Genomic DNA, 115,343 nt, shown 5'->3' on the forward strand with positions numbered 1-115,343 from the left:
GTTTAAGATATCCTCTGTAGTTTGAACCAATCTTCTAAGTGCGCGGATATTTTCACCACGTTTAAGTCTACGTGGAATTCTACCTAAACCTCCGACATATGCATCGGCACCTGGCAACTCTTCAATGTCAATGTCCGGAGCACCAGTTACAATTACTGGAATGTCTATATCATCAAACAAAAATGATTTCTCAATAATACAATCTTTGAAACTTCCAAGGGCAAAGATAGCCAAATCATGTTCCTCAATCAAATATTTTTCCTCTTGTGAGATTCCGCTTGTACCCTTACCATGACCTCTTGCCAAACCTATCATGTTATCCTTTGCACCGAACCTTCTAAGATACTCGGATATATCACATGCCGCATGTGGTAAGTGGTGTCTTGCCAATGTTGGTGAAACAATAGCTATTTCAGAACCTGCCATAGGGGCAAAGGTCAATTTACCTAATAATTCTTTAGATTTCTCTTTGATTTTGTCAACATCATCAACTGGTACAGCCATATTCAAGACAAGATCCATTTGGATAACATTTTCCTGTATAATAAATCCACCTAAATCTTCAATAAGCTCCCTCATTTCATTACTTTTATGAATTCCACCAGAATAAGTTAAGGTTTCATACACTATAAACATCTCCAATTTTAAAAAATACACATTAGTATAGTTATATTAAGATATTAAATTACTACTTAATAAATTTTATAATTAAGATTCCATATTCCTATAAAAGATCGATATTCAATAGGATGGAATATCTCAGCTCGGCCCTTTCAATAGGATCCTCTGGAACATTATGATGAGAGGGTATTTTAACCAGTTTATAATCACTGCTTTCTTCTATATCCTCCATATAATCAGGATAAATTAAATAATCAAAATTGGAATCATCAATATTTAAATTCATATCTTCAACAATCTCCTTTAAGAAATTAGACAATACCTTAACATTAATATTATGATTTTCCTCCCTTAACTGTGAGAACTTACCTGTATTTGTAAACCATTCATAGATTAGATTATAATCCATTATTTTATCGATTACCTCATCTTTACTTAGAGGTTTAGAGGTTAAGTTTGAAACCTCAATAATGCTATCTAAAATCTCATCAAAAGTATTTAATTTTAGAGGCAATGAATCAATGTCCGTCCCACTCTCTGATAAAAGGATTGCAAAATCCCCATCCTTACTTGAGGGATGTTTATTCACCACATAATCACTGATTCCTCCAAGTTCAACTACCTTCCTACACATTGGTGTTGTTACTATCTTCATATTATCCTCCCGTTAAATTGAAAATCATATCTATTTATTGATTCAAAGATACATTAAGATTATCGCCATACAAATCGATAACATAAATCCATTTCTATAATCCAAGATAGTTAATTGAAAAGAATTATCTAAATTATATTTTTAAAATAAATTCATTCAATTTAGAAATCAAATCTTGAAAAAAAATATAAAAAAATCAAATATTTTTAATATGATTTAGATAAAATAATAAAACTCATCAAAACTTGGTAATTGTACCATTTTCATATATACCAACATCATCAAAAATATCCCTTTTTAATGAAAAATCAATATCCTTTTTAGAACCTACATTGATTAATCTTTTAGCCGAAAAACCGTTAAATATAGCCCGATTTGCCATCTCATCATTATAAGAAGCTAATTTTGCAGACACCGCATATTCCGAAAATTCACAGTTTAAATCCTGCTTCTCATTATAATAATCAAGCCATCTTATTATAAAACCAGCTGCAAGATAATCCTCAATTGTGAAATTACCTTTCCAACCTGCCATTACAATATCTATATGGTTGTCAGCTACTTCAATACATTTTTCAGCACATGCCTTTCCATTAACAAATCCCCCAATTAAAACACGGGGACTTTCCATGTTCTGAAGAATTCTTGTACCGTTACTAGTAGTCAATATAAAATTTTCCTTATCTGTTTCATATTTCAAAACATCCTCTGGAGAATTACCCAAATCAAATCCGTCTATTTTTAAACCTTCCCTTTCACCTGCTAAAACTCCATCATATTTAATGCTTTTAGAGATTGCATCTTCTTTTGAAAATGCTGGGATGATCTTTTTAAAAGAAGATAAGGCAACAGTGATAGTAGTGCTTGCCCTTAATGCATCAATCATAACAGAAGTGTCATTTGAAATGGTTTTCTCAAAACTTAAACTTACCTTCATTTTATCACAAAAAAATCCATTAATAATATTTTTATTTATTGTTTATATAATGATTTTAATTAAAATCAGAATAATGAAAAAAGTCTAAATAGATATTTAAGTAACAAACATATAAATTATTAAAGGTTAAAAAAAATCAATTTATAAATAGTAGTATAATAAATATTAAATATTAAAATTTATTAAAAAATTATACAAATAAAACTATTTTATTATATTATTTTGTTTATTTAACAAGCTACTAAGAAGTGTTATTTTGAAAAGAGAGAATTTAACTATTATAGGTACTGCACATGTATCTGCCGATAGTGTTGAAGAAGTAAAAAACACCATATATGAAGTTCAGCCAGAGGTAGTGGGAATTGAACTTGATTATGGAAGATATCAACGTCTTCGAAATGAGATGAAAGGTATTGAAACCGACGATACCATTTCCATGAGAAAGATTATTAAGGAAAATAAGGTTGGTATATTTTTTGCATCAAGTATCTTAGGTTATATTCAAAATAAGATCGGTCAGGACGTTGACGTTAAACCTGGTTCTGAAATGATAGGTGCTATAGAGGCTGCAGAGGATTTAAACATCAGGATTGCACTTTTAGATAGAGATATTAACACCACCCTACAAAGGGCATTGAATAAAATGAGTAGCTGGGAAAAGGCCAGATTTGTATTTGAAACACTCAAAGCCGTTTTAATTGGTGAAGACGAGGAAGAGGAATTTGACATCGAAGAGTTAAAACAGGAGGATACAATTGAAGAGGTAATGAAATTCTTTAAAGAGGAGTCACCTGCAGTCTATGAGGTTTTAGTTAATGAAAGGGACGCATATCTTGCAAGAAGCATTTCACTCATTCCTGAAGACAATGTGATTGCAGTAGTAGGTGCTGGACATAAACATGGTATAAACCATTACCTAGATCATCCTGAGGAGATTCCGACATATGAGGAGTTAACCGACATAAATAAGGGCAAGGGAATACCATGGGGAAAAATCATACTTGCATCCATCCCAATAATATTTATTGCGATATTTTTTCTGGCTTTTATTCATGGTGTAAATATTACCAATGAACTTTTCGAATATTTCTTTGTGTATATCATTATGGGATTTTTAGGCAGTATTTTATCAGGTTCTAAGATACCCTCAGCTATTGTAGGGGGATTAGTTGCTCCATTTACAGTAATGCATCCATTACTTGCTGCAGGTATGTTTTCAGCACTTGTGGAATTACATTATAGGCCTGTTAGAAAAAGAGACATTAATAATTTAGGTGAAGTTGAATCCCTAAGGGATTTATGGGGCAATAACATATTTAGAATATTGCTTGTTTTCATTGGAACAGACATAGGTGTAAGCATAGCAACCTTCTTTATATTACCTACAAATGTATTTATCCCACTTGCAATGAAAGTATTTGGATTATAAGAATAGCTAATATAATTAAATAAACTAAGAAGCATTTGTTCCAGATATAAATAACTAATTTCACTTAAATAAATAAGAGAGACAATATTAGAAAGTATGAAATAAAAAATTTATAAGTTTTTATAATAAGAATACAATAATATATTATATATACATAATTATTTTTTAAAATAAAAAATCTTTGATAAAAAAGGTGAATTTAAAAAATGTATCTTATTTTCCGTTGTGACTGTGGAAGAGTATTATATGCTAAAAAAGGACAAGCTACTAGAAAATGCGTGTGTGGAAAAGTTCTAAAAGTTAAAGAAAGAAGAATATTTAAGAAGGTAGCAACAAGAGAAGAGGCATCAAAAGCAGTTCAAGACATGCAAGAAGAAATTCACGGATTTAAAGGTTTTCAGACAGCAAATGATTTGAAAAGATAATTTATTTTTAAGAAATAATCATTACTATTTTATAAAGGAATTGAAATGATAACAGAAATCATCGAAATTATTATTATAATAATATTAATCATCATCAATGGTATTTTAACAATGGCGGAATTAGCTATTATTTCGTCAAGAAAATATAAGCTTTTAAAATATGAGCAAGAAGGACATAAAAGTGCTAGAACAGCTATTAATTTATTAGAAGATTCTACAAACTTTTTATCAACAGTCCAAATTGGAATTACTGCAAGTAACATTATTTTAGGTGTAGTAGGTGGTGCAACCTTAGCCGGTCCATTATCAGCTTACCTTGGACCATATATTCCATATTCTTATACAATAAGTTACATTATAATTGTACTTATTACAACATACTTCACCCTTATTGTAGGTGAAATTGCACCTAAACAGATAGCTATCAACAAACCTGAAAGAATAGCCATTAAAGTTGCAAGTTCAATGGAAACATTATCCCGTATATCCGCACCAATAGTAAAACTACTAAGTGACTCAACAAACCTATTACTTAGAATACTTGGTGAAAAAAGTAATGAGAAACATGAAATCACCGAGGAAGAAGTTAATTTACTTATTGAAGAGGGTATTGAAGAGGGAAATATTGAAGAAGAGGAGAAAGCCATTATTCAAAGGGTCTTCCGTCTTGATGCTCAAAAAGTAGATATGATTATGACACCAAGAAACGAGATTGTATGGTTGGATCTTGAAGACAGCGATAAAGAGAACAAAGCGAAAATCATTGAGAGTAAACGTTCAATATTTCCGGTAGCCTCAGGAGAACTTGATGACTTTATTGGAGTAGTACAAGCTAAAGATTTATTGGGTTCATTATTTAACGGTAGAAAACTAGACCTAAAAAAAGAACTTAAAAATCCTTTAGTAGTTCCAGATAATCTTTTATCCATGGAATTATTAACTAAATTCAAACAAAATCAACATTACGTCCATATGGCCCTTGTTGTAGACGAGTTCGGTACAGTTCTTGGTTTAATTACCTTAAATGATTTACTTGAAGGGATTGTTGGAGATATACCAGGTATTGATGAGATGGATGATCCGAAAGCTATTGAACTTAAAGACCATTCATGGTTAATGGACGGTAGAATTACAATTGATAGATTTAAAGAAATCTTTAATATTACAGACCAGGAGTTACCTAATGAAGAGGAGGATAATTTCTCAACCATTGCAGGTTTCATATTAGGATATCTTGAAAAAATCCCTACAGACGGAGAAACATTTACATGGGATAAATTCTGTTTCGAAATATTAAGAATGGATGGAAACCAAATCGATAAAATTCTCATAAATATTGTAGAACCAAAAGAAAAAGAGGATACAGAGGAAAACGATAAAGAAGATAATGATGAGGAATAATCTTCTTTATTTACTATTTTTTATACTTAAACATTTATATTTAAATTCAATAATTTAAAAGCCCCAATAATATAGGGCAAACTAATTTTCAATATTTAATAAATAATATATGATATAATCCAAAACAAAATTAAAATTGAAATTAAAAAAAAGAATAAAATTTAAAAGTTGCCTTTCTGATTTAATACTTTTAGAACCCCCATATAAATTTAAAAAAAAAGATTTGAACTATTTTTTTGATTTAATATTTTTAGAACCCTTATATTTGTTCTTTTCAATTTTTTCTTTTCTTAAAGCTCTTTCATCTTTGGTATTAAAGTAATCATATAAAGCATATATAAAAATAGCTACAATTACAATATCTAAAATAATATCATAATTATGAATATTATAGTTAAAATTCACTATGGATATTACAAATAAAACCATTAGAACAATTAATAAAGAAATATATTTTAATTTATCTTTATCCATAAACACACCTAAATCTCAATTATATGAGGTTTCACTTCAGGATCATGAGAAGCCAATATCTCAACACAATTATCCGCTTTAGATAATTTTTGAATCCATTTTAAACATCTTAAAGTTCGAACCTTATCATTTATAATCCCAGGTAATTCAAGATTTTCCCAAGATGCATGGGCATAAGCTGCATCACCAGTAATTAATACAAACTTACCATTGTTTTTTATTAAAACACCAGTTGAACCTGCAGTATGTCCTGGAAGATAAATTAAATTGATTTTACCATCACGGAAAACATCATAAGATTTAAAGTAAGGTCCCATCTCACCATTCCAATCAAACCTATCAAAGATTGTATCTTTCCAAAGTTCCTTTATATAACGTCCTCCCCCTTTATTAGCTGCTTTTAATTCATCCCTTGAAACAAGAATGAATTCAGCCCTGTCCTGAACATCCCTTATTCCATCAACATGATCAACATGCATATGGGTTAAGATTAAAAACTGTAATTTATCAATTCCCAATTTGTCTAGTTGTTCTGCAATATTCTCACCAGATGGGAGTATAGGTTTACTTGCAATATAACCCTTTAAAGGCAAATGAGATTTATAATCCTCCCTAGATGCTACAGACCATCCAGTATCAACTAAAACATTACCCTTAGGATGTTCTATTAAATAAGAAAAAACAGGAACTTTAACTTTATGCTTATTTGATCTAAATAAACCAGTATATGCAATTGGATTATAGGACTTATCTTTAAAAGCTAAAGCCTCATCTACTTCCACATAACCTGTATTCAAAACATGAATCTTAATTTTATCTTCCATTATAATCCCTAAAACTACAAATTTTAAATTAGTATTTGTTAATTAATAAATAAATACTAATCTATTTGATTATTAGATTAAATTTAATAAAATTAAAAAAGAGAAAAAATCATCAAAATAAAATAAGATAAAATAAAAATATGGAATATTTTTTAACTAATTAATCAAGTTTTTTAATAGAGAGATTCAATCAAACAATAACTCATTTTATAAAAAATCCGATTAGTTATAAAAAAAAATAATAAACCAATAAAACACCAATTATAAATGTTTTAAAAAAATACAAAACCCATTTTAATCAGCAAATTAATATTTACCTCTTTAAAAAGAAACCATTTTTAATTAATAAATTAATATTAATATTTACATGTTTAAAAAAAAAACAATTTTTAAATAGTAAATCAATAATTTACAAAGATTAAAAACTAATTAGATTCATTTAATAAATCTAAAATTTCACAGGCCTTACAGACATCTGATGATGTTGGCTCGCCACAATGTTGGCATTCATATAATCTTGGACTTTCCTCTGTAACATTTAGTGTTTTAATAAAAGAGGATAAGATATTCTCCTTAATTCCAGAATTTTCATCTTCTGCTTTATTCAAGAATCCTTTAATCTTTGAACGTAAAGATAAAGAAGAATAAGGACATTCTGCAAGATGAACATCAATATCATTAATTATTGCCCACATACCCACCTCTTTCTCAGGTGTATTCCATAGTGGCTTTATACGGGGAATAAGTTTAGGATGTATTTGTTTAAGTTCCGGACCAAATTTAGAGAATTTGAGAGTATCTCCCCTTGCAAAACTCATTAAAAAGGATTGAATTTCATCATCAAGATTATGTCCAGTGGCTATTTTATCTGCACCTACTTCGTATGCTGTTTTATTCAATATATAACGTCTAAAAACACCGCAAGGAATACATGCACTTTTAAAATTAGAGTAAATATCATCTAAATTATAGTCAAATGTTTCTTTAAATGATTTCTGAATAAGCCGAACATTACAAAGTTCTGCATTACTTATCGCCGCATCAATTCCAGATTGTCTATAACCTTCAATACCCTCATCAACTGAAATAGCTACAAGATCAAAATCAATATTGGAATCTTCCTTAAAACGACTTAATGCATGTAATGTTAAGACACTATCCTTTCCACCGGATAATGCAACTGCAATTTTTTCTCCGTCCCTAATCAAATTATAATCATTAATTAAATTGTTAATACGGGTAAATATTTCTTGATTAAACATATCCTTATCTACTTTTACCATATTATAAAAGTTAATTTTTAAAATTTATAAAATTAATTATTTTATAAACCAATTACTCCAGGAAGATAAGATTCGATATTTTCAACTTATAGAATCGATTGTTTTAAAATAGCCATACTAAAAAAAAGAGAGTAATGAAAAATAGTTTAGATAAAAAAGAGTCAAAAAAATTTCTAAAAGAAAGATAAAAAAGAAGATTTGATTTTAGCAGAATTTCTCTGAACCTTCTTTTACAACTGAAATGATTGTATCCAATTCATCTTTAGTTAAACTAGGATGTACCGGTAAAGAAATTACTTCATCAACTATTTTATCAGTTACAGGACAGGATTGATTGTATCCTAAATCCTTGTATAATTTCTGGTTGTATAATGGGATAGGATAATATACTCCACAGCCAATACCTTTTTCATTTAAGAAATCTAACCATTTGTCCCTATCGCCATCTACCTTAATGGTGTATTGATGGAATACATGTTTATTACCTTCTTTTACAACAGGAGGAACAACACCTTTAACATCTTTAAGACCATCGGTTAAATAACTTGCATTTTCATTTCTTTTATCATTAAATGAATCTATTTTTTTAAGTTGAGCAAGACCTATTGCTGCAGCAATATCGGTGGATCTGAAGTTGTAACCTAGATAATCATGATGGTATTTTACAGAAGAACCATGTGCCCTATATATTCTAGCCATATTAGCAATTTCCTCATTATCAGTAGTAATCATACCACCTTCACCAGTGGTCATGTTTTTAGTTGGATAAAAACTGAAACAAGCTACATCCCCAAGAGTTCCTACTTTCCTACATTTATATTCAGCACCATGTGCCTGTGCAGCATCTTCAATTACAAGTAAATTGTGTTTATGAGCGATGTCTAAAATAGGATCCATATCCGCGGATTGACCATATAACTGTACAACTAAAATAGCTTTTGTCTTATCTGTAATGGCATCCTCAATCTTTGAAGGATCCATAGTAAATGTATCTTCATCAATATCCACAAATACAGGTCTAGCTCCAGTATATAATACAGAATTAGAGGTTGCAGCAAAAGTAAAACCTACAGTAATTACCTCGTCACCTTCACCAATACCACATGCAAGTAAAGCAGTATGTAATGCAGTAGTTCCGGAACTAGTTGAAATACCATATTTAGTACCAATCCATTGTGCAAATTTCTCTTCAAATTCTGATACTTTTGGACCTTGTGCAATCATTCCTGATTTTAAAACTTCTACTACATTATCAATTTCTTCTTGTTCAATAATCGGTTTAGCAATATTAATCTTAACCATAAAATCACCAAGTAAGGATTAAATTAGTCTATAAATTTAATTAATAAAATATCCTAATATAATTTATAAATAAGATAATATATAAATCAAATTGTTTATCCAATTTTATAATAAAATATGGTTGAATATTTTAAATCTAAATTAACCATAGATAGTAATCAAAAAGAAATATTTATTATTTATAACCTTAAAATTTTCTATATAACAATGTTTTAAAGAGTTTTTAATCAAGTTTTAATATAAACACATTTCAAAGGGAAATACAATGAGTGAAAAAATTACATATGATAAGGAGAACCTAAAAACCGTTAAGGAAGGATTAACCGAAATCAAATTTCCGGAATTTGACAAAGTATCCTCTGATGCTCCAGTTTTCTATAATCCAAAAATGGAATTAAACAGAGACATTTCCATTCTTGCCATTCAAACATTCCAGAAAGAATTATCACAGAGGATAAACGTCGCAGATGTATTTGGAGGAAGTGGAATTAGGGGAATTCGATATAAAAAAGAAATAGACAATATTGGAAATGTTGCTGTAAATGATATTAATCCTCTTGCAAATGAATTTACTAAAATCAATGCACTACATAACAATATTGATATTAAAGAGGACAATTTCGAAATATTCTCACATGAGGCGAATAACTTTTTAAGGATGACCAGAGGGGAATTTGATGTTGTTGACATTGACCCATTTGGAACCCCTAGTTTTTTCGTTGATTCCGTAGCTGCATCAATAAAAAGAAACAGTCTATTATGTCTTACTGCAACAGACACCTCCGCATTATGTGGAACATACAAAGCACCATGTATACGTAAATATAATGCAAAACCATACAAAAGCGAATATTGCCATGAAAACGGTATTAGAATACTTGCAGGTTTTACAGCTTTAACCTTTGCCAAATACAAGAAATACATTGACATCAAGCTATCCCATAGTACTGAACATTATATGAGAATATACATGGAAATTAAAAAAGGCTCCAAAGCAACAGACGAATCCCTGGAAAATATAGGTTACATTTCACATTGTAAAAACTGTTTAAACAGGGAATTTTCCTATGGATTAGGATCAAGTACCATAGACAGATGCCCTGTTTGTGGAGAGAAAATGGTTCATGCAGGGCCAATGTGGCTTGGAAAAATTGAGGATAAGGATTTTATAAGGGAAATGTTAGGATTACTTGATGTAAAAGAGTTGAATACCAAGGACGAAATAAGATCCTTACTTGAAAAATGTTTAAATGAGGCAGAATGTAATCCTAGCTCTTATGACATACATGAAGTATCAAGATGTCTTAAAATTAGTGCTCCTAAGATTGACAAGATAATGGATGACTTAAATAAAAAGAATTATTATGCAAAAAGAACCCATTTCTCACCAACCAGCATTAAAACAGATGCACCTATTGAGGAGATAAGAAATTCTGTTAAGAAATTAAGTATTGGAAAATAGGTCCTTTTAAAAATCCCTTTCAAAAAATAAGCATTTTAAAACAAAACATTTGAATCAAACAATCCTACAGATGACATTACATATACGTTAGAAACAATGTATTAAAAAATAAATCCATAAACAAAAGTCAAATAAAGAACCAATAACCTAAAAAAAACATGGAAAATAAACCTTTAAATAAATTAAAATAGCCGAAATAATTAAAAACGCTTAAAATCATAGAAATAAATCAATAATCTTAAAACACACAAATATTAAAACAAAAAACATACTTACAAAAATGAACCAATTCTAATGAATAAGGATAAATCATAAGATAAAGAGTTTTCAAAATTTGGATAAAAAACAATATTTGTTTAATGAAATAATAATTTTAGGGATAATTATATGGTATTTAAATTACTAAATAAAATTGAATCAATGATTTAAATATCTTAATTAGAAGGTTTTTAAAAAAAATATAGAAACATAAGATTCAAATCAAATAAGCTGAAACTTATTTAATTTATTAAAAAATAGATTAAAACAATAAAATAAAAGAAAATAAATCCATTTTAAAAGGATTTATCTTAAAAAAATAAAATTATTTTAAATAATGTTTAACTTAAAATAAATAATTTAATAAAATTATAAAGAAATTACAAAAAGTTTAGAAAAAGAAAGAAAAATTTATAAACTTAATGAATCTAAATAAAATTAATGAACTATATTTAAAAATTTATTTTTTTTAAATAGAAGGTTGGAAATGAATAAAAAAGAAACAGAAATAGTCAAATTAGATGAAACAGATAAAAAAATTTTAAAAATCATTAACGAAGATGTAAGAGTATCTTACAGACAAATCTCAAGGGATTTAAATATTTCAGTAGGTACTGTACATAATCGTATTGAAAAGATGGTTAAAAGTGGAGTAATTGAAAAATTCTCACCGGTAATTAACCACAGAAAGTTAGGTTTTGTACTTACCAGCATAATTGGTGTTAAGGTTAAAGGTGGAAAACTTGAGAACTTTGAGGAAAAGATTTCATTTAACAAAAACGTTGTAGGTATCTATGATGTTACAGGTGAATATGATACTTTCCTTATTGCAAAATTCAGAGACACCGATGAACTAGATGCATTTATTAAAAATATGTTAAAAGAACCGGGAGTAGAAAGAACCTATACACAGACAGTGTTAAATGTTGTTAAAGAAGATATGGGTTCTGCAAACATTCTCTAGATTAACATAAATTTTTTATATTAATTTATTAATTAAAACTGAAACATTTTATGAGATTAAGTAGAAAATATACCTTAATCTTACTTATTGATTTTAAAAAACTACTTTTTTTAAACAATTTATAAATTTTTACTTATTTTAATAAGGATAAACTTATATATAATTTAAAATAAAAAAAATATAGACTTATTTAAAAATAGAAAAAGAAGGTAAATTATGGCAGACTGTTTTCCAGATACACAAGATCATGAACCAAATGTTCCTATATCTTTATCAAGAGTAGGAGTTAAAGGAGTTAAAAAATTATTAACATTACATAGAGAAGGTAAAAGACCAATCGTATTAATACCAACTTTCGATGCATATGTAGATTTACCTAGTGATCAAAAAGGTATCCACATGTCTAGAACTCCAGAGGCAATTAGTGAAGTTATGGAAGAAGCTACCAACAGTGTAGCTGTTGAGGTTGAGTCTATTTGTGCTGAAATCGTAAGTAAAATGATGACCAAACACGAATATGCTAAAAGGGTGGAAGTCAATATGACAAGTGATTATATGTTTAATAGAAAATCACCTGTCACTCATAAAAACTCCCAGGAAATGGGTAAACTAATTGCTAAAGCAGTTGGAATAAGAGAAGGAGAGGAAGTAAAAATACGTAAAAGTATTGGTGCAGAAGTAGTTGGAATGACTGTATGTCCTTGTGCACAGGAATCTGTTAAAGAAGCAGATAAAAGAAAATTGCTTGAATTCTTAGATGAGGAAACTACCGAGAAAGTATTAAACACCGTAACATTTGCATCACACAATCAAAGAGGTGTTGGAACAATACTTATAGAAGTTCCTGAAAATCAGAAAGTCAATGCAGACAAGATCATTGAAATTATAGAGCAATCAATGAGTTCACCTGTTTGCGGACTATTGAAACGTCCAGATGAAAATGCTACTGTAATGAATGCTCATAAGAAACCAGTATTTGTAGAAGACTGTGTAAGGAATATGGTTGAAAAGATCATTGACGAATTTGCATACTTACCAGATGATACTGTTATAACCATAAGTCAGTTAAATAAGGAAAGTATTCACAGACATGACGCATTTGCAGAAAAAACATCTACAATGGCAGAATTAAAAGAAGAAATGAAAGTTTAGATTCTGAATTTGAATCTAATCCATTTAATTTATATTATTAATTCCAATTAATTTTTTATTTAAAAAAGATTTTAAGGGATAAAATGTCACATTTACATAAAATTGCAGGAAGAGTAATGGGAGAATTTAATTCATTTAAAGGCTCTAGACCAGCATTAGATAATGGTGAACTATTAGTTGTTAGATCTGTTTGTCAAGGAAACATTGATATTCATAATGAGGTTGATGAAAAGCTTGATAATTTAGTAAAGGAATTAAACGGTAGGGAAGTCAACGTAGTCTCTGATGAGGCAGGAAAAATCATTAACAAAATGGACGAACAGGTAAGAACAACTGTAAAAATAAATGAAACTGCAGATTCTAATGGTGTTATAAGGATGGCCCATGATTTGGAGCAAATGGGATTAACTGTAAAATACAGACTTTTTAGAATGGAACATGCCGATGTATTCGTTGTATTGTGGAAGGACAAAAACAATAATGGCCCATGTTTTATTGAAACAACCATATCAGATGAATATGTTTAAATAATATCCTTTAAATTTAATTTTAAATCTTTCTTATCTTTTATTTTCATTTAACTAATTTTTTCACTACTTTTTTATTAATTCCAAAAACTATTACATAAAAATTAACTAAATTTTTCACTACTGTTTTTTATTAATTAATTAAAAATTAAATATTAATTTAAAAATTAACTAATCTTAATGGAACTTAAATTAAACATCCTAATATAATTAAATCAAACCTTTTAAAAAGTACCAAGTTAAACGATTAAAATAATAAAATATATTTTTAATTATTGACTAATTTTATAATAATAAATAATATTAATGATTTTTATGGAAATTATAGATAATTTAAGTAATGGAAAAATTACAATAGCTGATTTATCAAAAGAAGACCTACTAGATTTAATTACATGTGAAGGTCAAGACGTGAATGATTTAATGAAATTAGCTAATTCAAAAAAAGAAGAGACAGAAGTTACCTACTCCAAAAATGTTTTTATACCAGTTACAGAAATCTGTAAAAATGACTGTGGATACTGTAATTTTAAGAAAACGCCAAATGATCCCGATGCAATCATACTTAAAAAACCAGAGGAAATATTGAAAACCTTAAAAGAAAGTGAAAGATATGATTGTAAAGAGGCATTATTTACATTCGGTGAAGATGCCGATGAGGAAGAAGCAGTGAAAATAGCATTGGATAAACTTGGTTATTCAAATATTATTGACTATACTTATGATTTTTCAAAGTCAACACTTGAAAATACACAGTTACTGCCACATACAAACTGTGGAAACATGACCTATAGGCAGATGAAAAAACTTAAAGAGGTCAATGTTTCTATGGGACTAATGTTAGAAAATTCCTCCAAAAGATTAATGAAAACAATAGCCCATAAAAAAAGTCCTGGAAAACTACCTAAACGTAGAATAGAAACTATTACAAATGCAGGTAAATTAAAGATACCATATACAACAGGGATTTTAATTGGTATTGGAGAGACCAAAGAGGAGGTAGTTGATTCATTACTTACAATTAAAAAAATTCAAGAAAAATATGGACATATCCAGGAGATTATTATTCAAAACTTTACAAGGGCTCCGGGGATGGAAATGGAAGACTATACGGAACCTACATTATTGGACATGATTAGAACCGTATGTCTTGGAAAACTATTATTTGATGATGTATCTATCCAGGTTCCTCCAAACCTTAATTATGAAACTGCACAGGTATTTTTATTAAGTGGAGCTGATGACTGGGGTGGAGTATCACCTCTTACTGAGGACTATGTAAATCCGACATCACCATGGCCAACATTAGAACATTTAAATAGATTAACTGTAGATTGCGGAAACACACTTAAGGAAAGGTTAGCAGTTTATAAAAAATATATAAACGAGGATTACCTTGATGGCTTAACATTAAATCATGCAATAGAACTACAAAATAGGATAGACAATTCTTAAAGGTTATTTAGGTAGACTTATTACTCGATTTGAGCATCTACAACAATATGCATAACACCGGGAGAATATTTTTTAACCTTTGTAAAATTCAATACATTAACTTCCCGGTCTCCTGCTGCCTCTTTGATCCTGTCAACAGGTCTTGTATACATTAGTTTTTCTGGAACAGTTTCATGATAATGAATAATTCCACCGGGATTTAAGGAGCCTATAGCCGCCGGTAAGAATTCGTGTGTTATTTTAACATATCCCATCAATATCCTATCCGCTTTATATTTAGGAGCTTCAAAACGACAGTCACCTAAAATAGGCACCATCTTTTCATATCCCGCTTTTTGATTAATCTTGTTCAATTCAATATTTGTCTTTAAAAACTCATAGGAATTAGGATTTAACTCTATCGAATATACTTTTCGAGGATTAGCATGAACACCTATGGGGATTGAAAAGTATCCGATACCTGCAAACATATCCATTACAACCTCATCATCTTTAACTAATTTTGCAATTCTCATCCTCTCGTTAGTATTTCCTTTAGCCCACATAACCTTAGATAGATCCAATTTAAAATAACAGCCATTTTCCTTATGAATTGTCTCAGTACTATCCCCCAACAATATTTCTGTTTTTGGCTCTCTTAAACTTCCTTCTATATGATCAATTTTAACAATTGATTTAACGTGGAATTTATCCCTTAAACTTTCTAAGTGACTCTTAGATAAATCATCATAGTCATTATCTAAGATTAAAATTTTACCAATAATCTTCCATTTCATAATAATTACCAATTTAAAAAGAAATATTTATATATCTAAATATATGAATTTTTAACTGAAAATAAAAATTGTAATTTAACAGATATGTCTTTAATTAAAGTTCAATCTTAATATTATTTATTTAAGAAAAATATTAAAAAACTACCTAATAAAGTCAATAAAATATATTAGATAATTATATTAAGTTTTAATTAAAACTAATATTAAAGTTTAATATTAAAAAGGTATAATAAAAATTAATTGCAGGATTATTATATTAAATATTAAAATCCAATATCAGGAAATTATAATGAAGAATTCAATTGCATATAAATATTAAAATAAATTATTAGATAAGATTTAATAGGTTTATTCAATTAATTATAAATAGCATAATAAAAAATACAAATCAATAATATTAATTAAAGAACTTATTAAAAAATAAAAACGAAACTATTATATATGTTAAAAACATAGTGTAATTAGTTAAGTTATACTTAAATAATCTGATTTTATTTTAATTAATATATTTTTCATTTAGATAGAAATTTAATATTTTTACTAAATTAATATATAAATGATTTATTTTAAAGATTAGTTTTATATTAATTTAATAAATTTTTAAAAAGTGCTTTAATGAGAGATATTTGAATATTAAGAATTAATTTTAATTAGATGTTATATTTATTAAATACAATTCATTACATGTGATTAAACGAGGTGTTTACATGGAAGATGATAAAGTTGTAAAAGGTACCACTACTGTTGGTATTACTTGTAAAGATGGTATTGTTTTTGCTTCTGAAAGAAGAGCTACCATGGGAAGCTTAGTAGCACACAAAGTAGCAGAAAAAATATTCAAAATTGATGATAACATAGCAGCAACCATTGCTGGAAGTGTTGGTGATGCACAAAACCTAATGAAAGTTATGAGTGCTGAAGTCTCCTTATACAATTTAAGAAATGGAGAGGATATGAGCATTGATGCAGCTGCTAACTTAACTGGAAATATTTTACGTTCCCAACCTAGAGGAGTACAAATCTTACTTGGTGGAGTAGATGAGGATGGAGCTTCAATTTACTCACTTGATGCTGCAGGTGGAGTAATTAAAGATAAATGTATTTCCACTGGATCAGGTTCTATCTTTGCATATGGTGTATTAGAAGATAGATACACCGAAGATTTAACTGTTGAGGAAGGAATTGAACTTGCATTAAGAGCAATTTCTGCTGCAACCGAACGTGATGTTTACTCTGGAAATGGATTCTTAGTTGCTACAGTTAAAGATGACGAAGGATTCAAAATGTTAGATAAAGAAATAATAGAATCAAAATTAGCTAAAATCAATAACTAATTTTTATTTTTTTATTTTAACTTGTTTTTAAAAATAATTTAGAATATATTTTTTATATTCATCTCTTAATTTTTTAACTAAATTATAAAGACTTAACTTATTAAATGTCTTTAAATTTTTTAAAATTTACAATTTTAAAGAAAAATTAAATTTTACATATAGATTCTATGGCCACTTGCTATAAGATTAACTATAGTAAAATGATTATTAAATTATAAAACAAACTGAATTTTAAGGTTAATGATAAGTAATTAACTAGAATAAAAGAAGAAAAACTAATTTTTACATGGTAAGTTAATAAAAATCTATTTTTTTAAAGAAGTGATTATATGACTTCAAAAATACTAGAAGAAACAAAGAAAACAATAATGGACAGGTTACCTGAGAGAGTTCAAGTAGCTAAAGTTGAGTTTGAAGGTCCAGAACTTGTTATTTACACAAAAAATCCGGAAATAATAACTGAAAATGGAGATTTAATCCGTAATTTAGCGAAAGACATTAGAAAAAGGATTATCATTCGATCTGATAAAAGCGTTTTACTAGATCCTGAGGAAACCATCAACAAAGTTCATGAAATTGTACCTGAAGATGCACAAATTTCAGACATTTCATTTGATGATGTGACCTGTGAGGTCATCATTGAAGCAATGAAACCAGGTTTAGTCATTGGAAAATATGGTGTGACCTCAAGAGAGATTGTAAAACAGACAGGATGGGCACCAAAAATATTAAGAACCCCTCCAATATCCTCAGAAATCATTGGAAGAATCAGAAACACTATGAAAAATAGCAGCAAAGAAAGGAAGAAATTCTTGGTAAATCTTGGTGAAAGAATCCATCAACCTCCAAAATATGAAAATGATTGGGCAAGGCTAACCTCAATGGGCGGATTTAAAGAGGTAGGAAGATCCTGTATGTTACTTCAAACTCCAAATAGTAGAGTTTTATTAGATTGTGGAGTAAATGTAGCTGCTAACGAGGATAAAAATGCATACCCATATTTAAATGTACCTGAATTTTCAATTCAAGATTTGGATGCAGTAGTCATATCACATGCCCACTTGGACCATGTTGGATTCCTACCATACCTATACCATTACGGATATGAAGGTCCTGTTTATTGTACCACCCCTACAAGGGATTTAATGACTTTACTTCAAATGGACCACATTGATATTGCCCACAGGGAAGACCATCCATTGCCATTTAATGTAAAACATGTTCAAAAATGTATCAAACATACCATTACATTAGATTATGGAGAGGTAACAGATATTTCCCCAGATATAAGATTAACCTTACATAATGCAGGACATATCTTAGGTTCTGCAATGTGCCATATGCATATTGGAGATGGTCAACACAACCTTGTATATACTGGAGATTTCAAATATGAAAGAAGTAGATTGTTAGAACCTGCAACTACCAGATTCCCAAGGGCTGAAACCATAGTCATGGAAAGTACATATGGTGGCCGTGACGATATTCACCCATCAAGAAACGAGGCAGAAAAACAGATGATGAAATATATCTACCTTACCTTAAAACGTGGAGGAAAGGTTTTAGTTCCGGTATTTGCTGTTGGAAGGGCACAGGAGTTAATGATTGTACTTGAAGAATACATGCGCCACGGATTAATAGATGAGGTACCGATATATATTGATGGTATGATTTGGGAAGCAACTGCAATACACACTGCAAGACCAGAATATTTAAGTAAAGACTTAAGAGACCAAATCTTCCATATGGGAAGAAATCCATTTGTTTCTGATTCATTTATTAAAGTAAACAACCCAGATCAAAGAAAAGACATTGTTGAAGGAGATCCATGTATCATTCTTTCAACCTCAGGTATGTTAACTGGAGGAAACTCAGTCGAATACTTTAAATGCCTATGTGAGGATGAGAAGAATACTTTAATCTTTGTAGGTTACCAAGCTGAAGGCTCACTAGGTAAAAGAATCCAAAAAGGATACAAAGAAATACCTCTTGAAGTTAATAATAAAACCAAGGTATTTAACGTAAAAATGGAAATCGAAACAATTAGCGGATTCAGTGGTCACTCCAACAGACGTCAATTAATGGAATATGTTAAAAGGTTAAGTCCAAGACCTGAAAAGATTATAGTCTGCCATGGAGATCCATATAAAACAGTGGACCTAGCAAGTAGTATTCATAGAAGTTACAAAATGGAAACTAAAACCCCATTAAACCTTGAATGTACTAGAATTCAATAAAGTTTTTCTCTTTAAAAAAATAGATAAACACGGTAAGTATTTTAAATTATTTAAAATACTTATACCTTATTTTTAGACAGAATTAAAAAAAATATTTAACAATATTAAAAACTTATTTTACAAATAAATTTTACAAGATAACAATCAAATACAAAAATATATTTAAATTAACCATTATTTTTAAAAAATCTAAAAAAATATATGAAATCTAACTAATATCTAATTTTTGAAATTTTTTTAATAAAAATATTATTTTAATTAATAAATCTATAATAAAAATTTAAAAAAACTTTAAAATAAAATATAAAACTTAAAATATAATAAAAATTAAATATGTAGTTGTAGAAATTATTTAAAAAAAATTTTATAATCTATATATTTTATAGTTTAAAGATAATTAAGGTATCCAAAAACCTTGAAAAAAATAAAATCACTATAAAAGATTCAACCTATTCTATTATTTTATATTTTCAAAAGAAGAATAAAAGTAATAAATTTTAATATTAAGAATTACATATAATATTATATAAGATTATAAAAATTTTTTAAAATAATAGGTGAATATATGGTTACATATTCAGAATCTGGTGTAGATATAGATCTTGAAGCAGTTACTGTTTCTAAATTAGCTTCAAAATTAAAGGATACATTAGAAAATAGAGAAGTTTTAACTGAAAGTGGTCATTTTGCTGCTTTAATTCCTCTTGAAGATAAAGCTATAGCAATGAGTACTGATGGAGTAGGTAGTAAAATTTTAATTGCAAAAATGATGAATAAATTTGATACTGTAGGAATAGACTGCATTGCAATGGTTGTTAATGATATACTCTGCGTAGGTGCAGAACCAATAGCTTTAGTTGATTATCTTGCAGTTGAAGAACCTGATCCTGAAAGGGCAGAAGAAATTGCTGAAGGTTTAGTTAAAGGTGCAAATGAATCCAACATTGCAATTATCGGTGGTGAAACCGCATCCTTACCTGGAATTATAAAAGACTTTGATTTAGCAGGAACTGGTATTGGATATGTAGATAAAGATAGAATAATTACCGGTAGTGAGATTGAAGAAGGAGACATATTAATAGGTCTTCGAAGTACCGGTATACATAGTAATGGTTACAGTTTAGCTAGAAAAGCTCTTTTTGAAAATGCAGGCTTGAAAATTGATGATCCTCTACCTTATGATTCCAATACAACCGTTGGAGAAGAATTATTAAAACCAACTAAATTATATGTTAAACCAATTGTTGACTTATTAAAATCCGATTTCAATATTAAAGGATTAGCACACATTACAGGAGGAGGATTTACTAATTTAAATAGACTTAAAGATGGTGTTGGATATAATATTGATAATTTACCAGAACCACAGGACATATTTAAATTGATATACCAACAAGACGTTCCTATTGAAGAGATGTATAGAGTATTTAATATGGGAATAGGTTTTGTTGTAATCGCTTCTGCTGATGATGCAGATGCTATCTTAGAAAGGTTAAACGAAAGGGTTGAAGCCTATAAAATAGGTAATGTTATTTCTGAAGAGAAAATTATCATAAAAACCTTTGAAGATACTGAAATTGAATATTAATATTTTCTTAATTTTACAATTTTTAAATAAAATTTAATTTAAAATTTAAAACCAATATACAAATTTTTAATTATGAAGGTGTTTTAATGCAAATTACAGAAGAAAATGAGAAAGCTCTTGTAAAAGAGATTTTATTAAAGTTAGGAGTTAATGATGCTGATGCTAATTTAGTTACTGAAGTAGTACTTGATGCAGATTTAAAAGGATTCACATCACACGGAATTGGAAGATTCCCTCAATATATTAAAACAATTGATGCTAATAATATAAAACTTACTGGAGATATTGAAATTGAAAGAGAAACTGAATCCATGGCAATTGTAAATGGACACAGTTTATTTGGGCAAGTTGTAGCATACAAATCTATGGAACTTGCAATCGATAAAGCTAAAAATACAGGTATTGGAATAGTAGGTACACACAATTCAAACCACTTCGGTGTAACAGGTTTCTACTCCGATTTAGCTAGAAAAAGAAATTGTATTGGATTAACCTTTGCAAACACTGAACCTGCAATTGCACCGTTAAATGGTAAAAAACCATTAATTGGAACCAACCCTATTGCAATTAGTATTCCAAACCAAGAAACATATATTGCAACTGATATGGCAACATCCGCTACAGCAAGAGGTAAAATTCTAGAATCCAAGAGAAAAGGTTTAAAATTACCTGAAGGCGTAGCATTGGATAAAGATGGTAATCCAACCACTGACCCTGAGGAAGCATTAGAAGGTTCTATTTTGGCATTTGGTACCCACAAAGGTTACGCACTTGCATTTATGCTTGAGATATTATGTGGACCATTAGTAGGTGCTGAAGTTGGAACTGGTGTTACCGGTACAGCTGATTGGAGAAAAGATTGTACCAAAGGAGATTTATTCGTTGCAATAGATCCTGAAAAATTCGTTGGTTACGATGTATTTGAACAGGGAACTAACAAATTTATTAAAGAAGTTAGAGACGCAGATAATGGATTTGTTCCTGGAGATATCGAAAGTAAAAGAGTAGAAGACCATAAAGAAAATGGAATGCCTATTGACGATGCATTATACCAACAATTAAAAGATATCTGTGATGGATTAGATATTGATATAAGTAAATACATTACAGAATAGAATTTTAATTTCCTAATTTTTAAACTTAAATTAAAATAATTATTATTTTAATTTTAACTATTTTTATATACTTTTAATATCCAAATAAATACTGTTTTTAGAATATATTAAATTACCTTTTAATTAAATAAATAAAATACTCATTTTAAAACAAAATAATTTACGGTTTAATTAGATAGTAAAATACTCGTTTTTAAAATATATTAATTTATTTTACAGATATCTGGATAAACCATAAAATTTTTGTTAAATAAAGGCAATATGATATTTGTTTTATATTTTAAATATCTTAAAATCTAAAAACTAGATTTTTACAAAATTTTAAATATTAAAGACTCTTAGTTTTTAATAATAAAATGTATATCAAAGATAGAATAAACATATAAAATATTTGGATATAACAGATTATTAAAGACATGATTTAAAATTTTAAATAAAATTTAAAAATAGATTGAATTATTCTATTTAAACTAAAAATAAAGAAATAAAAAAATAATACAATTCCAGATTTTGATTAGAAACATAATTCAAAAATTTAAAACTGATCCTGGAAAATTAAAAAAATCAGTTAGATAAAAATAGAATACAAAATCAAATCCCATAATAAAGAATATAATTCAAAAATTTAAAACTGATTCTGAAAAATTAAAAAAATCAGTTAGATAAAAATAGAATACAAAATCAAATCCCATAATAAAGAATATAATTCAAAAATTTAAAACTGATCCTGGAAAATTAAAAAAATCAGTTAGATAAAAATAGAATACAAAATCAAATCCAATGATAAAAAATGAACTTCAATATAATAAGATTAATTAAGGTTTAAAATTAAAAAAAAGATTTTTATTTAAATATTTAATATTAAATAAAATTTAAGAAAAAAATATCAAAATTAGTAAAATTAAAAAAACTATATTAAATCAAAAATAAAAATTAAAGAGGTGAAAAATGAAGTTATTCTGATTTAATCATAGTGAGAATCATTTTAAATGGAGAATTAACTGCTTGTAAAGCATGAGGAACATTTCCAGGCATTATAATCATTTGGCCCTTAGAAACCGTATGAGCTTGTCCCGCCAAGGTAATTTCTGCTTCCCCATCAATAACTTGAACAAATGCATCAAAAGGAGCACTATGTTCAGACAATCCTTGCCCTTTATCAAAGGCAAAGATAGTTACGGTACCAATATCTTTTTTAATAATTTCCCTACTTACAACAGAACCTTCCTGATATTCTGCCAAGGATTCTGTATCAATTACTTTTCCCTTTATATCATCAGCCATATTCTCACCTTCAAAAATGATTAATTAAAAAATTTAAAAATATTAGGATTTATTCTCCTAATATTCTTTTTATATCTTCTTTAGGATCACCTATAGGAGTTAAGTTGAAGTTATCTACTAATACCTTAACAATATCCTCATTTGCCCAAGCAGGTAAAATAGGTCCGATTAACATATCTTTTTTACCTAAGTAGAATAAAGCCCATAATACTGCTGCAGCTTTTTGTTCCATCCAACTTAATACAATAGTTAATGGTAAATCATTTAATTCACATTCGAATAAATCACATAATGCTAATGCAACATCAACTGCTGCAACTGCATCATTACATTGACCCATATCTAATAATCTTGGAATACCTTCAATATCCCCTAAATCTAAATCATTGAATTTATATTTACCACAAGCTAATGTCAATACAATAGTATCATCAGGTAAGTTCTTTACAAATTCTCTGTAGTAACTGTTTTTAGGATTTGGAGAGTCACAACCACCTACTAAGAAGAATCTTCTAATTTTTCCAGATTCGACTAACTCCTTAATTTTTGGAGCTAAACTTAAGATAGTGCTTACACCGAAACCAGTGGTAACTGTAGTAAGTTCCTCTGCTTCAAGACCACCTAATTCTTGTGCTTGTTTAATTAATGGTTCAAAGTTGTAATCAAGAATTTGAGGTACACCAGGTAATTTTGCAACACCACTGGTGTATATTCTGTCTTTGTAATCGTCTTTTGGTAATAAAACACAGTTTGAAGTAGCTAAGATAACTGCATTATATTTAGAGAATACCTCTTTTTGATCAAACCAAGGTCCTCCAATTTGACCTTTTAATGAGGAGTATTTTCTAAGTTCAGGATAACCATGTGCAGGTAACATTTCAGAGTGGGTGTAAACATTTACATCAGTTCCTTCACATTGTTTTAATAATTCTTCTAAAGCTTTTAAATCGTGTCCAGTTACAATAATAGCTGGTCCTTCTTGAGCCCCTACTTTAACTTCTACAGGTGTAGGTTCACCATAAGCTTCAATATGTGCATTTTTAAGTAATCTCATTACTTTTACACTAGCTTCACCTGCATCAAGTCCTAATTGAATTAAATCCTCAGTATCGAAATTAACATTAGTCAAGGTTGTGTATAACCCTTTGGTTAAAAATTCATCTACTTCTGGATCTTTAGCCCCTAAATGATTTGCTTGATAATTATATGCACTAATACCTTTCATTGTAAATAACAAATTATCTTGTAATCTTGCAACTGTAGGTTCTTTTCCACAGATACCCTTCATAAAACATCCATTTCCAGCTACAGTCTGAGAACATTGGTAACAGAACATATCCAATCTTTCTTTTGGTAAATCTTTCATCATATAAATAACCTCCTATAGTTAATTATAAATTGAGTTTATATATTTATAAAGATTATGTAACTTAACAAGGGTTGAAAGTATTAAATTAAATATTATGAAAAATAAATTGATAAAATAAGATTTTTGATAATGATTTAAGTAAAATTAAATTTTAGAGCATTCATTTCATTTACAATAAAAATAATATTTATATCCTATTTAATTTTAAACATTATTTCCATAGAATAACAATAATATTAAGAATACTTTAAATTTGAATCTTAAATAGCTAAAAACTAAAGGTGACATAATGGCAAATATTACAGATGAAAAGATTATAGAATCTTTAAGATTATTTGGATTAACACGATATGAGGCATTGGCATATTATAATCTAAACTCCATGGTTGAAGCAAAAGCCATTGAGATAAGTGAAAAATCAGAGATTCCTAGAACTAAAATTTATAGTGTATTGAGAAGATTAGATGAGAAGGGATTCATTGAAACCGAGAAAGGACATCCCCATATTTATAGGCCCATATCACCTTCTTTAATATTTAAAGAAGAGAAAAACAAGTTAATTAACCAGTTAAATGCTGCAGAGATGGAATTGACCTATAATCATGAGAACCAAATAGCTAAAACACAGGCACCAATGTGGCTAATTAGGGGAGAGGAAAAAATCATTAATAAAGAGATTGAGATAATTAAAAAGGCTCAAAAAACAATCAACATGAGAATAGGTTTTCTATATAAAAATGAACTAGAACCATTAAAAAATGCTTTAAATAACGAGGTAAGAAACAATATAGAAGTAAATATCCTAGTTTCAAATGATCTTTATGAAAACAATAAGAAATTAGATATCGAAAAGATATTCAATAATGAAAAGATACGCATTTATAAGGCAGATATTCCTAGTGTAAAGATGATGATACGTGATGGGAAGGAAATGTTACATATTTACAGTAAATTCAAAGAAAAATACATTCCAGTGAAAAACACGTCAATTGGCATGTGGAACCAGTATGAGGATATTTGTGAAAACTATGATAAGCGATTCTACAAATCCATGGAAAAATCTAAAAATAGGAAATCAAAAATGAAAAATAATAAAAATAGTAAGAAGTTAAATAATCTAAATTAATCTCAAATAAGTCAAAAACTTAAGGAAAAAATAAATAAGATTTAGAAAGTCTGCTAAAAATATAAAGTCCATTATAATGAATCACCATCATCTGAGGAGTCCCCCCTATATTCAGCGTAAAATCCATCAGTATCCGCATATATTGCATAGAAACCATATTTTTTAGCATTTTCAATAGTGTATAGAATATATTCCCTACCCCAAGCAGTAATGGCTTGGGCACATTCAAAGGAATACCATCTAAATTTGGAATATCCATAAACACCATACATTGTATTAATCAATCTTTTAATAGCCAATTGCTGAATATTTAACATTTTCTTCTCGGTCGGATCATTAGATTCTTTCATGATCTTTTTAATTCTAAGTCTTTCACTTAGAATGTTTCCAATTACCGATGGTATGAATCCTTTAGGTTCTTTTAGGAATTTATGATTATGTTCTGGACAGACATAATATCTTTCCTCATCACTTAAAGAGGAATCAGTATTATCCAAAGGATTAGAACCTTTAACTAAGACATCGGGACAAATATTCTTTGATATGATAATACTAGGATATAGGCTTCTAAAATCGAACTGTACAAGGTTTTCATGTAGACCAGGTACAGGTTCCTTTACAAATCCCCCCTCATTTTGATCATGAATCCTTGAGGCATCTCCTGCAGAAGGTTTGTTTGGTATAATCTCATTGATTTTATAAGCCTCTTTAACAAGATACCATTCTGCTTGTTGACCAGTGGTCATACGGGTTATATCAAAAAACGGTTGACCGACAATACGTGTAAGCTCTAGGTTTAATGGTAAAGTCTGCTCTGCAATCATTAAGGTTGATACAACATCATCTAAGGAATAGTCGAATAGCTCATCCAAATACCTATTGTCACTATCCCAGTATTTCCAGATAATCTCACCTGGAACATCCTTCTTCTCTTCACCAAATAGCTCCAGATATACACGCTCTAAGGTGTATCTGTCAAGACTCATGTATCTTCTCATAACCAGATATAAATCAACATGAACAAGACCCTTAAATGAAGCGGCATCTGTAAATCCTCTTTTTATAAATTTTAAAGATGAGCCGTCCATACCTAAATCTAGTTCAATTCCATACATTCCTGCCCTATCCTTAAGATATGGAAAATCAAAGTTGTCGGAGTTATAACCTACTATAATATCTACCTGGTTTTCCTTAACAATTCTTACAAATTCCTCGATCATTTGTTTTTCCGAATCTAATCTCATGACAAAGGATTCATCAGTATCTTCTACCTTATCTTTAGTGGATAAAACCTTTCTAATTCCAAAATTACTTGTAACACCAATCATGATTATCTCATCTATATCGGAATTCGGAAGGCCCCTAGGATTGTAAACCTCTAAATCAAAACTAAGTATATTGAAGTCAGTAAATGACTGGTCAAGGTTTTTTGGAGGATGATTTAATTTTACAATCTCAAGATTCTCATAACTGCTTGTGACGCTTTTATGGGAATCTAATATGTCACCTTCAATTTCAATAACACTCATAGGTATAACATCATTATCCATTAAGTAACGTCTGTAAAATGGAATATCATGTTCACGAATATCAACTACAGAATCTAATCCTTTAATCTCATCCCTGTATTTGGGTACCTCCTGAGGATGTGAAAACGTGATTTTTATGAATTTTTTAGGAATCTGGAAGTCTTTCTTATCTACAATCTCAATATCCTCAGTTTCATATACTTCAAGATCTTTCAAGCATTGGTCTATATCTTTAGGTTCTATATAGAAATATGGTTGGAAAATATAGTCTAATGCAATAATTCTCTTAGGATTTTCACCTTCAACTTCCCTTCCAAGTAAACGTATAACAGGCTTTTCATCCTCTGTAATATAATCAATATCCAAAAGCACCATGTTTCTTTTAACCATATTAACACCCAGATTTTTAATATCTCTAAAACTTAATTTAATGTTTAAAATACATATAATTATTGCTCAATTTCTAAAACATTGTCATTATTCTCATTTTGATTTTCAAATTCTTTCTCTTCCTTATATGCCTTGATTACAGCAGATGCAACACCTAATATTAATGGTCCTAAGATAAAACCTACAATACCCATTACTAAAGGTCCTGCAATAAAACCTAAAAGTAGGATTAACGGATGTATATCTGCATATTTTCCTGCAATGGCAGGTCTTATATACATATCACTTAAGGATAATCCGCAACCAAAGATTACAACCAATATTAATCTTATATAGTTTCCGGCAAAGAAATCCTTAACAGCCAATATACAATATACTGGCCATGGCCCAATGACTGGAATCAATTGACAGATACCGGTTATAACTCCCAAAAATCCGCTGTATGAATACCCAAGTAAGCTGTAACCTACAAATGCGATGATACCAATGATTATACTTGTAAGCACATGTCCATAAAAGATACTTTTCAAAACATCCTTTATCTGGTTAAACATCCTATCAAAGAACGATGTTTTTCTATCGGGAATAAATGAAAATATATAATCCCAACATTTATCACCATCACGTGCAAAGTAAAAGGTTGTAAAGATTAAAACCAATATTTGAACGGAGATATTAGGTATATCACGAATAAGGCTTATAAGATAACTAGACAACCACTTAAAAATACTGTTAAAACCATTATAAATACCATTTGCAATAGAATGACTCATACCCTTATATTGATAAGGCAATATTGAAGCTATCCAGGTGTTAAGCTGATTCATATCCAAAGTAGACAGATTTCCAGTACTACCTAAAAGTGATGATATGAGGCTTATTGACATTGTTACAATATAAACCAATAACAATATTATGGGGATGATTATCAAAAGCATTCCTAAAATGTTTGATAATGAGGCGGAGGGTATTTTATTATTTAATCTTCTTGCAACTGGTCTTACACCTAGAGACAATATAATTCCAAGAATCACCATATTCAACACAGGTGTTAAAACCATTATAGAAAGTATTGCGAAAACGATTATAATGATTAAGGGAGTTGTAAGTTTATCTGAAATATTAATTGACATAATATCTTTTTATAATTAAATGAATTGTAAAATTTTCTTTAGCTTTGAGGAATAATATTAAACCAGACAATCTATAGTTTTTTAATTCAGTATAATTAAATTAAATTAATTTTTATTAACTGAAACCAAATTAACAAAGATAAATCCCGAATTAAACTAAATTCTTTCACCGGATGGAGTTCTTCTATACTTTCCAAACTCGGTAATAAGCTTTAAACTATCGTTATCAAATACAGGACCTTCCTTACATACTCTCCAACCAGTTGAATCAACACAACATTGACCACATATACCTATAGCACATTTCATATATCTTTCAAGGGAATATTCTGCATCTATATTGTTTTCCTCCAAGATATCATAGATAGGTTTCATCATGACCTCAGGTCCACATACTACAGCGGAATCATAGGTATTACTTTTAAGTAAATCTATGGTTCTATCGGTTGCAAATCCTTTAAATCCTGAGGATCCGTCATCTGTAACGTTATATACATCTGCACCTGAATTTTTAAGTCTGTCCTCAAACAATAACTCATCTTTATTTACGGCTGCACATACCACATCCACATCATTATTTTTTATAGCTTCATCTGTAAAAGCAGCAATGGGAGCCATTCCAACTCCACCACCAATAGCCAATATCTTCTTACCGGAAGGTATGTCAAATCCATGACCATAAGGACCTCTAAGACCTAATAGATCACCGGCATCTAATTTATGAATATCGCCTGTAAAAGGACCGATATTTTTAACTGAAATTCCAATTTCCTCCTCTTCACGATTTATATAGGATATAGACATTGGCTTTTCATCCTTGAAATTCCACACCATGATAAATTGACCTGGATAAGGAGTTGTATCTTCATCCATATCCCAATCGAAAATAAATGTTTTGATAGTCGGTGTCTCTTCAACAACAGATTTTATTTTTAAAACTTTTGGAACATTCATCTTTACACCCCTTAATCTTTATGAGCAAATCCCACCATTTCATCAATGGATTTAAAATCATTTTCAATCATAAAACCATTTAATCCCTGTGAAATATCATCAAATACTCCAATACCCTCATCCATTATGGAGGTACCTATCTGCACAGCACTTGCACCTGCATATAAATATTCAACCACATCCTCATAGTTGGATATTCCTCCAACACCAATAATAGGAACATCCACCGCTTCAAAAACATCATAAACACAGCGAATACCTATCGGTTTAATTGCAGGTCCACTCATTCCACCAAACTTATTTGCCAAAATAGGATATCCTGTTTTCAAATCGATTTTCATTCCAGGACCCAATGAATTAATTAAACTTAAACAATCCACTCCACCGTCTACGGCAGCCTGTGCAATCTCTGTAATACTAGTTACATTTGGAGTCAATTTTGCAATAATAGGCAAATCCACTGCATCCTTAACAGCACCAACAATCTTTTCAGTTAAAATAGGATCCTGACCAATTGATGCACCATAACCTTCCATTGCATGGGGACAGGAAATATTCAATTCAATCATATCAACCAAATCCTCGATTTCCTGTGCCACATATGTAAACTCCTCAGGATTTGCACCGTAAATTGATGCTATTAGAGCCTGGCCTTCACCTGTTTTTACAGCATTTAACTCTTTAGAAAAAGCACCAACACCAGGAGAGGATAAGCCTATTGCATTTATAATACCTCCGGTGACTTCCACTGTTGTTGGATTATGATAACCTGGATTTGGATCTTTTGAGAAGGATTTGCTTACTACCGCAGCAGCCCCTGAATCTAAAATCCTGTTTAAACTACTTCCATTGCTACCCATAATACCTGCAGCCAACATTAAAGGATTTTTAAGTTTAATACCACATATCTCAGTTTCTAACATAAAAATACTCCATTTAATTATTAAATAACAATACTTCCAAATTATTGAAATTACTGAAATTTTATATCCGAACATGTAAAAATAATTCAATTAAATTTAAATTAGAATATAAAATATAATAATCTAATTATTAATGATTTATGATTTATCTAAGATTTATAATTATGTAATAGAAATCCGGGTAAAAAAAATAGATAAAGGAAAATATAAATTTAAAAAAATCCATTATAGAATTTATAATCATTGAAGAAATTCAATTAAAAATACGGATAAAAGAAATCAGAAATAAAAAAAGACAAATCATAATCAAAATCCAATATCTTAAAATTAACAAATTAAAATCCATTAAAAAATAATTCAAAACCAAATGACTTTAAAAATAAGATTAAGACTATTAAATACTAATTATTTAAAAAAATTATAAAATTTATAAAATATAATTAGACAATGGATTATATATGAACAGATAATTAATATTATTTAAAAATATAAAATAAATAAATATAAAATAGAAAATAAACTTTTAAATAATTCAAAAGAAAACTTTAATATTATATAAAAACATAATATGAAATATGGAAATATATATAACAAATTGTATTGCTGGATTTTTAAGTTTTGATTCCAATCTAAAATTAATTGACTATACTCTTTTTAAGGATGATGAGGCAGGATCAAAACTTCATGATATAAATCAGAACATTCTTACAAGTGAAGAAATCTCATTAATTGAAAAAACATCAGACGAATATGATGAGATAATTGTTGAAACCAGCAATAGACATTCTGATTATAGTGAATTAAAAAATTATGAAAAGATCAGAATAAAACGTCCTAATAAAGGCGGAGAGTATTTAAGAGCCAATTTATTAAGAATTCTTCAAGACATAAACTTCATTTCCTCACCAGAGGAATACAACGAAAAACTAACAGATATCTCCAATCAGATTGCAATATTGAAGATGAAAGAATCCTCACAGGAAGAGGACAAGGTTTTAATTCAAGCCGTAAATGCAATTGATGAGGTTGATGAAGAGATATCCAAATTGATTGAAAGATTAAGAGAGTGGGAGACAATCTATTTTCCGGAGATTGAAACTTTACACAACAATGAATCATATGTTAAATTAATTGTTGACTATGACAATAATAGAGAGAAGATCATTGAAAATAATCCGGAACTCTTAAATAATATCCAAATAAGTAATGGTGCCGATTTAAAAGACGAGGACATCGAAATAATTAATGGTTATGCAAGATCCATAATGTCCCTTCAGAATACAAGATCCTCGATGGAGAAATATATTGAAGACAAGATGGAAAAGATTGCACCAAACCTTAAAGATTTACTGGGAGCAACATTAGGAGCTAAATTAATAGCCCATGCTGGAAGTATAAAGCGACTTGCAACATATTCCGCAAGCACCATTCAGATTATGGGTGCTGAGAAGGCGTTATTTAGACATCTTAAAACTGGTGAGAATCCTCCTAAACATGGTTTAATCTATCAAAACCCCTTTGTTAGAACTAGTAACTATTGGAATAGGGGAAAGATTGCAAGAAGACTTGCTTCCAAAATAACCTTTGCAGTTAGAAAAGATGTTTTTACAGATGACATTAACAGAAATCTTAAAGTAGAATTTGAGGAGGAAGTTGAAAAAATTGAAAAGGAAAATCCTTTCCCAAAACCAAAATCTACTAATAAAAATACCAATAGAAGAAAGAGTTCTAAAAAATCAAAGCATCATAAGAAAACTAAAAAACGAAGGCGTTCAAAAAGAAGAAGGCATTAAACTCAATAAATAAGTTAAGAAAAATAATTAATCAAATTAAATTCTAATTTGAATTTAATTAAAAAATTAGAATGAATTTAAAAAGCATGACCTAAAATTCTTAAAAAATTTAATTGACTATATAAAATGAAATTTATTTAAAACTTAAAGATATATTAAATAGATTATTTTATCAAATCCGATAAAAGAATGATTGAAATAATCAATCCAATAATTAAAATAGATAAAATAATTAAGATTTAAAAGATAAGAATATTAAAAAGCTTATTAAAATAAAGGTAAGTTGATAAAATGGAAGTTTATGAAATAAACAATGACATAGCTACAGAAAACCTAATTCCTGGAACCAGGGTTTATGGTGAACCTTTAGTAAAAGATGAAAAAACAGGAAAAGAATACAGGATATGGAACCCTAACAGATCAAAATTATCTGCAGCATTACATAATGGATTAAGTAAACTAAACATAGATGAACATTCAAATGTATTATACCTTGGTGCATCTACAGGAACTACTGTTTCACATATTTCAGATATTGTTAAAAAAGGTAGGATATTTGCAGTGGAATTTTCACCTGTAAGTATGAGGAAATTATCAAGACTTTGTCAAACAAGACCTAATATTGCACCTCTTTTAAATGATGCAACTAAACCTAAGGATTACCTTAACTTAGTCGATAAAGTAGATGTGGTATATTGTGATGTTGCACAACCTACACAAACACAATTGTTCATTGACAATATGGATCTTTTTATGAAAGACTCTGGACAAGGAGTGTTTATGATTAAATCCAGAAGTATTAATGTTAATATTAAACCAAAAACTGTTTATAAAGAACAGGAAAAAATATTAAAAGCAAATGGATACTCTATTGTTGAGAAAGTTAAATTAGAACCATATGAGAAAGACCATATCTGTTTTATTGTTGAAAGGTCTTTTTAAATTAAACCAATAATTATTAATAATATTTTTTTAAATAAAAAAATATTATACTTTTAAAATTTTATAGCTAAACTATCTAATAAAAACATTCACATTAATGAATATTTATCTACTATTTTTATAATTCATATATGAATATCGAATTAAATTTTATTTTATTATCTTAACTATTATACTTAAAAAAATAATAAATTATTACTCCATTAAAATCAAATTCTAGTAATGATTCCATATCTAAATTAGAAAAATAATTGATTATAAACCATTAAAAATTTAGGTGAAAATATTAAAAAAGTATTACTATTGATACCTTTTTATATTAGTAATTAGATATAATTAAATGCTAATGCAATATATAAAAATTAGTTCAAAAGACCGCCTCTAGATGCAATTCACTCTATAAATACTCCACATCAGTATGAATCTAGAGGATTGAACTTATTTTTAATTTTTACTATTTTTACAATGATTTTCATAATATTTTATCTAATTTTATATTAAATTTAAAGAATTTATTTTCTATTAAAAATTCCATAAAAATTTAAAAAAAAGTATTACTATTCATTAAATAGATTAAACAAAATTTAAAGATTTTTAACTAAATAAAATATTAAAAAATGTGATTATAAATTAAATCTAGATATTAAAAACCTTATTAAGAATCCGAAAAAAAACATAAATTTTGATATAAATTTTACAAAAATCATTTTTTAATTTAATGGATTTAAATAAATGGAATATTATTTATGAAAAAATTATAATCTTTTGAAAAAATCAATGATTTTATTTATTATTAATTTTTTATAATAAAATCGAATTAAATATTCATTAATTATAAAGATAATATTAAAACGCTTTTTCTATCTCGTCAAAGATTATAGATGCAAGAACATCTTTAGATGCAAGTGGAATCTTATTATAGCTACCATCATCATGAACTAATATAATCTCATTAGTATCAGAACCAAATCCACATCCATTATGGGCAAGATCATTTGCAACTACAAGATTTGCACCTGCAGTTTCAATTTGTTTTAAAGCATGGTTAATTAGTTCATCTTCACCTATATCATACTGAGCTTTAAAACCAACTAAGTATACATCTTCGTTTATATCTTTTATTTGACGAATTATTTTTTCCACAGGTTTAAACTCTAGTGAAATATTAAGTGAGGAAGAGATTTTATGAGACTTCATCTCAATCGGTTCAAAGTCACTTATTGCAGCACTTGCAATGAAAACATCAAAGTCACCAATCATGCCTTTAATTGCATCATTCATCTCAGATGATGTCTCAACATGAACCGCGTTAAATATTGATGGAATTTCAACATCACATTTAGCTGCAATTAATGTTAAATCCGCACCACGAATATATGCTTCACGAGCAAGTGCTAAACCCATTTTACCAGAGGATTTATTAGAGATTCCCCTGATTGGATCAATAGGTTCATATGTTCCACCTAAATTTATCAAAACCTTTTTACCTATAATTGAGTTTTTCATAGTATCATGAAATAAATTTTTAAATTAGAATAAGAACTTTAAAAAAAATTAAAAAAAATAAAATAAAATAAAATAATTGAGTCTTTTAAAAGATTCAATAAGTAATCATCAATTAGAATACAATCAATAAAGAGCCAATAATAAGAAAGTAAGCTAATTGATTATTCTTTATCAGCTTTATTTAAGTTAATTAATCTTAATGATTCAAGTACAATATTTTCAATATCAGGGAATTTTGCTTTACCTTCTGCCATCTTAGGATCTACAAAATGAACCCCCTCATTTTTACACTTTTCAATATTTTCACCAATAGCTTTATACATTGAATCATGCATTGATGGAACCATTAAAATTGGAGTATCATGACCATAAGCCGCAATTAATAAAGCATTAATTGGATTATCAGATATTTTATATGCAAACTTACTTATAACATTAGCAGTTGCAGGAGCAACTAAAATCAAATCTTCCTGAGAATATTTAACATGCTCAATTTGTCCTGTAAGTTCAGTTACAACAGGTTTAGTAGTTGCAAACTCCATTGATGTTGGAGTAATAATCTTACAAGCCGCATCACTCATAAAACATTTAACTTCCTGTCCGTTTCTTCTTAAATCTCTAGCTAATTGAACACATTTTGTAGCAGCTATACTACCAGTAACACATAATATTATCATATAAATCACTATTTAAATTTAAAAATAAAAAATAATAAAGTTTTGGCCAAATGTTTGATTTTTAAATATTCAACATTCAAACAAAACAAAATACTGTTTTTATAATAGATTATACTTTAGCCAATAATAATTAAAATAAAATAAAAAAATAAAAATTAAGAAATTTCAATATTTGAAATTATATAATTGAAGTATTTATTTACAGATTCAAATTGACCTTGAGGAGCAGTACACAATATTACATAAACTTGGTTATTACTTTCAACCCAAACTGCCCTATGCTCTTTAGTGTTATTACCTATATCAGAAAGATATTCTGCCTCATAAGCCTCTTTACCATTAACGGCAGTAGAATTTCCTAAAGATACTAATTGATTTGATGAATTAGATAATATTGATGAATATGTTTGGTTAACAAATGTATTTAATGATTCACCATTTAAATCTCTTTTTTCAACATTAACATTTACTCGACCATATTTTGAAGATGAATCAATTGACTTAGAATCTGCAATAGCTACAACAGTATCATTTGTTTCAGCTCTAGCTATAACCCAATCAGATGGAAATTTAAGAACAACACCATTTTGAGAAACAGTTTGAACATCTGTTTGATTTGTATTGTTCTGACTCCTCTCATGATTGGAAAATATTACCGCTGCACCAACTAATAATAAAATAATAATTATTCCTAAAACAATATAAGATTTTTTCATGATTAATCCACCATATAAAAAATAATTAATAAATTAAAAAATATTAATTTATTGAGTTGATCCTCCAGATGAGGAACCACCAGAGTCAGAACCACCAGTATCAGAACCACCAGAATCTGAACCACCAGAGTCAGAACCACCAGTATCAGAACCACCTGATGAAGAACCACCAGTATCAGAACTAGTTGTAGTGGAACTAGCAGAATCTGATGAAGCAGTAGTAGTAGTAGTATCAGAGCTACCTGAGTCTGAGGTACTTGTACTAGTTACATTAGAAGTTGTATTATTTTCTATAACCACCGGGAAAGCAGAGTCAGTTACAACTGCAGAGGCATCGGAAATATTAACAGCCTGAAAATCAAAGTTGAACATTCCAAATCCAATTCCTGCAGTAAATGCAATGATTAAAAACAACACTACAAGAATACTGTATTTTCCCTTATTACTTTTACTTGCTTTAGGTTTATTATTATTAACAGGTCTTTTAGGATTAACAATATATTTCTGAACAAGTCTTTCATCTTCCTTCCTGCTTAACTCTGCAGCCCTTCTGTCAGGTCTGTAATTACGATTAGGTTTACTAGATGAAGAAAACTGTCTTCCTTGCATGGCACGAATTCTGCTGGAAGCATCAATATTCTTTAACTTAATCATATATTGTCGTGATAACTCCTTATACTTCTCATCTGAGATTTTACCTGCTTGATGATCAGCTTTAAGTTCTTTCATGACTTTAATAAGCTTTTCTTTATCTGGATTAATAATACCATCAACCTAAAAAAAATTTTAAAAATAATATTTAAATTAAATATATTAATCTATTTATTTATTATTTTTCATATAAAATTATTATGATTATATCTAGAAATTCCCCTTAAAAAATAGCTTTATTAAAAATTCAAAAATATTGAAAATTAAATAAAATCCCTAACAATTAAAAAAAAATAGAATAAAAAAACATGGAGAATCCCATATACTTAAAAATTGACTAATATCATGTTAATCATTTAAAATTATAGAAAATTTATAGAATTAAACTTTTAAAACTAATTTCCTATTGAATTAAATGATATGAGCCTAATACTTTAAAAAAGGAAGTATTTTCACCAATTAACTTTAGGATTTTACCGATATCTTCATCTTGCCTATGACCTTCAAAATTAATAAAGAAAACATATTTGTTTAATCCCTGTTTAGAAGGTCTTGATTCTATTTTAGACAGGTTTATAGAAAACTCTGCAAAAATGCCTAAAATTCCATATAATCCGCCAGGCCTATCATCGTGTAATGAAAATACAATGCTCGTTTTATCATTACCTGTGGGTCTTGAATCATGTTTAGACAAGACTACAAACCTTGTTTCATTATTGTCTACATCCTGAATATTCTCATCCAGAATATTTAAACCATATAATTTTGCAGCCTTAACAGTACCAATTGAAGCTGAGTTTTTAAGGTTTACAATATTTTTACATGCTGCAGCAGTACTTGACGTTGAATGAACCCTAAAAGAATTGTTCAAAATATAATTATGACACTGTGCCAATGCTTGGGGATGAGAATAAACATCGCTTATATCAGATAACTTAAGCCCTTTAGGAGCCATAAGATTATGATTAATAGGAAGAACAATTTCACCTTCAATCATCAGATCATATTCATGAACCAGTGCATCCAAAGTGACATTGACAGGCCCTTCTATAGAGTTTTCAATTGGAACTACACCTTTAACACATTTAGATGTGATAACTGCATCCATCACATCATTAATGGTATCAAAATAGACAAGTTCCGTTGAGTCATCATATAATTTATCCTTTAAAATAGAAGCTGCCTGATGGGTAAAAGTACCTTCAGGTCCTAAAAAAGCAATATGGGAAATTTAAAAAACCTCCAAAAAAAATAGTAAAAAAAAGCTAAAATGAATTTTAGCTTTATAAAATAAAATTATTCACTTTCTATGTCTGCTACAAGAGCAAGCAAATCTGTTTGAGTAATGATTCCAACAACGTTGTTGTTTTCATCAGTTACAGGATATCCGTTAAATCCTGTTTCCTTCATTAAACCTGCAACTTCAGAAATACTTGCATCTTTAGAGATTCCGGAAACAGCAGTAGACATAATATCCTTTACATAAATATTTTTGATTTGTGTTTTTTGATATTTTTCAGGTGTTTTCTTTTTGAAATCCATGAGAGCCCTGATAATATCTTTAGAAGTGATAATTCCAACAAGACCATTATCCTCATCGGTAACAAGTAATCTACCAATTTTATTATCAATAATAGTACGTCTTGCATGAACTAATCTGTCCTCTGTAGAAACTGTAATAACATCCTCGGTCATCACATCTTCAACTTTAACTTTATCATAAGCCCTACCAGTACATAAATCTACAAAGTCAGCTTTTGAAACAATTCCAACCATAACATCATTGGATTCGATTGGTACAGAACCAATTCCATTATCCAACATGATGTTTGCAACATCGGCCAAATTCATTGATTCATCTACTGCTACAACGTCTTTAACCATAACAGAGGATATATGTAATTTAGCAGGAGTTAAATTGTTGGTTTTTGAAGATCCTAATTTTTTTGCAATATCCCTTTCTGATACAATACCTACTAATTCCCTTTCATTATCCTGATTAGTATTGATTACAGGTAATCTGGAAATATTGTTTTTTCTAAGTAATTTCAAACCATCTAAGATATTTTGATCCTTATCGATAGTTACCAAATCCTCAGACATAATGTTTCTAATTTGCATAAATATACCTCCTAGGGATTATTAGTAAAATTACCAATAAAATAGCAAATCTATAAGCTAAAACCATATTGAAGGAGCTATTCTATTAATAATTAAACTAGAAATATAATTAAAAAAACTTATTAATTTAATGATAATATATTAAATCTAACTATCATTAATAGCTTTAAGAATATCTCTTTCAGTGATAATTCCAAGAACTTTATCGTTTTTAACTACTGGAACTCCACCAATATTCTTCTCTTTTAATAATTCAGAGAAATCTCCAAGTCTAGTTAATGGTTCTACAGTTCTTGCACCTTTAGACATAACCTCAGAAATTTTAAGATCCCCTAATAATTCCTCTGCACTGTTAGTCTTCATTTGAGAGAAGAATTTTTTATCAATGAAGTATCTTAAAATATCAGTTGATGTAACAATTCCAACAAGTTTTTCTGGAGTATGTTCTGGAATATTCTCATCTTCACTTACAATAGGTAATCTCCTGAAACTGTTTCTTACCATAAATTTGGTTACATAGTCAAAGGAAGTACCTGGAGTAATAGTAATTACATCAGTAGTCATGTAATCTTGAACTAATTGATCAGTTAATACACCAGCTAGAGATAAAGCGAAATCTCTTTCTGTAACAATACCAACTAACTTGTCTTCTTTATCTACAATTGGCATTGCACCAACATGATTATCAACCATGACTTTAACAGATTCGCGAATAGTAGATTTATGATTCATAGTGATTACACCACGAGTCATGATTTCCTTAATTGGTTCGTTGATTGCTGAAAGATAATTATCATTACATTTGTATTTTATGATATTGTATTTATCTCCACCACCTAAGAAATTAATAATATCCATACAGGTTACAATACCTAAAAGTTTTCCAGAACCAGGGTCTGTAACAGGAATCCTCCTGAATTCATTATCTATCATTAATTGAGCAGTGTCTTTAATGGTTGTAGTAGGAGGTACAGTAATAACATCTTTACTTGCTAAACTCATTAAATCCCCGTCATGCTCAGATAGTTTAGTTTCACGTTCAACAGATCCTTTATTTCTGGATTTTAAATTTTTAGTGTTAATATCTTTCATAGAACACACCTCTCTTTTTAATTAAAAATTGAAAAAGATAATTACTCTCAAAATTATTAACAATTACTTAAACCAAATAAGACAAAATAGAATAATTTATATTAAAAAATGTCAAACAGTAGAAGAATTATTAATAAAATTAGAAGTAATTTTCTAAAATTAACTAATATTTTATTCTATAAAAAATAGTTAAAATCTTTTTTTAAATCACCTTTTTTTCAATCATATAAATATTACATATTTAATAATAATAATGTTTTCTATATGATTTTTTTAAAAATAGATTTTATAAGAAAGTTATAAAAAACTTGGACATAATTTTAAAAAAAATTTAAATTTTAATATAAACTATTTAAAAGAAGTTTTAATAAAATCCAATTTAAGGAAAGAGATTAAATCTAAGTTTTACATTTTAAGTATTTTCAAATCTAAAATTGGATTTCAGGAAAATCTCAATTATAAAAATAGCTATATTAAAAGTATTTCAAAAATAAAAAAGATAATAATCCAATCCAAAAACCATAAAAAATAAGAATGAATGGTTTAAATAAAAAAGATAATAATCCAATCCAGAAACCATAAAAAATAAAAACAAAATCATCAAGTTCTTAAAACTAGAAAATATGAAATAGAGTTTATTCAATTTCAAAACAGATAAAAATAAAAAAAATAGAAATTACCGAATTCTAAAAACTGATAAAAATATAAGATAAAAGAATTATTCAATTTCCAAGAATTTATGTAACTGGGGAATTGTTAAAACATCCATATATTTACCAATAGCCTGTGAAAATTTAAAAAGCAAATCCTTACTATTTTTCCACCTGCTAATTGGACTAACTGGTTGTATAACAACAGAAACCAAATCCTTATCATTAATTTCATTACTCATTCTTGAGGCTAAGTTTTCAACATAGTCTAGACCAGACTCTGGAAAAAGAACAATTTTACAATATACCTTAATTGAATTTTCCAGTAGAATATTTACTGATTCTATTTCCCTATCAAATATTTTATTGTTATAATCACCGTCAAAGTGTTCTGGTAATTTAATATCCAATGACACATAATCCAGATTATCTAGTTTTTTAATTTCATTAGGAAAGGTACCATTAGTTTCAAGAAAACTGGGAGTATCAATTCTATCAATGACTTTTCTTATAAAGTCTGCATATAAGAGAGGTTCACCACCAGTGAAGGATATGGAATGTAAGTCCTCTGTTTTAAGACTGTTGATTCTATCTACCACATAATCTACTGATTTAAGTTCCCCGTTTTTAACAGATTTGGAATCTTCAGTATCGCAGTAATTACAATCCAAATTACATCCTGCAAATCTGACAAATATCTGCCTTCTACCTACTAAAAGACCTTCACCCTGAATAGATGAAAATATTTCAACAATTGGTGCTTCTAACATATTAAACCCTTAATCTAAAATTTTAGTAAACATAGCCCCTTGACCAATACCCTCATTTACACATGCGGAAATAGAGTGTATGTTTTTATTATCTTTAAGAGCCTCACTTAATTTATTTACGAAGTATTCGGATAAAGCTTCTGCTGAGGTATATTTTAAGGGAAGAAGAACACAGTCTTCTTTTGGGATAGTATATCCCTTTTTACCAATTTTAAATTGTACGCTACCATATTTATCAAAGCTTTCAATAGAGATATTGTCATTGTCAATTCCATTGAAATCCATGACCCCATTATAGATTGGAATTAGCAACCTGTGATCTAAACTATCACATAATCCTTTTACAATTGGCTTTACTTGTTTAAAATCCACAACGAAATCATATTCTCCGGCCTTTTCCCCTTCAATTTCAATATCAACAAAATAGGAATGTCCATGAATAAATCCACAGGTTTCATGACCTGGAATTATATGAGCTGCAGAGAATCTCAAATTAGCATTAATACCATTAATAATTATTTTCATCAAATACACCTTCTAAAAATTTAAAAATCCAATAGTTTAGTTTTACTTATATCCAATTCAATTGTTTCTAGTTCATCAATATATGCATCTAAAACATCATTCATAAAATCGAGAATATTGTCATCATCAAAGATATAGTTACCCTCTGAATCTTTAATGTCAAATAATCCTATTGTGTCAACGTCATCAGGGGTTCCGCTATCATGAATATTTAATGCGAAATGGATTTTCATTGAACTGAGTGTTGCTGATGCAATACATACACTAAGTTTTCTGGAATCTATATAAATATCATCCCCATCACGGTGGGCAACTACACCTTTTCCAGCTAGTTTTTCATTAAATATTAAGATTAAAAGCCTTTGACGCAAGTAGGCAATTCTCATGTTAGCAGGCTGACAATCAAAAAACTCAGTCATGGTATGAAACATCTCATCGGATTTGATCTCATTTCCCACATCTGCAAAATCCTTAATATTATCAGGACGAATATTCATAGGTCCTCTCCAGGATATAATTGAGGAACCTCTAATATTAAACTCTCTAAAAGCCCATAATGGATTTATCTGACTTCCATCATAAGCAAATTTCTTATCAATGTGTTTATGTATAATTGACATGTGATTTCTCCTATAAAAATCAATAATTAAAAATCTTTTATTAAGTAATTATATTATGTTTTTTCAAATTAAAATAAATTAATCTTTCAATTTAAAAAAAATATTGTAAAAGTTTAAAATACCACTAACAAAATAAGCAATAAAAGGAAAGCTAGAACTTATAATAGATATAGACATATTTAAAAGATAGTTTAAAAAAAATAACGGGTTTTAAATAATTAACTAGGAAAATGTACCAAATTATAAAAGATTTTTATAAAACAACATTAACGGTTTATTTTAAATATCTAACCTAGAAATTTAATTACAACCAGGTTTTAAAATTAAAAAATCACAAATCAAAAAATCTATTAAGAAAAATAAGAATAATTAATAAATAATAAAAATAAATATTTAATATAATATAGTTGTTTTTTTAAAAACAAGAATTTAAATAAGTGATTTTAATGATAGAAGTAAGAACTAGAGATTTTATACATACAAAAGACGATTTATACTTTGCATCAACTAATTATCTACATCCTAACAATAGAATCATTTCATTTTTAAGATACATCCCTAATCCAAATGGAGATAGGGAGAAAAACGGTAAGAAATATTCAAAAGTAAACTCAAAAGAGGCATTTGATTATTTAAAAGAAAACCATCCTGATTACCTATATTTCTCAGAAGTTGCTAATGTTCCAATGATGGGAGTACCAATAGACAAAGTAGATAAAATCATTAGACCAGAAGATAGACTTAAAGAGATTAGAGAAGGTAAAGACAAGAAAGTTACCAAGGAAACAAGGGAAAAGCTAATTGATTTATCTGATTTCTTCCACTATATTGCAGGTATCGATTATGAAAACTTAGGTATTTCCGGATCCACCTGTCCAGGACTTCAAAAAGCCGAAAATTCCGATTTAGACTTTGTCGTTTATGGTTTGGAAAATCATAGAAAGGCAGTCAATACATTTAAAAAATACCATGACCAGGAAGTGGAAGTAGGGGAAGGAGAATCCAAAAGAAAAATAGTCCTTAATCCTATTCAAAATGAATTCTGGGAAAGATTATATCATAAAAGAATTAAAGACGACAGTTTAACTAAAGAAGAATTCTGCTGGTATGAATCAAGAAAGTTCAATAGGGGAGTAATCAGAAATACATTATTTGACATTCTATGTACTAGAAACCTTGATGAGGTTGAGGGAAAATATGGCGATACAAGATATGAACCCCAAGGTATTGCAGAAATAGAATGCACCATCACTAACTCAATCCAGGCAATGGATAATCCTGCAGTATATGAAATTACCGATGTAAAACTTTTAGATGGTGTAGATGTAGAGATAACAGGACTCGCATCATTTACACATACTTATGCAGGAGAGGTCATGGAAGGTGAAAGGGCTGTTGCAAGAGGAAAGGTTGAAAAAGTAATTACTGAAGGTAAAAAACCATGGTATAGAATTCTAGTAGGTTCAACAAGGGAATCTATTGGAGAATATATAAAACTAAAAGATAGTCCTGTAGAATAAATAAAATTAAAACAATAGACAATATTAAAACAAAATAATTACAAGATTCATTGATTAAATCCCTATTATTATCAATAATTATTGTAATTATCAATCCTATTTTTAAAATAATTAAATAAAAACTCCATTTAGAAAAATGCTATTTTTACTATAAACTATAAAAATCAATTTTAACCAAAAGAAAACATACCACCTAATATTAAACTATAAAAACCAATATTTAAAAATTAAATAAGATCACTTTTTAATAGCCATAACCATTATGAATTTTCATAAAAAGGCATAATACCACGTTTTAAACTCTATTTTTTTAAAAATCTAAAATTGAATTCAGCCACAGTATTTTTATTAAAAGAAACTTTTTAAATATTTCAACTAGTTAAAATGAAAAAATATTTAGAAATTAAAATATTTTTAAAAATAAAAAAATCTTTAAAACTAAAATAAATACTATATCTTAAATTATTTTAGAAACTAAAAGTTTACAACCATTATTTACTTCCATATTTAAATATCATTAGTTTTATAGAATAAAACAAGAATTATAATATTTAAATATTGAAAAGTGATAAAATGATAAGTTTAAAAAAGATTAAAACCTATATGTACTGTCCATTAAAATTATACTATGAAGATAACATACATGAAAATGAAATTAAAAACGAAAGATACGAAGCTGGAAAAAGAATAAAAGAGATTAGACTTGATATTCAAGACTTAATTCAAAGAAATCTAAAAAGATTAAACAGAAACATGGATTTAAAAAGAATCGAACAAGAATTAAATAAAAATATAAATTATTATATAAACAATCAATTAAACGAAATTTATGATCCCGAAAAATATGACATTGAGGATATTGAAAAATATAAAAATGATTTAATGCAGGAATCCAAATATAACATTCAACTATTAAGTTTAAAATCAAAAAGATTAATGGATTTAACCAATGAAAACGGCCATAACATTACGGAAAGACTATTTCCAACAGCAATGTATAATTATATCCTAAGAGATCCAGAGCTAGAAATTACAGGGATAGCTGAAAAAATAGAAATTATACAGGGAAAATACTATCCGATAATTTTTAAAACATCAATTCCACCTATAAAAGGTGTTTGGGATAGTGATGCCATTGAACTTGCATTTACCTCCATACTTATAGAAGAGGAATTTGAAACCGAGGTTTATGTAGGATTTGTAGATTATGTAAATATCGGAGAGCGAAGACCTGCAGTGATTGATGCAAACCTAAGAAAAAGTTTATTTAGAAAAATAGATTATGTAAGAACCATCCTTTATAATAAAGAAATTCCAACAGCAAAATATGATTTAAACAAATGTAAAAACTGTGAATTCAAAGACATTTGCTTGGACGATTATGAAAATCCAATAGAAATATAAAAAAAATTAATAGTAATTAAAATCTTCTTTTATTTTCAGGTAATTTACGGTAATCAAATACGGCAGTATCTGCTACCTGCATTACAGCCATAACACCTGCTTGAATAGGATCAGTTACAACTAAATCAGAAACTTCAGCTACACCACCAGGCATATTTAAACTGAAAACAATTAAATCATTGAACTTTTTAAGTTTCTTTATCTCCTCGACTATTTTTCCACCCATTAAAGATCCAGCAAGAACCAATACCTTAACTCTAGGAGTTCTACTTAAGATATTAACCGCCTCGGCAATGGCATCCTCACCTACAACAGGTAGTGTATCAACACTTATTCGCTCACCACGGATATTATGTCTATCTGCCTCTGTGATTGCACCTAATGCAACTTGTGATACCTGTGCTCCTCCACCATAGATAAGTATGCGCTTTCCAAATATATCATTTGCAGAACGGTGAATATTCACAGATAAAACTGAATCCAAGGTATTTAACTTTTCTATTAAAGATGTAATATTATTAACATCCTCCAATTCTAAATTTACAAAAGCAATGTCCTTTTTATCAATAAATAAATTTACAAAAGAAATGTTAATATCAAATGAAGATATGATATCTGTTATTTGAACTAATACCCCTTTCTTTTCCTTTGTTTTAATTGTTATTGCATAACTATTCATAATACCACTTAATTATTAATTAATAATTTGAATATAATAGTATAAAAATTTAAAAAAAGATAATAATTAAAAATTGAAAAAAGGTCATAATTTGGATTTTATCTCATCAAGTTCTGCGTGAGCTTTCTTATACATCATAAGAAAATTATCCTCCTCCCTTACAGGAATAATATCCAAATCTAATTTTCTGTGTTCTTCTATCCAACTTTCATCAAATACAGGAATTTCAATCTTAATAGGTTCAGATGTTTTATTAACTACAATAATGTTTCTATATGGAAAATCCCATTCAACAATATAACCACCTAAACTAATTATATGATATGGTCTAACAATAAATTTCAAATAAATCACCTTTCTAAATTAAAATTCCTATAACTATTGCAAGTACACCTAATAAAGTAGAAGCGATTACAACTGGATAAAATTGTTTGTTTGTGAATATAGGTGTAAAAGCATTTAAAATACCAATGAATAATGTGAATATTAATGCAACAACAACAAATACAATAAAATTCCAGGATAATAGATCAAGAGGGATTCCTAAAAACAATATTGTAAATAATGCAGATAATGTAAACATTAATAATCCTTTAGATAAATAGATTACAGAACGATAACCAGCAATATATTCCATATAGGGTCCTTGAATAACATCGGCTTCAGCCTCTATTATATTAAATGGAGATTCGTTTAATACGATCACTGATCCTATAAAAAATACAATTGCAGCCAATATACCCTGTGTTGTAAATAATAAAGGACCATTTGCCATTTGATATTTAATAATATCGGACAAATATAAACTTTTAGCTGAAACAACTGGAACGAATAATGCTAAATATAAAGGAAAGGAACCATAAGTAATCATCCTAAGAGATCTTTTGGAACTAATATCCTCCAAATGAGATCTAACAATACCAGAAGTGTGAGCTGCACCCTTAACTATATCTGGAAATTTTAAAGATAGAGACATTACTGATTTAGATAAAGATCCCATTAACACATAAGACACTTCTTCTACTTTCAACAATCCAACAATTGCAATGATACTTGCAAGTAGGTATGCAGGATACATTTGAGGAGTTAAAAATAATAAAATCAACAATACTGCTAGAAAACTAACTATAGGTAATGCTTTATATAAACCTGGAGCAGGAGAATTTGGCCTTAGATTTTCCTTAAAAGAAAATTTTATAGGCGCCATTATCCCCGGTGCAGTAACAATAGGTCCAATACGTTGTTGAATTCTAGCTTGAACATATTTTCTTTCAATACCTGGTAGGAATGTTCCAATTATAAAACATATTATCAAAGTAATAATTGCACCTATAATTGAATACAAAATTGTAATATCTGCCATGTTTTCCCTCTAATTTTATAATTCAATGATTTCAAATGTTCTATCGGTACATGTAAAGCAAGGGTCACATTGAACAATACATAATTGACCGTCGGTTATTTGATTTCCAATAGCCGCATATTGCATTGCACCGATATTTGTCATGGATGGAGTTCTGATTATAGAGCTTCTAACTCTTCCATCCTCAATAGCATAAGAATCATATAAAATTCCACGTGGAACTTCAATATAATGTTTAATTGCTTTACAATCATACATTTCCCAATTACGATTTGTAATTGGACCGCTTGGAAGATTTCTTACAGCTTGTCTAATGATTTTAATAGATTCAAAACATTCTAAAACCCTGAGTAAAAGGTTAGATTTAACGTCACAACCATCCAATACAGCAACATTAAAATCAAAATCATTATATTCTTTCATTTCTGTTCTTAAATCATAATCAAAACCACAAGCACGTAAACTAGGACCTGTAACCCCTAATTTTTTAGCTTGTTTAGGAGGTAAAATACCAATACCTTCAATTCTTGAGTTTACAATTGGATCTGATGTGAATCTATCAGTGAATTTAGTCAAGTCTTTTTCTAATTTGTCCATCCCCTCATTTAACCTTTGAACTCTCATATCATCTAATTGGCATCTTGGTCTTACTCCACCAATTACAGAAACTCCATATTGAACTCTGTTACCACCAATCATATTAAGTAATTCCATTACAGTTTCCCTGATATAAAATATTCTCATGGCAAAAGTTTCATGACCTAAAACTTCATTACCATGTGCTAAATAAAGTAAATGACTATGTAATCTCTCAAGTTCACCCATAATAACTCTAATATAATTAGCCCTTTCAGGAACATCGATGTTTAAACCTTTCTCAGCAACCATAACAGAATTCCAAGTATGACAATTAGAACAAATACCACAAATTTTTTCAGTTAATGCATTTGCTTTTTCTACAGGAAGTCCTTCCATAATTCTTTCTACACCTCTATGGTTAACCCCTATAGTTATTTCCGCCTCTTGAATGATCTCATCTTGAACAAAAAAGCGAACTCTGTAAGGTTCTAAAGCAGCAGGATGAACAGTACCCATTGAAATTTCAGTCTCAATAAGTTCTCCCTGTGATTTAGGTATTTTTTCTTCAATCATTTTAAACTCCCAATAATAATTTTTGAATAATAATAATTAATTGATAAATATAATAATTTAATCTGCTTCTAATAGTTTAGGTAAAACAGATACAACTCCAGCTAGAAGGTCTTGAGGTCTGACTGCACATCCTGGAACCTTTGCATCTACTGGAATTACATTATCTACAGGACCCATAATCTCTTCTGAAGGAATATCCCCATGAATATTTTTATAGACACCACCCATTAAAGCACAAGATCCTGCAGCTACAACTATCTTAGGTTCTGGTATTGCATCATATATCCTAAGCAATGGTGCTTTATTTTGATAAGTTACAGGGCCAGTTACTACTAAAATATCCGCCTCACGAGGATTCCATGTTAAAAAAATATTATATTGTTCTATATCTATCTTTGGTGAAAGTACTGAATTTACTATTTCTATATCACATCCATTACATCCACCAGTATAAACTAACATAATATGAATAGCTTTTGACCTTGAATAAGATTTAAGACTCATAACATCCTCCTACCATAATTATGAATAATAAGTTAATAATAATTAATAATTATTTAGAATTCTTTGATTTATTCTCCTGATTCTTAATAATAGTTTTATCTGATAAATACTGAGAAATAAACTCAAGTTTATCCTGAGGTATTCTAAATGGTTTCTCAATTAATTCCTTTGTATCAATAGTAATATCTCCAACGGCATTTGGGTGAACTGTTGCCTGCTCACCAAATAAGGAGTATATTGGACAGAAATCATGACACCAATAACATACAACACATTTATTACTATCAAATACCGGAACCTCAGTTTTAGCCCAACCATCAACTAACCATTCTGCTTGATCCAGTCGTTTCATAGTTATGGCACCGGTTGGACAGACATTAGCACAACCACCACAACCAATACAAGCATCGGTATCAACTTTCTTTTCAGGTTTAACATTACCATTTAAGACATCATTTCTTAAATCCATATCAGTAACTCTATCTGAAGCAAAAAAAATCCTCTTAAAGTTAGAATAAATACCTTCTAATGTGATTCTAATTAGACTTTTCATTTTGAACACCTGATAGTTTGATTTTTATTTACAAATGTCCTATCAAATATAAATGCATTTGAAGGGCAAATATTCTTGCATGCTCCACAGTAAATACATTTATCCTGATTAACTGTAAGACTGTCTCCATTATCAATAATTGCATCTTCAGGACAAATATTATAACATAATTTACAATTAATACAGAAGTTTTGATCTATCTTATTAAATCCGTCAATAATGACCTTTTTAGATAATGTAGATTTTTTAATCGCGTCTACAGGACAATAAATTGCACATCTTTCACATAGTATACAATCATCAAGATTTACTTCAATTCCCTCTTTTTTAAGAATTATTGTATCTTCAGGACATACCTCTACACAAGTTCCACAGTTAATACATGTATCATTTGCTTTACCATCCCATTTAACAAAATCATATACACGGGCATTCTGCTCACAGACAGATACACAATTACTACACAAAGTACAATATCCCTCAAGATAGGAATCCTTTTCAATATTGTTTATAACAATTCCATTACTATTAATATGTAAAGTAGAAACAGGACAATATTCAATAGACTTATTAAAATTATTTAATGTATCAAAGTCTTTTGAAATATCATACCTTAACTTACCGTCAATAATAACTAATGAATCAGTTTCTGACATATCTTCACATAATCCGCAATTTAAACAGGAGACAATGCTACCATTATTTTCCTGTTGTAACTTGTTAACGGAAATTTTAAAGTCATCAAGAATTATGGCATCGTTAGGACAGTTTTTAAGACAGTTTAAACATAATGAACAGGTATCATAGTTAACTATGCCATTTTTAATAGACTGAGTTGGACATACATCGGCACAGATATTACACTGGTTACATAATCCCCTAGCTTTATCTACTGTTAGACGAATAGCGTTTGTAGGACAGTAATATTCACATCTTCCGCATAAAATACAATCATCCAAATTAGTATTTACACATAATCTAGTTTTTGATTCAGTATTAGGACGAGTATGAGTTTCATATCTAGGAAGAGCCGCATCCAATGATTTTAAATAATTTATCTGTTTATCCTTAATTAAATCAAAACCATCTACCCTACTATTATTTGGACAAATATCAGTACAAACACCACAACGTGCACAGATTCCTTTTACAACCCCATCCTCATTAATTTTAATATTATTTATAGGACAATTAAATTTACAAACACCACATCCATTACATTTTGCCCTATCGACTCCATAACCACCATATTTATTTTTATAAATAGCATGGTTAGGACAAGCACGATAACAAGCACCACAAGTAATACAACTAAAAGCCCTACCATTTATTAATCGTATAGCTTCAGTAGGACACTGTTTGATACATTCTCCCAAACCTTCACAATTATTTGTAGATAAAAACATAATATTAACTTCCATAAACTAAGAATTTTTAATTTGTATTCTTTTTCCTTCCAAATATTAATTTTGATAAAACTAAAGCTATAGCAGCAGCTATAAATCCAGTTGAAAATGAAAAATCAGTATAATATGGGAATGCTCCTTCCAAACACCCAACTAATACCAATATTATAAACATTACAATAAGTGAAGAATTTGTGAAGTATTCAGTATACCTTAATCTAGATCCTATTACAAATCCAAATACTAAACCAAAAATTATTGGACCTAAATTTATCATTCTTCTTCCTCCTTTTCCTCACTTAAAGATTTAAAACCTAAAAATACAATTACAATAGCAGTTAAACCAACAAATACCTTTAAACCTACCAATATATTGAAATAGGGTACAATTCCCGCATTTGTAACATCAGGATAATGGAATATGTTTACAATATTTGAGGGTACAATTGAATAGAAATCAGTACCTACATTGTATAGAAATGAACCTCCGAAATATAAACCAATAAGCCCAAGTACGATATAACCTAAAGCACCTATTGATTCAAAGGCAGTGATAAAATTCTCTGAAAGATTTATTGGAGAATCATCTAAACCAAATACCAATAAACAAAGTATAATTCCTCCAGCAATCATCGCTCCACCTTGGAATCCTCCTCCAGGAGTAATATGACCACCTAATATTGTCAATATTCCTGCACAGATAAAAATCAATGAGGCAGGCAAAACAAACATTTTAAGAATAGGACTGGTTTTTTTATTTGTCATCTTTACCCTCCTTAAGTCTTCCTTTACCAAATACTAAAAGAACAACCACAACTGCACATACCAATATTAAGGATTCACCTAATGTATCATAACCTCTCCAATCAAAAACAATTAAAGTAACCATATTAGGTTCTATTTGGGTTCCAAGGAAATTATAAACCTGACTAATTCCAGGTTGTATAACAGCTTTAATGTTATAAAATACATCCAATAATGAAATTGAAAATAATAGGGCTGCTACAGAAGCTACAATATTTCTAATAGAGTTTGACATTATATACCACCCCAATAAATTACACTTACAATAATTCCTAAAGCAATAATACAATAAAACATCATTTTATCCATTGAATCATCTTGCTCAGAGAATAATTTAATACTAATTGGTAGATTAGTGAAGATTAACACTATAAGTATTAAGATTATTATAGCGGTTAAAATCACACTAATATGTCTAAGTAACAATGCAGATAATAATACTGATGAGATCAGAATCAATTCTGCAGCTATAGCACCTGAAACATTCTCATTATTTAAATGATTATTAGAGAATTTATCTTTTAATGAATTTATGAAATCTTCATAAAAACTCATAGTAACCCTCCTATAAGTTCAGCAATAGGATTAGTAACTAATCCCGGATATAAACCTAAAACGATACAGATTATAAGTAACACTGCAACTGCAAACACCATAGATCGTGGAATTGTTTCATGTACAAATTCTAAATCAGTAGGTTGAGGTTTTAAATATATTGAATAGAAAGCCTTAACAAATACAAAGAACGTTGCAATACTTACAAGTATAGCTATTACAGAAATCTCAGGAAAACCTGAATTTAAAGCTGCTTCAATAATCATAAACTTACTTCTAAAACCATTAAATGGAGGTACTCCTGCCATTGCAAAACCACCAAGTAAGACCATAATCGCCATTGATTCATTTTTAGAAATTAATCCCCCTAACTTTCTAGTATTAGAGGTGTTAGTTAAATAAACTACTGCACCTAATCCTATGAATAATAATGCAGTTACGATTAATTCATTAATACCTTGGAACAGACCTGCAGTAATTGAAAATCTAGAACCTAATCCAAATCCTAAACCGACAAAACCCAATTCACCAACAGATAGATATGCTATCATTCTTCTAAAATCTGTTTGCATAACAGCCATTGAAACTCCTAAAACCATTGCCATAATGGAAATTAAAAGTACTGCCCCTTTAAATAGATTTAATTTTCCAAATATTCTAAACATTACAACTGCAAATGCAACTAAAGTTAATAAACTCATACCTTGAAGTACAGAGGCTGAATAAGGCTCAGCTTTACTGTAGATTGATGATTTTATTACATGGAATGGTGGAAAACCTGATGCATAAAGCCATCCAAAGAAAATTAATCCAAATGAGAATAATACTATAGGTCTTGTTTGTGGTGAGCGTATTAAACTAGTGTTAACAATATTTACAATATCAGTTATATTAACACTTCCAGCAATTGCAAGCAATATAGCAATTCCTAAGAGTAATATAGGACCTCCAATAGAACCAATTATCATGTATTTTAAAGCTGTTTCATAATTATCATCTGCTTTTGAAGCAATAATAATACCTGTTTGGATTAATGCGGCTATCTCAAAAAATACATACATGTTAAATAGATCATCAGACATCATCATTGCGGATACTGAAGCAGTACCCATAAATACTAAGAATAAAAATGGTCCTGATGCCCTCTTCTCAGAATTTAAATATGCAAATATTGATAAGAAAACCACAATTCCCATCATGAATATAAAAACCTTTGAAAGGGAAGTGAAGTTATATGTAATTGCAGGATGTAGATTATATAATCCTGTTGAGCTTATATAACTTGGTAAACCACTTATATTACTTAATGATAAAGGTTGATGACCACCGAAATAATGTAATCCATAGCCTGTAATTAAAGTTATAATTGGTAAAATAATTCCTACAATAAAAGCAATAACCTTTATCGTCTTATTGTTTTTTCCAAAGAGATTTAAAAGTAATGCTGCAATAATTGGAATAATTACAATCAAAGGGATCATTGCATTCATTCTTCATCACCCATATCAGTTTTATGATTTAAAATTTTACTAGTACTTAAACTACCATATTTTTTATAAAGAACCATAGCAAGTGCTAACATAACTGCTAAAGTACTAGCACCAATAACAATACTAGTTAATACTAAAGCCTGAGGCAATGGATATGCGGAATTTAAAGCAAACCAATTTGAATCCATACCAGGTAGGAAAATAGGAACAACTCCTCCTTCCTTGTAACCTAAACAAATTATAAAAAGATTTACACCCTCTTCAATGAAGGAAAGACCTACAATCTTTTTAATTAAATTATCAATCAATATTGCCGCAAAAAGTCCAATAATGATTAAAGCTCCCGCAGTTAATAAAGCTAATAATTGTGTGTCCACTCCAATCATTCATCATCAACCCTTTTAGTTTTTTTAACAGCTAAAGCCAAGAATACTGGAATAATTGCCCCTCCAACAATAGCTTGAGTTAAAGCTACATCTGGAGCCAATAATATTTGATATAAGAAAGCGATTCCTACACCTGAAACACCAGTTAAAATCGCCACTTTCAATAAATCTGTTTGAACCAAAGCTAAAACAGATGCTACCAAAGTAGTAATGATTACTAATATTATTATTATAAGCTCAAACATGTTCATTATCCTCATTTTTGTTATTAATTTTATCTTCACTGTTATAATAAGCATTAGCAATTGCATGAGAAACAAACGGAGCAACTAAGAAATATAATAAAGCTAATAATAATTGATTTAAACCTAAAAATGCAATGATACAAGCTATGTCCAATACACCGAAAATATGTAATCTAGCATAGTCAACATTTTTCATATCATCATCACTTAATCTGACAATACCAATAGCAGCAATAACAACCAAAATAGCTGCAATTAATAGAAGAATAGCTTGAATACACTGAATAATAAAAGACATTTTCTAAGTCCTCCCTGCTACAACTGCATAACCTATAGTACCAACAACCCCTAAGAATATAATTGCTAAAGATATATCTTTACAGAAATTAATTGAAAATATATCACCTACAATAACAAGAATAACTCCAGTACATAATGCAAAAGCAGAACATCCAATTAAAGTATCTGAAATACTCCTTCTTGCAGTTAATCTAAGAGCAACTAACATCATAAATAAGAGTGCTGCAATTAAAATATATTCTGAAATTAGTAGTATATTCATCAATATCACACATAAAATAATAATTCTATAAAAAAAGACATTATTCTAACATTTCCTTAATATATGGCTCAAAAGGAATAACATCTTTAACATCTCTTGGAGCTATAATCGCTACTTTAATTATTTGACTTTCAGGATCTAAATCTACTGATAAGGTACCTGGAGTTAATGAAATACTATTCGCTAAAATTGTTTGAGAAACAGTCCTTTCTAATTCCGTGTGAATATCAATTACAACTGGATCTATATCTTTGTTAAACACTCTTTTAGATACATCACAGGTAGCTTTTATAATTTCATAAATTAAATCCAAGAAATAAAGTATCCCGTAATAAACTCTTCTTAAAAACATGAAAAAAGCCCCAACTTTTAATAAATAAAATCTTTTCATGAAGATTATTAAACCACTCTTTTTGAAAATCTCATGAATACATTAAAATATATCATGATTATTTATTATAAATCTTTTCATTTAATTATCAATATAAAATCTAAAAATTTTAAATAAAATCAAAAAATATTAAAAAATATGTTAAAAATTAAAATTTTAATAAAAATAAACCAAAAAATAGAAAAATAAAATAAATAATGTTCAGAACATGAGATTATGAATTTTTATAATAAATAATGACAAATCATAATTTTTAAATAAAAAACTTATAAGAAGTAATAAAAAACCATTGTAAATTAATATTGCCAGCATCATTAGGATTATCAAAGAAACAATACCGAATTTTTTATAGAATTTTCTTCCAGATAAAGGATATAGAACCTTAACACCGGAAGATGTGAATGAATCCAATATTATGTGAGAAAATAAACCTATAACTATTGAAAATAAAAGGACATAATCATTTAAATAAATATTGGGAAATAGATAAAATAATCCTGAGAAAATCAAAATAGACGGTAAGACCAATCTGTGATTTAGGGAAAATATACTTAGCAATATTATAAAAACCAATATAGACAAGTAATAAGAGTATTGATAATTCCCAAATAAACCTAAAGACAATAGGATATTTGAGCCTAATTTTATTATTGAAAATATCAAAAAGCTCAAAATTACAATACCCAATAGGGAATGAGTAAAACCTCTATGTGAAGAAAAATAAAAGATTAAACCTAGAATACATAATAAAATCCCCAAGTAATAAGGTAGTTTAAGAATATACAATACAATGAAAATTAAAAGACCTGCGATAATCAGTTTATAAACATTATCTTTTCTGAATTTATGATCATTATCTGGAATATTTGAGCTAACTAAAGAGAGATAGATAGCCAAAGGATTTTGAAAAAACAATGATCCTAAAACAAGACCAAACAAACTATGTAATTTATAAGAAGACATAAAATAACCAAAATACAATTAACTAATTAATTAATAAGAATATTAAATTATATTTAAATATAAATTAACCTAGAGCATTTGAAAAGAAATAAATAATTAGATTATATTAAAAAAAGATAGAAATTTAAACATCTGAAGTAATGAACGTTTATAAGAATTTGGAGCCATAAAGCCAAATGGAGATACAACTTCACAGGTTACAGCAGGAATACCTATCTTATTACACTCATCCTCAAGTGCACCCTTATATAAAATTCCTGCATTATTATAGTTAATTAGTTGACATCCGACACTTGATGCAATATATTTACCTATTTCATAACTAAGCTTAGTCGGATGGGAAGATGAGAAAACTGATTCCCTACCTGGATTACTGTTTAGACTAGTGGAATGGAAATCACCGACAGCCTCAATATCTTCAGAACCAACTATGTTATAGATTATATTTGAAATAGAACCTTCATCAAGTGTGGATCTGTTTAAGTCAACACCATTAAAGGATCTTGAATTATTCATACTTGCATTAGGAGCCGCAAATGGGATTAAATAAACAGTACCATTAACCTCGTTTGACAATAAATAGTCGATTAGATACAAGCAAGCAAGTTGAGGAGGCAATTCATTACCATGTATACCTGCTACAATCATTACTTTAGGTCCACTATTACCTATCTTAATTAAAGGAGTGCCCTTAATAGCGATATTTAATAGATCTTTAAAGATATCGTTTTTAGGAATCTTATTATAGAGAACTTGATTAGCAGAGATATAACCTCCAGAATTAATACAGGAATCAAGTAAGCTAATATTGCACTTTAATGATTCAAGAATATTATAATAATTTTCTGAATAAACATCATCTGATTCCATTAGAAAAACTCCTAAAATAAAATAAAAATAAAGGGAATAAAACAAAAAACAATTTTTTTCCAAATAATAATTTCTAAAGAATATTATTTAAATTAACCTAAATGATTTTTTGTAATACAAAATCGTATAAAAATAATAAACAATAAGAATTTAGAAAATGAGTATAAAAACTATATTTATATAATAAATAAAATAAAACATATTATTAGTATGAAACTATTTTTTTAATTTATAAAAAATTTATTTCAAATTATTACTAAATCTTATAAATATAATATTAGGTGATTTTATGGAAAAAGTAGTTCTTGCATTCAGTGGAGGATTAGATACTACTGTATGTGTAAAATTATTAGAAGAAAAATATAATTACGAAGTTATTACTGCATGTGTCGATGTTGGACAACCTAGAGAAGAAATTGAAAAATCTCAAAACTCTGCAGATAAATTAAACAATAGTAAACACTATATTATTGATGCTAAGGAAGAATTTGCTAACGATTATATATCAAGAGGCATTAAAGCTAATGCAGAATATGAGGGTTATCCATTAAGTACTGCTCTTGCAAGACCTTTAATTGCTATGAAAATTATCGAGGTTGCTAAAAAAGAAGGAGCAACAGCAATTGCACATGGTTGTACTGGAAAAGGTAATGATCAATTTAGATTTGAAGCTATCATCAACTCAATGAGCGACTTAAAAGTTATTGCTCCTATCAGAGAATTAAACCTAACTAGAACTGAAGAGGTTGCATATGCTAAAAAACACAACCTTCCTTTAAAGAATGATAAAATCTACAGTATTGATATTAATATCTGGGGAAGATCCATTGAAGGAGGAGACCTTGAAGATCCATCAATTGAACCACCTGAGGAGATATATGAGTGGACCAAATCTCCTGAAGATGCATTAGACACACCTCAAAAAGTTGCAATTGAATTTGAAGAAGGAATACCTATTGCAATAAATGGGGAAATGATGCCTTTAGTAGACATTATTAGAAAAGCTAACGAAATAGCTGGAGCTTGTGGTGTTGGTAGAGTAGACAGTATTGAAAACAGAATGGTTGGATTTAAAAGTAGGGAAACCTATGAAGTACCTGGTGCAAAATTAATAATTGCTGCACATAAGGCTTTAGAAGAATTAGTTTTAACTGTAAGTGAATTAAGATTTGCTGAACTTATGAGTACCATATATGCTGATCTCGTCTACAGAGCTATGTGGCAAGAACCTTTAAGAGATGATCTTGACCAAGCAATTGATGAAATGCAAAGAAGGGTTAGTGGTAAAGTAGTTATGAAACTATATAAAGGTAATATTGAACCATTAACTAGAGAATCTCCATTCAGTTTACACAGTATTGAACAAATCACCTTTGAAGATAAGGAAAACGATCAAAAAGACTTTGAAGGTATGATTAAATACCATAATGTACAAGGTGCAAACTATCAAAAACTTAATATGTAGTTTTTACTACATTACCTTTTTTTGCTTTTTTTTAAATCTAGAATAAGATTACATAATATTTTTTACTTAAAACATTAAATGAATTCTTTATTTTAATTAATCTAATTATTCAATGAATCTTTAAGATTATCCATATATAATAAAACATTCAAAACCTCAAAGATTTGATTAAACTTTTCTTAGATATTTAAATAATAATTAGAAATATCCAATATAATCCAGATCTAATAAATTTAGATATCTAACTAAAAATCAGAGATATTTAACTAGATTCTAAGAGCCTATTAAACCATTTTTTTAATTATAAGATTAAATAACTATCCACATAAAACAGTTTATATCTTAAGAATAATACCATCCTTAAAGCTTTTTTAAACATGAAAAAACTTAATAGTTCCGATGATATAAAGAAATACAATTAATGTTAAGGTTGATTTAAAATGAGTCCTAATGAAAAAATTGATAAATTAAAGGAAATAGTTGATAATTCAAATAATATTGTATTTTTTGGTGGAGCGGGAGTGTCAACTGAAAGTGGAATACTTGATTTTAGAAGCAATAACGGAATATATAATACCGAAACAGAATATGGCGCATCACCAGAAGAGATAATATCACACAGTTATTTTATTAAAAATCCAGAAAAATTCTATGATTATTACAGGAAAAATCTAATTTTTCAGGATGCAAAACCAAACAATTGCCATATAGGACTTAAAAAACTAGAAGATTTAGGCAAATTGCAGGCAATTATTACCCAGAACATTGACGGCCTACATCAAAAAGCAGGTAGTGAAAATGTGTTGGAACTTCATGGAAGCATATATAGAAACTTCTGCATGAAATGTGGAAGACCATATCTAATTGACGATGTTGTAAACTGTGAAGGTATTCCAAGATGTAAATGTGGTGGAATGATTAAACCCGATGTAGTATTATATGAGGAACCTTTGAATCAGGTCATATTAAGCTTTGCAGTTGACTATATTAGCACATGTGACACATTAATTGTTGGCGGAACCTCCCTAGTAGTAAATCCCGCTGCAACATTGATACAATATTTTAAAGGAAAGGATTTAGTTATAATAAATAAGGATGAAACCCCTTATGATAGTCAGGCAGATGTTTTGATAAACGATAATATAGGAGACGTCTTTAAAGAGCTAATGGATTTATAATATTAGATGAATCTAAAACAAATACCACTTAATAAACAATTTATTTTTTATTAAAACCAGAACTATTTTTTTAAAGTAAAATCCAATGATTTTCCTTCAAGCTCCACTTTATCCAGACCATTATGAGATTTATAAACCAATATCTCGACACCTTTCTCATATGCCTCATTTAAGTTTCCTGCAAAATCAGGATCATTTTCCCAATTAGGTCTAAAGTAATCTGTTGCAGGATGTTGAATTAAAAAGAAGACGACTGTTCTATGACCTTCCTCCTTGAGTTTAATTAACTCTTTTAAATGTTTGCTACCCCTTTCCGTTGGTGCATCTGGAAATTGTGCCAAACCGTCTTTAATTAGAGTTACACCTTTTACTTCACAGTAACAATCTTCCATTATCTCTCCATTGTCTTCCTTTCCCAGATAGATATCAATTCTTGAATTATCAATTGTTTTTTCCCTTTCAATAATATTATATCCTTTAAGTTCTTTGACTTTTCCAGATTTAATGCCTTCAAAAACAACCCTATTTGCATCCTGGGAATATAATGACACTAATTCCCCCTTATTCTCAACAAATATTAAGGAGTATTTTGTTTTTCTTTTGGGATTATTGCTTGGAAGCAAGTATACTGTAACCCCCTCTATTAACAATTCCTTACACCTTCCGGTATTTGGAACATGGGCTTTAACATTATCACCGTCAATTTCACATATAGCAATAAAACGATTAGGCCTACTTTTAAATATAGCTTTTTTAAAATCAGACATCATACCACTTAAAAAAAATAATAAAATTATTTAATAATATTTGCCATTAATGCACCTAAATACTGAATAATGTCTGTTGCGGAAAATCCATAACCCTGTTTATTCATAGCTAAATCTCCAGCACGACCGTTAAGATAAACTGCAAGGGAACCAGCATCAAAACTATTTAATCCCTGAGCAAGTAAACTTGTTGAAATACCAGATAATGCATCCCCGGTACCTCCAACAGTCATGCCAGGATTACCTGTTTTATTGATTTTAAACCTATTACCCTGCATTATCAAATCATATTTACCTTTTAAAACAACGGTACCCTTAATGTTTTTAGCAATTGATTGAAGTGTTTCAATTTGTTCGTTGATTAAATCATAATCTAATGGTTCTGTTAATGGTTTAATATTATCTCCACTTATGGAACTTTGTTCAATAGCTGATTTGAAGAAAGACTTAAATTCAAATAAATGAGGGGTTACAATTAAATCCTCCCTATTTTTAATTAAAGACAAATCAACTAATTTAAGAGCATCTGCATCTAAGACAATTGGTTTTTTGATTTTATGAACTAAAACATTAAATAGTTTACCGGTTTCATCATTTATTGTAGCTCCAGGACCTAATAAAACTGAATCAACCTCATCTGATAATTCAAGTATACTATCCAAATTGTCCAGATTTAAATAATCACCATTTAAACCTTTTACAATAAGATTTGGAGACATTGATTTAATGGCTAAACTTGCAGACTCTGGACATGCAACATAAACCAAATCAGCACCAGAGGATATGGCACTCATACCTGCAATGGCGGGGGCACCAGAATAATCCTTACTTCCACCGACAATTAAAACCTTACCATTAAGACCTTTATGGGAATTTAAACCCCTTTTATTTATTTTAATTAAATCCCCATAACCAACAAATAATTCCGCTTCCATAGGTATACCTATATCACAGGTAACCAGATTACCTACCTTATCTTCCCCTGCTATTTTAACACCTGTTTTAATCCTATGGAAAGTAATTGTATAATCCGGCATAAATGCAATATCGGATACCTCCCCGGTTAAGGGATCTAAACCGGAAGGTACATCAACAGCAACCTTAAGATTACCTACCTCATTCATTATTTCAATGGCTTTTCTTGCCTTAGGCCTAAGTTTACCTTTAATACCTGTGCCTAAGATGCCGTCCACTATAACATATTCCCCATGAAATTCAATGTCATCAAAGTCGGAAAGATCATTAATATAATTGATTGATAGACGGGAAATTCTAGGTACCATATTTAATAAAACATCGAAATTAGCCTTGGCATCCTTAGATTTAATATTGTCTGCAGTATATAATGAATAGATTTCAACTGTAAAACCTCTGTTTAAAAGATAACGTGCTGCAACAAAACAATCACCACCATTACCTCCAGAGCCAGTGAACAATGCCACCTTGACAGGATGTGAAAATTTATATGTGATTATCTTTGAAATCTCATCTGATAATGATTTACCTGCAGATTCCATTAAACATAACCTGCTTAAACCTAAACACTCACAATTTAAATCTGTTGCATTCATATCAATTGGATCCATAATAACACCTGAAAAATAAATTTATTTAAAATGAAAAATTAATCCTCATTTGACTTATATAAATAATTAATAGAAATATATATTATTAGAATATTAAATATTTTAATATATTAAATGTAAAAAACACCAGGAAAAAAATAAGGTTTAGGTGTCTGGATTTGAGTTTAGAAAATAATGATGATAATTTCGCAATAATTCGCGAAAATCTTACAATAACCGGAATATTAATAATAATCATATTGTTTACCTATGGTATAATAGGCTCAATGTTAATTATGCACCTAAATCTTGTAGATTCTATTTACTTTACAATAATAACAATCGCAACTGTAGGATATGGTGATATTTCTCCAGTGACACCTCTACAGAAAATATTTGTTATTACCTTAGCTTTAACAGGTATAGGGCTTATTGCTTATATATTTAGTGCTATTATAGAAAATGTTTCAATGAAGATTGATAGACTTAGAAGTGGTTCAAAGATGAAAAGGAAATTAGAAAGTATGGAAGACCACTATGTTTTATGTGGATATGGACGTGTAGGCTCCGTTGTTTTAAAGGAACTTATTCAAAGGAAACAGAAAGTGATAGTAGTAGATAACAATAAAGAGAAGATTGAAAAATTAAATGATGATGAGACAATCCAATCCAACGATAATGTTTTAACATTATATGGAGATGCAACCGATTTAGACATAATGAAAAAGTTTAGAATCAAACATTCTAATGGATTGATTCTAACAACAGGTAGTGATGTAAATAATTTATTTATTGTATTGAGCATTAAAGAGGAATCTCCCGAGACATGGATTGTATCAAGGGCAAGTAAACAGGAGAATATCCGAAGACTATATAATGCTGGTGCAAATAAGGTTATTTCTCCAGAATTCACTGGAGGGGTTGAACTTTTCCTCGCATCTGTTAAACCTCATCTTGTAAGAATCACCTATACGTTAAACCCTGAAAATATTAAAAATGAAATAGAGACCATCCTGAATCATGGATGTACAATTGAAAGTATAGAATACCATTTTCAAGGAATAAAAAAACCCTTTACAAGAGATGTTGGTTTTAAAACCACCGAAGATGTTGAGGAATATTGGAAAGAAAACCATATAGAAAGTTCAAACAATTCACTAACACAGTTATTTAGAGTTAATGAAGCAATTGAATCTCATTTAATTAGTGGCCCAAGCCAAAAAATTATAGATGAGGTTATTAAAAAATTAAAAGATAACAATTCCCTTATTGGAGTTAATATGACTGACGAGGAAATATTTGTCTACAATAATCAAAGAGTAAATGAGATATTATCTGGGGAATAATTCTAAAAAAAAAACAAACAAATTATAAAACATCTCTAAATTTAATAATTGCATATTTAAGGATTTCCACTAAAATTAGATTTATTCCATCTATTTAATCCTTAATGCAATTATAACTAACTAAACTATTTTTAATAAAATTAGATATTTATTATAGATTAAATTTAAAAATGGACTATTTTAATAAAACTCGAAAAATAAGTAAGTTCCATAAAATCAATTAACTCTTTAAATAAAACTCAATAAAAAAAATAACAAACCTACAAAAATCAACTACTTCTAAATAAAACACAAAAAAGGACAATTTATAAAATTAAATAAAAATAGCCAGTGAAAACTCAAAAAAAGCAATAATATAAAAAAAATAGTTATAGGAATAACTATTTTATAATTCTTTTAAATGGAAATGGTATGGACCTAAATCTCCACCATAGTTACCAGCACCAATTCTTAAAACACCGGAAACTTGGCAAGCAGCTTCAATACCTGCTTTCATAGCAGCACTTACAGATTCTTCATCAAGACCATCAATAACGATTTCCATCATACCAAATACATTATCTGGTAATTCTGTTTCTACTTTATCTTTTAAGGTTACACAAACTTTTTCATTGGTAGATGCATTCATAAATTTGTATTTGGAACCAACTTTAGAACCTGAAGCAACCATACCACCTGGGAATGGAGTGATTACACCAGGTACAGATTTAATAGCATCAGCAGCAGCTTCAGCAGCAGTTACAGCTGAAAGTTGACTATCTGCCATGATAAAGAAGTTTCCTCCAGCTACTCCTTCTTTCCATCCCATAGTATCTTCTACTAAGAAATCTCCAGACATGATAGGAATACTTTGCATTTTTCTTCCATTTACTTCTACTTCGGTTTCATATCCGTCACCAAAGAATCTAAGTTTGTTTCCAGTTTTGAAACTATCCTCGGAATCGAGCGCATTAAATGCTGCTGCGGTAGGAGCAGTTAAAACACATTGACCAATCCTTTCCATAAGTTCATTATCTAATGATTTTTTAGACATGTGACAGATCATTATTGCAAAACCAGGTCTTCCATCAGGAGTTTCTGTTGGAGGTACGTAATGATCAATACCTGCCTCAGCAGGACAACCAATAACAGAAGTTCCATAACCTGTTGCTTCAGTAGCTGCAATCTCAGCTAAATGTTTAGTTGCAGCAGTAATAATCATTCTTGAAACCTTTATTCCGAAACCTTCAGCGAAAGTATCAACTATTTCTACACCATTATTTTCCATTATTTCACCTAAAATTAATTTAAGATAATATAATCTTATACATTTTAATTTATTTAAATAATAAAATAAAGTTTTCTATTTAATATTTATAAAAATTATAAAGTAAATCTAATGGATTTATTTAAATTAAGAAATCAAAAAAGAGCATTATTCCTAAAATCAAGAAAAAAATCAATTAAAAAGATAGAAATAAACCAGATATTTAAGAGGCTCTAAAAATTAATGAAAATCAAGTAAAAAAATAGAAAATAAAATAACTATTTAAAAAATTCGAAAAATTAATAGAAAATAGGCGAATAACAAAAAAATTGATTAAAATTTAATAAAGTTATTTGGTCATTTTATTCAATTTTTTAATATTATCAACCGCATCATCAAATTCTTTTGTGTTATCCTTTTCATTGTCTTTAGGACCGGTTATATTTTCCAAAACATTTACTCCATAATAAGGAATAGTCAGTAAACCTAAAAAGGTGGTCATCCAATAGGATATTAATCTTTCAATAACTGTTGCCGCAGCACTGATTCCGGATGGTATTCCTGCACTTGCAAAGAACAATATCATGGTACCGTCAATAAGTCCAATTCCTCCCGGTAAAAATGGAATAAAACCAACTAATACAGATATTATAAATACCTCGGCAATAATGATTGGAGAAACCGGATAACCAAATGCCATGAAAATTAAAACTACACGGGAAATCTCAACCATCCATATTAAAAAAGATATAGGCAATGCATAATACATAAGATCTTTGTCAGATAACATCACCTTCATAGTTTCCTGAAAACCATTAACTGCACTTACAAGCCTCTTTTCCCTTTGCTCGGTATCTTTCTTAGAAAATTTATGAAGTAACCATACAAGACCACCAATCACCTTCTGTCCAAAACCTTCATTTATAGACATATAAACGATAGCTGCAACTGCCAAAATAACTGCAACAACCGCTATAATCAAAATAGCTATAATAGTTAAATCCAGATTGAAATTTAAAATAACAGAAATTATGGTGAGAATTGCAAGTACAATAAAAGGAAATGTATCCATGGCCCTATCGGCAATTACTGTTGCAAAAGTTTCTTCAAAAGGAATATTCACTTCCTTAGTTAAAACATAAGCTCTTACAGGCTCTCCTCCACCACGTCCACTGGGAGTGATATTGTTTACTGAAAGACTCAACATGATCATAGGCAATAATTTCCATAAACTGACTTTAATATCTGCAAGACCATTAATAACATACCACCTTAATGCAAATAAGAAATAAACTACAAATTCCAATAATATGGCAAGTAAAACATACCATAAATTAGCTGCAGATAAAGCATATACAATTTGGTCAATACCAATGAAGTATAACATGATTACCATAATTATTAAACCAAATATAATAAGTAATGAAGTCTTATGTTTCATCATATCCCTTTTAATAAAAAAGTCCATTATAAAGAACAACTAAATTCTTAAAAATCCATAAATTTGTATTTAGTTTATATTTATTAAAATATATATAAATAATTTATTTAACAAAATATAAATGTTAAATTACTAAATCATATTGTAAGGGACATTTTATTATACATAGTTTGAGAAGTTATAATAATGAAATTTGTAAACAAGAAAGACATAAAGATCATAAGCCATTATCTTGGAAGGGTAATGCAAGCATTAGGTGCGGCGTTTCTAGTTCCAATTATTATTTCCATTCTTTACTTAGAAACCAACTGTATAATAGGTTTTGCAATAACAAGTGCTTTATCATTGATAATGGGGACCTCACTTAATAAAGCATTTAAAGATACCGACAATATTAGGTTAAAACATGCAATGGCTGTTTCTGCACTTGCTTGGCTATGGGCCAGTATCTTAGGGGCAATTGCAATGAAACTTATTTTAAACTTCCCATTGATCAATGGTTTATTTGAAAATATGTCAACCTGGACAGGTACAGGACTTACAATGTTTACAAATGTTGAGGTTTTACCTAAATCAATACAGTTTTTAAGAAGTTTTGAAGGATGGCTTGGAGGTTTAGGAGTTGTAATTATTGGAATAGGAGTACTTATACGTTCCGGTACTGCAGCGGCTAAACTTTATAAATCCGAAGCTAGAGACGAAAGGATAAAACCTAGTATTGTTAACACAATGCAAAAAACCATTGAAATATATGTAATTTATACTATTTTTGGAGTCGTATTATATCTTTTAGCAGGATTACCTCCATTTGATGCAATTAACCTTTGTTTTGCAATGATCTGTACCGGCGGAATGTCAATAAAAAATGCCAATATAGGATTTTACAACAATGAGATCATATATATTATAAGTATGATCATAATGATTCTTGGAAGTATAAGTTTTCCGGTTCATTATAAAGTATTTAAAACAAAAGGAAAAGCTATTCTTGACGATGTTCAATTTAAGGTTATTATATTATTAATAGTAGTATGTACAACCCTTATATTCTTCTCATGCAAGATTCTTCCAACAGATGCATTATTCATGGTAATATCTGCAACAACCTCAACTGGTGCAAATTGTATATCTTCAAATCAAATGATGGGATGGAATAGTGTTGGGATTATTATACTATTACTGTTAATGTTCATAGGAGGTTCAAGTGGATCCACATCAGGTGGTATTAAGGTAATTCGTATACTAACTACAATTAAAGGTTTTGAAAAAACCATTATGGAAATCTTATCTCCTGAAGGTAGAATCTTTAAATTGAAAATACAGAACAAAGAGATAACTGACAGAAACGTTAAAGAATCAAGTTCTTACATAGTAATAGCTGCAACACTAATTTTAATAAGTTGGATAATCCTTATTGCAAATGGATACAATGGATTAGACAGTTTATTTGATGTGATATCCGCATGTGGCAATAGCGGATTAAGCTCAGGAGTTACAGGTCCAGATATGCCCATAATAGTAAAGTTAACCCTTACATTTGACATGTGGCTTGGAAGATTAGAAATCATACCTGTATTGGTAATGTTAAGAGGAACATTAGAACTATTTAAACCAAGCAAAAAACAAAGACAATTCATCAACAACATTATTAGTAAAGTTAATCCATATTCTAAAAAAATATAATTAATTTTACAAATAACTTTTTTTATTATTAAATGAATAAAAATTAATCATTAACTATGTTTTAATTATGAATTTAATTTATAATCCGTTAAATTAAAACTAAAGATTAATATTAAATCATGAACTAAAATAAAGAGACGAAGAGTACATAAAGTATAGAAATAGAAATGTTTTATATAATTTCAATTAAAACCTGGTTTTAATAAAACAATAAATCAAGTTTAAAATAAATCACTATTTTTAGAAAAAAATTTAATAAAAATTATTTATATCATAAATATAAATAGAATAATATTTATCAATGAACTATTAAATTTTAATTATCATTTTAATAGATAATAAATAATAAATAATTAATACAGGGTGGTTTAATGTATGCTGTTATTATGGGAGGAGGACGTGTAGGTCTTTCCTTAGCATCTTTGCTTATTGAAGATGGATATGATATTACACTTATTGAAAATAATGAAGTATTATCCAATAATGCATCAGTTGAATTAGACGCATTAGTGATTTGTGGAAGTGGAACTGACACAAAAATATTAGAAGAAGCAAATATTCAAGATGCAGATTTCTTTGTTGCAACAACAGGTAATGATGAAACAAATTTATTAAGTTGCATATTAGTAAGAGAATATGGAATTCCTAAAATTATAGCACGTGTAAGTAATACAGATCACGAAGAGGCATTTAAAAAAGTAGGAATCGATGAGGTAATTAACCCTGAAAGAACAGCTGCAGGTTATCTTGAAAAGATTATCACAAGACCTAATGTTGCAGATTTAACGGCATTTGGTCAGGGAGATGCTGAAATATTAGATATGATTATTACAAACAATAAAATAATTGGTAAACAAATCTATGAAGTTTCTCCAGATGACGATTATATTATCATTGCAACATATGAAAATGGAAGATTAGAAATCCCAAAACAAGATGATATTTTAACTAAGGGAGAGAAAATATCTATTCTTGTAAAAAGAGATGCATTAAAGAAAACAGAAAAGAAATTTGAATAAAATCAAATATCCTATCTTTCACCATTTTTAAAATAAAAATAAAAATAATAATTTTTATTAATTAAAATTATTATAACAATAATTCTATTTTTACAATTTTTATAATATTTTAAATAAAAAATTATTTTAATTGATTCAATTTATATTCTTAAGAGACTATTTTTTTACAATTCCATGATTTTAAATAAAATTAACTGATAATACTATTTTTAGAATTTATAATGTTTAATGAAACAGTTATTTTCCTATTATTTTGAAATTATCAGATAGAATCCCTTAAATTTAAATAAATTACAAGATAATAAACCAATTCTATAATTAAAACAAGAAAGATTAACTAAATTTAAAAGTAGAATATAAAATTATCAGAAATAGACAATAAAAAGACTTTAAATAGAACTATAACATAAGAACATGTATTAAAAAAAGTTTTTATATAAAAGTGGGGTCACAGGGATTTGAACCCCGATCCTAGGATTTCTCTTGTCTCAGTACTCCAATTGATCATCATTCTGTATCAATTAATACTGTCAGACTACGCGTTAATTTTCTTCAAAGACAACTGGAGTCCCAGATGATGCCAGGTTACACTATAACCCCATATGAAAAAATTTGTAATAAAATATATTACAACAATAAATAGTTTGTACAATATTATATTTAAATGTTTTTGTAAAATTAAAATTATTCAAATTTAACCTGTTTATCGATATGAGTTATCTCATCTATTTCCAAACCAAACTCAAGAGCATAATTTTTTTCTACCTTATAATTATTGCTTTTAGTTCTTTGGATATTCTCTGGACTCAAAAACAGCCATTTAGTATATTTAAACTTTACACCTAAATAAGGACTTGCTCCAAATATATTGGAAAATTCCTCTAATGCTTCAATTTGAGGACTATCCACATATATCTTATCTTTAACAGTGGTTTTAACCTCAATTGCAAGATAAATCTTACCGTTTCCAGCAATAACATCCGGCAAGGGTTTCTTTGTAGCACCACCTGATGCCGGAGCCCTCATTGCCGCAAAATTTCTATCCCACAATTTATGTACCAAATCTCTTTCTTCTGCAGAACCTTTCTTAGGCATACTATAACCAAATAAATTTAATTATAAAATAATATATTTTTCAAACTTAAAAACCTTTAAAATTTTTAAAACAATACTCGAAAAATAACAAAATAATCTATAAAGTAAAATATCAAAAAAAGCAATTTTAATCATGGGGCCGGGGCCGAGATTTGAACCCGAGTCGCAGGATCCACAGTCCCGTAGGATGACCGCCTACCCTACCCCGGCATTGAAAAAATAAATACATATTAAAGTTAGATTAATGCGGGAGCAGGGATTCGAACCCTGGTAGACCTGCGTCAACAGGTCCTAAGCCTGTCCCCTTTGGCCGCTCGGGCACCCCCGCCTCGGAATAAGAAGACAATCCCTTTAAAAATCAACTAAAATAAAAATGCTCCGTTCGGGATTCGAACCCGAGTCTCCGGCTCGAAAGGCCAGAATGATTGGCCGGACTACACCAACGGAGCATACGAATTAAAACATAGTAAAGAAATTGTAATGGGCCCAATGGGGTTCGAACCCATGACCTTCCGGTTATGAGCCGGACGCTCTACCTGGCTAAGCTATGGGCCCATAAGCGCCATCGACAGGGCTCGAACCTGTGACCAATCGGTTAACAGCCGAACGCTCTACCTACTGAGCTACGATGGCATATAAAAAACCCAGCTCAACCAAGTATTTTACAAACACCAGGTTTTTAATAAAACCCATGTTTAAAATTACAATAACTTTAAACAGCATTATTATATTTGTTAAGATAGTATATAAAGCTTTCGTTTTTCACAAGGAATTTTTGAAAAAATGAAATCAATAATACTATATTAACATTAGAAATCATAGTATTTAAATGTTATCCTATTTATTGAAAAATAAGTATATTTATTAAATACATTGATAATATTATAAATTAATATTATAAATCCTAAATTTAATGATAATATGAATGAAAATAATCAGATCAATAGTGCGGAAATATTAAAACAAGTCAATAAAGCCAATAAAATCACTTTGGATAATCATCCTAACAAGATCAGTCTTGAAAGGGCAATATTTTTATCTTGGTATTGTGATAAAGGAGACTGTGCATTCTGTTATATGAGTACACAGAAAGACAAAATTAGAGATCCCACAAAGGCCAAAAGAAGAATTCCCAATATTCTAGCTGAAGCAGAAATGTGTAGAAGATTAGATTGGAATATCGAATTTCTATCCGGAGGATATAAAAGTTTTAAAACCTCAGAAATTAAAGACATTGCATGTAAAATCAAAGACATTACCGGAAATGGCGTTTGGTTAAATACAGGCATTACCAAGGAATTAGAAGAATATGGCAATGAGGTTATTGGAATAACCGGTGCTGTAGAGGTAGCCAACCCAACATTACATAACAAGATATGTCCAAGTAAACCACTAAACGACATTAGTCAGATGTTAGATAAATCTAAAGATTTAGGATTTAAAAGAGCGATAACTATTATCCTAGGATTAGGAGAAAATTTAGAAGATATTGACTATTTAATAGATTATATAAAGGACCACCATATTGACAGGGTAATATTCTACTCATTAAACCCCCATAAAGAAACGATTTATGCAAACGAATCACAGCCAGCATCATTATACTATGCTGCGGTTGTATCAAAAATTAGGATTACCTTTCCAAAAATCGAGATTATCTGTGGAACATGGATTGATAATTTAGCCAATATTGGAATTTTAATATTAAGTGGAGCTAACGGAGTTACTAAATTTCCATTATTTAAAATGTTTGGAACCAAATATGGTAAGAGAGTAGAAGAAGAAATCAAATGGTCAGGTAGGGAAATAAAAGGCACATTTACCGATAAAACTAAATTAGGTAAAGATAAAAGTGATTATGATGAGAAATTAAGCAAATATATTAGAAGATACATTAAGGAATCACTTAAAAATAAATATTAATTTTAAACTTTCAGACTATTTTTTAAATAAATATATTTATTAATAAAATAAAATAAAAATTACATTAATATGAAAAAATTATTATTATATTTTTTCTAATTTTTTAATCTAAATTAATTATTAAAATTCCAAAAAATTATTGGAGGAATTATTATTGAAATGAAATGTGGACTTGAAATTCACGTACAACTTGAAACTAAATCAAAGTTATTCTGTAATTGCCCTACAAATTATAAAGAGGCACCGGCAAATACCAATATTTGCCCTGTTTGTTTAAATCAGCCAGGAGCTAAACCATTTCCTACAAATGAGAAAGCTTTAGAAAATGCGTTAATGATTTCATTAATGTTAAATTGTAAAATTGAAAAAGGAACAGCTTATTTCATGAGAAAACATTATGACTATCCAGATTTACCTTCAGGATACCAAAGAACCTCTATTCCAATTGGTTATGAAGGAGAGTTAAATGGTGTAAGAATAAGGGAAATACACATGGAAGAGGATCCTGGTCAATACAAACCAGATAAAGGTGTGGTAGATTTTAACCGTTCAGGAATACCTTTAATCGAAATTGTTACAGAACCAGATATGCACTCTCCAGAGGAAGCACGTAACTTCTTAAATCAATTAATCAGAGTATTAGAATATAGTGGTGGAGCTCGTGGTGAAGGTACTATGAGAGCTGATGTAAACGTTTCCATTGAAGGTGGAAACAGGGTTGAAATGAAAAACATCAACTCCATTAAAGGTGCATATAAAGCATTGAAATTTGAAGTAGTAAGACAAAAAAATCTTATGAAAAGAGGAATTGAGATTAAACAAGAAACTAGAGCTTATCTTGAATCCCAAATGATCACTGTATCCATGAGATCAAAAGAGAATGCAGACGATTATAGATTTATTCCAGACCCAGATTTACCACCGATGAAAATCTATGATAATCAAATAGAAGAGATTAAAGAAACAATGCCTGAGGCTCCTCATAATAAAGCTAGAAGATTTGAAGAGGAATATGGATTAGATAAAGAAACTGCTAAAGTTTTAACCTCAGAATTAGATTTAGCTGATGCATTTGAGGAAGTGGCTAAAGAAGTTGATCCTGTATTCGCTGGAAACTGGATGAGAGAAGAACTTAAAAGGGTTTTAACCTACAATAAATTTGATTTTACTGAAAGTGGAATCAGTACTGCAGATATTGTTGAAATCATTAATTTACTCCAAAACAAAGAAATTACCACAAAAGCAGGTCAAAGAATTGTAGAACAAATGCCAAATAATGAAAAATCACCAAAAGAAATTGGTGAAGAATTAGGTTTAATTGGTATTGTTGAAGAGGATGCAGTTGTAAAGGCTGCAAAACAAGCAATAGATGAGAACCCTAAAGCTGTAAATGATTATAAAGAAGGTCAAAAGAACTCTATTAATTTCTTAGTAGGTCAAGTTATGAGACTTACCAAAGGTAAAGCTGACCCTGGTGAAACTGTAAAAATCTTAAAAGATTTAATAGAATAAATAGGTGGGTTTCATGTCAAAAAAAGCTTTAGTAAAAGATTATATGACACGAAACGTTATAAGTGTTAAATCTAACACTAAATGTGCTGATGTTATTCAAACAATGAAAGATACAGGTCACGACGGTTTTCCAGTAGTAAATGGGGAAGGTAACATTGTAGGAATAGTCACTACCTTCGATTTACTCTTAAAGGATTGGAAAGAAACAGTTGATGAAATAATGTCCAAGGACGTGGTCATTGCAAGGGAAGATATGGCTCTAAACGATGCATCCAGAGTCATGTTTAGACAAGGAATCTCTCGCATGCCTGTTGTCAATAAAGAAGGAAAACTAAGTGGATTCCTAACAAACACCGATATAGTAAGATCACATATCGAAAGATCTACACCTTCCAAGGTCAATTATTTTAAAAATACTTTGGAACAATTATATGATACAAAGGCGAAGGTCATTCAGGAGAAGGTTCCGGTTGACAAGATCAGACCTACCCAGGATAGGATTTATGCTGATGAATTAGACGGAAGAATATATGAGCTTAAAAGAGGTTTAGCTGAGCCTGCAATTGTAGTTCATACTGGAGACCGTTGGATTTTGATTGATGGACATCATAGAGCTGTAGCCTCAGTTAAGCTTGGTTGTAAAAACATTGATTCCTATGTTATTGAATTGAAAAAAGACATTAAATTAGGTGTGGAGAAAACGGCCGATAAATCTGGAATCTATACACTTGACGACATACATATAATTGATGATGATCAACATCCATTAATTGCCATCACCGAAAGTATTAAAAAAAGCAAAGAGAAAAAGATTGTTGGTAAAAAAATCAATGAAGATGAAATGAGAAGGCATTTACATGACTGATGATAAAACCATAAGAGAAGTTTATAAAGTATTAGAAAGTCGTAGAGACAATCCAATCGACTCCTATACTTCAAACATCATGAGAGACAGTGATAAAAAAGCAGAAGACAAAATATTGGAAAAAGTTGCTGAGGAATGTGGGGAATTCATATTAGCCTCAAAAAATGATGAAAACTTAGTTTGGGAAGCAACTGACCTAATATTTCACACAATGTTACTACTTGTCTACAAAGGCGTAGAATTCGATGAAATCTTAGACGAATTTGCAAGACGTAGACATTAAAACTATTCTTATCTCTTTTTTATTTATCCTTTTTTAAAAAAATCTAATTTTACTTAAAAACTAACAATTTAATCAATATTTTAAAAGAACCTGTAAAAATCATACTAATTTTGAAGAAATTAAAAATTTAATCTAAACTACATTTAAAAAAAAATAGCAGTCAACATATTTTTAATAAAAGATTTTAGAATCTTATCAAATCCCAATTATCCTAAATATATATTATAAAAAAAAATCTAGTTTTAAAAGAAGTTAAAATAATTATATAGAAAAATAGCTAAAAAATAGTTTAAACATTATTAGATGGAAAAACGTATTCCATAGAGTAAGTATCTTTTTCTACACGACCTAATTTAAATGATTTTTTATCAAATATTTTAAATCCCATAGATTCATATAATTTAAATGCCTTATTATTTTTTAAATCAACATCCAGAACAACTCTTTTGAAACCTTGCTCTTTAGCTTCTTCAATGATATGTTGCATTATAGACTTACCGATACCCTGACATCTTTCACTGGTTTTGGTTGCGATTTCCGCGAGATAATAATCATCTTCATTAATATGGGATAAAGTCCTTTTATCAACAAATTTAACTAAAGTAAGACCAAATGCCTGCATTAATTTCAATTTTTTGAAATAGAATAAAGCATCATCTAAAAAATTAAAGTTTTCACCTTTAGATACAAGTACAATACCTAATAATTTAGAAGGAATATCCTTATGATAAATTACATAAAAATTAAACTTAGAATCACAGTCAGGATTTTGGAGGTCATATTCATATTTAGCAAGTAACTTCTTTTCAATAGCATTTATTGCATCTTCTTTACTCCTAAATATCCTTCTAAATACTCTCATATCCACATCAAAAACCAATTCTGCAACCTGACGTGAATTATGTATATTAGGATTAAATTCTTCAAAAATCATAGGGAATCACTAATTTTTTTCAAATTTTAAAACAATACATAAGTATTACTAAAGATTTAATTAATAAAAAAATATTATTAAAAAATAAGATTAACCTTATATTTAAAGCTTACTAAACCATAATTTTTAGCTATACCTAAATTAGATAAAATAATCCTTATTTGGGACAAATAAATTAAACCACACTATTTTAAGATAAAGACGAAATCCTAAAAGACACATATCAAATTTGATATAAAATCATTGGTTAAGAATTCAATTTTCAAATGTTTGTAAAATGGTAATTACATTTACAGCAGCACCAAAACCATTATCAATATTCACTACAGAGATTCCGGGAGCACAGGACTGTAACATTGAATCAAGGGCAGTTCTTCCACCAAATCCAACACCATAACCAATGGATGTAGGAACTGCAATAATTGGAATATCCACCAATCCTGCTATAACTGAGGGCAATGCACCTTCCATACCTGCACATATAATTAAAATCTTAACATTCTCCTCCATCATGTGGGCAATCTGTGGAAACAGTCTATGAATTCCGGCAACACCTATATCATAAGAACTTAATACATCAACCCCACTTTCTTCCAAAATAACTTTTGCCTCCTCAGCAACAGGTATATCAGAGGTTCCCGCAGTAATAATACCAACCTTGCTCTTAAATTTAGGTTTGATATCCTCAGTGTTTTTATTAGAAATAATTAAAATTCTTGCTTTTTTATTATAGAATAAATTATAATCCTCATTTAAAAATGAGATATCCCCTTTTAATTGATCATACCTGTCACTACTTAATCTTGTAATAAGTAGGGTTGAATCAATTTTTGAATCTTTATAATAACCGGTTATAATAGATAAAAGATCATCATAGTCTTTAGTCTCGGCAAGAATAGCCTCGGGAAAACCAGTTCTAACCTGTCTTTTAGTATCAATCTTAGCGATATTATCTATCTCAAGAATATTGTTAGATTTAATAAGATTTTCTGCCTCTTCTAAACCTATCTTTCCCTTTTTAAAATCTTCTAAAATTTCCTTCATATTATCATCTTAAAATAAATAGCTGTGTTTTTTTAAAAAAAATATTATTAAAATTAATCTTTTATATAAAATATTAATTATTAAATTATTTAAAACATTTTAAAATAAAAACCATATCCAAAAATATAGAGTTCTAACTAGAATAATCGGTTAAAGTCTGAAAAGATAATAAAATATTTTTAAAGATTAAAAGAATATATAATAATAATTAAATGATTCTCATTTTCTAAAAATTTTTAAACTGTGATATAATGAATACAAGTAAAGTTTTAGTTTCTGGAATAGTTCAGGGGGTAGGTTTTAGACCTACGGTATATAGGATTGCTAAAAAACTATCTCTTAAGGGAAGTATTAGAAATCTCGGAAATATTGTAGAAATTATATTACAAGGAAATAAAGAAAACATACTTAATTTCGAAGAAACACTATATGAAGAGCTTCCTCCAATAGCTAAAATTGAAAATTTTAATTTCAAATGGATAGAAACAAATAAAAGATATGAGGAATTTACAATTCTAGAAAGTGCCGATGCCTATAACGGTAATTCAGTTATACCTGCAGATGTGGGTATCTGTGATAGATGCTTAGAGGAAATTACCGATCCAAATAATAGACGTTATAGATATCCGTTTAATGCATGCTGTGACTGTGGACCACGTTTTACAGTTATCGAATCAGTACCTTATGATAGGGATAAAACAAGTATGGATGACTTTCCACTATGTGATGAATGTAATAGGGAATATACAAATCCCTTAGATAGACGTTATCATGCTGAAGCAATGTGTTGCAGCAAATGCGGACCTTCACTTAGATTATATGATTCAAACAAAGAATATGTTAAATCAGATGACCCCATTAAAGAAACTGTAAGATTATTGGAAGAGGGAAATATAATAGCATTGAAAGGTATAGGCGGAACCCATCTTGTAAGTAAAGTTACAGATGAGGACGTGGTTTTAAAATTAAGAAATAGGCTCAATAGGCCAGCTCAGGCATTTGCTGTAATGAGCCATAATGTAGAAACAGCTAGAAAATATGCCGAAATTAGTGATTTGGAAGAGGAAAGTCTTAAATCCAGACAAAGACCAATTGTTGTATGTAAAAAAAGCAAAGACTATTATTTTGCTGATTCTGTTGCGCCTGAACTTCACACAATTGGAATAATGTTGCCATATGCCCCATTACATCATCTATTATTTATTGAAAATGAAAAGATCAACGGGGATCCTGCATATATAATGACATCTGCAAACATACCTGGAGAGCCTATGATGATTAAAAACGAGAATATTCTAAATGATCTTGAGGGCATTTACGATTATGCGTTAATACATAATAGAAGGATCATCAATAGATGCGATGATTCTGTAATAAAGTACAGAAACAATAGGTTATCATTCTTACGCCGTTCACGAGGTTACACTCCGGAACCTTATGAGATAGCTCCTTCAATCATAAGATTAAATGAAAATATAAAGGACAGTAAAATTTTGGCATTAGGTCCTGAACTTGATGTGACATTTACAATATTAAATGATGGTCTTGGATATGTTTCACAGCATATTGGAAATACTAATAAGTTTAAAACATACGAATTCCTACAAGATGCAATTAAGCATATGATGGAGATTACAAAAACCAAAGACTTTGATTTAATAGCATGTGATATGCATCCCCAATTCTTTACAACAAAACTTGCAGAGGAATATTCAAAAGAATATAATGCAGAACTTATACCGGTTCAGCACCATCATGCACATGGAATAAATCTATTAAATGATAATGATCTTGATGAGTTAGTATTTATTGCAGCTGATGGTGTAGGCTATGGAGACGATAAAACTGCCTGGGGCGGTGAAATCCTATATACCAATGTTAAAGATTATGAAAGATTAGGTTCCCTAAGTCCGCAGAAAATGCCTGGTGGAGATCTATGTACAGAATATCCGGCACGTATGTTAATGTCAATATTACTCAACAATGATGAATATACCCCAGAGGATGTCTTGAAGATAATGAAAGATAACTACTCCAACTATTTCAAATATGGGGATAAGGAGATTGACCTTGTTTTAAAACAATTGGAATCCAACTTGAATGTAGGCCTTTCATCCAGTACTGGAAGGGTTCTTGATTCTGTATCCGCCGCATTGGGAATCTGCGGATCCCGTTCCTATGAAGGGGAAGCGTCAATGAAACTTGAGGCAGCGGCATATGGTGCAAATAGAGATCTTGAAATTCCATACACAATTGAAAGAATTGATGGAAGATACCAGGTAAACACCAGCGACATATTGAAATCCGTTATTGATTTAAAAAATAGAGGAGAAAATATTAAAGAAATAGCCTCTGCAGCACAAAGGGCAATAGCATCCAGTTTATCTGAAATAGCAATCAAAGCAGCAGAGGATAAAAATATAGAAAACATAGGTGCAACTGGTGGGGTACTATATAATGAGGAGATTACACTCACATGTAAAAATATTATAGAGGGTAATGGATACAATTTCATACAACATACCAATTCCTGTTGTGGTGACGGTTCAGTATCTCTTGGACAGGCAATTGTTGCAAGCCAATACTTAAATTAAATTATATCATTTAATAATTTTTTAATAAAAAAAAATAGCTAAATCGAAAAAAAGTCCAAAACCAATAAACCATCTAATTTAAACAGAATGATTTTAGAAGATAAACACTAAAAAAATAATACCTTTAATAAAAAAAATGGCTAAATTAAAAAACAAGTTCTAAAACCAATAAATTTTCTAACTTAAAAAAAAATAAAAAAGGAAATGAATAATCTAAAAGATTAGATTAAATCATTATAAAAACAATGAAGGAATTAATATTCTTTATGCTCTTTTTCTTTTCTTTCTTTGAAAGTACGTTCTAAAATATACTCGGCTCTTTCAAGCAAGTTTTTATATAAACGTATTTGACCTTCTAATTCTCTTACTGCTTCATAATGACCTTGGTCAATCTTTTTTTCTAAATCTAACAGTCTAGACCATTCATCTCCAGAAGGTAATTGTTTTTGATTTAGTCTATCCTCAGAAACATTAACATCGAAGATATTTTGGCTGATTATTATGTTAACAGTAATATCATTAGGCATGTCATAGTATTTACGAGGTCTTCCTCTCATTATTTTTTTATAGGAGGATTTTAATATACCTGCTTCTTCCATAGCACGTAAATGTTCTATTACAGCTTTTTGCCCTATGTTTAATTGATTAGATATTTCACTAACAAACATAGGTTCTTCCCTTAATAGATTAATGATCTCTCGTCTTGTACGAGAGCCCATAATATCCAAAATATCATCCATATCAACATCTAAGTTAGAATTTTCATTTTTGATATTTTGATTATTTTCTTTTTCGCTCATCAATATACCATTATATCGAAACCTTTATATAACTTTTGGTTACTAAAAGATATAGTGAGAAAGATAACTTTTTGTTACTTTAATATTTTATGAAAAAAATTCTTTAATACAATAGTTATTTTTTCAACTAATGTCCTATATATTCATATTTCATAAAAATAAAATATTAAAGTCAAAAAGAAATAAATCTTCCAATTATTAACTATTGTATTAAGGAATTAAAACTAAATGAATATAAAATAATAAAAAGAATAAAAAATTTATTGTTATCTTATAATCAAACTGAAAAGGTGACCAAATGGCTAATAATAAAGATGAAGAAAATCTTGAAGAAGAATCTGAATCTTTAAATGAAGAAAAAGATGATTCCCAAGAAGAATTAACTGCAGAAGAGAAATTAGCTAAAATGGAAGAAGAACTTGAAAAGAAAGATGAAGAACTTCGAGAATATGTGGCTCATACCCAAAGACTTCAAGCCGATTTTGAGAATTTCAAAAAACAAACTGAAAAGCAGAATCAGAATATTATCAAATATGCAAATGAAAACCTAATTAATAATATTTTAGATAGCTATGAAGATATTGGAAGAGCTTTAGATAAATCTAATAATGATGAAGAATTAAGGGAAGGTTTAGAATTAATCTATAAAAAACTAACCGATACTCTTAAAAAAGAAGGTCTTGAAGAAATTCCTGCCAAAGGAGAAAAATTCGATCCATTTAAACATGAGGCTTTAATGGTTGAAAATAATCCTGACTATGAAAATGGTGAAATCATTGAAGTGCTTATGAAAGGGTACACTCTTAAGGATAAAGTTATTAGATATTCAAAGGTAAAAGTCTGTAAAAAATAGATTTGCTAATTCAAATTGAAATTAAAAATTATATTTATTATTAATAATATCTGGCTAAAATAGAATTTAATTAAAATCAGATGAAAACTTAACTTAACTTAAAATTAAATTTTATTTGCTTAAAATTAAAACTTGAAATCAATTAAAATTTATGGTGATAAAATGACAGAGGAAACTAAGAAAGAAAAGATTATTGGTATTGATTTAGGTACAAGTAACTCAGCAGCATCTGTACTTATAGGTGGAAAACCAACTGTTATCCCTAGTGCAGAAGGAGCAAGCCAATATGGTAAAGCTTTCCCAAGTTATGTAGCATTTACTGATGATGGTCAAAGATTAGTTGGTGAACCAGCTAGAAGACAAGCAATTACAAATCCTGAAAATACTATTAGTGCAATCAAAAGAAGTATGGGTACTGATAGAAAAGTAAAAGTTCAAGGAAAAGAATACAGCCCACAGGAAATCTCCGCTTTCATCTTACAAAAAATCAAAAAGGATGCAGAAAGTTTCTTAGGAGAACCAATTGAAAAAGCTGTAATTACAGTACCAGCTTACTTTGATGATAACCAAAGAACTGCAACTAAAGATGCAGGTACTATTGCAGGATTAGATGTAGTAAGATTAGTTAACGAACCTACTGCAGCAAGTTTAGCATATGGTATTGATAAACAAACCGATGATGATGTTAACATCATGGTATTCGATTTAGGTGGAGGTACCTTAGATGTAACCATTATGGAATTTGGTGGAGGTGTCTTCGAGGTAAAAGCTACCAGTGGAGATACTAAGTTAGGTGGTACCGATATGGATAATGCAATAATGAATTATATTGCTAACGAATTCAAAAAAGAAACCGGTATCGACTTAATGGAAGATGATCAAGCAGTACAAAGATTAAGAGAAGCTTCTGAAAAAGCTAAAATCGAACTTTCCACTACATTAACAAGTCAAGTCAACTTACCATTTATTGCAATGAAAGATGGTAAAGCTCAAAACTTAATTAATGATTTAACAAGGGCAAAACTCGAACAATTAGTAGATCCTATTGTAAAAAGATGTGGAAAACCTATGGAACAAGCATTAAACGATGCAAAAATGTCAAAATCTGATATTGACAAAATCATCCTCGTAGGTGGACCTACCAGAATGCCATGTGTACAAAAATTCGTTGAAAACTTCATTGGTAAACCAGTAGAAAGAGGAATTGATCCTATGGAATGTGTATCTATGGGTGCTGCAATCCAAGGAGGAGTTTTAGCTGGTGAAATTAAGGATTTAGTTTTACTTGATGTAACCCCATTATCTCTTGGAATCGAAACTTTAGGAGGAGTAGCAACCAAACTTATTGAAAGGAACACTACCATTCCAACCAAAAAGAGTCAAATCTTCTCAACTGCACAGGATAACCAACCTTCAGTAGATATCCATGTTGTTCAAGGTGAAAGACCTATGGCAAATGATAACACCACCCTTGGAAGATTCCAATTAGTAGGAATTCCACCTGCACCAAGAGGAGTACCTCAAATTGAAGTAACTTTCGATATTGATGCAAATGGTATTATAAATGTATCTGCTAAAGATAAAGGAACTGGTAAAGAACAATCAATTACAATTACTTCAAGTACTAAATTATCAGATGAGGAAATCCAAGAAAAAGTCAAAGAAGCAGAAATGAATGCTGAGGAAGATAAGAAGAAAGAAGAAGAAATTGAAGTTAGAAACAATGCTGACTCAATGATTTACACTGCTGAAAAGACTACCGAAGACTTAAAAGATAAAATATCTGATGATGAAAAATCTAAAATCGATGGTTTAGTATCTGAATTAAGAGAATTAATTACCGGTGACGACATTAGTGCAATCAAAGAAAAAACCGACGAGTTAACTAAAGAAGTTCAGGAAATCGGTGCAAAAATATATCAAGAAGCAGCAGCTCAAGAAGCAGCACAACAACAAGCTAACGGAGCAAACGCTGGTTCAAATGCAGGATCATCACAATCAAACAATGACAATGATGACGACAACACCGTTGATGCAGATTACACAGTAAAAGATGATTAGATAAAAATTCAAAAATTAAATTATTATGATTTTTAGAAATAAATTTCTAAAATCTAATAATTTTAAACAAATTTTTCTAAAAAAGATATATAACATAAACAACAATATAATGTTTATACAAGTTTTTAAAAAACTTAGAAACTATTTTTATTAATTATTTTAAAATTACAATTATCTTATTACAGGTGAAGACATGGCAGAGAAGCGAGATTATTATGATGTCTTAGGTGTAGACAAGGATGCTGATCAGAAAGAGATTAAGAAAGCATATCGTAAATTAGCAATGAAGTATCACCCAGACGTTAGTGACGATGAGAATGCTACTGAAAAATTCAAGGAAATAAGTGAAGCTTATGCAGTTTTGTCTGATGAAGACAAACGTAAAAAATACGATCGTTTTGGACATGCAGGTATGGATGGGTTCTCTGCTGAAGATATATATCAAAATGTTAACTTTAATGATATTTTTGATGATTTCGATCTTGGAAATATCTTTGATATGTTTGGATTTGGTGGAGGAAATAGATCAAGAAATTCACCTTCCGGACCTCAAAGGGGTTCTGACATTTACACTAATGTAGAAATTACACTAGAGGAAGCTGCAACAGGAATTAAAAAAGATGTTGTCATACATCATGATGAAACCTGTCCAGAATGTAATGGTAACAAAGCAAAACCTGGAACTAGCCCAGAAACCTGTCCGGAATGTAATGGAACAGGACAAGTTAAAGAGGTAACTAATACATTACTCGGTCAAATGATGAGTGTTAGACCATGTAGGAAATGTGGTGGAACAGGTAAAATAATCAAGGAACCATGTGAGAATTGTCATGGAAAAGGAACTGTACGTGAACAACAAACCATAACCATTGACATTCCTGCAGGTATTGATGAGACTGACCGTTTAAGAGTTGGTGGAGCAGGTAATGCTGGAGAGCCTGGTGCCCCTGATGGGGATTTAATAATATCCGTACATATTAAACGTAATAAAAAATATGAAAGACAAGGTTCACATCTTTACTACAACCAAGAGATAAGTATTGTTCAAGCTAGTTTAGGTGATAAAATAGATATCCCTACAATTTATGGAAAAACAATCACATTAACCGTACCTCCAGGAACTCAGGGTGGAACAACCTTTAAGATTAGAGATCAAGGTATGCCATTAAGAGGCCATGATGCCCATGGAAACATGTATGTCACAGTAACTGTTGTCATACCACAAAACCTCAATAAGGAACAGACAAAACTACTTAAGAAGTTTGCAGAGATTAGTGGTGAAGACATTAAACACGTTAAAAAAGGATTTTTCAGCAAAGTGAAAGATTCAATTAAATAGATAAGAATACTCTTCTTATCTAACATTTACTTTTAAACTCTTTTTTATAGGACAAACAACTATTTTTTTATGCGAAATATTAATCCGTTTATTAATTAATAAATTAGGGTTATCTTCTTTTATAAGATTATTAAAATTCACTTATATATTAAGATAGATTTCTAAAAAAACTATCAATCTTTAGTTTTTAATATTATTGAGATATACATAACAGAATACTTTTTTTATAAAAACATGAACATATTCAATTTAATCAATAGCCTAATAAACTAAATAAGTTTTATAGAATTATTAGCATGTTTTATTTGAATTTAATCATAATAATAGAAAAAATTTTTCAGTTATTGGATTAATTCATTATCCATATTATAAAAATCAAATATCATGATCATCAAATGGTTTTTTAAATATTAAAGATAATCTAAAAAAATGTTTTAAAAGATTTTTAAGACAATTTATGGTTCAACTTAAATGTCAAGACCATTTAGAATATTAAAATAATTAGAAAATTCCAGTAACAAGATAAGCCATTGAAACTTAAAAATATTAAAGTAATTAAAAATCCATTAACGAAATAAGCCATTTAATTTAAATTATAATTAAAAATTAGCAAAATAAAAAAATACTACCTAAATAATCAACCATAGTTTTAAAATTTCATATGGATACAATTGACAATGAAAGAATAGTTTATGAAAATATACATCAAACTGTTATAAAACAAGAAGAATTAGCTTTTAAAACAGATGAATTAATCAAAATTTTAAAAAAAATAGTTAAAAATTGATATAAAATGAAAAATTAAAAATTAAAACCTAATCAGATATTAGCAATAATAATACCAACTAATATTAAACCTAAACCAAGAATTTGCTTAGTATTTAAGGTTTCTCTAAGGAATATATAACTTAGAATGGACACAAATATGTATCCTGCAGACTCTAAAATCAAACCAAATGACAATGGAATAGTTTTATATGAAATAATTGTAATTAATGTACCTGCAAAAAATAAAACATAAGCAGTAATTACATATGGATTTAAGTATTCCTTAATAAATGATTCATGTTTTCTCATCGCACTTTTTTTAAGAAGTATCTGAGAACAAGATGCTATAAATACTGAGAATAGGAATAAAAAGATAAATGGGTTCATTCTTCATTCACCACCAATAAGACTATTCCAGTAATTACAAATATTGCACCGATAACCATTTTTATACTGATGGTTTCACCTAAAACCAAAAATCCTAAAATAAAACCCCAAATAACAGTTACAGCCTTATTTGAAAAAGCAATATTCAAATCAATTCTTTTTAAAATTTGTTGCCATAATAGGGCATAAACCCCTAATAATCCAACAACAAAAATGTATCCCAAAATAAAGTTAGTTGACATTGGAGGCAATCTGGAAACAAATTTCTCACATAACGCACATATTGCATAAACAAATAAAGAACTTTGTAAAAAAAGGAAATCTTTAACTTTTACCGCCATATTATGTCCCCATATTAAAAAATAAATTTAATAGTCTATTAGTAATTTCTTAAATATATAATTAACCTAAAAAAAAGTATTGAATAATAATATGATTATAGCCTGCTAAGAGTAACCCACCTTCTGTTTAACAGTATTCATCTTAGCGAATTACCTTGCCTCTTACAGTAGTCATTGGCATCTTTATTCTTGCACCCTATAGAATAGCCGTTTCACCGTATCCTTTTAATGTCCATCAGTTTAACATCATCGTCATTCATTAAAAGACGTATCGTTTCTGCTCCAGTGTCATACTTCTCAGTATATGCTTTTAATACATTATAGTTCTGTAATGATGGATGGAGTTTCCTTAGTTATAATAACCAGTAACTGTCTTTAGCTTGCTATAATCATATAAAACTAAATATAAAAAATATTAAATTAAAAAATAGCCAAATAAAAAAGTAGCAGGGCCTAGATTTGAACTAGGGCTCTCGGGGTTATGAGCCCCGCGGGATCACCAGACTACCCCACCCTGCTATATAAAAAATTATTAAAAACTAATGTATATAAAATGATACATAACAATTTATGTTTTCATACTATATAAATGTTTTGTAAAAATACGGTTTAAATTAATAAATAATATATTTTTTAAAAAAATAAAATATAATGTTTAAAAAAAATAGAAATGAAAAATCCCAAAAAAAATGTTTTAAGAGATTTCAATATAAATAAAACATGCAAATTACAATATTTCAAATATTAATCCTCAGATTCCCCTTCACTAAGAGATTCATAATCTTCAAGAGCTTTAATTCTTTCATCTAAAGAATCCAATCTTTCATTAGTAAAATCTGAATACTCATTAAATCTTTTTTCTAAATCTTCAATTGATTCATTTGCAGAAGCCCATCTTCTTTCTAAAGAATCCAAATCATTTTGAGTAGCAAGAGACCAATCTTCAATCAATTGATCACTTTTTTCATCTAAGAATTGGTCAATTTTCTGAGAAAATGCATCGGTACTAAAACTTGACATATCATATTCATTGATCTTATCTCTAAATTTCTCAGTATAATTAGTAGATGACCTCTCTTTAGCGTTTGCGGTATTTTCATCATCTTCAAATCGAATATTATAATGTTCAGAAGAACTAGGCATCTCTTCTTCTTCAGTAGGAACTTTTAAATTAAAACCATTAAATGATTCGGAATTATTTAAAACAAAGTAATATACTAAAACTGCTATGGCAATTAAAAGAATAATTATTGCTACAATTTCAACAACACCCATTTAAATCCCCTTTATTGTTTTTGAAGTCTTTTTTCTTTTTCTTCAATATCTTTGAGCATTTTTTCTAATTTTTTTTGCTCAGTTTGAGCTTCAAGACGAGCTAATCTTTCATTGATTTCAGTATGCTTATAACCTACATCATTCATTAATTCTGAAGTAGATTGTCTAATAGCTGAAAGAGCCTCTTGTTGTTCCTTAGGTAATGGGATTGGGTTTTCCATTAATCTTTTAGATTCTAAGTCTTTTTCAACCATAGACATCTTTTTAAGTTCAATCTCCTTTTCTATCATTTTAATAGAATTCTGGGATTGTTTAACTTTTCTCCATTGGAAGACAACAATGATTATAAGAATAGCAAAGATTAAAACTAAAATTAATATAAAAATCTGATTTGGTATAACCAAACTCTCCATTTTTGTTCCTCCACTATCAGTAATAAAAATATTTAACTATAATCATAGTATATAATTAAAACTATATAAAAATTATGAAAATAGTATTTAAATAATTAAACAAACAAACTAAATTCATAACAATTACTATTTAAATTAAAAATCAGGAGGATAAATATTAATGATGGAATCTGACGAGTTAAATTCATATATTGAAGCAGGAAAAATAGCTTCTGATGTAAGAAATAGAGCTGTAAAACTTATTAAGAATGGAACTCCCATTATTGACTTAGTGGAATTTGTAGAAAATGAAATCCTAAAAACAGGAGCAGGCATTTCATTCCCATGTAACGTTAGTATAAATGAAGTTACAGCACATTATACATCTCCTTTTGGAGATAAAAACAAGATTGTCACAGGGGATTTAGTAAAATTAGATTTAGGAGCAGAGGTTAATGGATATATTTCAGATACAGCAGTCACTGTTATGGCTCCTGGAGACAATTTGGAAGAGGTATTTGATGAGGAAACATTAGAAAAAAATCAAAGAATTATTGATGCATCTGCTAGTGCTCTTGAAGCAGCTATCAGTACCGTTAGAGCGGGTGTAACACTTGGAGAAATTGGGCAGGCAATTGAAGATGCAATACATGAATATGAGTTAAATCCCGTTAGTAATTTAACCGGACATAGCCTAGAGCAATGGAATTTACATGCAGGACTTTCAGTACCTAATTTTAATAATGGAAGTACAACCAAGCTAGAAGAGGGACAGGTAGTTGCAATAGAACCATTTGCAACTGAAGGTATTGGAATTGTAGATGATATGCCAGGTGCCTATATATTCTCATTTATGAAAGACAGACCATTTAGAATGAAACACGATCAAAAAGTTTTAAAATACATTGAAAACAATCATAGAGATCTACCATTCTCAGGTAGATGGTTAACAAAAGAATTTAATAGAAACAGATTACATGCATCAATGAGAAACTTATCAAGGGCTATGGCAATTTACCCATACCATCCATTAAAAGAAAAAACCGGAGGATGGGTTTCACAAAAGGAACATACCATTATTGTTGAGGAAGATGGCTGTACAGTTACAACATTATAATAATGGGATGGGCATTTGAATACTCCAGTATTTAGATGGCTGTACATTACAAATTATAATTAGTATGAATTTCTGAGTATTAATCCAAATTTAGTCTAAATTGAATCCTTTCTACTTAAATATAGTAGAACATAATTTTTTTTAATAAAAGCTTATGATTTTGGCTAAAGATATTTTTATTTTAAAAGAAGTTTTTTATTAAAAAAATTAGGTCATTAGGAGTACTTATTTAACTTCAACCACCAACTAAAATTGAAGTTATTAAAAAAAGGAAGAATTTTAGTAACTCCAATGACCTAAAAAGTGTATATTACTTCCAAAAATTTAAGAACCAACAAATAAATTAATGGAAGAGATATACTTACTTTATGGCTTTATTTTTTTTAAATTAAAGTTATATCTAACTTTAATTCCGTGTTTTGAAGCGACATTATTTAATTTATAGAAACCAAATAATTAACTTCTTATTTTTTGAGTTAAACAACTCTTACAACCCATATTATAAAATTTATTGAATACCTAAGGAATAATGGAAAATATCCAATAAAATTTTATAAACCCATATCTATTGAGTTTAAAAATTAGGGCACTAAAAATTCAAACCCAATAGAACACCTTTTTTAAATTAATATTAATTTAAAATCCCTACTTTTTAACTAAACACCAATATATAAATTTTTATCTAACTTTTCAAATAAATTAATTGCTGAATATGCTGCAAGTAAACTAGTTTTAGGATTAGATCTACAAGGTGAATTAGAAATTCTAGTAGAAAATTGACCAAAATCTCCTTTTACATCTATTTGATGAATATTTTGACTTATAGAAGGATCACTTATAATTTTAACATCAATATCCTTATTAGCTACTAAACTTAAAGAAACTGCAACATTCATATTTAATGGAAATTTTTTAATAGCTTCCGAAGCTTTACCTTCAAAAACAACTTTTTCAATATTTTCATTTTGATTTAAAGCTTTTGGTGGTTTTCTAGTAATCAAGGATACAGAATATAAATTACCAATTGAAGCAGATTTAATTCCATCTAAACCTATAACTGCACCAGAGGGAACATATATTTTAACGTTTTTCTTCTCTGCAACTTGAATTAAATCCTCTCTAAAATTTTTATCCATTAATGAACCAACACTCATTATGATCAAAGATTTGCCACTGTTTACAATATTCAACCCATATTCTTTAATAGCTGAAGGTGATGCTGCCTCAAAGACAATATCAACCTTGTTTAACATCCGATTGAAATCTTTAACAACAACCCCATTAACTAAGGAGGATAAACTCTTAGACTTATCCGTAAACTTATCAAAAAAATATTTTGGCCGAATATCTAAATTAGAGTGAATAAGGTAATTTACTATAACTGATGAAATATTTCCACAACCTAAAAAACCTAAAATCATAAAAAACCACCTTAAATAATACTAGTACTCGATGATGATGATTAAACTTTAATTATATACATGTTTTTGACTCTATTATTAGATAATCAATGAAATAATGAATAAAACTAATAATTAGCTTTATTCATTAGATCATTAAAGAGATGTAAACATTTGGTGAGAATAATTTAGAAGTCAAAACCTGTTAAACGAAAACCTCCGTATTTAGATTTATATTTAATATTTAAACCAATGAGTAAAGGTGTAACTACCTCTATTAATTGTGCCTTTTCAAGAGCCCCTGCATCGATTACTTTAATACCCGGTATCTTCTCAATCAACTCTTTTGCAGTGTCTTTAGCCTCTTGATTATCACCTGCAATAATGCAATCACAGTCAATTGGTTCAGGAATATTTAAAAGTAAACTATTACTTATATTATTAAAAGCAGCAATGACTTTAACATCTTCACCTTCCAATATTGAAGCCGTTCTCTCTGCAGCAGATCCTTCAGGCAATTTAAGAACCCTTGAAACTTTACCTCCAATAGCTGTTTCTAATGGGACCGTTGCATCTAAAAAGATCTTTCCTTTAACAAAAGGTTTGATAGTTTTTAATGTTGCGCTTTGAGCTTGTAAAGGTACTGTCATAATAAGAATATCCCCTTCTTTTGCAGCATCCTCATTAGCCAAACCTTTAATATCAACATCATAATCTTTCAATTCATCAATCGTTTCCCCGACAACCTTTACTGCCTTCTCTTCTTTACGTGAACCAACAATTACAGATTCACCAGCAATAGCCAAACGCTTAGCAATACCTAAACCTTGAGGTCCAGTACCACCAATAATACTAATGATCATTAGAATTACCTCCATTTACTTGAAATTTATTTCCATTCAATCTGAAAAATCCGTCATCATCCTTTACTAATCTTTCAAAATCACTTCTATGAATATAATTATTGATTTTTTTAATGACATTATAGATAGTATTTCGACTATATCCTGTTTGCTCTGCAATGTCTGCAACTGACATGACATACATATTGAAAATAATATAACTTAAAACACTTATCGGCATTTTAGAATTTTCAAAGAAAGTTCCACTAAAATCATTGAATGCATGATCACAGTCATTACATTTAAATTTGCGTATTTTACCCTGAGGATATCCTTTATCAATAAATCCTTTTTTATTTACATTAAAAGATTTACATCTAGGACAGTAAACACCATTAGCCCAGCGAATAGATCTAAATATATCCATAAATAGTGTTTCATATGAAAAACTATTCACAAATTTAATATCAAGATTCTTCTCATAATCCTTATTTATCATTTTAACCATCAAATGAAAATAAAAAATAATATTAGAAATTAAAAGATGAAGATTATTGAAATAATATTCAATAATCAACCTTTTCTATTTCTTTGGATAGAAACCACTTGGTTGCTCAGATAGATTAATCATTATATTTTTCATCTGTGTATAATGTTCCAATATAACCTTATGAGTTTCACGACCAATACCTGATTGTTTATAACCACCAAATGGAGCACCAGCAGGAATTGAATTATAAGTGTTTACCCACATACGACCTGTTTCAATAGCATTACATACACTGATAGCACGGTTAATATCTCTAGTCCAAACAGCACCACCTAAACCATATGAACTGTCATTAGCCATTTCAATTACATCTTCTTCATCTTTAAATGGAATGACAACAGCTACAGGTCCAAAAATTTCCTCTTGTGCTACTTTCATATCATTAGTAACATTGGTTAATAATGTAGGTTTAAAGAAACTACCTTCTGAAAGTGGTCCCTCTTTAAATCTTTCACCACCAACAGCAATTGTTGCACCTTCTTTCACACCATCTTGAACACATTTTTCAATTTTTTCAACTTGCCTCTCATTAATCTGAGAACCCATCTGTGTATCCTCTAACCATGGCATATTTACATTTATTTTACCAAATTGATCTACAGCTTCCTTAACAAACTTATCGTAAATATCTTCTTGGACAAATACACGGGAACCTGCACAACATACTTGACCCTGGTTAAATAAAATACCTAATTGTAAACCGTCCATTGCCATATCCCATTTACAATCATCAAAGTAAATGTTAGCAGATTTACCTCCTAATTCTAAGGTTGATGGAATTAATCTTGATGCAGCACAGTTTGCTACATTACAACCTATTTCAGTGGAACCGGTAAATGCTAATTTTCTGAATCCCGGATGTTCTAACATGTATTGACCTGATTTTGAACCTTTACCAGTAATAACATTAAATACACCTTTAGGAATAACTTTTTCAGTCATTTTAGCAAATTCGAGTACACTTAAAGGAGTGGAACTTGATGGGTGGAATACAGTACAACATCCTGCAGCAAGCACTGGAGCTAATTTCCAAGCAGCCATTAAGAATGGGAAGTTCCAAGGAACAATTTGACCAACTACACCTATTGGTTCCCTTAAGATTAAGCTTAAGGTATTATTGTCCAACATTGTTGCAGAACCTTCCTCAGCACGTACAGCACCAGCAAAGTAACGGAAGTGATCTGATGAAAACGGCATGTCTATAGCCATATTCTCCCTAATTGGCTTACCATTATCAAGTGTTTCAATCATAGCTAATTTATCAGCATTGTCGTCAATAATATCTGCAACCTTAAGTAGAATTTCTTCTCTTTCAATAGGTTCAACATCTTTCCAATCTGGAAATGCGGCATTAGCAGCATCAACTGCCTCATCCACATCTGCGTTAGTAGCTTCAGCACATGTAGCTAGTTTTTCACCATTTGCAGGACAAAAAGTTTCAAAGGTTGAGCCATCTGATGCATCTTTCCATTGTCCATTTATATATAATTGATACTTTTCCTGTGCAGGGTTATTAGGAATCTTTTCCATATTATTACCTCTTTATCTCATTTATTTTTTATCTAGAAATCAATCTCATCTATACCATAGTATATATTGTGTAAAAGTTTTTCAAACAATTCTGCAGTCATTTCTCTTGGGTTTGCAGCAGTACATGCATCAGTCATAGCATTTTTAGAAATTTCCTTGACTTTTGCATTAAATTCATCTTCATCTACACCCCATTCTTTAAGATCATGAGGTATACCTAAGTATTTATTAAAGTCTGCAACAGTATTACATAGTTTTTCAACCAATTCCTCATCAGTACCTTCCCATCCAAGATAACGGCCAATAGCAGCATATCTTGAAGGATCTTTCCTAGCATTAAATCTAGTAGCATATGGTAGATACATAGCATTAGCTTCACCATGAGGAATATGTCTTCCAGAGAATGCAGCTCCAGTTTTATGAGCCATAGAATGGACAATACCTAATAATCCATTAGAAAATGCAATTCCAGCTTCAGCCTGAGCATAATGCATCATTTCCCTCGCATCCTGATTTCCGTCATAGGATTGTTTTAGATTATTCAAAATCATGTGAATCGCATCTAAAGCCATAGCATCTGCAAATGGTTGATGGGTTGAAGCGGTATATGCTTCAATAGCATGAGTTAAAGCATCCATTCCAGTATGTGCTACTAATTTAGGTGGCATACTTGCTGGTAACTGTGGATCTACAATAGCCACATCTGGAGTTACTTCAAAGTCAGCAATAGGCCATTTAATACCTGTATCATAATCAGTTATAACTGAGAATGCGGTTACCTCAGTACCAGTACCACTTGTGGAACCAATAGCGCAGAAATGAGCTTTTTGTCTCATTTTAGGTAAACCAAATGGAACACATGCTTCTTCAAAGGTTAAATCAGGATATTCATAGAAAATCCACATACCTTTAGCTGCATCAATAGGGGAACCTCCACCCATTGCTACAATCCAATCTGGTTCAAATTCACGCATTTGTTTTGCTCCTTCCATGACAGTGGTAACAGAAGGGTCTGATTCTACTCCTTCGAATAATTTTGTTTCCATGCCTGCCTCTTTAAGATAGTCCATGACTTTATCCAGGAAACCAGCACGTTTTAAGGATCCTCCACCAATTACTACAAAAGCCTTTTTACCTTCTAAATCTTTTAAATTTTCTAATGCACCTTGACCTACGAAGATTTTTCTAGGTACACAGAACAATGTTTTATCCATATTTTTTCCTCCGAAATTTAAGTAACGTGTTTATGGTGGTTAAATTCTTAAGAATTATTTTATCCACATGTAAAAATAAAAATATAAAAAAGGTATAAATTGAAAATTATTAAGTGGTACTTAAAAATCAAAATAATAAACAATAGAGCATGAAAAAAATGTAAAAAAATTAACTAATCAATAGCGTACTAAAAATATTCCCATAAATATAAGTGATATGACTTAAGTTTATAAGAATTATATTAACTACAACCATTACAATTAAAAATTTTTACAAACTTCTATGATATCCTTTGTTATATTTATTTTACAATTAAAAATTGTAAGAACTAATATATAAACTAATCAAAAATGAAAAATTTGTAACTAACATCAAGCTTAGTTTCAATAAATAAGAACAAAATGAAAAATTAGTCTAAAATTAGATAATTAAAAATCAAAAAGAATTTATAAGAATTTTCTAAAAATCAATAAGAAAAAATAATATTATTATAAATAAATAAACTAAAAAACTACAATTAAAAAATTAAATTTAAATTGAATAGTTCATAAAATATGAATTAAATAATTTTAAAAAAACAGTGAAAATAGCTTTAAATAGAAAAATAAAAATGAGAATAAGTTAAAATAAGTATTAAATCAACCATTATATGTAAATTAATATATATAGAAATAAAAAAATTTTAAATATAAAATAAAAAAATAATTAATCGTTGTATATAATATAAGAAATAAATAAAAGTATATTAAGTAAATAAAATAATAACTAATCTTTATTTAATTAAATCAAAGTTATAAAAATTTTTAAAAGAAAAATAATAAAAAATAAAGAGTATTTTTTAAAAACAAAATAAGATTCATTTTAAATAAGAAAAATAGCTAAAATACTACCATTAAAAATTAGAAGAAATCCTCAAAACAATGCAATATTAATAAAAGGGTTTAAGAATAGATTAGAATAAAAATAATAAATTACATTTTATTAAAATTAATTAAATTTGAAAATATGAAAACGATCTAAAAAAAGTAATTGCTAATACAAAATAAAAAAAGAAAAGAAAAAATAAAGAAGTTTAATATTCATAGTATTTATCAAATGGAACAGGAAGTCCCATCTTCATCCTATTTTCAGCTTCTTTTTTATTTTTATCTTTTTTACCTTTAGCTAATTTACTGAGTAAACCTAAACCTGGTTTTACAGAATCATCAAATTCCTTAGTTTCAATAAGGCCTGCACTTACAGCAGCATTGAAAATAGATTCACCACCATCGGTTCTTGTAAATACAGTAGACCAACCATCTGGAGAACCAACAGATCCAGTAGCAACATCAGCAAATTCTGCTACATAATCAGGACAAACATTACATCCTGCTTGTTCATATCCATGTGTTTCTTTTAAAGAAATTCCGTGATTGTCATCAGCTGTTTTTGCAAAGAATTTACCTTTACCAATATCCATTTTAGTAATATCATTAATGTCTAATCCCATTTTTTCAGCAGTGAAAGTTTCAATTGAAGCCATAGGGAAGTTTTCCATACAGAAAATACCGATTAATAATTTAAGTTTATCTGCAACGAATCTTGTTGAGAATGGATATACTTGCATTTTTCTAATACCCATGATTTGACATGGAGTTCCTACAGTACCGACTTTTTCAATACCTGCTTGTCTTACAGCTTCTTTTAACGCCCAAACATTAGGTGAATGAGTATATTTAGTTCCAGCTGCAGCAATAAGCTCATCAGTAGTAGTAGCAACTACTGGTTTAGGTACCCAAGGTTCATCACTAGGTCCAGCGACAACTGCTCCTTCAATAATACCTTCGTCTAATGCATAGGAGAATAAAGCAGTTACAATTCCACCATCTTGAGCAACATCTTGAATTTTTTTATCGGTAGCTCTTGCACAAACAACTTGTTTATATTTTCCAAATTCTTGACCAAATTCCATACTAAATCCTCCTATAAGTCAAATTCTTTTTGAATCCTTTCATATGGGAACCAAGATCTAGGACAATGTACATAACATGAACCACATTTAATACATCTATCCTTATTACATTCAGGTCTACCTTCAACCATAGTCATTGCTCTAGTTGGACAAGCTAATGCACAAGTTCCACATCCGGTACATAATGATTTATTAGTAATGTTAGTTTTTACATCACAACCACATGCTAAATTACATGAAGCAAGGTTAAGTGCAGGTTGTAAATAATCCATATCACTATTAATTAAAGCAACAACAGCTTTAGCAATCATTTCAGGAGAAACAGGACAACCAGGAAGAGCAAGATCTACTTTTACCAAATCACTTACAGGTACAAATGACTCGTGTTTAGGTTGTGCTTGTTGACCACCATGAGCAAATCTAGTGAAACAACCAGTCATAGCACAGGAACCGAAAGCACATATTAAATCAGAATGTTTTCTAGCTTCTTGAACTTCATTTAAACTGTGTTCATCTTGTAAACATACAGAACCTTCAATAAGACATAAGTCCATATGAGGCATTTCCTCTGCATAAGTACCATGAATCCATTTATCTACTAAAGTTTGACCATATACAATATCTACCATATCAGAAAGTAAGGTTGATAAAATATCATAGTTTTCAGTTAAAGACATTGCATCACCGGTACAACCACTTAAGTGGATGTATCCGATTTTAGGTTTATTAGTAGGTTTTACAGAAACTTGACCTTCCTCGTATTTAACCTCAGATTCAACAGGTTTAGTTTCTTTTTTACCAAAAGATTTTTTTAATTTATCAAACATTTAATTAACCCCTATCTCTTTAAAAATCATATCAATGGCTTTAGGAATAGCGTTTTCAACAGGCTCAGTTAAGCCCATTACTATATCTGGTGCAGAAATTTCTTTTGGTTGGCAACCTACTATTACAACATCAATTCCTTGATTTGCCAAATCTTGTAATGGTTCTTCAACAGCCCAATTATGAGCATTTTCATATTTACCTTTAGGCATCTCAAAAGGTGAGAAAAATCTTAAGGTACCTGGTTCAGCATTAAAATCAACTACATCAACAATTACTAACTTTTTCCATTTTTCACTAGGTAGTGAAAAAACATAGTAAGTTGCACTAGTACCTGCATCAATAAAGTCAACTTCTTCAGGAAAGTCTTTATCTTTGAAATATTTTTCTTTGATTGTTTTAATTACATATGGTCCAAAACCATCGTCCTGGAACAATACATTTCCACAGCCAACAACTAAATTTTCTACATCATATGCCATTTAAATTCCCCTATAAATTTACCATCTCACTTTTGAGAACACTTTTATCATCGTCATCCACTACCATTACATGAGTAGCACATGATAAACATGGATCATAAGCCCTAATTACATGAGGTCCATATTCATGGTGGAAACCTTCAGTAGCAGGACCCATAATTGGGATATTCCAGGTAGTTGGTACTAAACATGAATAATATTGAACCCTACCGTCTTTAATTTGAGCCATATGAACATCAGTTCCCCTAGGTGCTTCAATTACACCTAAACCTAATTTATTGGTACCTCTAGGGTCAAAGTCAGCTCTAACAGGAGCGGAAGTATCTAATTGATCAACTAATTCCACAATTCTTGCAGCATTAAGTTTCATTTCTTCAGCTCTTGCAACATGTTGAGCAACTACACCTTTATCTTTAAATCCATGATACATTTCCATTCTAGCTCTAGGTCCAGTTTCAATAGGTTTACCTTCCCATAAAGGAATAGTAGAACAAGCCCTTTTACCTATTTCCGGATCATCATACCATTGTTCAGGCATGATTTCACTGAATTTATCAAAGTCAAAATAAGATCTGTCACCATAGTAAGGACTAGATGAAAATGGTTTATTTTTAACAACACCTAAATCTTTAGGTAATCCTTTATCTGCAACTAATCCTTCGATTAATTCAGCATGTTTCTCAACATCAGGTACTAATTCTTTAGCAATCTTTGTTATTTTTTCTTTAGCTAATGGAGAAATATTTCTAGCCATTCCGCCTACTCTAATATCAGATGGGTGAATACCTTCACCTGCTAATGTATCTACAATAAATTGAGCTTTTTTCCTAATATTAGATACACTGTCTACAGCTGTTTTAAATAAGTTATCAGGTACAAAATCTGGTGCGATTAAGAAATGGTGAATAGCTGCACTATCAAGACAGTGAGCTGCTAAAGTTACCTCTCTCATAATTTTTCCAGCTTTAGGAACCTCAATATCTAATGAATCATCTATAGCTTCAACAGATGCTAAGGTATGAGGTATAGGACAAACACCACAAATTCTTTGACATAAAACAGGTGGAGTTTCAGGTGCCTTACCTACAACCATCTTTTCTAAACCTCTAACAGGAGTAATACTAAAGTATCTACCCTTTGTAACAATTCCTTCATCATCCACTTCCATGACAAGTTCTGCGTGGCCTTCTTGTCTGGTAGTAGGTGATATAACTATTTTTTCACTCAAATGTGTCACCTCTTATATTAAAAAATTAGAAACCAACGACAGTTATTAATTTATTAAAGATGATATATAAATGATTTTTAATAAAGTAAAACGAAAAATTTATATAGTAAAAGATTAATGAAAAACGAAAATTATACAAAGATGCAATAGAATTTAAAAAAAATATAAAAATAATACATAATTTAAAAAATCATTAAAAAATTAAAATAGAAAACAAATATTGAATAATAGAAAAAAAGTAAGCATATAGCTTTAAATCCGCAATATAATGAATAAAACAATTATTTTAATAAAATAGAAAAATAATTTTATGAATTTTTAGATAAAAAGTAATACAGAAAATAGATAAAATGAAATATACAAAATTTTATAAATAAAAAAAACCATATAAGAAAAGTAATATATATTATATAAAAGTTTTGTAAAAGATTTATAAGTATAAGTAATTATAATTATAAATTTTTTACAGAACAAGTCTTATACAATATAGAGGTGAGTTGAGTGGAAAAATCTAATATTATTATCTCAATTATTATTGTTATTTGTATTGCAGCAGGAGTAACTGCTTATGGATTAACTAGTGAAGATAACGGAGTATTCAAGAATCTTCAAGGAATTGGTGCAGATAACGGAGGATCTGGTGTTGGAAATTCTACTAACGTAAGTACCAATACAGATAATTCTGGCTCTGGCTCATCAGATAACAGTGGTTCTGATGGACAATATTCTGGAGGAGACAGTTCTGGTGCTGGTTACTACGATGGTAGTGGCAGTAGTAGTGGTAGTGGTGACAGTGGAAACAATGCTATTACTCCAAATGATAACGGCGGCTCAAATGATAATGGTGGATCAAATAACGGCGACATACATGCAGTTGCATATGAATTAACCACATATCACTCCGATGGATCTTATACTGTAACTAAATATAATTACCTTGACCAGAAAGTTGGATTTATTACTTATGATAAGGATGGAAATCAAATTGAAGGTGGAGGTGGTGCTTAAAAACACCATAATAATCAGTAAAAACATTTACTGATTATAATCTTTTTTTTAAAAAATTTAGAATTTAGTAATATTACTTAAAAAATAGTAATATTTATATATTAGTTTAAACTAATATTCTAATGTTGATATACATGGGCCGGTAGCCTAGTAGGATAGGGCGTCGGACTTCTAATCCGAAGATCCCGGGTTCAAATCCCGGCCGGTCCGTATAAAAGATACTTTTTTTATTAATTTACTTACTTTAAAAAATTTACTGTTTAATAATGAATTTAATTAAAAAAAGGGCTTGTAGCCTAGCTGGATAGGGCGTTAGACTCCTAATCTAAAGATCGCGGGTTCAAATCCCGCCAAGTCCGTTTTTATAAATAGCTCTCATTTTTTTAACTTTTAAACTTAGAAACTTTTATAATAAATATAACTTAATATAAAACTATGGCAAATGATATATGTGAGATTAAAAGTATAAGAGAAGATGTTATTGAAGAAGTTTCAAGGGAAATGAAAACTTGTAAGACTTATGAAGATACAGCAAACATATTTAAATTGCTTGGGGATTACAATAGAATTAGAATCATCAATGCATTGAAAATCAAAGAATTATGTGTCTGTGAGTTATCCATATTATTAGATATGAGCCAATCAAGTATTTCACATCAATTAAGAATATTAAGACATCACAATATTGTAAAGAATAGAAAGGAAAATAAAAGGGTCTTTTATTCATTAAATAATGATAAAATATTCAAACTCATCGAAGAGTCGGAGGAATTGATATAATTGAATAAAAATAATCTAAAATATAATTTCCTTAACTTGAATTATTTAAAAAAGTTATCTAAAATAAATACCATTAGATTATTTAAAAATCAACCAAAATTATCCAATGTGACTATCCTTTTTGAGTCTGTATTTTCCTGTTTTTCCACTTTATCAAAAGATATTTCACCATATTTTCCACCACCACCTGGTGTGATATGTACAGTACCATTTCTAAATGACAAAATACCATTTGAAATCTTTGAATCAACCTTTTCAATATCCTCAATTGGAGTATTAATTAAAACCTCAATTTCAGGACCAAACTTATTTATAAGGTTTTCCCATTTACCTTGAACTGTTTTTGTTGTGACCCCTTTATCATAAATCTTAGATATAATTTCTGCAAGAGGCATTAAATGGACATATGGAGGTCTAAAGTCTGGATGATGAGGTGAATCATAGTCATTAATCTCACTAATCCTATAGTCTACACCTTTTTTAACTTTTCCGCCACAGTCCAAACATTTCATATTGTTTTCCTTTGCTATTAAAGGATCTACTAAACCGTGACAGTTTGTACATGCTGTCATGTGATATTTTCCTAAGTTTGGAACAAGACCATAGTTAGCTTTAATTTTCTTATGTTTTATTGCATATTTTAGTGAGGAATATGAAATATCTTTCATCTCTATTTGATTAAACTCTCGACCTAATCTATGAGGCCATGGTGAATGTGCATCTGAGTTTGATAAAAATGGAAAATCCTTTAATTCTTTAACTGTATCTGCCATATCTGTATCTGCAGATAAACCTAATTCTACAAAATCAACTTTTCCACCGTAACAATCATAGATACTATCATAAGACTTATACATTCCAGTCCAGGGTGTGAAAGCATGGGCAGGGCCAATTAAACAATCATAATCCCTAACCATATCGAAAATTTCACTGCCACTCATTTTAGTACGTGGTCTTCCATCGGAATATTTATTCTTAGATACCAATTTATCTGAAAGTTCACGGGCTGTATCCATATTTGGAAGTATAATCAGGTGGTGTATTTTCTTTTCTGCCTCAACCTCAACAGTTAGAATAAAATCACAATCCCTATATGAGTATATTCCATCGCCAACATATTCCGTATTTTCCTCAATCATTTCAAGCCATTTTGGATGGAAGGCATCCCCTGTACCAACAAGATTAAGACCTTTTTCCTTAGCTTTGGGAGCCATGTTCTCTATTAACATATCCTTAGATGTTGCCATGGAAAAACAACTGTGAACATGTAAATCAGTATTAATTAACATAAGTAATGATTAGCTTAATTTAATATATTAAACTTTTGAAAAAAAAAGATCAAACAAATAATCATACATAAAGTAAATTCAAATTCCATATTTAAAGAATAGCTAAAAAATAAAACAAAACACTGTAATACCTTTTAATTAAAAAATTATAAAGAATTCCCCAGTATTATAAAAAATTAAGAAACTAAAAAAATATAGACTGTTTCAGTATTTAATTAAAATGAAATAAAAAAAAGTAAGAAACTAAAAAAAATAATAAAAAAATTAACCGATATATCTTAAATCATCTTTATCCTGTTTTGGCATAGAACGATTAATCATATCTTGTTCCATTTGTTGAGCTTTAGAAATCATTTGTCTAGTTTCTTCTGCCCTTTCTTCAAGTTTATCGGTGTTTACTTCTATTTTAAGTAGAATAGAAAGTTTATTTAATAATGCTTCTGCAGCTTCGGCATCTATAAAATAACCTGGAGTTTCACCCATCAAACAAGCACCAGACATTCCTCTAAGTTGACCTAAACCTAAAAATAATCCTGAAGCTCCAATGATTCCACCATCAACAGACCTGATTTCTATACCTGCATCCTTTAAAATATCGATTTTCTCCTCATCGGTAGCAGCACCATAAACTGTAGTCTCCTCTACAGGTTGACCTGTTGCAAGTCCGCCTAAAGTAAAAATGTTCTTAACGCCAAACTGTTCTATAAAGTCAAGAATATCTCCACATATGGAATACTGGCCCTCTGTAGACAAACCTTGAGAATTACCTACCAAAACAATTAAATCTCTTTCATCTTCACCTTGGGATTTTAGATAGTATAATTCATTAGACATACTCTCGATAATTCCATTTTCACCTATAAAAACCTGAGGAGGGAAATAAGGAGAATAAATTTCCGCAAATTTAGTGGCATTCAACTCATCAATTAAATGATCAGCAGCTAACTTACCAACATGACCGATACCTGGAAGTGCTTCAATAAATATAGGATTATCTAAAGAAACCTCTTCTAAAACTTTAATTTGAGTATTTTTCATGATTAACCTCATTTAGATTCTTCTTTTAATTTCCTTCTATATTTACCATACTTGTCTTCAATGGAATATTTTGGAGGATAAATAACATTTAATTCTCCACCACACTTAGGACATTTATCTTGTATGGTATAAATATTACATGATTTACACTTGTGCATTTTCATTTTCATAATATCACAAAAAATAGAATTAAAATTTAGTTATAAAATCACGTAAAAAAAATAATAAAAAAAGATAAGATTTAACTAATCTAATTCTCTTAAAAATTCTCCATTACCACCAGATTGCTCAATTATATTAATTGCTCTATCTGCAGCAGCTTGAAGTTCTTTTTCAGCTAAGATATAATCGGTTGAAGTAACAGTAATACGATATCTAGGAGCACCTACACATTGTACTTTAATTACCTCTCCATCATTATCGCCATTATTTTCCGCAGCGAGTAAAGCCTCTTTTACAATGTCTACACCATTATAATCAAAGGTTTGAATATCTACATATCCACTAATATGAACCTCTGGAGGAGTAATGTTTCTTTTAGCAACTTCGGTGATTGCTTCTGCCCACTCTTCACTAATACCTTCATCAGTTAAAGCAGTAGCACCTTCATCAACAGCAGTTTCAAATGCCCCGTAAATATCTCCAAAGATATCCATTAAGTCATAACCTACTTCTTTATAAGCAGTGTTTAAATCTTTTCCTAATGATTTAGCAGATAATTCTAAGAATTTTTCAGCTTTTTGTTCAATTTTCCATTGCTGAATCTTTTTGGTTCTTTGATCTTCTCTGATTCTTTTTAAAGAAGCATCAATATGACCTTTTTTAGGATTTACTCTAATACAACGTGCAACAATTTTCTGATTTTCTCTAACATGGTCACGGATGTTTTTAACCCAACCAGAAGATACTTCACTAATATGGATGAAAGCCTCTTTTCCAACATATTCTTCAAGTTTAGCAAAACAACCATAAGGGAGAACTTTGTAAACTGTTGCAACAATTAATTCACCTTCTTTAGGCCATTTACTGTTTTTTCTTACCATTAAAACACCTTCATATATAAAATATTAGGTTCTTAATTTTTATTAGGATATATAAAAAATAAAAATAGCAATAATAAAAATTAAAAAAATTTAAAATAATTAGTTTAAAACTTCATCAATATGAGCCATGATTTTAGCTTTGGAACCACGGGATTTAACAATAGTTTTACCACAGATAATACATTTTACATCAGATGCAGCACGATCAAAAACTATTTGTTCATTTCCACAATCTAAACATTTGACTCTTAAAAAATTTCCTCTTCCTTTGCTAGCCATATTAAACACCTATTGACTTACGAATTCAGGTTTACCAGTTCTAAATGCTTTTCTAATGTGAGATTTTCCACATTCTTTACATTTGTATCTTAAGTCTAATTTTTTAACTGGTTTACTTCCACTAGGTAATGGTCTTGGGTAACCTCTGTATCCTGCAGTTACACGTCTGAACTGTCTTTGACCCCATTTTAATTCACTAGCTTTTCGTTTTTTAGAAGTACGAACTTCATGAATAGTATGTTTTTTACAATAAGGACAATAAGTCCTTTTTTCTTTTGGTATCTTCATATAATCACCTTTTTAATATTACCAACTAAACAGGAACGATTTAAGTATCCCTTTAGCCAATAGTATCTATAACTCATATCAAACTAGACAAGAACTTATTAGGTATCCCTCCAGCAAGATAATCTATAAGAATAAGTCAATATAATAAGAAGTTATTTTTAGAAAAAATAAGTAATTCATATTATCTTATAATAGATACATTTATTATATATATTACATTAGTATTTAAACTTAACTAAAAAAATAGAATCTAAGGAATATAAAAAATTAGCTAGATTTCTATAATGCGTCCTTTTCTACACCTTACTATTACATTAGCATTTGCTTTAGGCATGATAACTAAATCCTGAGATTTAAATGGACCATAAATCTTCTCATCAACACCAATTATCTGATTAAAATCTTTAAAAACCAGAACCAAAGTTTTATCTACCAGATGTTTATTTTTTATTTTTGAATCCAAAAAATCCTCTTCCTTTAAATCTACAAATTGATTATCGATAGATTCCTGTAAGTTATCTAATTCATCAACATTACTTGAATCCTGATTAGTAACTACACGGGAGGAGTTTACTGATTCCCTTTCATTAGAAGATTTGTTAGTCTTGAAAGGGGCATTGTTAACATTATTTTTTTTGCCCTTTCAATTTTAGAATTAATTATCTGTTTTTCAACGGATTCACTCTTCTCGTTTTCTAAGACTTTACCCTTGGAGATTTCATTTAACCTATTTAAAACCTCATCATCTGAATCATCCATTTGATGAGAGTTTTCTCTAGAAGTATCCTGGTTAAAAACCGTGGCGGATTCCTCTTTCTTACTAGATTTATTGAAGGAATCTAAGGAAATGTTATTTCTATGATTTTTAAATGCGTCTATCAATGAATAGTACAATTTTTCCTCTTCATCAGTTAGATTAAGTGGGGTAGTATCCAATAAGTCAAATTCAGGTTTACCTTTAAATAAATGATATGACCTATGAATATTCATTAATGCCGCTTCGGCGATTTTATGTTCCCTTCTTTCACAGATTTCTGTTGCAATTCTTTGAGTATCCTTTAAGAGATAGTTTACATTTGAAAAAGGATCATCACTAACATTATCTATAAGATCATTAATATAGGAATAAATTAAACTATAGAAATTATTATCCACTTTAGCCAGTGAACTATTACCCCGTTCTTTTTTTTGGATCTTACGTAATTCTTGAAAAAATTTATCCACATTAATCACTCACAGAAATAAGAAAATAAATTTTAAAAAATATGTTTAAAAAATAAAGATTCAAAATCCGATTACTCATCGGATTCAATACGTGGAGCAAGTAAGAAACTAAGTTCCCCTTCCTCAGAAACCATTTTAAGTGAAAGACTTAAAGGCATATCATTACCTAGTTTAATAGTAGCAACATCTGAGAATTTATCTGCTTTAAGCATTTCCCTAATTTTTTCCAAAGAGAATATGGATTTAGCTTCATTATCTATTTTTTCACCATGTATATATTCAATATTAGCATCACCGAATTCTCCTTCAGCTGCTGCTTTAAATACCTCTTCATTAACCATTAATATGATTTTATCAGAGAAAATATCAATATCATTAATAGAATCTTTTAAAAGTGCAAAAGGAATATCAAATTTAGTTGGATATTCTAATGGTGGTGCTGATGGAGCATCATATTCCATATCTATAAGGCGTATTTTAAATGTTCTTTTAGCTTCACCTTCAAAGGTAATAATAAGATTACCTTCATCCAATGATAAAATTACCCTATCGTTAGATTTGGAACGTTTTAAAACTTTCATCAATTCTTCAGTGTCAACATTTATTTTTTCAGGTTCATCGCAAATAAATTCATCAAACAAACTTGCTTTAAGCTCTAAATGAACAAAAGTTATATGACTTCTATCAAGAGCATTTAATCTGACACCTTCACTATCAGTTTGTAATTGTACTTCATCAACAATTGATGAAATAGCATCGAAACTTGTTTTTAAAATATTTGGGTCACTTAACTCTGCTTTAAACATAACATCATCCCAAATAAAGTTTTTAATTAAAATAATTATAAACTTTATAAGTAAATTACATCTATAATAAATTATATTATTATATATTTTTTGTCATCATTACTTATAAATTTATAATATACAATGTTATTTATAAAAAAATTAATAAAAATTACTAATATATAAAAGATTTAAAAAACGGCTAAAAAAGGAAAAAACAGGTTTAGTATTAAAGTCAAAGCCTCAATAAAAAGAGAACTTAAAAACGAAAAATAGAATAAATCAAAATCATAATAAAAAAAAGAACTTAAAAATAAAAAAAAGAGCAAATCAGAATCCGATGAAAAATTAAAAAAAAGATAAAAACATTAAAGATTTTATTTATCATCATCCTCTTCATTATGAACGGAGGTGTTGACTGTAATTTTAAAATCGTCTGCATCTGTTTTTACATAATCAGAATCAAAAGACTTTTTAGTAACATTATAATTGTCTTCATTATCTTCTAGTTCATATTTTTCTTCAGATATTTCAGCATCATCATCTAAATCTTCATTATCTGTCTCTTTATCCTCGGGGATATCATCAACAGTAATTTCATCTAGAAAATCATCCATATTGATATCTTCCCTATCAATACTTCTCATTTCATCAAAAGTGTTATCGAATGGAGTTTTAACAGAAACAATCTGTATTAAAGAAAATATAAAACAAATAGCCCCAATTATAAACAAGAGAATAGACATACCAACATATTCTCCAGAAGCCACACTATCTACAACTCTTGCAGATCTGCCAAATACAAGATAGATTCCTAAAGATATTGTAACAATACCTACAATAATTCCCAATATTGGAATTATACTCAAGTTAACCTTTTTAATACCTATGCCAGATGAGTTGTCTTCAACAGATTTTCCTGGTTTGGTATTCTTATCTCTATCTGCATCAAATATAGAATTTTCAGTTTTTGATTCTTTCTTGAAATCCTTGGATTTGTTTTTATCTTCATCTTTATCATTATCTTCTTCAACTTCTTTAAATGATTGATGAAGTTTAGATAAGAAAGAGGAAGAGGTTTTAGATTTTAGGGAAGATTCCTTATCAGAATTATCTTCAATATCTTCAAAATTTGAAGAGTTATCCTCAGAATCAACTGAATCATTCTCATCTGATTTTTCCTTTAAACTCATATTAATATCTTCTTTATCATTTTTAGAAGGTTTATTATCGTCTTCAAAAATATCATCAACATTATTTAAAATATTGTCTTCAAATGAGAAAGATGCCCCTTCATCAGATTTATTAATTTTTGATTCTTCTGTTTCATCTATTTCTAATTTATCAAAACTTAACTTATCATCATCTGCAAAGGAGGAATCATGTTCAAAATCCTTAGCATTTTTTAAACTCTCATAATTTAAAGTTTTTTGAATATGTACAGTAGGTTCATCATTTTTAGAGGAATATTCTGTAAGTTTTTTATCGTTTTTACCTTCATCTAAATCCTCATCTAAAATTTTATCAACCTTTTTGAAAATATTTCCAAGTGAAGATTTCTTGTCTTCTGCAGAATCGGACTTTTCAATATTCTCAGTTGGTTTTGAACTATCTGATTTAGAGGAAATGCTTTTGGATACAGATTCTTTTTTTGGGTTTTCTTTTTTAGAACCATCATTATCAGATGATTCGGAAGAATACTCTACAGATTCATCTTTAATAGAGATAGATTCTGTAGTTGCTGGTGTCTTCTTAACAGCTTTCATAATATTTTGAAGATGTTTAATAGAATCTTCATAATCTGATCCATTATTAGATTTTTTCATAATAAATCTCCATCACTATGATTAAAATTAATCATATTCTCTCCAAACATGTTTACATTCCATACATTTAAAGAATCTAGTTTCAGCTTCATCAGCACTACGTGTTTGTTGTAACCACCAATAAGCCTTAGTAAAACCACAATTTGGACAAGTAACTTTAGTAGTCGGAAGGGTCTCAATATCTTCCCCTTTCATAATAACATTATCTTTAGCTTGTACTTTTTCAGAAACCTCATATTCATCTGTTTCTGATTTGGATAAATCTTTTTCATATCCACATTTATTACATTTGACCTTGTTACCTTGTGGAAGTAACATAGCACCGCAATTTGGACAGAATTCCATTTTAGACCTCCAATAATATAATTGATTATAATAATAAATTACATTAAAAACTTTTAGAATATAATTTGTAAATTAATATTTAAAAACATTAATTAGATTTATTTTAATATAATATGAATTATATTTAACTTACTATTATATAAAATTTATAGGATTTTTTAAAAAAAATAAGCATTTTATCAAATATTCTTAAATTTGTTTTAACATTTATCTTAAAAAAAAAATTGAAGTAGAGTCAGAAAATTCCTAAATCTTATACTAGAATTCCTTAAAAAAAAATAGAAGATAGATTTAAATTTACTTGAAAACTAAAAACCAATATAAATTTAATCTATCAACCATTTTAATTAACCAGTTTATGGATATCCTTAATAATTTCCCCATGGTCAAATGCCAAGTCAATATTTTTTAAATCCTCAAATGAGAAAATATCAATATCCTCTGCATCGTCATCTGCTTTTCTATCATCAAAATTACCTTTTGCCAGGAAAACAACAGTGACTGTATGACCTCTAGGGTCCCTATTGGGATCGGAATAGACTCCAACTAATTTAGTTAATTCAACATCAATACTTGTTTCTTCTTTAGCTTCACGCCTTGCGGCATTTTCAACTGTTTCCCCATATTCTACAAAACCTCCAGGAAAAGCCCAGCAGTCCTTATATGGATCATTTTTACGTTTGATGAGTATAAAATTATTCTTATCATCATATATAAAAATATCAACAGTTAATGATGGCTTTTTATGATAAGACATTTAAATCACCTAAAACTTTTTTTTATTTCAATATAAAATTGGAATAAAATTAAGAACTTAATTAGAAATTTACTAAATTAAAAATAAATATTAAAAGATTATTCTAAAATAATTCAATATCTAGCCAATAATTTAAAAAAAGCAAAATAGCCTAGAAAAGAATAATTTAAAAAAATTTAGTTTTTTTAAAAAAACTAAAATAAATTAAAAACGATTATATTTGTTCTACTAAAGATTTAAATTCTTCAGCTTGATCTTTTAAAGTTTCAGCAGCTTTTTTAAGGGAGTTTCTTGCAACTTTTTTCTGCTTAGTTTTGATAGTCATTATTGGCTCACCAATCAATGGATGGTCAATACCATATACAGCATATTGTACATCATCATCTTCCATAAGAATTTTTCTTAAAGCATTACAAAGTGCATGTTTCTCCCCATGAAGAACAATTTCTAATTCTAATTTTTTATCAGTTAAAACTTCAATATCCATTTTATCAACCATTATAATTATAATTTAAATCTAAATAACACAATAAAACTTAAATACGATAGTTTGAAGAGACTTTACGTTTCTCTTTTTTACCACATCTAGGGCAAACTAATTCATCTTTCATACTAGTAGGTTCTAAAAATTGGCGGCATCTAGTACACATAGCCTTAACAACACCACAGTCATCATCTTCAGTATTTAAATCGATATTTTCACCTGTAATTCTAGATACTTTACCTTCTATGATATCCCCAATTCTAAAAGCATCAGTTAAACGCTCTAGATAATCATTTTTAACTTGAGATATATGAATAGCACCAAGATAAGGTAAAGCTAATTCTCTATCCTCACCAGATTTACCCTGAACATCAATTAAAGCCCTTTGACTACGAACATCAGTAATCTGCCCATAAACCATGTCTCCTTTTTCCAGGACAATAGGACTACCTGTAAGTGGACTGACTGATACCTGTCTATTTACCAAATCTAAATTTACATTACCAAAAATAGAAGATTTAATAGTACCATTATCATCAAATGTTCCTTCACCAGGTAAATATTGTTCTACAATTCCTAAAAAATCGCCGGGCATTACTAAATCTCCTGATTCCACCTTCATTTACACACCTCTAAAAATAGGAAAAATGAAAAACTATTAAATTTTTAATATAAAGTTTATCAAATACTAACTTATAGTTTTTTTATAATATAAATATATTTAAAGTTAATTACTATTTATATATTTCATATTAAAAAATATTATTCCTTATAACGTTCGTCAAATAATATCTCATCTAATTGATAGTCTTCCCATTTTCTTTTATCTGTAACGATTTCCAATTCTTGGGGAGTGATTACCGGTTTTTTATACATTGCAGAGTCATCAATTGCTATTCTAGGACATGCAGTTACTACAAATCCACCTAGGTCCATATAGGGTAAAAGAATTTCAGGACTAATCATATCTACAAGAATAATGTAAGCCTCCATCCCTTCATCCTCAAGGCTTTTCTTTATTTCTTTGGCCAAAGCCATTCTATATTGACCTTCTTTAGTAGATACTAAAATACCCCACTTGTTTACAGCTTTAGCTTTAGTTATTCTTGCAAATCTGATTCTTAGAATCCTATCTGCATAATCGGAAATTTCCTTAACCTCTCCAGTATAAGGATCAGCTGCAATAACAGGAGCCTTTGTAAACAGATGAATACCTACAGGATGAAAATTACCAGTGCCTATAAAAAGATAGACCTCTGCATCAAGATTTTTAATAGATGAAAAATTACAGCCTAGAACTTGGCCCTTTGTAGTGCCTCTAGAGGAGGAACCTACCACCACCTCTTTACCGTTATCCTCCAAATAATCACTGATTTCATTAATCAAATGAAGGTGTTGGGTTGTAGTTGCAAGTGCTATTTTACTAGAATCCTCTAATAACTCTAATGTTTTATCCAGAACCTTTTTAATTTTAACGTTAGAATAAGCCTCAATGAACATTACAGGAACCTTATATCTTAAAGGTAATGGCGTATGAGCATAGTGAACAATCATATCCACCATACCTTCCATTTTTTTATCACAGACATCACATGCTCCAAAACAAGGATCCCCTGAGATGATGACTGTTGCATCTGTTTCCTCCTCAATTTTTTTTGCAATAGAGGTAGCCTGTGTTTTTAAACCCTCTGGAAATTGTAAACCAATCGTTTTATAATCTTTTTTATTAATATGATTGATTACCTTATCCACATTCATATTATACAATGACATAAATATCAAAAAATTGTAATTTAAAAAAAAGATAGTTAAATTTAGATAGTCTTTAGGATTAGTAATCCTCTCCAACTACACCGTCGACAACCACTTTATCGTTTTCAATATGTATTTTTACAACGGTATTTACCTTACAACCAGTTTCCTTTTCTACAATCTTCTTACCCTCACCTTTTTCCAAAACGGCAATAATGGTAACAAGATCCACACCTATTTCCTTAAGGGCCTCGATAGTATTGATTAATGTTCCGCCAGTACTTACAACATCATCAATCAATAGAATCCTATCACCCTTATGTAGATCATTTACATATAAAGTTGATTCGCCATATCCTGTTTTTTTATGTATGGTTTTTTCTCCATCAAGACCATATTTTCTTTTTCTAATAATGACAAAAGGAATATCTGTTTCTAAAGATAAAGCAGTAGCCAAATGAATACCCATAGCTTCGATAGCTACAATTTTATCCACATCAATATTAAAGTTCTTAACAATAAGTTTTGAGATTTCCTTTAAAACCTCAGGTTTCATTGTTGGAACACCATCACTAATTGGGTGAACAAAATAATCGTAATTTCCTTTTTTAACAATAGGTGCATTTACTAATGATTCTTTTAATTCTTCAAGCATAATTTTCCTCTTTAATTTAAATTAAAAAATATAATTTTAAAAATTGTTTTAAAAGATAGTTAATTAAAATAAAATTTACAAAAAAAATTTATAAACTATTAATTAAAATTATAGTTTTATATATTTACTTAATAAAATATAATATTGCTTACTATATTATTAATATTTAATATATTTTAAAATTTTACAAAAACCAATATTTTAAATCTATTTAATAATTGTCAAAACAATTACAAACACAATTCAATTAAAAATTTAAAGGCTGTTGATAGATATGTTAGGAAATTTAGGAGAGAGCCTAAGTAACAGTATAAAAAAATTAGCAGGAATGTCTGTTATTGATAAAAAAACCGTTAAAGAAGTTGTAAAAGATATACAACGTGCATTAATTCAATCTGATGTTAACGTTAAATTGGTTTTTAAATTATCAAAGAGAATTGAAGACAGAGCTTTAAATGAAAAGCCTCCTAAAGGAATAACTGCAAGAGAATATGTCATTACAATCATTTATGAGGAAATGGTTAATTTATTAGGTGGTTCAGAACCAGCAAAACTAGAAATTACTGAAAAACCTTTTAAGATTCTATTTCTTGGATTACAGGGTAGTGGTAAAACTACCACCATCGGTAAACTATGTAAATATCTGATTAAAAAAGGATATAACCCTGCTGTTGTATGTACAGATACATGGAGACCAGCGGCATATGAACAATTAAGACAATTGACTGATGAATTAGACATCTCATTATATGGAGATCCTGAAAACAAGGATGCTCTTGATTTAGCTAAAAAAGGTCTTGAAAAATTTAAAAACCAGAGAATCATAATATTTGATACAGCAGGTAGACATAAACAAGAATCCGATCTAATCGAGGAAATGAACAAATTGGACAATGTTATTAATCCAAGTGAATCCATACTTGTAGTAGACGGAACTATTGGACAGATTGCAGGAGAACAGGCAAAGGCATTTTCCGAGGCTACCGATATTGGTTCCATAATCATCTCAAAATTAGACGGTTCAGGTAAAGGGGGAGGAGCACTGTCTGCAGTAGCGGAAACCGGTGCACCTATTAAATTCATAGGTACCGGTGAAAAAATTGATGATTTCGAAGTTTTTGATCCGGAAAGGTTTATCTCTAGATTACTTGGTATGGGAGATATCCAATCACTTGTTGAAAGGGCAGAGGAAAACATTGATGAGGATGTTGCTCAAAAAACCATGAACAATATGATGAGCGGTAAGTTTACACTTGTGGACATGAGGAATCAATTCGATATGATGAATAAGATGGGGCCAATGCAACAAGTTATGAGCATGATACCTGGACTTGGAAATAAAGTCCCTAAGGAATTTACAAAGATGACCGAAGACAAGATTGAGACATTTAAAATAATCATGTCTTCAATGACCCAGGAGGAGATGGAAAATCCGAAGATGATAAAACAGTCAAGAGCAAGAAGAATTGCAAGAGGTTCTGGTGTTGAGGAAAAAGACATCAAGGAACTTTTAAAATACTATAATAATAGTAAAAGAGCAATGAAAGGCATTGGTAAACGTGGAGGATTTGGTGGCGGAAACATCAATCGTATCATGAACCAAATGAGAAGATAATCCCCAATTAAAATTTAAATTTTTTTATTTATTAACCTTAATAGTCGATAGTATGGAAGATGAAACATTAGATATTGCAAGAAGATTAATAGAACTTAGTGATAATAGGATATGTAATCACTGTCTAGGACGTAAATTTTCAGATAAGATTGAAGGAAAGGACAATGAGGAGAGAAGTCTTAAAATAAGAGAAGAACTTTCTTTTGACAATCCTAAAAATGATGACATATGTCCAATATGCCAGAACACATTTGAAAAGATTAATGAAGAATTATTTAATAGGATACAAGATAAGATTGATTCAATAGGCCTTGAATTTGACAATTATTTAGTAGGTTCTAAGATTCCTAAAGAGATTCTAAATAAGGATGATGAAATCTCAGAAAAATATGACTTTAAGGTTGAGAACATAAAGAAGGAAGTCAATAGAATAATTGGTAAGGAAATTGGTTTAATCTACAATAAAGATGCCGAATTCAAACATAACGATATTACCATTGAAATCAACTTTAAAAAAGACAATCCAAGTGTCTATATCCAAATAAATCCAATCTTTATAGAGGGAACCTATAATAAATATAAAAGGGGCATTCCCCAGACCAAATGGTTATGCAGAAAGTGTCATGGAAAGGGATGTGAATACTGCAATTATCAGGGTAAAATGTATCCGGAATCCGTTGAGGAATTGTTATCAGATGTTTTACTTGAAAAGACCAAAGGAAGATCATGTAAATTCCACGGCGCAGGTAGGGAGGACATTGATGTTTTGATGTTAGGTGACGGAAGGCCATTCGTTATTGAGGTTGTGGAACCTAAGATTAGAAACATAGACCTTAGAGAACTAGAAGACGAAGCCAACAAACATGCTGCAGGTAAAACAAGATACAACAATTTAAAGTATTCCGAAAGAAACAGGAAAGCAGAGATAAAGCTTTCCTCACCAGACGCATATAAGGTATATGAGGCAATTGTGGACTGTGATGATGAAATCGATGAGGAGGAACTTGAGATTTTAAAAACAT

115 protein-coding genes, 9 tRNA genes and 1 other RNA gene (2 of these 125 cut by a window edge) are annotated in these 115,343 nt (G+C 29.4%); 37 read left to right on the top strand and 88 right to left on the bottom strand.

Going from position 1 to position 115,343, the window contains the following annotated elements; genetic code table 11:
- From ABM4_RS07625 to comB, 3 genes are all read right to left on the bottom strand, one after another.
- Nucleotides 1–627 carry the 5' portion of a methanogenesis marker 7 protein gene (locus ABM4_RS07625; RefSeq protein ID WP_016359099.1) on the bottom strand. It extends 291 nt beyond the left edge of the window, so only the first 627 of its 918 coding nucleotides appear in the window; the start codon lies at nt 625–627; its stop codon lies beyond the left edge, outside the window.
- 97 nt (nt 628–724) lie between these two features.
- The gene (locus ABM4_RS07630) at nt 725–1,276 is read right to left on the bottom strand and encodes a hypothetical protein (protein WP_016359100.1); all 552 of its coding nucleotides are present in this window, start codon (nt 1,274–1,276) and stop codon (nt 725–727) included.
- Nucleotides 1,277–1,514: 238 nt separating this feature from the next.
- Nucleotides 1,515–2,213, bottom strand: coding sequence for a 2-phosphosulfolactate phosphatase (gene comB / locus ABM4_RS07635; protein WP_016359101.1), 699 nt, complete (start codon nt 2,211–2,213; stop codon nt 1,515–1,517).
- A gap of 256 nt (nt 2,214–2,469) precedes the next feature.
- On the opposite strand from comB, the gene ABM4_RS07640 reads away from it, so the two are divergent.
- From ABM4_RS07640 to ABM4_RS07650, 3 genes are all read left to right on the top strand, one after another.
- A complete protein-coding gene (locus ABM4_RS07640; RefSeq protein WP_016359102.1) occupies nt 2,470–3,642 on the top strand; it encodes a TraB/GumN family protein in 1,173 nt (390 codons plus the stop codon).
- 206 nt (nt 3,643–3,848) lie between these two features.
- Nucleotides 3,849–4,067 (top strand): DUF1922 domain-containing protein, encoded by a 219-nt coding sequence (locus ABM4_RS07645; protein WP_016359103.1) that lies wholly within the window; start codon nt 3,849–3,851, stop codon nt 4,065–4,067.
- Between the two features lie 45 nt (nt 4,068–4,112).
- Nucleotides 4,113–5,468 carry a hemolysin family protein gene (locus ABM4_RS07650; RefSeq protein WP_016359104.1) on the top strand — a complete coding sequence of 452 codons (1,356 nt, stop codon included), beginning with the start codon at nt 4,113–4,115 and terminating at the stop codon, nt 5,466–5,468.
- A gap of 228 nt (nt 5,469–5,696) precedes the next feature.
- Here the strand turns inward: ABM4_RS07650 and ABM4_RS07655 are convergent, their stop codons facing one another.
- The 4 genes from ABM4_RS07655 to ABM4_RS07670 all read right to left on the bottom strand — a co-directional run bounded on the left by ABM4_RS07655 (nt 5,697) and on the right by ABM4_RS07670 (nt 9,351).
- Complete coding sequence (locus tag ABM4_RS07655) at nt 5,697–5,942, bottom strand: hypothetical protein (protein ID WP_016359105.1); 246 nt, start codon at nt 5,940–5,942, stop codon at nt 5,697–5,699.
- 8 nt (nt 5,943–5,950) lie between these two features.
- Nucleotides 5,951–6,766, bottom strand: a complete 816-nt coding sequence (locus ABM4_RS07660; RefSeq protein ID WP_016359106.1) for an N-acyl homoserine lactonase family protein — start codon at nt 6,764–6,766, stop codon at nt 5,951–5,953.
- A gap of 425 nt (nt 6,767–7,191) precedes the next feature.
- Entirely contained in the window at nt 7,192–8,049 is an 858-nt protein-coding gene (locus ABM4_RS07665; RefSeq protein WP_016359107.1) for a TIGR00269 family protein, read from the bottom strand.
- Between the two features lie 204 nt (nt 8,050–8,253).
- Nucleotides 8,254–9,351 carry a DegT/DnrJ/EryC1/StrS aminotransferase family protein gene (locus tag ABM4_RS07670; protein ID WP_016359108.1) on the bottom strand — a complete coding sequence of 366 codons (1,098 nt, stop codon included), beginning with the start codon at nt 9,349–9,351 and terminating at the stop codon, nt 8,254–8,256.
- A gap of 265 nt (nt 9,352–9,616) precedes the next feature.
- On the opposite strand from ABM4_RS07670, the gene ABM4_RS07675 reads away from it, so the two are divergent.
- From ABM4_RS07675 to cofG, 5 genes are all read left to right on the top strand, one after another.
- Complete coding sequence (locus ABM4_RS07675) at nt 9,617–10,813, top strand: tRNA (guanine(10)-N(2))-dimethyltransferase (RefSeq protein ID WP_016359109.1); 1,197 nt, start codon at nt 9,617–9,619, stop codon at nt 10,811–10,813.
- A gap of 745 nt (nt 10,814–11,558) precedes the next feature.
- Complete coding sequence (locus ABM4_RS07680) at nt 11,559–12,035, top strand: Lrp/AsnC family transcriptional regulator (RefSeq protein WP_016359110.1); 477 nt, start codon at nt 11,559–11,561, stop codon at nt 12,033–12,035.
- A gap of 216 nt (nt 12,036–12,251) precedes the next feature.
- On the top strand, nt 12,252–13,187 hold the full coding sequence (gene mptA / locus ABM4_RS07685; protein ID WP_016359111.1) for a GTP cyclohydrolase MptA: 936 nt from the start codon (nt 12,252–12,254) through the stop codon (nt 13,185–13,187).
- A gap of 83 nt (nt 13,188–13,270) precedes the next feature.
- Nucleotides 13,271–13,714 (top strand): DUF2120 domain-containing protein, encoded by a 444-nt coding sequence (locus ABM4_RS07690; RefSeq protein WP_016359112.1) that lies wholly within the window; start codon nt 13,271–13,273, stop codon nt 13,712–13,714.
- A 315-nt stretch (nt 13,715–14,029) separates the two neighbouring features.
- Nucleotides 14,030–15,169, top strand: coding sequence for a 7,8-didemethyl-8-hydroxy-5-deazariboflavin synthase subunit CofG (gene cofG, locus ABM4_RS07695; protein WP_016359113.1), 1,140 nt, complete (start codon nt 14,030–14,032; stop codon nt 15,167–15,169).
- Nucleotides 15,170–15,189: 20 nt separating this feature from the next.
- Here the strand turns inward: cofG and ABM4_RS07700 are convergent, their stop codons facing one another.
- Nucleotides 15,190–15,945 carry a class I SAM-dependent methyltransferase family protein gene (locus tag ABM4_RS07700; RefSeq protein WP_016359114.1) on the bottom strand — a complete coding sequence of 252 codons (756 nt, stop codon included), beginning with the start codon at nt 15,943–15,945 and terminating at the stop codon, nt 15,190–15,192.
- 707 nt (nt 15,946–16,652) lie between these two features.
- On the opposite strand from ABM4_RS07700, the gene psmB reads away from it, so the two are divergent.
- The 4 genes from psmB (at nt 16,653) to comC (ending at nt 22,219) form a co-directional block, all read left to right on the top strand.
- Nucleotides 16,653–17,279, top strand: coding sequence for an archaeal proteasome endopeptidase complex subunit beta (psmB, locus tag ABM4_RS07705; RefSeq protein WP_016359115.1), 627 nt, complete (start codon nt 16,653–16,655; stop codon nt 17,277–17,279).
- Nucleotides 17,280–17,608: 329 nt separating this feature from the next.
- Nucleotides 17,609–19,516 carry a beta-CASP ribonuclease aCPSF1 gene (locus ABM4_RS07710; RefSeq protein WP_016359116.1) on the top strand — a complete coding sequence of 636 codons (1,908 nt, stop codon included), beginning with the start codon at nt 17,609–17,611 and terminating at the stop codon, nt 19,514–19,516.
- A gap of 565 nt (nt 19,517–20,081) precedes the next feature.
- A complete protein-coding gene (gene purM, locus ABM4_RS07715; RefSeq protein WP_016359117.1) occupies nt 20,082–21,104 on the top strand; it encodes a phosphoribosylformylglycinamidine cyclo-ligase in 1,023 nt (340 codons plus the stop codon).
- Between the two features lie 86 nt (nt 21,105–21,190).
- A complete protein-coding gene (gene comC / locus ABM4_RS07720; RefSeq protein WP_016359118.1) occupies nt 21,191–22,219 on the top strand; it encodes an L-sulfolactate dehydrogenase in 1,029 nt (342 codons plus the stop codon).
- Between the two features lie 954 nt (nt 22,220–23,173).
- Here the strand turns inward: comC and ABM4_RS07725 are convergent.
- A complete protein-coding gene (locus tag ABM4_RS07725) occupies nt 23,174–23,503 on the bottom strand; it encodes a cupin domain-containing protein (RefSeq protein WP_016359119.1) in 330 nt (109 codons plus the stop codon).
- A 49-nt stretch (nt 23,504–23,552) separates the two neighbouring features.
- Nucleotides 23,553–24,872: a hydroxylamine reductase gene (gene hcp / locus ABM4_RS07730; protein WP_016359120.1), complete on the bottom strand. Its 1,320-nt coding sequence runs from the start codon at nt 24,870–24,872 to the stop codon at nt 23,553–23,555.
- A gap of 289 nt (nt 24,873–25,161) precedes the next feature.
- On the opposite strand from hcp, the gene ABM4_RS07735 reads away from it, so the two are divergent.
- Nucleotides 25,162–25,998, top strand: coding sequence for a TrmB family transcriptional regulator (locus tag ABM4_RS07735; RefSeq protein ID WP_016359121.1), 837 nt, complete (start codon nt 25,162–25,164; stop codon nt 25,996–25,998).
- 71 nt (nt 25,999–26,069) lie between these two features.
- Here ABM4_RS07735 and ABM4_RS07740 read toward each other — a convergent pair whose 3' ends face one another.
- From ABM4_RS07740 to ABM4_RS07755, 4 genes are all read right to left on the bottom strand, one after another.
- Nucleotides 26,070–27,917, bottom strand: coding sequence for a DNA-directed DNA polymerase (locus ABM4_RS07740; RefSeq protein ID WP_016359122.1), 1,848 nt, complete (start codon nt 27,915–27,917; stop codon nt 26,070–26,072).
- 59 nt (nt 27,918–27,976) lie between these two features.
- Nucleotides 27,977–29,050 carry an AI-2E family transporter gene (locus ABM4_RS07745; protein ID WP_016359123.1) on the bottom strand — a complete coding sequence of 358 codons (1,074 nt, stop codon included), beginning with the start codon at nt 29,048–29,050 and terminating at the stop codon, nt 27,977–27,979.
- 156 nt (nt 29,051–29,206) lie between these two features.
- Complete coding sequence (locus ABM4_RS07750; protein WP_016359124.1) at nt 29,207–30,004, bottom strand: dihydroorotate dehydrogenase electron transfer subunit; 798 nt, start codon at nt 30,002–30,004, stop codon at nt 29,207–29,209.
- A gap of 11 nt (nt 30,005–30,015) precedes the next feature.
- Nucleotides 30,016–30,927, bottom strand: coding sequence for a dihydroorotate dehydrogenase (locus tag ABM4_RS07755; protein WP_016359125.1), 912 nt, complete (start codon nt 30,925–30,927; stop codon nt 30,016–30,018).
- Nucleotides 30,928–31,502: 575 nt separating this feature from the next.
- Between ABM4_RS07755 and ABM4_RS07760 the strand changes: the two genes are divergently transcribed.
- On the top strand, nt 31,503–32,720 hold the full coding sequence (locus tag ABM4_RS07760) for an NOP5/NOP56 family protein (protein ID WP_016359126.1): 1,218 nt from the start codon (nt 31,503–31,505) through the stop codon (nt 32,718–32,720).
- Between the two features lie 291 nt (nt 32,721–33,011).
- A complete protein-coding gene (locus ABM4_RS07765; protein WP_016359127.1) occupies nt 33,012–33,662 on the top strand; it encodes a fibrillarin-like rRNA/tRNA 2'-O-methyltransferase in 651 nt (216 codons plus the stop codon).
- An 846-nt stretch (nt 33,663–34,508) separates the two neighbouring features.
- On the opposite strand, the gene ABM4_RS07770 is transcribed toward ABM4_RS07765, so the two are convergent.
- From ABM4_RS07770 to ABM4_RS07815, 10 genes are all read right to left on the bottom strand, one after another.
- Nucleotides 34,509–35,168, bottom strand: a complete 660-nt coding sequence (locus ABM4_RS07770; RefSeq protein WP_016359128.1) for a phosphopantothenoylcysteine decarboxylase — start codon at nt 35,166–35,168, stop codon at nt 34,509–34,511.
- Between the two features lie 161 nt (nt 35,169–35,329).
- Complete coding sequence (locus tag ABM4_RS07775; RefSeq protein ID WP_016359129.1) at nt 35,330–35,845, bottom strand: flavoprotein; 516 nt, start codon at nt 35,843–35,845, stop codon at nt 35,330–35,332.
- 155 nt (nt 35,846–36,000) lie between these two features.
- Nucleotides 36,001–36,561: a PsbP-related protein gene (locus ABM4_RS07780; protein ID WP_016359130.1), complete on the bottom strand. Its 561-nt coding sequence runs from the start codon at nt 36,559–36,561 to the stop codon at nt 36,001–36,003.
- A gap of 48 nt (nt 36,562–36,609) precedes the next feature.
- Entirely contained in the window at nt 36,610–37,290 is a 681-nt protein-coding gene (locus tag ABM4_RS07785) for a hypothetical protein (RefSeq protein WP_016359131.1), read from the bottom strand.
- Nucleotides 37,291–37,615: 325 nt separating this feature from the next.
- Nucleotides 37,616–38,443 (bottom strand): prephenate dehydratase, encoded by an 828-nt coding sequence (pheA, locus tag ABM4_RS07790; protein WP_048200920.1) that lies wholly within the window; start codon nt 38,441–38,443, stop codon nt 37,616–37,618.
- Nucleotides 38,444–38,508: 65 nt separating this feature from the next.
- Nucleotides 38,509–39,333, bottom strand: a complete 825-nt coding sequence (locus ABM4_RS07795) for a CBS domain-containing protein (protein WP_016359133.1) — start codon at nt 39,331–39,333, stop codon at nt 38,509–38,511.
- A gap of 147 nt (nt 39,334–39,480) precedes the next feature.
- Nucleotides 39,481–40,425 carry a CBS domain-containing protein gene (locus ABM4_RS07800; RefSeq protein WP_016359134.1) on the bottom strand — a complete coding sequence of 315 codons (945 nt, stop codon included), beginning with the start codon at nt 40,423–40,425 and terminating at the stop codon, nt 39,481–39,483.
- A 718-nt stretch (nt 40,426–41,143) separates the two neighbouring features.
- On the bottom strand, nt 41,144–41,845 hold the full coding sequence (locus ABM4_RS07805; protein WP_016359135.1) for a 7-carboxy-7-deazaguanine synthase QueE: 702 nt from the start codon (nt 41,843–41,845) through the stop codon (nt 41,144–41,146).
- 9 nt (nt 41,846–41,854) lie between these two features.
- On the bottom strand, nt 41,855–42,370 hold the full coding sequence (locus ABM4_RS07810; RefSeq protein ID WP_016359136.1) for a 6-carboxytetrahydropterin synthase QueD: 516 nt from the start codon (nt 42,368–42,370) through the stop codon (nt 41,855–41,857).
- Nucleotides 42,371–42,390: 20 nt separating this feature from the next.
- A complete protein-coding gene (locus ABM4_RS07815; protein WP_016359137.1) occupies nt 42,391–42,990 on the bottom strand; it encodes a DUF366 family protein in 600 nt (199 codons plus the stop codon).
- Between the two features lie 446 nt (nt 42,991–43,436).
- On the opposite strand from ABM4_RS07815, the gene ABM4_RS07820 reads away from it, so the two are divergent.
- Together ABM4_RS07820 and ABM4_RS07825 are read left to right on the top strand one after the other, a co-directional pair.
- A complete protein-coding gene (locus tag ABM4_RS07820; protein ID WP_016359138.1) occupies nt 43,437–44,510 on the top strand; it encodes a hypothetical protein in 1,074 nt (357 codons plus the stop codon).
- Nucleotides 44,511–45,083: 573 nt separating this feature from the next.
- Nucleotides 45,084–45,914, top strand: coding sequence for a Dna2/Cas4 domain-containing protein (locus tag ABM4_RS07825; RefSeq protein ID WP_016359139.1), 831 nt, complete (start codon nt 45,084–45,086; stop codon nt 45,912–45,914).
- 16 nt (nt 45,915–45,930) lie between these two features.
- Here the strand turns inward: ABM4_RS07825 and ABM4_RS07830 are convergent, their stop codons facing one another.
- From ABM4_RS07830 to ABM4_RS07915, 19 genes are all read right to left on the bottom strand, one after another.
- On the bottom strand, nt 45,931–46,593 hold the full coding sequence (locus ABM4_RS07830; protein WP_016359140.1) for a DUF5612 domain-containing protein: 663 nt from the start codon (nt 46,591–46,593) through the stop codon (nt 45,931–45,933).
- Nucleotides 46,594–46,677: 84 nt separating this feature from the next.
- Complete coding sequence (locus tag ABM4_RS07835; protein WP_016359141.1) at nt 46,678–46,938, bottom strand: energy-converting hydrogenase B subunit P; 261 nt, start codon at nt 46,936–46,938, stop codon at nt 46,678–46,680.
- 13 nt (nt 46,939–46,951) lie between these two features.
- Nucleotides 46,952–47,956, bottom strand: coding sequence for a respiratory chain complex I subunit 1 family protein (locus ABM4_RS07840; RefSeq protein WP_016359142.1), 1,005 nt, complete (start codon nt 47,954–47,956; stop codon nt 46,952–46,954).
- 15 nt (nt 47,957–47,971) lie between these two features.
- Nucleotides 47,972–49,105 carry a nickel-dependent hydrogenase large subunit gene (locus ABM4_RS07845; protein ID WP_048201062.1) on the bottom strand — a complete coding sequence of 378 codons (1,134 nt, stop codon included), beginning with the start codon at nt 49,103–49,105 and terminating at the stop codon, nt 47,972–47,974.
- A 60-nt stretch (nt 49,106–49,165) separates the two neighbouring features.
- Nucleotides 49,166–49,612 carry an NADH-quinone oxidoreductase subunit B family protein gene (locus ABM4_RS07850; RefSeq protein ID WP_016359144.1) on the bottom strand — a complete coding sequence of 149 codons (447 nt, stop codon included), beginning with the start codon at nt 49,610–49,612 and terminating at the stop codon, nt 49,166–49,168.
- 49 nt (nt 49,613–49,661) lie between these two features.
- Nucleotides 49,662–50,165, bottom strand: coding sequence for a 4Fe-4S binding protein (locus ABM4_RS07855; protein ID WP_016359145.1), 504 nt, complete (start codon nt 50,163–50,165; stop codon nt 49,662–49,664).
- A complete protein-coding gene (locus ABM4_RS07860; RefSeq protein WP_016359146.1) occupies nt 50,162–51,571 on the bottom strand; it encodes a 4Fe-4S binding protein in 1,410 nt (469 codons plus the stop codon). Before ABM4_RS07860 ends, ABM4_RS07855 begins: the two co-directional genes overlap by 4 nt.
- 28 nt (nt 51,572–51,599) lie before the next feature.
- Nucleotides 51,600–51,848 carry a hypothetical protein gene (locus tag ABM4_RS07865; RefSeq protein WP_016359147.1) on the bottom strand — a complete coding sequence of 83 codons (249 nt, stop codon included), beginning with the start codon at nt 51,846–51,848 and terminating at the stop codon, nt 51,600–51,602.
- Nucleotides 51,845–52,336: an MnhB domain-containing protein gene (locus ABM4_RS07870; RefSeq protein WP_016359148.1), complete on the bottom strand. Its 492-nt coding sequence runs from the start codon at nt 52,334–52,336 to the stop codon at nt 51,845–51,847. The genes ABM4_RS07865 and ABM4_RS07870 overlap by 4 nt, the downstream gene beginning before the upstream one ends.
- On the bottom strand, nt 52,326–52,610 hold the full coding sequence (locus ABM4_RS07875) for an energy-converting hydrogenase B subunit H EhbH (RefSeq protein ID WP_016359149.1): 285 nt from the start codon (nt 52,608–52,610) through the stop codon (nt 52,326–52,328). Before ABM4_RS07875 ends, ABM4_RS07870 begins: the two co-directional genes overlap by 11 nt.
- Entirely contained in the window at nt 52,610–52,930 is a 321-nt protein-coding gene (locus tag ABM4_RS07880; protein ID WP_016359150.1) for a hypothetical protein, read from the bottom strand. The genes ABM4_RS07875 and ABM4_RS07880 overlap by 1 nt, the downstream gene beginning before the upstream one ends.
- Complete coding sequence (gene ehbF / locus ABM4_RS07885) at nt 52,927–54,420, bottom strand: energy conserving hydrogenase EhbF (RefSeq protein WP_016359151.1); 1,494 nt, start codon at nt 54,418–54,420, stop codon at nt 52,927–52,929. The genes ABM4_RS07880 and ehbF overlap by 4 nt, the downstream gene beginning before the upstream one ends.
- Nucleotides 54,417–54,806: a cation:proton antiporter subunit C gene (locus ABM4_RS07890; protein ID WP_016359152.1), complete on the bottom strand. Its 390-nt coding sequence runs from the start codon at nt 54,804–54,806 to the stop codon at nt 54,417–54,419. The genes ehbF and ABM4_RS07890 overlap by 4 nt, the downstream gene beginning before the upstream one ends.
- Complete coding sequence (locus tag ABM4_RS07895) at nt 54,803–55,051, bottom strand: DUF4040 domain-containing protein (RefSeq protein ID WP_016359153.1); 249 nt, start codon at nt 55,049–55,051, stop codon at nt 54,803–54,805. The genes ABM4_RS07890 and ABM4_RS07895 overlap by 4 nt, the downstream gene beginning before the upstream one ends.
- A complete protein-coding gene (locus ABM4_RS07900) occupies nt 55,044–55,349 on the bottom strand; it encodes an energy-converting hydrogenase B subunit C EhbC (protein WP_016359154.1) in 306 nt (101 codons plus the stop codon). The genes ABM4_RS07895 and ABM4_RS07900 overlap by 8 nt, the downstream gene beginning before the upstream one ends.
- A gap of 3 nt (nt 55,350–55,352) precedes the next feature.
- A complete protein-coding gene (locus ABM4_RS07905) occupies nt 55,353–55,613 on the bottom strand; it encodes an energy-converting hydrogenase B subunit B EhbB (RefSeq protein WP_016359155.1) in 261 nt (86 codons plus the stop codon).
- 40 nt (nt 55,614–55,653) lie between these two features.
- On the bottom strand, nt 55,654–56,004 hold the full coding sequence (locus ABM4_RS07910) for a monovalent cation/H+ antiporter subunit E (RefSeq protein WP_016359156.1): 351 nt from the start codon (nt 56,002–56,004) through the stop codon (nt 55,654–55,656).
- A 201-nt stretch (nt 56,005–56,205) separates the two neighbouring features.
- Complete coding sequence (locus ABM4_RS09185; RefSeq protein ID WP_016359157.1) at nt 56,206–56,967, bottom strand: metal-dependent hydrolase; 762 nt, start codon at nt 56,965–56,967, stop codon at nt 56,206–56,208.
- A 96-nt stretch (nt 56,968–57,063) separates the two neighbouring features.
- Complete coding sequence (locus tag ABM4_RS07915) at nt 57,064–57,837, bottom strand: succinylglutamate desuccinylase/aspartoacylase family protein (protein ID WP_016359158.1); 774 nt, start codon at nt 57,835–57,837, stop codon at nt 57,064–57,066.
- Between the two features lie 289 nt (nt 57,838–58,126).
- Between ABM4_RS07915 and ABM4_RS07920 the strand changes: the two genes are divergently transcribed.
- Together ABM4_RS07920 and ABM4_RS07925 are read left to right on the top strand one after the other, a co-directional pair.
- Nucleotides 58,127–59,302 carry an argininosuccinate synthase gene (locus ABM4_RS07920; RefSeq protein ID WP_016359159.1) on the top strand — a complete coding sequence of 392 codons (1,176 nt, stop codon included), beginning with the start codon at nt 58,127–58,129 and terminating at the stop codon, nt 59,300–59,302.
- Between the two features lie 440 nt (nt 59,303–59,742).
- Nucleotides 59,743–60,480, top strand: a complete 738-nt coding sequence (locus ABM4_RS07925; protein WP_016359160.1) for an NAD-dependent protein deacylase — start codon at nt 59,743–59,745, stop codon at nt 60,478–60,480.
- 62 nt (nt 60,481–60,542) lie between these two features.
- Here the strand turns inward: ABM4_RS07925 and sfsA are convergent, their stop codons facing one another.
- Together sfsA and ABM4_RS07935 are read right to left on the bottom strand one after the other, a co-directional pair.
- Nucleotides 60,543–61,250 (bottom strand): DNA/RNA nuclease SfsA, encoded by a 708-nt coding sequence (gene sfsA / locus ABM4_RS07930; protein ID WP_016359161.1) that lies wholly within the window; start codon nt 61,248–61,250, stop codon nt 60,543–60,545.
- Nucleotides 61,251–61,273: 23 nt separating this feature from the next.
- Nucleotides 61,274–62,833, bottom strand: a complete 1,560-nt coding sequence (locus ABM4_RS07935; RefSeq protein WP_016359162.1) for a bifunctional ADP-dependent NAD(P)H-hydrate dehydratase/NAD(P)H-hydrate epimerase — start codon at nt 62,831–62,833, stop codon at nt 61,274–61,276.
- A gap of 158 nt (nt 62,834–62,991) precedes the next feature.
- Between ABM4_RS07935 and ABM4_RS07940 the strand changes: the two genes are divergently transcribed.
- Nucleotides 62,992–64,158, top strand: a complete 1,167-nt coding sequence (locus tag ABM4_RS07940) for an NAD-binding protein (protein ID WP_016359163.1) — start codon at nt 62,992–62,994, stop codon at nt 64,156–64,158.
- Nucleotides 64,159–64,543: 385 nt separating this feature from the next.
- On the opposite strand, the gene fhcD is transcribed toward ABM4_RS07940, so the two are convergent.
- Both fhcD and ABM4_RS07950 read right to left on the bottom strand, forming a co-directional pair.
- Entirely contained in the window at nt 64,544–65,425 is an 882-nt protein-coding gene (gene fhcD, locus ABM4_RS07945) for a formylmethanofuran--tetrahydromethanopterin N-formyltransferase (protein ID WP_016359164.1), read from the bottom strand.
- A gap of 328 nt (nt 65,426–65,753) precedes the next feature.
- The gene (locus ABM4_RS07950; RefSeq protein WP_048200922.1) at nt 65,754–66,845 is read right to left on the bottom strand and encodes a UPF0104 family protein; all 1,092 of its coding nucleotides are present in this window, start codon (nt 66,843–66,845) and stop codon (nt 65,754–65,756) included.
- A gap of 186 nt (nt 66,846–67,031) precedes the next feature.
- Here ABM4_RS07950 and ABM4_RS07955 point away from each other — a divergent pair, with 186 nt between their 5' ends.
- Together ABM4_RS07955 and ABM4_RS07960 are read left to right on the top strand one after the other, a co-directional pair.
- Entirely contained in the window at nt 67,032–68,528 is a 1,497-nt protein-coding gene (locus ABM4_RS07955; RefSeq protein ID WP_048200924.1) for a TrkH family potassium uptake protein, read from the top strand.
- Between the two features lie 371 nt (nt 68,529–68,899).
- Nucleotides 68,900–69,547 (top strand): TrkA family potassium uptake protein, encoded by a 648-nt coding sequence (locus ABM4_RS07960; protein ID WP_016359167.1) that lies wholly within the window; start codon nt 68,900–68,902, stop codon nt 69,545–69,547.
- A gap of 443 nt (nt 69,548–69,990) precedes the next feature.
- Here the strand turns inward: ABM4_RS07960 and ABM4_RS07965 are convergent.
- From ABM4_RS07965 to ABM4_RS07995, 7 genes are all read right to left on the bottom strand, one after another.
- A tRNA-Trp gene (locus tag ABM4_RS07965) sits at nt 69,991–70,147 on the bottom strand.
- 84 nt (nt 70,148–70,231) lie between these two features.
- On the bottom strand, nt 70,232–70,642 hold the full coding sequence (gene hjc / locus ABM4_RS07970; RefSeq protein WP_016359168.1) for a Holliday junction resolvase Hjc: 411 nt from the start codon (nt 70,640–70,642) through the stop codon (nt 70,232–70,234).
- Between the two features lie 134 nt (nt 70,643–70,776).
- Nucleotides 70,777–70,852: transfer RNA gene (locus ABM4_RS07975), tRNA-His, on the bottom strand.
- 35 nt (nt 70,853–70,887) lie between these two features.
- Nucleotides 70,888–70,970 (bottom strand) — tRNA-Leu (locus tag ABM4_RS07980).
- A 46-nt stretch (nt 70,971–71,016) separates the two neighbouring features.
- Nucleotides 71,017–71,091 (bottom strand) — tRNA-Glu (locus ABM4_RS07985).
- Nucleotides 71,092–71,123: 32 nt separating this feature from the next.
- Nucleotides 71,124–71,197: transfer RNA gene (locus ABM4_RS07990), tRNA-Ile, on the bottom strand.
- Between the two features lie 5 nt (nt 71,198–71,202).
- Nucleotides 71,203–71,275, bottom strand: a tRNA-Asn gene (locus ABM4_RS07995).
- A 288-nt stretch (nt 71,276–71,563) separates the two neighbouring features.
- Here ABM4_RS07995 and ABM4_RS08000 point away from each other — a divergent pair.
- From ABM4_RS08000 to hisE, 4 genes are all read left to right on the top strand, one after another.
- The gene (locus tag ABM4_RS08000) at nt 71,564–72,565 is read left to right on the top strand and encodes a radical SAM protein (protein ID WP_016359169.1); all 1,002 of its coding nucleotides are present in this window, start codon (nt 71,564–71,566) and stop codon (nt 72,563–72,565) included.
- A 159-nt stretch (nt 72,566–72,724) separates the two neighbouring features.
- The gene (gene gatB, locus ABM4_RS08005) at nt 72,725–74,077 is read left to right on the top strand and encodes an Asp-tRNA(Asn)/Glu-tRNA(Gln) amidotransferase subunit GatB (protein WP_016359170.1); all 1,353 of its coding nucleotides are present in this window, start codon (nt 72,725–72,727) and stop codon (nt 74,075–74,077) included.
- 13 nt (nt 74,078–74,090) lie between these two features.
- Nucleotides 74,091–74,942 carry a CBS domain-containing protein gene (locus tag ABM4_RS08010; RefSeq protein ID WP_016359171.1) on the top strand — a complete coding sequence of 284 codons (852 nt, stop codon included), beginning with the start codon at nt 74,091–74,093 and terminating at the stop codon, nt 74,940–74,942.
- Nucleotides 74,935–75,225: a phosphoribosyl-ATP diphosphatase gene (hisE, locus tag ABM4_RS08015; protein WP_016359172.1), complete on the top strand. Its 291-nt coding sequence runs from the start codon at nt 74,935–74,937 to the stop codon at nt 75,223–75,225. The genes ABM4_RS08010 and hisE overlap by 8 nt, the downstream gene beginning before the upstream one ends.
- A gap of 289 nt (nt 75,226–75,514) precedes the next feature.
- Here the strand turns inward: hisE and ABM4_RS08820 are convergent, their stop codons facing one another.
- Together ABM4_RS08820 and larB are read right to left on the bottom strand one after the other, a co-directional pair.
- Nucleotides 75,515–76,159 (bottom strand): N-acetyltransferase, encoded by a 645-nt coding sequence (locus ABM4_RS08820; RefSeq protein ID WP_016359173.1) that lies wholly within the window; start codon nt 76,157–76,159, stop codon nt 75,515–75,517.
- Between the two features lie 255 nt (nt 76,160–76,414).
- Nucleotides 76,415–77,203, bottom strand: coding sequence for a nickel pincer cofactor biosynthesis protein LarB (gene larB, locus ABM4_RS08025; RefSeq protein WP_016359174.1), 789 nt, complete (start codon nt 77,201–77,203; stop codon nt 76,415–76,417).
- A 251-nt stretch (nt 77,204–77,454) separates the two neighbouring features.
- Between larB and hypF the strand changes: the two genes are divergently transcribed.
- On the top strand, nt 77,455–79,797 hold the full coding sequence (gene hypF, locus ABM4_RS08030) for a carbamoyltransferase HypF (protein ID WP_016359175.1): 2,343 nt from the start codon (nt 77,455–77,457) through the stop codon (nt 79,795–79,797).
- Between the two features lie 254 nt (nt 79,798–80,051).
- On the opposite strand, the gene ABM4_RS08035 is transcribed toward hypF, so the two are convergent.
- Nucleotides 80,052–80,597, bottom strand: a complete 546-nt coding sequence (locus ABM4_RS08035; protein WP_016359176.1) for an ArsR family transcriptional regulator — start codon at nt 80,595–80,597, stop codon at nt 80,052–80,054.
- Nucleotides 80,598–80,895: 298 nt separating this feature from the next.
- On the opposite strand from ABM4_RS08035, the gene grpE reads away from it, so the two are divergent.
- From grpE to dnaJ, 3 genes are all read left to right on the top strand, one after another.
- Nucleotides 80,896–81,450, top strand: a complete 555-nt coding sequence (grpE, locus tag ABM4_RS08040) for a nucleotide exchange factor GrpE (RefSeq protein WP_016359177.1) — start codon at nt 80,896–80,898, stop codon at nt 81,448–81,450.
- Nucleotides 81,451–81,612: 162 nt separating this feature from the next.
- Nucleotides 81,613–83,511 (top strand): molecular chaperone DnaK, encoded by a 1,899-nt coding sequence (dnaK, locus tag ABM4_RS08045; RefSeq protein ID WP_016359178.1) that lies wholly within the window; start codon nt 81,613–81,615, stop codon nt 83,509–83,511.
- Between the two features lie 193 nt (nt 83,512–83,704).
- Nucleotides 83,705–84,850: a molecular chaperone DnaJ gene (gene dnaJ / locus ABM4_RS08050; protein WP_016359179.1), complete on the top strand. Its 1,146-nt coding sequence runs from the start codon at nt 83,705–83,707 to the stop codon at nt 84,848–84,850.
- A gap of 819 nt (nt 84,851–85,669) precedes the next feature.
- Here the strand turns inward: dnaJ and ABM4_RS08055 are convergent.
- The 6 genes from ABM4_RS08055 to ABM4_RS08075 all read right to left on the bottom strand — a co-directional run bounded on the left by ABM4_RS08055 (nt 85,670) and on the right by ABM4_RS08075 (nt 88,034).
- Nucleotides 85,670–86,005: an EamA family transporter gene (locus ABM4_RS08055; RefSeq protein ID WP_016359180.1), complete on the bottom strand. Its 336-nt coding sequence runs from the start codon at nt 86,003–86,005 to the stop codon at nt 85,670–85,672.
- On the bottom strand, nt 86,002–86,346 hold the full coding sequence (locus ABM4_RS08060; RefSeq protein WP_016359181.1) for an EamA family transporter: 345 nt from the start codon (nt 86,344–86,346) through the stop codon (nt 86,002–86,004). Before ABM4_RS08060 ends, ABM4_RS08055 begins: the two co-directional genes overlap by 4 nt.
- A gap of 100 nt (nt 86,347–86,446) precedes the next feature.
- Nucleotides 86,447–86,730, bottom strand: an RNA gene (rnpB, locus tag ABM4_RS08835) — RNase P RNA component.
- 60 nt (nt 86,731–86,790) lie between these two features.
- A tRNA-Met gene (locus ABM4_RS08065) sits at nt 86,791–86,865 on the bottom strand.
- Between the two features lie 225 nt (nt 86,866–87,090).
- The gene (locus ABM4_RS08070; RefSeq protein WP_016359182.1) at nt 87,091–87,621 is read right to left on the bottom strand and encodes a hypothetical protein; all 531 of its coding nucleotides are present in this window, start codon (nt 87,619–87,621) and stop codon (nt 87,091–87,093) included.
- Nucleotides 87,622–87,632: 11 nt separating this feature from the next.
- A complete protein-coding gene (locus ABM4_RS08075) occupies nt 87,633–88,034 on the bottom strand; it encodes a hypothetical protein (RefSeq protein ID WP_016359183.1) in 402 nt (133 codons plus the stop codon).
- 160 nt (nt 88,035–88,194) lie between these two features.
- Here ABM4_RS08075 and map point away from each other — a divergent pair, with 160 nt between their 5' ends.
- Nucleotides 88,195–89,130 carry a type II methionyl aminopeptidase gene (gene map / locus ABM4_RS08080; RefSeq protein ID WP_016359184.1) on the top strand — a complete coding sequence of 312 codons (936 nt, stop codon included), beginning with the start codon at nt 88,195–88,197 and terminating at the stop codon, nt 89,128–89,130.
- Nucleotides 89,131–89,786: 656 nt separating this feature from the next.
- Here the strand turns inward: map and ABM4_RS08085 are convergent.
- From ABM4_RS08085 to frhA, 9 genes are all read right to left on the bottom strand, one after another.
- Nucleotides 89,787–90,551 (bottom strand): aspartate dehydrogenase, encoded by a 765-nt coding sequence (locus tag ABM4_RS08085; protein ID WP_016359185.1) that lies wholly within the window; start codon nt 90,549–90,551, stop codon nt 89,787–89,789.
- Between the two features lie 167 nt (nt 90,552–90,718).
- Nucleotides 90,719–91,393, bottom strand: coding sequence for an NADPH-dependent F420 reductase (npdG, locus tag ABM4_RS08090; RefSeq protein WP_016359186.1), 675 nt, complete (start codon nt 91,391–91,393; stop codon nt 90,719–90,721).
- A complete protein-coding gene (locus ABM4_RS08095) occupies nt 91,383–91,871 on the bottom strand; it encodes a transposase (RefSeq protein ID WP_052312819.1) in 489 nt (162 codons plus the stop codon). Before ABM4_RS08095 ends, npdG begins: the two co-directional genes overlap by 11 nt.
- 84 nt (nt 91,872–91,955) lie before the next feature.
- Nucleotides 91,956–93,452, bottom strand: a complete 1,497-nt coding sequence (locus tag ABM4_RS08100) for an aldehyde dehydrogenase family protein (protein ID WP_016359188.1) — start codon at nt 93,450–93,452, stop codon at nt 91,956–91,958.
- Nucleotides 93,453–93,484: 32 nt separating this feature from the next.
- Complete coding sequence (locus ABM4_RS08105) at nt 93,485–94,666, bottom strand: iron-containing alcohol dehydrogenase (protein ID WP_016359189.1); 1,182 nt, start codon at nt 94,664–94,666, stop codon at nt 93,485–93,487.
- A 1,073-nt stretch (nt 94,667–95,739) separates the two neighbouring features.
- On the bottom strand, nt 95,740–96,618 hold the full coding sequence (gene frhB, locus ABM4_RS08110; protein WP_016359190.1) for a coenzyme F420 hydrogenase subunit beta: 879 nt from the start codon (nt 96,616–96,618) through the stop codon (nt 95,740–95,742).
- Between the two features lie 11 nt (nt 96,619–96,629).
- Nucleotides 96,630–97,445, bottom strand: a complete 816-nt coding sequence (gene frhG, locus ABM4_RS09020; RefSeq protein WP_016359191.1) for a coenzyme F420 hydrogenase subunit gamma — start codon at nt 97,443–97,445, stop codon at nt 96,630–96,632.
- Nucleotides 97,446–97,925 (bottom strand): coenzyme F420-reducing hydrogenase, FrhD protein, encoded by a 480-nt coding sequence (frhD, locus tag ABM4_RS09025; RefSeq protein WP_016359192.1) that lies wholly within the window; start codon nt 97,923–97,925, stop codon nt 97,446–97,448.
- Nucleotides 97,926–97,935: 10 nt separating this feature from the next.
- On the bottom strand, nt 97,936–99,153 hold the full coding sequence (gene frhA, locus ABM4_RS08125) for a coenzyme F420 hydrogenase subunit alpha (protein WP_016359193.1): 1,218 nt from the start codon (nt 99,151–99,153) through the stop codon (nt 97,936–97,938).
- A 501-nt stretch (nt 99,154–99,654) separates the two neighbouring features.
- Here frhA and ABM4_RS08825 point away from each other — a divergent pair.
- From ABM4_RS08825 to ABM4_RS08145, 4 genes are all read left to right on the top strand, one after another.
- Nucleotides 99,655–100,161, top strand: coding sequence for a hypothetical protein (locus ABM4_RS08825; RefSeq protein WP_016359194.1), 507 nt, complete (start codon nt 99,655–99,657; stop codon nt 100,159–100,161).
- Nucleotides 100,162–100,297: 136 nt separating this feature from the next.
- Nucleotides 100,298–100,371: transfer RNA gene (locus ABM4_RS08135), tRNA-Arg, on the top strand.
- 75 nt (nt 100,372–100,446) lie between these two features.
- A tRNA-Arg gene (locus ABM4_RS08140) sits at nt 100,447–100,520 on the top strand.
- A gap of 76 nt (nt 100,521–100,596) precedes the next feature.
- On the top strand, nt 100,597–100,941 hold the full coding sequence (locus ABM4_RS08145; protein WP_016359195.1) for a helix-turn-helix transcriptional regulator: 345 nt from the start codon (nt 100,597–100,599) through the stop codon (nt 100,939–100,941).
- Nucleotides 100,942–101,030: 89 nt separating this feature from the next.
- On the opposite strand, the gene ABM4_RS08150 is transcribed toward ABM4_RS08145, so the two are convergent.
- The 16 genes from ABM4_RS08150 to hpt form a co-directional block, all read right to left on the bottom strand.
- A complete protein-coding gene (locus ABM4_RS08150) occupies nt 101,031–102,230 on the bottom strand; it encodes a TIGR00375 family protein (RefSeq protein ID WP_016359196.1) in 1,200 nt (399 codons plus the stop codon).
- 264 nt (nt 102,231–102,494) lie between these two features.
- Nucleotides 102,495–103,268: a proteasome assembly chaperone family protein gene (locus tag ABM4_RS08155; protein ID WP_016359197.1), complete on the bottom strand. Its 774-nt coding sequence runs from the start codon at nt 103,266–103,268 to the stop codon at nt 102,495–102,497.
- A gap of 8 nt (nt 103,269–103,276) precedes the next feature.
- Entirely contained in the window at nt 103,277–103,438 is a 162-nt protein-coding gene (locus ABM4_RS08160; RefSeq protein ID WP_016359198.1) for an RNA-protein complex protein Nop10, read from the bottom strand.
- A gap of 75 nt (nt 103,439–103,513) precedes the next feature.
- A complete protein-coding gene (locus tag ABM4_RS08165) occupies nt 103,514–104,311 on the bottom strand; it encodes a translation initiation factor IF-2 subunit alpha (RefSeq protein WP_016359199.1) in 798 nt (265 codons plus the stop codon).
- A gap of 99 nt (nt 104,312–104,410) precedes the next feature.
- On the bottom strand, nt 104,411–104,590 hold the full coding sequence (locus ABM4_RS08170) for a 30S ribosomal protein S27e (protein WP_016359200.1): 180 nt from the start codon (nt 104,588–104,590) through the stop codon (nt 104,411–104,413).
- A 9-nt stretch (nt 104,591–104,599) separates the two neighbouring features.
- Nucleotides 104,600–104,878, bottom strand: a complete 279-nt coding sequence (locus ABM4_RS08175) for a 50S ribosomal protein L44e (protein WP_016359201.1) — start codon at nt 104,876–104,878, stop codon at nt 104,600–104,602.
- A 271-nt stretch (nt 104,879–105,149) separates the two neighbouring features.
- Nucleotides 105,150–105,341 carry a hypothetical protein gene (locus tag ABM4_RS08180; protein WP_048200928.1) on the bottom strand — a complete coding sequence of 64 codons (192 nt, stop codon included), beginning with the start codon at nt 105,339–105,341 and terminating at the stop codon, nt 105,150–105,152.
- Between the two features lie 107 nt (nt 105,342–105,448).
- The gene (locus ABM4_RS08185; protein WP_052312820.1) at nt 105,449–106,102 is read right to left on the bottom strand and encodes a hypothetical protein; all 654 of its coding nucleotides are present in this window, start codon (nt 106,100–106,102) and stop codon (nt 105,449–105,451) included.
- 71 nt (nt 106,103–106,173) lie between these two features.
- Complete coding sequence (gene pcn / locus ABM4_RS08190; protein WP_016359202.1) at nt 106,174–106,908, bottom strand: proliferating cell nuclear antigen (pcna); 735 nt, start codon at nt 106,906–106,908, stop codon at nt 106,174–106,176.
- 356 nt (nt 106,909–107,264) lie between these two features.
- On the bottom strand, nt 107,265–108,713 hold the full coding sequence (locus ABM4_RS08195; protein WP_016359203.1) for a hypothetical protein: 1,449 nt from the start codon (nt 108,711–108,713) through the stop codon (nt 107,265–107,267).
- A gap of 27 nt (nt 108,714–108,740) precedes the next feature.
- Nucleotides 108,741–109,058, bottom strand: coding sequence for a transcription factor S (locus ABM4_RS08200; protein ID WP_016359204.1), 318 nt, complete (start codon nt 109,056–109,058; stop codon nt 108,741–108,743).
- A 343-nt stretch (nt 109,059–109,401) separates the two neighbouring features.
- Nucleotides 109,402–109,815 carry an NUDIX hydrolase gene (locus ABM4_RS08205; RefSeq protein ID WP_016359205.1) on the bottom strand — a complete coding sequence of 138 codons (414 nt, stop codon included), beginning with the start codon at nt 109,813–109,815 and terminating at the stop codon, nt 109,402–109,404.
- A 214-nt stretch (nt 109,816–110,029) separates the two neighbouring features.
- Nucleotides 110,030–110,302, bottom strand: a complete 273-nt coding sequence (locus tag ABM4_RS08210) for a DNA-directed RNA polymerase subunit L (RefSeq protein WP_369751280.1) — start codon at nt 110,300–110,302, stop codon at nt 110,030–110,032.
- Between the two features lie 49 nt (nt 110,303–110,351).
- Complete coding sequence (locus ABM4_RS08215) at nt 110,352–110,921, bottom strand: exosome complex RNA-binding protein Csl4 (RefSeq protein ID WP_016359207.1); 570 nt, start codon at nt 110,919–110,921, stop codon at nt 110,352–110,354.
- 140 nt (nt 110,922–111,061) lie between these two features.
- Complete coding sequence (gene dph2 / locus ABM4_RS08220; RefSeq protein WP_016359208.1) at nt 111,062–112,072, bottom strand: diphthamide biosynthesis enzyme Dph2; 1,011 nt, start codon at nt 112,070–112,072, stop codon at nt 111,062–111,064.
- A gap of 58 nt (nt 112,073–112,130) precedes the next feature.
- On the bottom strand, nt 112,131–112,706 hold the full coding sequence (hpt, locus tag ABM4_RS08225) for a hypoxanthine/guanine phosphoribosyltransferase (RefSeq protein WP_016359209.1): 576 nt from the start codon (nt 112,704–112,706) through the stop codon (nt 112,131–112,133).
- Between the two features lie 268 nt (nt 112,707–112,974).
- Between hpt and ABM4_RS08230 the strand changes: the two genes are divergently transcribed.
- Nucleotides 112,975–114,321, top strand: a complete 1,347-nt coding sequence (locus ABM4_RS08230; RefSeq protein WP_198008290.1) for a signal recognition particle protein Srp54 — start codon at nt 112,975–112,977, stop codon at nt 114,319–114,321.
- Nucleotides 114,322–114,373: 52 nt separating this feature from the next.
- Nucleotides 114,374–115,343 carry the 5' portion of a tRNA pseudouridine(54/55) synthase Pus10 gene (locus tag ABM4_RS08235; protein WP_016359211.1) on the top strand. It continues 260 nt past the right edge of the window, so only the first 970 of its 1,230 coding nucleotides appear in the window; the start codon lies at nt 114,374–114,376; its stop codon lies beyond the right edge, outside the window.

The sequence above is a fragment of the Methanobrevibacter sp. AbM4 genome (genome assembly GCF_000404165.1).
Taxonomy (GTDB): Archaea; Methanobacteriota; Methanobacteria; order Methanobacteriales; family Methanobacteriaceae; genus Methanarmilla; species Methanarmilla boviskoreani.

What these genes read in the sequence shown, in the direction of transcription:
- frhB (WP_016359190.1), bottom strand. Translation starts at nt 96,618, where the DNA reads ATGGAATTTGGTCAAGAATTTGGAAAATATAAACAAGTTGTTTGTGCA.
- ABM4_RS07810 (WP_016359136.1), bottom strand. Translation starts at nt 42,370, where the DNA reads ATGAAAATAATTATTAATGGTATTAATGCTAATTTGAGATTCTCTGCA.
- ABM4_RS08820 (WP_016359173.1), bottom strand. Translation starts at nt 76,159, where the DNA reads ATGATTTTTGAAGAATTTAATCCTAATATACATAATTCACGTCAGGTT.
- ABM4_RS08070 (WP_016359182.1), bottom strand. Translation starts at nt 87,621, where the DNA reads ATGGGTGTTGTTGAAATTGTAGCAATAATTATTCTTTTAATTGCCATA.
- ABM4_RS08035 (WP_016359176.1), bottom strand. Translation starts at nt 80,597, where the DNA reads ATGAGCGAAAAAGAAAATAATCAAAATATCAAAAATGAAAATTCTAAC.
- ABM4_RS08170 (WP_016359200.1), bottom strand. Translation starts at nt 104,590, where the DNA reads ATGGCTAGCAAAGGAAGAGGAAATTTTTTAAGAGTCAAATGTTTAGAT.
- ABM4_RS07785 (WP_016359131.1), bottom strand. Translation starts at nt 37,290, where the DNA reads ATGAAAGAACTTAAAGCTGATCATCAAGCAGGTAAAATCTCAGATGAG.
- ABM4_RS08095 (WP_052312819.1), bottom strand. Translation starts at nt 91,871, where the DNA reads ATGATAAATAAGGATTATGAGAAGAATCTTGATATTAAATTTGTGAAT.
- frhG (WP_016359191.1), bottom strand. Translation starts at nt 97,445, where the DNA reads ATGTTTGATAAATTAAAAAAATCTTTTGGTAAAAAAGAAACTAAACCT.
- ABM4_RS07860 (WP_016359146.1), bottom strand. Translation starts at nt 51,571, where the DNA reads ATGTTTTTATCTACAAATAATTGTGAAGGTTTGGGAGAATGTATCAAA.
- ABM4_RS07710 (WP_016359116.1), top strand. Translation starts at nt 17,609, where the DNA reads ATGACTTCAAAAATACTAGAAGAAACAAAGAAAACAATAATGGACAGG.
- ABM4_RS07770 (WP_016359128.1), bottom strand. Translation starts at nt 35,168, where the DNA reads ATGAAAAACTCAATTATAGGTAAAAAGGTTTTGATAAATTTAGGTGGA.
- ABM4_RS07795 (WP_016359133.1), bottom strand. Translation starts at nt 39,333, where the DNA reads ATGCAAATTAGAAACATTATGTCTGAGGATTTGGTAACTATCGATAAG.
- map (WP_016359184.1), top strand. Translation starts at nt 88,195, where the DNA reads ATGATGGAATCTGACGAGTTAAATTCATATATTGAAGCAGGAAAAATA.
- ABM4_RS07680 (WP_016359110.1), top strand. Translation starts at nt 11,559, where the DNA reads ATGAATAAAAAAGAAACAGAAATAGTCAAATTAGATGAAACAGATAAA.
- ABM4_RS07890 (WP_016359152.1), bottom strand. Translation starts at nt 54,806, where the DNA reads ATGATTGGAGTGGACACACAATTATTAGCTTTATTAACTGCGGGAGCT.
- grpE (WP_016359177.1), top strand. Translation starts at nt 80,896, where the DNA reads ATGGCTAATAATAAAGATGAAGAAAATCTTGAAGAAGAATCTGAATCT.
- ABM4_RS08150 (WP_016359196.1), bottom strand. Translation starts at nt 102,230, where the DNA reads ATGTTAATTAATACTGATTTACATGTTCACAGTTGTTTTTCCATGGCA.
- ABM4_RS07630 (WP_016359100.1), bottom strand. Translation starts at nt 1,276, where the DNA reads ATGAAGATAGTAACAACACCAATGTGTAGGAAGGTAGTTGAACTTGGA.
- ABM4_RS07780 (WP_016359130.1), bottom strand. Translation starts at nt 36,561, where the DNA reads ATGAAAAAATCTTATATTGTTTTAGGAATAATTATTATTTTATTATTA.
- ABM4_RS07820 (WP_016359138.1), top strand. Translation starts at nt 43,437, where the DNA reads ATGATAGAAGTAAGAACTAGAGATTTTATACATACAAAAGACGATTTA.
- ABM4_RS07850 (WP_016359144.1), bottom strand. Translation starts at nt 49,612, where the DNA reads ATGAGTCTTAAATCTTATTCAAGGTCAAAAGCTATTCATATTATGTTA.
- ABM4_RS07840 (WP_016359142.1), bottom strand. Translation starts at nt 47,956, where the DNA reads ATGGCAGATATTACAATTTTGTATTCAATTATAGGTGCAATTATTACT.
- hcp (WP_016359120.1), bottom strand. Translation starts at nt 24,872, where the DNA reads ATGATGAAAGATTTACCAAAAGAAAGATTGGATATGTTCTGTTACCAA.
- ABM4_RS08060 (WP_016359181.1), bottom strand. Translation starts at nt 86,346, where the DNA reads ATGGCGGTAAAAGTTAAAGATTTCCTTTTTTTACAAAGTTCTTTATTT.
- ABM4_RS07670 (WP_016359108.1), bottom strand. Translation starts at nt 9,351, where the DNA reads ATGGTTAAGATTAATATTGCTAAACCGATTATTGAACAAGAAGAAATT.
- dnaK (WP_016359178.1), top strand. Translation starts at nt 81,613, where the DNA reads ATGACAGAGGAAACTAAGAAAGAAAAGATTATTGGTATTGATTTAGGT.
- ABM4_RS07905 (WP_016359155.1), bottom strand. Translation starts at nt 55,613, where the DNA reads ATGAATATACTACTAATTTCAGAATATATTTTAATTGCAGCACTCTTA.
- ABM4_RS08155 (WP_016359197.1), bottom strand. Translation starts at nt 103,268, where the DNA reads ATGAAAAATACTCAAATTAAAGTTTTAGAAGAGGTTTCTTTAGATAAT.
- dph2 (WP_016359208.1), bottom strand. Translation starts at nt 112,072, where the DNA reads ATGTCATTGTATAATATGAATGTGGATAAGGTAATCAATCATATTAAT.
- frhD (WP_016359192.1), bottom strand. Translation starts at nt 97,925, where the DNA reads ATGGCATATGATGTAGAAAATTTAGTTGTTGGCTGTGGAAATGTATTG.
- ABM4_RS07650 (WP_016359104.1), top strand. Translation starts at nt 4,113, where the DNA reads ATGATAACAGAAATCATCGAAATTATTATTATAATAATATTAATCATC.
- ABM4_RS08215 (WP_016359207.1), bottom strand. Translation starts at nt 110,921, where the DNA reads ATGAAGGTGGAATCAGGAGATTTAGTAATGCCCGGCGATTTTTTAGGA.
- ABM4_RS07655 (WP_016359105.1), bottom strand. Translation starts at nt 5,942, where the DNA reads ATGGATAAAGATAAATTAAAATATATTTCTTTATTAATTGTTCTAATG.
- purM (WP_016359117.1), top strand. Translation starts at nt 20,082, where the DNA reads ATGGTTACATATTCAGAATCTGGTGTAGATATAGATCTTGAAGCAGTT.
- gatB (WP_016359170.1), top strand. Translation starts at nt 72,725, where the DNA reads ATGAAATGTGGACTTGAAATTCACGTACAACTTGAAACTAAATCAAAG.
- comC (WP_016359118.1), top strand. Translation starts at nt 21,191, where the DNA reads ATGCAAATTACAGAAGAAAATGAGAAAGCTCTTGTAAAAGAGATTTTA.
- ABM4_RS07960 (WP_016359167.1), top strand. Translation starts at nt 68,900, where the DNA reads ATGTATGCTGTTATTATGGGAGGAGGACGTGTAGGTCTTTCCTTAGCA.
- comB (WP_016359101.1), bottom strand. Translation starts at nt 2,213, where the DNA reads ATGAAGGTAAGTTTAAGTTTTGAGAAAACCATTTCAAATGACACTTCT.
- ABM4_RS07865 (WP_016359147.1), bottom strand. Translation starts at nt 51,848, where the DNA reads ATGATAAATTTAGGTCCAATAATTTTTGGTTTAGTATTTGGATTTGTA.
- ABM4_RS07880 (WP_016359150.1), bottom strand. Translation starts at nt 52,930, where the DNA reads ATGAGTTTTTATGAAGATTTCATAAATTCATTAAAAGATAAATTCTCT.
- hjc (WP_016359168.1), bottom strand. Translation starts at nt 70,642, where the DNA reads ATGCCTAAGAAAGGTTCTGCAGAAGAAAGAGATTTGGTACATAAATTG.
- ABM4_RS07875 (WP_016359149.1), bottom strand. Translation starts at nt 52,610, where the DNA reads ATGTCAAACTCTATTAGAAATATTGTAGCTTCTGTAGCAGCCCTATTA.
- ABM4_RS07870 (WP_016359148.1), bottom strand. Translation starts at nt 52,336, where the DNA reads ATGACAAATAAAAAAACCAGTCCTATTCTTAAAATGTTTGTTTTGCCT.
- hisE (WP_016359172.1), top strand. Translation starts at nt 74,935, where the DNA reads ATGACTGATGATAAAACCATAAGAGAAGTTTATAAAGTATTAGAAAGT.
- ABM4_RS07925 (WP_016359160.1), top strand. Translation starts at nt 59,743, where the DNA reads ATGAGTCCTAATGAAAAAATTGATAAATTAAAGGAAATAGTTGATAAT.
- ABM4_RS08200 (WP_016359204.1), bottom strand. Translation starts at nt 109,058, where the DNA reads ATGGAATTCTGTCCAAATTGCGGTGCTATGTTACTTCCACAAGGTAAC.
- ABM4_RS08010 (WP_016359171.1), top strand. Translation starts at nt 74,091, where the DNA reads ATGTCAAAAAAAGCTTTAGTAAAAGATTATATGACACGAAACGTTATA.
- psmB (WP_016359115.1), top strand. Translation starts at nt 16,653, where the DNA reads ATGGAAGATGATAAAGTTGTAAAAGGTACCACTACTGTTGGTATTACT.
- ABM4_RS07690 (WP_016359112.1), top strand. Translation starts at nt 13,271, where the DNA reads ATGTCACATTTACATAAAATTGCAGGAAGAGTAATGGGAGAATTTAAT.
- ABM4_RS07645 (WP_016359103.1), top strand. Translation starts at nt 3,849, where the DNA reads ATGTATCTTATTTTCCGTTGTGACTGTGGAAGAGTATTATATGCTAAA.
- ABM4_RS08085 (WP_016359185.1), bottom strand. Translation starts at nt 90,551, where the DNA reads ATGATTTTAGGTTTTTTAGGTTGTGGAAATATTTCATCAGTTATAGTA.
- ABM4_RS07815 (WP_016359137.1), bottom strand. Translation starts at nt 42,990, where the DNA reads ATGTCAATTATACATAAACACATTGATAAGAAATTTGCTTATGATGGA.
- ABM4_RS07910 (WP_016359156.1), bottom strand. Translation starts at nt 56,004, where the DNA reads ATGAAAAGATTTTATTTATTAAAAGTTGGGGCTTTTTTCATGTTTTTA.
- ABM4_RS08145 (WP_016359195.1), top strand. Translation starts at nt 100,597, where the DNA reads ATGGCAAATGATATATGTGAGATTAAAAGTATAAGAGAAGATGTTATT.
- ABM4_RS07755 (WP_016359125.1), bottom strand. Translation starts at nt 30,927, where the DNA reads ATGTTAGAAACTGAGATATGTGGTATTAAACTTAAAAATCCTTTAATG.
- ABM4_RS08055 (WP_016359180.1), bottom strand. Translation starts at nt 86,005, where the DNA reads ATGAACCCATTTATCTTTTTATTCCTATTCTCAGTATTTATAGCATCT.
- ABM4_RS07745 (WP_016359123.1), bottom strand. Translation starts at nt 29,050, where the DNA reads ATGTCAATTAATATTTCAGATAAACTTACAACTCCCTTAATCATTATA.
- ABM4_RS07825 (WP_016359139.1), top strand. Translation starts at nt 45,084, where the DNA reads ATGATAAGTTTAAAAAAGATTAAAACCTATATGTACTGTCCATTAAAA.
- ABM4_RS08165 (WP_016359199.1), bottom strand. Translation starts at nt 104,311, where the DNA reads ATGGTAAGAAAAAACAGTAAATGGCCTAAAGAAGGTGAATTAATTGTT.
- ABM4_RS07700 (WP_016359114.1), bottom strand. Translation starts at nt 15,945, where the DNA reads ATGAAATGGAAGATTATTGGTAAAATTTTAATCTTAGATAATGACTAT.
- ABM4_RS07855 (WP_016359145.1), bottom strand. Translation starts at nt 50,165, where the DNA reads ATGAAAAGTCTAATTAGAATCACATTAGAAGGTATTTATTCTAACTTT.
- ABM4_RS08175 (WP_016359201.1), bottom strand. Translation starts at nt 104,878, where the DNA reads ATGAAGATACCAAAAGAAAAAAGGACTTATTGTCCTTATTGTAAAAAA.
- ABM4_RS08205 (WP_016359205.1), bottom strand. Translation starts at nt 109,815, where the DNA reads ATGTCTTATCATAAAAAGCCATCATTAACTGTTGATATTTTTATATAT.
- ABM4_RS08000 (WP_016359169.1), top strand. Translation starts at nt 71,564, where the DNA reads ATGAATGAAAATAATCAGATCAATAGTGCGGAAATATTAAAACAAGTC.
- hpt (WP_016359209.1), bottom strand. Translation starts at nt 112,706, where the DNA reads ATGCTTGAAGAATTAAAAGAATCATTAGTAAATGCACCTATTGTTAAA.
- cofG (WP_016359113.1), top strand. Translation starts at nt 14,030, where the DNA reads ATGGAAATTATAGATAATTTAAGTAATGGAAAAATTACAATAGCTGAT.
- ABM4_RS07760 (WP_016359126.1), top strand. Translation starts at nt 31,503, where the DNA reads ATGGAAATATATATAACAAATTGTATTGCTGGATTTTTAAGTTTTGAT.
- ABM4_RS07675 (WP_016359109.1), top strand. Translation starts at nt 9,617, where the DNA reads ATGAGTGAAAAAATTACATATGATAAGGAGAACCTAAAAACCGTTAAG.
- hypF (WP_016359175.1), top strand. Translation starts at nt 77,455, where the DNA reads ATGAATACAAGTAAAGTTTTAGTTTCTGGAATAGTTCAGGGGGTAGGT.
- ABM4_RS08210 (WP_369751280.1), bottom strand. Translation starts at nt 110,302, where the DNA reads ATGGATATTGAAGTTTTAACTGATAAAAAATTAGAATTAGAAATTGTT.
- ABM4_RS07920 (WP_016359159.1), top strand. Translation starts at nt 58,127, where the DNA reads ATGGAAAAAGTAGTTCTTGCATTCAGTGGAGGATTAGATACTACTGTA.
- ABM4_RS08195 (WP_016359203.1), bottom strand. Translation starts at nt 108,713, where the DNA reads ATGAAAAAATCTAATAATGGATCAGATTATGAAGATTCTATTAAACAT.
- ABM4_RS07725 (WP_016359119.1), bottom strand. Translation starts at nt 23,503, where the DNA reads ATGGCTGATGATATAAAGGGAAAAGTAATTGATACAGAATCCTTGGCA.
- ABM4_RS07750 (WP_016359124.1), bottom strand. Translation starts at nt 30,004, where the DNA reads ATGAATGTTCCAAAAGTTTTAAAAATAAAATCTGTTGTTGAAGAGACA.
- ABM4_RS07765 (WP_016359127.1), top strand. Translation starts at nt 33,012, where the DNA reads ATGGAAGTTTATGAAATAAACAATGACATAGCTACAGAAAACCTAATT.
- ABM4_RS07950 (WP_048200922.1), bottom strand. Translation starts at nt 66,845, where the DNA reads ATGAAACATAAGACTTCATTACTTATTATATTTGGTTTAATAATTATG.
- ABM4_RS07735 (WP_016359121.1), top strand. Translation starts at nt 25,162, where the DNA reads ATGGCAAATATTACAGATGAAAAGATTATAGAATCTTTAAGATTATTT.
- ABM4_RS07660 (WP_016359106.1), bottom strand. Translation starts at nt 6,766, where the DNA reads ATGGAAGATAAAATTAAGATTCATGTTTTGAATACAGGTTATGTGGAA.
- ABM4_RS07955 (WP_048200924.1), top strand. Translation starts at nt 67,032, where the DNA reads ATGAAATTTGTAAACAAGAAAGACATAAAGATCATAAGCCATTATCTT.
- pcn (WP_016359202.1), bottom strand. Translation starts at nt 106,908, where the DNA reads ATGTTTAAAGCAGAGTTAAGTGACCCAAATATTTTAAAAACAAGTTTC.
- ABM4_RS07775 (WP_016359129.1), bottom strand. Translation starts at nt 35,845, where the DNA reads ATGATAATATTATGTGTTACTGGTAGTATAGCTGCTACAAAATGTGTT.
- npdG (WP_016359186.1), bottom strand. Translation starts at nt 91,393, where the DNA reads ATGATCATTAGTATTATTGGTGGTACTGGACCTCAAGGTTTAGGTATT.
- ABM4_RS07915 (WP_016359158.1), bottom strand. Translation starts at nt 57,837, where the DNA reads ATGGAATCAGATGATGTTTATTCAGAAAATTATTATAATATTCTTGAA.
- ehbF (WP_016359151.1), bottom strand. Translation starts at nt 54,420, where the DNA reads ATGAATGCAATGATCCCTTTGATTGTAATTATTCCAATTATTGCAGCA.
- ABM4_RS07935 (WP_016359162.1), bottom strand. Translation starts at nt 62,833, where the DNA reads ATGGATCCAATTGATATGAATGCAACAGATTTAAATTGTGAGTGTTTA.
- larB (WP_016359174.1), bottom strand. Translation starts at nt 77,203, where the DNA reads ATGAAGGAAATTTTAGAAGATTTTAAAAAGGGAAAGATAGGTTTAGAA.
- ABM4_RS09185 (WP_016359157.1), bottom strand. Translation starts at nt 56,967, where the DNA reads ATGTCTTCTTATAAATTACATAGTTTGTTTGGTCTTGTTTTAGGATCA.
- dnaJ (WP_016359179.1), top strand. Translation starts at nt 83,705, where the DNA reads ATGGCAGAGAAGCGAGATTATTATGATGTCTTAGGTGTAGACAAGGAT.
- mptA (WP_016359111.1), top strand. Translation starts at nt 12,252, where the DNA reads ATGGCAGACTGTTTTCCAGATACACAAGATCATGAACCAAATGTTCCT.
- ABM4_RS07805 (WP_016359135.1), bottom strand. Translation starts at nt 41,845, where the DNA reads ATGTTAGAAGCACCAATTGTTGAAATATTTTCATCTATTCAGGGTGAA.
- ABM4_RS07830 (WP_016359140.1), bottom strand. Translation starts at nt 46,593, where the DNA reads ATGAATAGTTATGCAATAACAATTAAAACAAAGGAAAAGAAAGGGGTA.
- ABM4_RS07665 (WP_016359107.1), bottom strand. Translation starts at nt 8,049, where the DNA reads ATGGTAAAAGTAGATAAGGATATGTTTAATCAAGAAATATTTACCCGT.
- sfsA (WP_016359161.1), bottom strand. Translation starts at nt 61,250, where the DNA reads ATGATGTCTGATTTTAAAAAAGCTATATTTAAAAGTAGGCCTAATCGT.
- ABM4_RS08160 (WP_016359198.1), bottom strand. Translation starts at nt 103,438, where the DNA reads ATGAAAATGAAAATGCACAAGTGTAAATCATGTAATATTTATACCATA.
- ABM4_RS07740 (WP_016359122.1), bottom strand. Translation starts at nt 27,917, where the DNA reads ATGGTTAAAAGAAACATGGTGCTTTTGGATATTGATTATATTACAGAG.
- ABM4_RS08075 (WP_016359183.1), bottom strand. Translation starts at nt 88,034, where the DNA reads ATGGAGAGTTTGGTTATACCAAATCAGATTTTTATATTAATTTTAGTT.
- ABM4_RS08100 (WP_016359188.1), bottom strand. Translation starts at nt 93,452, where the DNA reads ATGGAAAAGATTCCTAATAACCCTGCACAGGAAAAGTATCAATTATAT.
- ABM4_RS07895 (WP_016359153.1), bottom strand. Translation starts at nt 55,051, where the DNA reads ATGTTTGAGCTTATAATAATAATATTAGTAATCATTACTACTTTGGTA.
- ABM4_RS08105 (WP_016359189.1), bottom strand. Translation starts at nt 94,666, where the DNA reads ATGGATAAAACATTGTTCTGTGTACCTAGAAAAATCTTCGTAGGTCAA.
- ABM4_RS07800 (WP_016359134.1), bottom strand. Translation starts at nt 40,425, where the DNA reads ATGAAAGATATTAACACTAAAAATTTAAAATCCAGAAATAAAGGATCT.
- fhcD (WP_016359164.1), bottom strand. Translation starts at nt 65,425, where the DNA reads ATGGAAAATAATGGTGTAGAAATAGTTGATACTTTCGCTGAAGGTTTC.
- ABM4_RS07900 (WP_016359154.1), bottom strand. Translation starts at nt 55,349, where the DNA reads ATGTCTTTTATTATTCAGTGTATTCAAGCTATTCTTCTATTAATTGCA.